At 64.7% G+C, this 113,334-nt stretch carries 99 protein-coding genes and 3 pseudogenes (1 of these 102 cut by a window edge); 30 read left to right on the top strand and 72 right to left on the bottom strand.

Annotated elements, in window-relative coordinates; all coding sequences use genetic code 11:
• The 13 genes from bioF to ACSQ9I_RS31415 form a co-directional block, all read right to left on the bottom strand.
• Positions 1 to 965, bottom strand: partial view of an 8-amino-7-oxononanoate synthase gene (bioF, locus tag ACSQ9I_RS31475; protein ID WP_436315991.1) — the 5' portion only. Its footprint begins 238 nt before the window's first position; 965 of the gene's 1,203 nt are visible here — the first part of the coding sequence; it begins with the start codon at positions 963 to 965; its stop codon lies beyond the left edge, outside the window.
• The gene (bioA, locus tag ACSQ9I_RS31470) at positions 931 to 2,313 is read right to left on the bottom strand and encodes an adenosylmethionine--8-amino-7-oxononanoate transaminase (RefSeq protein WP_436315990.1); all 1,383 of its coding nucleotides are present in this window, start codon (positions 2,311 to 2,313) and stop codon (positions 931 to 933) included. Before bioA ends, bioF begins: the two co-directional genes overlap by 35 nt.
• Positions 2,314 to 2,431: 118 nt before the next feature.
• Positions 2,432 to 2,833, bottom strand: a complete 402-nt coding sequence (panD, locus tag ACSQ9I_RS31465) for an aspartate 1-decarboxylase (protein ID WP_436315989.1) — start codon at positions 2,831 to 2,833, stop codon at positions 2,432 to 2,434.
• 99 nt (positions 2,834 to 2,932) lie between these two features.
• Positions 2,933 to 3,742 carry an SDR family oxidoreductase gene (locus ACSQ9I_RS31460; protein WP_436297023.1) on the bottom strand — a complete coding sequence of 270 codons (810 nt, stop codon included), beginning with the start codon at positions 3,740 to 3,742 and terminating at the stop codon, positions 2,933 to 2,935.
• A gap of 1 nt (position 3,743) precedes the next feature.
• The gene (locus ACSQ9I_RS31455) at positions 3,744 to 4,574 is read right to left on the bottom strand and encodes a helix-turn-helix domain-containing protein (protein WP_436297024.1); all 831 of its coding nucleotides are present in this window, start codon (positions 4,572 to 4,574) and stop codon (positions 3,744 to 3,746) included.
• A 72-nt stretch (positions 4,575 to 4,646) separates the two neighbouring features.
• Positions 4,647 to 5,849 carry an acyl-CoA dehydrogenase family protein gene (locus tag ACSQ9I_RS31450; protein WP_436315988.1) on the bottom strand — a complete coding sequence of 401 codons (1,203 nt, stop codon included), beginning with the start codon at positions 5,847 to 5,849 and terminating at the stop codon, positions 4,647 to 4,649.
• 68 nt (positions 5,850 to 5,917) lie between these two features.
• Positions 5,918 to 6,973, bottom strand: coding sequence for a phosphotransferase (locus ACSQ9I_RS31445; protein ID WP_436315987.1), 1,056 nt, complete (start codon positions 6,971 to 6,973; stop codon positions 5,918 to 5,920).
• Between the two features lie 100 nt (positions 6,974 to 7,073).
• On the bottom strand, positions 7,074 to 7,904 hold the full coding sequence (locus ACSQ9I_RS31440) for a crotonase/enoyl-CoA hydratase family protein (RefSeq protein ID WP_436315986.1): 831 nt from the start codon (positions 7,902 to 7,904) through the stop codon (positions 7,074 to 7,076).
• The gene (locus tag ACSQ9I_RS31435) at positions 7,901 to 9,454 is read right to left on the bottom strand and encodes a class I adenylate-forming enzyme family protein (protein ID WP_436315985.1); all 1,554 of its coding nucleotides are present in this window, start codon (positions 9,452 to 9,454) and stop codon (positions 7,901 to 7,903) included. Before ACSQ9I_RS31435 ends, ACSQ9I_RS31440 begins: the two co-directional genes overlap by 4 nt.
• A gap of 8 nt (positions 9,455 to 9,462) precedes the next feature.
• Positions 9,463 to 10,638 (bottom strand): ABC transporter substrate-binding protein, encoded by a 1,176-nt coding sequence (locus tag ACSQ9I_RS31430; protein WP_436297029.1) that lies wholly within the window; start codon positions 10,636 to 10,638, stop codon positions 9,463 to 9,465.
• Between the two features lie 55 nt (positions 10,639 to 10,693).
• Positions 10,694 to 11,485, bottom strand: coding sequence for an enoyl-CoA hydratase/isomerase family protein (locus ACSQ9I_RS31425; RefSeq protein ID WP_436297030.1), 792 nt, complete (start codon positions 11,483 to 11,485; stop codon positions 10,694 to 10,696).
• A 96-nt stretch (positions 11,486 to 11,581) separates the two neighbouring features.
• Positions 11,582 to 13,192: an acyl-CoA carboxylase subunit beta gene (locus tag ACSQ9I_RS31420; RefSeq protein ID WP_436315984.1), complete on the bottom strand. Its 1,611-nt coding sequence runs from the start codon at positions 13,190 to 13,192 to the stop codon at positions 11,582 to 11,584.
• Complete coding sequence (locus ACSQ9I_RS31415; protein ID WP_436297032.1) at positions 13,189 to 14,805, bottom strand: AMP-binding protein; 1,617 nt, start codon at positions 14,803 to 14,805, stop codon at positions 13,189 to 13,191. The genes ACSQ9I_RS31420 and ACSQ9I_RS31415 overlap by 4 nt, the downstream gene beginning before the upstream one ends.
• A gap of 253 nt (positions 14,806 to 15,058) precedes the next feature.
• Here ACSQ9I_RS31415 and ACSQ9I_RS31410 point away from each other — a divergent pair, with 253 nt between their 5' ends.
• Positions 15,059 to 15,754, top strand: coding sequence for a GntR family transcriptional regulator (locus tag ACSQ9I_RS31410; protein ID WP_436297033.1), 696 nt, complete (start codon positions 15,059 to 15,061; stop codon positions 15,752 to 15,754).
• 223 nt (positions 15,755 to 15,977) lie between these two features.
• Here ACSQ9I_RS31410 and ACSQ9I_RS31405 read toward each other — a convergent pair whose 3' ends face one another.
• The 10 genes from ACSQ9I_RS31405 to ACSQ9I_RS31360 form a co-directional block, all read right to left on the bottom strand.
• A complete protein-coding gene (locus tag ACSQ9I_RS31405; protein WP_436315983.1) occupies positions 15,978 to 16,748 on the bottom strand; it encodes a crotonase/enoyl-CoA hydratase family protein in 771 nt (256 codons plus the stop codon).
• Positions 16,745 to 17,815: a branched-chain amino acid ABC transporter permease gene (locus ACSQ9I_RS31400; RefSeq protein ID WP_436315982.1), complete on the bottom strand. Its 1,071-nt coding sequence runs from the start codon at positions 17,813 to 17,815 to the stop codon at positions 16,745 to 16,747. The genes ACSQ9I_RS31405 and ACSQ9I_RS31400 overlap by 4 nt, the downstream gene beginning before the upstream one ends.
• Positions 17,816 to 17,826: 11 nt before the next feature.
• Complete coding sequence (locus ACSQ9I_RS31395; protein WP_436315981.1) at positions 17,827 to 18,891, bottom strand: branched-chain amino acid ABC transporter permease; 1,065 nt, start codon at positions 18,889 to 18,891, stop codon at positions 17,827 to 17,829.
• A gap of 35 nt (positions 18,892 to 18,926) precedes the next feature.
• Entirely contained in the window at positions 18,927 to 19,673 is a 747-nt protein-coding gene (locus ACSQ9I_RS31390) for an ABC transporter ATP-binding protein (protein ID WP_436297037.1), read from the bottom strand.
• Complete coding sequence (locus ACSQ9I_RS31385; protein ID WP_436315980.1) at positions 19,666 to 20,499, bottom strand: ABC transporter ATP-binding protein; 834 nt, start codon at positions 20,497 to 20,499, stop codon at positions 19,666 to 19,668. Before ACSQ9I_RS31385 ends, ACSQ9I_RS31390 begins: the two co-directional genes overlap by 8 nt.
• Before the next feature lie 5 nt (positions 20,500 to 20,504).
• A complete protein-coding gene (locus ACSQ9I_RS31380) occupies positions 20,505 to 21,701 on the bottom strand; it encodes a substrate-binding domain-containing protein (RefSeq protein WP_436297039.1) in 1,197 nt (398 codons plus the stop codon).
• A 127-nt stretch (positions 21,702 to 21,828) separates the two neighbouring features.
• On the bottom strand, positions 21,829 to 23,394 hold the full coding sequence (locus ACSQ9I_RS31375) for a long-chain-fatty-acid--CoA ligase (protein WP_436315979.1): 1,566 nt from the start codon (positions 23,392 to 23,394) through the stop codon (positions 21,829 to 21,831).
• A gap of 39 nt (positions 23,395 to 23,433) precedes the next feature.
• Positions 23,434 to 24,618, bottom strand: coding sequence for an acetyl-CoA C-acyltransferase (locus ACSQ9I_RS31370; protein WP_436315978.1), 1,185 nt, complete (start codon positions 24,616 to 24,618; stop codon positions 23,434 to 23,436).
• A 55-nt stretch (positions 24,619 to 24,673) separates the two neighbouring features.
• A complete protein-coding gene (locus ACSQ9I_RS31365) occupies positions 24,674 to 26,785 on the bottom strand; it encodes a 3-hydroxyacyl-CoA dehydrogenase NAD-binding domain-containing protein (protein ID WP_436315977.1) in 2,112 nt (703 codons plus the stop codon).
• A gap of 91 nt (positions 26,786 to 26,876) precedes the next feature.
• Complete coding sequence (locus ACSQ9I_RS31360; protein WP_436315975.1) at positions 26,877 to 27,920, bottom strand: zinc-binding dehydrogenase; 1,044 nt, start codon at positions 27,918 to 27,920, stop codon at positions 26,877 to 26,879.
• Between the two features lie 169 nt (positions 27,921 to 28,089).
• Between ACSQ9I_RS31360 and ACSQ9I_RS31355 the strand changes: the two genes are divergently transcribed.
• A complete protein-coding gene (locus tag ACSQ9I_RS31355; RefSeq protein WP_436315974.1) occupies positions 28,090 to 28,854 on the top strand; it encodes an SDR family oxidoreductase in 765 nt (254 codons plus the stop codon).
• Positions 28,855 to 28,867: 13 nt separating this feature from the next.
• Here ACSQ9I_RS31355 and ACSQ9I_RS31350 read toward each other — a convergent pair whose 3' ends face one another.
• The 18 genes from ACSQ9I_RS31350 to ACSQ9I_RS31265 form a co-directional block, all read right to left on the bottom strand.
• Positions 28,868 to 30,712, bottom strand: coding sequence for an AMP-dependent synthetase/ligase (locus ACSQ9I_RS31350; protein ID WP_436315973.1), 1,845 nt, complete (start codon positions 30,710 to 30,712; stop codon positions 28,868 to 28,870).
• Between the two features lie 13 nt (positions 30,713 to 30,725).
• Positions 30,726 to 31,508, bottom strand: coding sequence for an ABC transporter ATP-binding protein (locus ACSQ9I_RS31345; protein WP_436297046.1), 783 nt, complete (start codon positions 31,506 to 31,508; stop codon positions 30,726 to 30,728).
• On the bottom strand, positions 31,505 to 32,302 hold the full coding sequence (locus ACSQ9I_RS31340; protein ID WP_436297047.1) for an ABC transporter ATP-binding protein: 798 nt from the start codon (positions 32,300 to 32,302) through the stop codon (positions 31,505 to 31,507). The genes ACSQ9I_RS31345 and ACSQ9I_RS31340 overlap by 4 nt, the downstream gene beginning before the upstream one ends.
• Positions 32,302 to 33,378 carry a branched-chain amino acid ABC transporter permease gene (locus ACSQ9I_RS31335; RefSeq protein ID WP_436297048.1) on the bottom strand — a complete coding sequence of 359 codons (1,077 nt, stop codon included), beginning with the start codon at positions 33,376 to 33,378 and terminating at the stop codon, positions 32,302 to 32,304. Before ACSQ9I_RS31335 ends, ACSQ9I_RS31340 begins: the two co-directional genes overlap by 1 nt.
• Positions 33,375 to 34,250 carry a branched-chain amino acid ABC transporter permease gene (locus tag ACSQ9I_RS31330; RefSeq protein ID WP_436297049.1) on the bottom strand — a complete coding sequence of 292 codons (876 nt, stop codon included), beginning with the start codon at positions 34,248 to 34,250 and terminating at the stop codon, positions 33,375 to 33,377. The genes ACSQ9I_RS31335 and ACSQ9I_RS31330 overlap by 4 nt, the downstream gene beginning before the upstream one ends.
• 54 nt (positions 34,251 to 34,304) lie before the next feature.
• On the bottom strand, positions 34,305 to 35,483 hold the full coding sequence (locus ACSQ9I_RS31325) for an ABC transporter substrate-binding protein (RefSeq protein ID WP_436297050.1): 1,179 nt from the start codon (positions 35,481 to 35,483) through the stop codon (positions 34,305 to 34,307).
• A gap of 121 nt (positions 35,484 to 35,604) precedes the next feature.
• Positions 35,605 to 36,612 (bottom strand): NADPH:quinone oxidoreductase family protein, encoded by a 1,008-nt coding sequence (locus ACSQ9I_RS31320; protein ID WP_436315972.1) that lies wholly within the window; start codon positions 36,610 to 36,612, stop codon positions 35,605 to 35,607.
• Between the two features lie 8 nt (positions 36,613 to 36,620).
• Positions 36,621 to 37,388 carry a glucose 1-dehydrogenase gene (locus tag ACSQ9I_RS31315; protein WP_436315971.1) on the bottom strand — a complete coding sequence of 256 codons (768 nt, stop codon included), beginning with the start codon at positions 37,386 to 37,388 and terminating at the stop codon, positions 36,621 to 36,623.
• On the bottom strand, positions 37,385 to 38,449 hold the full coding sequence (locus ACSQ9I_RS31310) for a phosphotransferase family protein (protein ID WP_436315970.1): 1,065 nt from the start codon (positions 38,447 to 38,449) through the stop codon (positions 37,385 to 37,387). Before ACSQ9I_RS31310 ends, ACSQ9I_RS31315 begins: the two co-directional genes overlap by 4 nt.
• 12 nt (positions 38,450 to 38,461) lie before the next feature.
• Complete coding sequence (locus ACSQ9I_RS31305) at positions 38,462 to 39,679, bottom strand: acyl-CoA dehydrogenase family protein (protein WP_436315969.1); 1,218 nt, start codon at positions 39,677 to 39,679, stop codon at positions 38,462 to 38,464.
• Between the two features lie 8 nt (positions 39,680 to 39,687).
• The gene (locus tag ACSQ9I_RS31300; protein ID WP_436315968.1) at positions 39,688 to 41,268 is read right to left on the bottom strand and encodes an acyl-CoA synthetase; all 1,581 of its coding nucleotides are present in this window, start codon (positions 41,266 to 41,268) and stop codon (positions 39,688 to 39,690) included.
• Positions 41,253 to 42,044, bottom strand: coding sequence for an enoyl-CoA hydratase/isomerase family protein (locus ACSQ9I_RS31295; protein WP_436315967.1), 792 nt, complete (start codon positions 42,042 to 42,044; stop codon positions 41,253 to 41,255). The genes ACSQ9I_RS31300 and ACSQ9I_RS31295 overlap by 16 nt, the downstream gene beginning before the upstream one ends.
• A gap of 16 nt (positions 42,045 to 42,060) precedes the next feature.
• Positions 42,061 to 44,073, bottom strand: coding sequence for an acetyl/propionyl/methylcrotonyl-CoA carboxylase subunit alpha (locus ACSQ9I_RS31290; protein ID WP_436315966.1), 2,013 nt, complete (start codon positions 44,071 to 44,073; stop codon positions 42,061 to 42,063).
• Between the two features lie 23 nt (positions 44,074 to 44,096).
• Positions 44,097 to 45,251 carry an acyl-CoA dehydrogenase family protein gene (locus ACSQ9I_RS31285; protein ID WP_436315965.1) on the bottom strand — a complete coding sequence of 385 codons (1,155 nt, stop codon included), beginning with the start codon at positions 45,249 to 45,251 and terminating at the stop codon, positions 44,097 to 44,099.
• A gap of 22 nt (positions 45,252 to 45,273) precedes the next feature.
• Positions 45,274 to 46,893 carry an acyl-CoA carboxylase subunit beta gene (locus tag ACSQ9I_RS31280; RefSeq protein ID WP_436315964.1) on the bottom strand — a complete coding sequence of 540 codons (1,620 nt, stop codon included), beginning with the start codon at positions 46,891 to 46,893 and terminating at the stop codon, positions 45,274 to 45,276.
• Positions 46,894 to 46,948: 55 nt separating this feature from the next.
• The gene (locus ACSQ9I_RS31275; protein ID WP_436315963.1) at positions 46,949 to 47,875 is read right to left on the bottom strand and encodes a phosphatidylglycerol lysyltransferase domain-containing protein; all 927 of its coding nucleotides are present in this window, start codon (positions 47,873 to 47,875) and stop codon (positions 46,949 to 46,951) included.
• Positions 47,872 to 48,678 carry a TIGR03084 family metal-binding protein gene (locus tag ACSQ9I_RS31270; RefSeq protein WP_436315962.1) on the bottom strand — a complete coding sequence of 269 codons (807 nt, stop codon included), beginning with the start codon at positions 48,676 to 48,678 and terminating at the stop codon, positions 47,872 to 47,874. The genes ACSQ9I_RS31275 and ACSQ9I_RS31270 overlap by 4 nt, the downstream gene beginning before the upstream one ends.
• 17 nt (positions 48,679 to 48,695) lie before the next feature.
• Complete coding sequence (locus tag ACSQ9I_RS31265; protein WP_436315961.1) at positions 48,696 to 49,871, bottom strand: acyl-CoA dehydrogenase family protein; 1,176 nt, start codon at positions 49,869 to 49,871, stop codon at positions 48,696 to 48,698.
• 184 nt (positions 49,872 to 50,055) lie between these two features.
• Here ACSQ9I_RS31265 and ACSQ9I_RS31260 point away from each other — a divergent pair, with 184 nt between their 5' ends.
• Complete coding sequence (locus ACSQ9I_RS31260) at positions 50,056 to 51,564, top strand: AMP-binding protein (RefSeq protein ID WP_436315960.1); 1,509 nt, start codon at positions 50,056 to 50,058, stop codon at positions 51,562 to 51,564.
• Positions 51,565 to 51,595: 31 nt separating this feature from the next.
• Here the strand turns inward: ACSQ9I_RS31260 and ACSQ9I_RS31255 are convergent, their stop codons facing one another.
• The gene (locus tag ACSQ9I_RS31255; protein ID WP_436297064.1) at positions 51,596 to 52,147 is read right to left on the bottom strand and encodes a DUF2889 domain-containing protein; all 552 of its coding nucleotides are present in this window, start codon (positions 52,145 to 52,147) and stop codon (positions 51,596 to 51,598) included.
• A 197-nt stretch (positions 52,148 to 52,344) separates the two neighbouring features.
• Between ACSQ9I_RS31255 and ACSQ9I_RS31250 the strand changes: the two genes are divergently transcribed.
• Positions 52,345 to 54,147 (top strand): acyclic terpene utilization AtuA family protein, encoded by a 1,803-nt coding sequence (locus ACSQ9I_RS31250; RefSeq protein ID WP_436297065.1) that lies wholly within the window; start codon positions 52,345 to 52,347, stop codon positions 54,145 to 54,147.
• 361 nt (positions 54,148 to 54,508) lie between these two features.
• On the opposite strand, the pseudogene ACSQ9I_RS31245 reads toward ACSQ9I_RS31250, so the two are convergent.
• Positions 54,509 to 54,678: pseudogene (locus tag ACSQ9I_RS31245) on the bottom strand (adenosylmethionine--8-amino-7-oxononanoate transaminase); the annotation flags it as partial.
• Between the two features lie 171 nt (positions 54,679 to 54,849).
• Positions 54,850 to 56,880 carry an FAD-dependent oxidoreductase gene (locus ACSQ9I_RS31240; protein ID WP_436297284.1) on the bottom strand — a complete coding sequence of 677 codons (2,031 nt, stop codon included), beginning with the start codon at positions 56,878 to 56,880 and terminating at the stop codon, positions 54,850 to 54,852.
• A gap of 617 nt (positions 56,881 to 57,497) precedes the next feature.
• Here ACSQ9I_RS31240 and ACSQ9I_RS31235 point away from each other — a divergent pair.
• The 3 genes from ACSQ9I_RS31235 (at position 57,498) to ACSQ9I_RS31225 (ending at position 59,865) form a co-directional block, all read left to right on the top strand.
• On the top strand, positions 57,498 to 57,674 hold the full coding sequence (locus ACSQ9I_RS31235; RefSeq protein ID WP_436297066.1) for a hypothetical protein: 177 nt from the start codon (positions 57,498 to 57,500) through the stop codon (positions 57,672 to 57,674).
• 159 nt (positions 57,675 to 57,833) lie between these two features.
• A complete protein-coding gene (locus ACSQ9I_RS31230; RefSeq protein WP_436297285.1) occupies positions 57,834 to 58,655 on the top strand; it encodes an SDR family oxidoreductase in 822 nt (273 codons plus the stop codon).
• A 229-nt stretch (positions 58,656 to 58,884) separates the two neighbouring features.
• On the top strand, positions 58,885 to 59,865 hold the full coding sequence (locus ACSQ9I_RS31225) for an IS5 family transposase (RefSeq protein ID WP_436313353.1): 981 nt from the start codon (positions 58,885 to 58,887) through the stop codon (positions 59,863 to 59,865).
• 274 nt (positions 59,866 to 60,139) lie between these two features.
• Here ACSQ9I_RS31225 and ACSQ9I_RS31220 read toward each other — a convergent pair whose 3' ends face one another.
• The 3 genes from ACSQ9I_RS31220 to ACSQ9I_RS31210 form a co-directional block, all read right to left on the bottom strand.
• Complete coding sequence (locus tag ACSQ9I_RS31220) at positions 60,140 to 61,789, bottom strand: 3-(methylthio)propionyl-CoA ligase (RefSeq protein WP_436315959.1); 1,650 nt, start codon at positions 61,787 to 61,789, stop codon at positions 60,140 to 60,142.
• A gap of 544 nt (positions 61,790 to 62,333) precedes the next feature.
• Positions 62,334 to 63,176, bottom strand: a complete 843-nt coding sequence (locus ACSQ9I_RS31215; RefSeq protein ID WP_436315958.1) for an HpcH/HpaI aldolase family protein — start codon at positions 63,174 to 63,176, stop codon at positions 62,334 to 62,336.
• A gap of 69 nt (positions 63,177 to 63,245) precedes the next feature.
• A complete protein-coding gene (locus ACSQ9I_RS31210; RefSeq protein ID WP_436315956.1) occupies positions 63,246 to 65,240 on the bottom strand; it encodes an aconitase family protein in 1,995 nt (664 codons plus the stop codon).
• A 698-nt stretch (positions 65,241 to 65,938) separates the two neighbouring features.
• Here ACSQ9I_RS31210 and ACSQ9I_RS31205 point away from each other — a divergent pair.
• The 3 genes from ACSQ9I_RS31205 to tnpB all read left to right on the top strand — a co-directional run bounded on the left by ACSQ9I_RS31205 (position 65,939) and on the right by tnpB (position 68,510).
• On the top strand, positions 65,939 to 67,303 hold the full coding sequence (locus ACSQ9I_RS31205; protein WP_436298218.1) for an IS1380 family transposase: 1,365 nt from the start codon (positions 65,939 to 65,941) through the stop codon (positions 67,301 to 67,303).
• A gap of 479 nt (positions 67,304 to 67,782) precedes the next feature.
• On the top strand, positions 67,783 to 68,172 hold the full coding sequence (gene tnpA / locus ACSQ9I_RS31200; protein ID WP_436315955.1) for an IS66-like element accessory protein TnpA: 390 nt from the start codon (positions 67,783 to 67,785) through the stop codon (positions 68,170 to 68,172).
• Entirely contained in the window at positions 68,121 to 68,510 is a 390-nt protein-coding gene (gene tnpB / locus ACSQ9I_RS31195; RefSeq protein WP_436317079.1) for an IS66 family insertion sequence element accessory protein TnpB, read from the top strand. The genes tnpA and tnpB overlap by 52 nt, the downstream gene beginning before the upstream one ends.
• An 11-nt stretch (positions 68,511 to 68,521) precedes the next feature.
• On the opposite strand, the gene ACSQ9I_RS31190 is transcribed toward tnpB, so the two are convergent.
• Positions 68,522 to 68,809, bottom strand: coding sequence for a helix-turn-helix domain-containing protein (locus ACSQ9I_RS31190; protein ID WP_436315953.1), 288 nt, complete (start codon positions 68,807 to 68,809; stop codon positions 68,522 to 68,524).
• Positions 68,810 to 68,995: 186 nt separating this feature from the next.
• Between ACSQ9I_RS31190 and tnpC the strand changes: the two genes are divergently transcribed.
• The 4 genes from tnpC to ACSQ9I_RS31170 all read left to right on the top strand — a co-directional run bounded on the left by tnpC (position 68,996) and on the right by ACSQ9I_RS31170 (position 75,746).
• Entirely contained in the window at positions 68,996 to 70,627 is a 1,632-nt protein-coding gene (gene tnpC, locus ACSQ9I_RS31185) for an IS66 family transposase (RefSeq protein WP_436315951.1), read from the top strand.
• 257 nt (positions 70,628 to 70,884) lie between these two features.
• Complete coding sequence (locus tag ACSQ9I_RS31180; RefSeq protein WP_436315950.1) at positions 70,885 to 71,880, top strand: tripartite tricarboxylate transporter substrate-binding protein; 996 nt, start codon at positions 70,885 to 70,887, stop codon at positions 71,878 to 71,880.
• 55 nt (positions 71,881 to 71,935) lie between these two features.
• Positions 71,936 to 73,378, top strand: coding sequence for an aldehyde dehydrogenase family protein (locus ACSQ9I_RS31175; RefSeq protein ID WP_436315949.1), 1,443 nt, complete (start codon positions 71,936 to 71,938; stop codon positions 73,376 to 73,378).
• A gap of 412 nt (positions 73,379 to 73,790) precedes the next feature.
• On the top strand, positions 73,791 to 75,746 hold the full coding sequence (locus ACSQ9I_RS31170) for a tannase/feruloyl esterase family alpha/beta hydrolase (RefSeq protein ID WP_436315948.1): 1,956 nt from the start codon (positions 73,791 to 73,793) through the stop codon (positions 75,744 to 75,746).
• A gap of 50 nt (positions 75,747 to 75,796) precedes the next feature.
• Here the strand turns inward: ACSQ9I_RS31170 and ACSQ9I_RS31165 are convergent, their stop codons facing one another.
• Positions 75,797 to 76,810: a Bug family tripartite tricarboxylate transporter substrate binding protein gene (locus ACSQ9I_RS31165; protein ID WP_436315947.1), complete on the bottom strand. Its 1,014-nt coding sequence runs from the start codon at positions 76,808 to 76,810 to the stop codon at positions 75,797 to 75,799.
• Between the two features lie 200 nt (positions 76,811 to 77,010).
• On the opposite strand from ACSQ9I_RS31165, the gene ACSQ9I_RS31160 reads away from it, so the two are divergent.
• On the top strand, positions 77,011 to 77,979 hold the full coding sequence (locus ACSQ9I_RS31160; protein WP_436315946.1) for an SMP-30/gluconolactonase/LRE family protein: 969 nt from the start codon (positions 77,011 to 77,013) through the stop codon (positions 77,977 to 77,979).
• Between the two features lie 19 nt (positions 77,980 to 77,998).
• Here ACSQ9I_RS31160 and ACSQ9I_RS31155 read toward each other — a convergent pair whose 3' ends face one another.
• The 3 genes from ACSQ9I_RS31155 to rraA all read right to left on the bottom strand — a co-directional run bounded on the left by ACSQ9I_RS31155 (position 77,999) and on the right by rraA (position 80,373).
• Complete coding sequence (locus tag ACSQ9I_RS31155) at positions 77,999 to 78,961, bottom strand: LysR family transcriptional regulator (RefSeq protein WP_436315945.1); 963 nt, start codon at positions 78,959 to 78,961, stop codon at positions 77,999 to 78,001.
• Between the two features lie 142 nt (positions 78,962 to 79,103).
• The gene (locus tag ACSQ9I_RS31150; protein ID WP_436315944.1) at positions 79,104 to 79,781 is read right to left on the bottom strand and encodes a glutathione S-transferase family protein; all 678 of its coding nucleotides are present in this window, start codon (positions 79,779 to 79,781) and stop codon (positions 79,104 to 79,106) included.
• A 46-nt stretch (positions 79,782 to 79,827) separates the two neighbouring features.
• The gene (gene rraA / locus ACSQ9I_RS31145) at positions 79,828 to 80,373 is read right to left on the bottom strand and encodes a ribonuclease E activity regulator RraA (RefSeq protein WP_436315943.1); all 546 of its coding nucleotides are present in this window, start codon (positions 80,371 to 80,373) and stop codon (positions 79,828 to 79,830) included.
• Between the two features lie 206 nt (positions 80,374 to 80,579).
• Between rraA and ACSQ9I_RS31140 the strand changes: the two genes are divergently transcribed.
• From ACSQ9I_RS31140 to ACSQ9I_RS31115, 6 genes and pseudogenes are all read left to right on the top strand, one after another.
• Positions 80,580 to 82,547 (top strand): aconitase family protein, encoded by a 1,968-nt coding sequence (locus tag ACSQ9I_RS31140; RefSeq protein ID WP_436315942.1) that lies wholly within the window; start codon positions 80,580 to 80,582, stop codon positions 82,545 to 82,547.
• Positions 82,537 to 83,289, top strand: a complete 753-nt coding sequence (locus ACSQ9I_RS31135; RefSeq protein WP_436315941.1) for a Crp/Fnr family transcriptional regulator — start codon at positions 82,537 to 82,539, stop codon at positions 83,287 to 83,289. Before ACSQ9I_RS31140 ends, ACSQ9I_RS31135 begins: the two co-directional genes overlap by 11 nt.
• Positions 83,290 to 83,336: 47 nt before the next feature.
• Positions 83,337 to 84,224, top strand: a complete 888-nt coding sequence (locus tag ACSQ9I_RS31130; protein ID WP_309972494.1) for a LysR family transcriptional regulator — start codon at positions 83,337 to 83,339, stop codon at positions 84,222 to 84,224.
• Between the two features lie 224 nt (positions 84,225 to 84,448).
• On the top strand, positions 84,449 to 85,438 hold the full coding sequence (locus ACSQ9I_RS31125) for a Bug family tripartite tricarboxylate transporter substrate binding protein (RefSeq protein ID WP_436315940.1): 990 nt from the start codon (positions 84,449 to 84,451) through the stop codon (positions 85,436 to 85,438).
• Between the two features lie 21 nt (positions 85,439 to 85,459).
• A pseudogene (locus ACSQ9I_RS31120) lies at positions 85,460 to 88,985 on the top strand (indolepyruvate ferredoxin oxidoreductase family protein).
• Positions 88,986 to 88,994: 9 nt separating this feature from the next.
• Positions 88,995 to 90,179, top strand: coding sequence for an acetyl-CoA C-acyltransferase family protein (locus ACSQ9I_RS31115; RefSeq protein WP_436315939.1), 1,185 nt, complete (start codon positions 88,995 to 88,997; stop codon positions 90,177 to 90,179).
• A gap of 269 nt (positions 90,180 to 90,448) precedes the next feature.
• Here ACSQ9I_RS31115 and ACSQ9I_RS31110 read toward each other — a convergent pair whose 3' ends face one another.
• The 9 genes from ACSQ9I_RS31110 to ACSQ9I_RS31070 form a co-directional block, all read right to left on the bottom strand.
• A complete protein-coding gene (locus ACSQ9I_RS31110; protein ID WP_436315938.1) occupies positions 90,449 to 90,988 on the bottom strand; it encodes a cupin domain-containing protein in 540 nt (179 codons plus the stop codon).
• Between the two features lie 21 nt (positions 90,989 to 91,009).
• Positions 91,010 to 92,122, bottom strand: a complete 1,113-nt coding sequence (locus tag ACSQ9I_RS31105; RefSeq protein ID WP_436315937.1) for an alcohol dehydrogenase catalytic domain-containing protein — start codon at positions 92,120 to 92,122, stop codon at positions 91,010 to 91,012.
• Between the two features lie 36 nt (positions 92,123 to 92,158).
• On the bottom strand, positions 92,159 to 93,028 hold the full coding sequence (locus tag ACSQ9I_RS31100) for an alpha/beta fold hydrolase (RefSeq protein WP_436315936.1): 870 nt from the start codon (positions 93,026 to 93,028) through the stop codon (positions 92,159 to 92,161).
• 35 nt (positions 93,029 to 93,063) lie between these two features.
• Positions 93,064 to 94,131: a 4-hydroxy-2-oxovalerate aldolase gene (dmpG, locus tag ACSQ9I_RS31095; protein ID WP_436315935.1), complete on the bottom strand. Its 1,068-nt coding sequence runs from the start codon at positions 94,129 to 94,131 to the stop codon at positions 93,064 to 93,066.
• A gap of 11 nt (positions 94,132 to 94,142) precedes the next feature.
• Entirely contained in the window at positions 94,143 to 95,093 is a 951-nt protein-coding gene (locus ACSQ9I_RS31090; RefSeq protein ID WP_436315934.1) for an acetaldehyde dehydrogenase (acetylating), read from the bottom strand.
• Positions 95,094 to 95,160: 67 nt separating this feature from the next.
• Positions 95,161 to 95,949 carry a 2-keto-4-pentenoate hydratase gene (gene mhpD, locus ACSQ9I_RS31085; RefSeq protein ID WP_436315933.1) on the bottom strand — a complete coding sequence of 263 codons (789 nt, stop codon included), beginning with the start codon at positions 95,947 to 95,949 and terminating at the stop codon, positions 95,161 to 95,163.
• 12 nt (positions 95,950 to 95,961) lie between these two features.
• Positions 95,962 to 96,912 carry a 3-carboxyethylcatechol 2,3-dioxygenase gene (locus tag ACSQ9I_RS31080; RefSeq protein WP_436315932.1) on the bottom strand — a complete coding sequence of 317 codons (951 nt, stop codon included), beginning with the start codon at positions 96,910 to 96,912 and terminating at the stop codon, positions 95,962 to 95,964.
• Positions 96,912 to 98,687 carry an FAD-dependent oxidoreductase gene (locus ACSQ9I_RS31075; RefSeq protein WP_436315931.1) on the bottom strand — a complete coding sequence of 592 codons (1,776 nt, stop codon included), beginning with the start codon at positions 98,685 to 98,687 and terminating at the stop codon, positions 96,912 to 96,914. Before ACSQ9I_RS31075 ends, ACSQ9I_RS31080 begins: the two co-directional genes overlap by 1 nt.
• 18 nt (positions 98,688 to 98,705) lie before the next feature.
• On the bottom strand, positions 98,706 to 99,698 hold the full coding sequence (locus ACSQ9I_RS31070; RefSeq protein WP_436315930.1) for a Bug family tripartite tricarboxylate transporter substrate binding protein: 993 nt from the start codon (positions 99,696 to 99,698) through the stop codon (positions 98,706 to 98,708).
• Between the two features lie 122 nt (positions 99,699 to 99,820).
• Between ACSQ9I_RS31070 and ACSQ9I_RS31065 the strand changes: the two genes are divergently transcribed.
• Positions 99,821 to 100,636, top strand: a complete 816-nt coding sequence (locus ACSQ9I_RS31065) for a DNA-binding transcriptional regulator (RefSeq protein WP_436315928.1) — start codon at positions 99,821 to 99,823, stop codon at positions 100,634 to 100,636.
• A gap of 229 nt (positions 100,637 to 100,865) precedes the next feature.
• Here ACSQ9I_RS31065 and ACSQ9I_RS31060 read toward each other — a convergent pair whose 3' ends face one another.
• Together ACSQ9I_RS31060 and ACSQ9I_RS31055 are read right to left on the bottom strand one after the other, a co-directional pair.
• Positions 100,866 to 101,312 (bottom strand): hypothetical protein, encoded by a 447-nt coding sequence (locus tag ACSQ9I_RS31060; RefSeq protein ID WP_436315927.1) that lies wholly within the window; start codon positions 101,310 to 101,312, stop codon positions 100,866 to 100,868.
• 442 nt (positions 101,313 to 101,754) lie between these two features.
• Entirely contained in the window at positions 101,755 to 102,339 is a 585-nt protein-coding gene (locus ACSQ9I_RS31055) for a helix-turn-helix domain-containing protein (RefSeq protein ID WP_436317078.1), read from the bottom strand.
• 285 nt (positions 102,340 to 102,624) lie between these two features.
• Here ACSQ9I_RS31055 and ACSQ9I_RS31050 point away from each other — a divergent pair, with 285 nt between their 5' ends.
• Entirely contained in the window at positions 102,625 to 102,870 is a 246-nt protein-coding gene (locus ACSQ9I_RS31050; RefSeq protein ID WP_214702237.1) for a helix-turn-helix domain-containing protein, read from the top strand.
• A gap of 184 nt (positions 102,871 to 103,054) precedes the next feature.
• Here the strand turns inward: ACSQ9I_RS31050 and ACSQ9I_RS31045 are convergent, their stop codons facing one another.
• From ACSQ9I_RS31045 to ACSQ9I_RS31035, 3 genes are all read right to left on the bottom strand, one after another.
• Complete coding sequence (locus ACSQ9I_RS31045) at positions 103,055 to 103,675, bottom strand: hypothetical protein (RefSeq protein ID WP_436315926.1); 621 nt, start codon at positions 103,673 to 103,675, stop codon at positions 103,055 to 103,057.
• Positions 103,676 to 103,796: 121 nt separating this feature from the next.
• Positions 103,797 to 104,204: a chorismate mutase family protein gene (locus ACSQ9I_RS31040; RefSeq protein WP_436315925.1), complete on the bottom strand. Its 408-nt coding sequence runs from the start codon at positions 104,202 to 104,204 to the stop codon at positions 103,797 to 103,799.
• A 10-nt stretch (positions 104,205 to 104,214) separates the two neighbouring features.
• Positions 104,215 to 105,264 (bottom strand): Bug family tripartite tricarboxylate transporter substrate binding protein, encoded by a 1,050-nt coding sequence (locus ACSQ9I_RS31035; RefSeq protein WP_436315924.1) that lies wholly within the window; start codon positions 105,262 to 105,264, stop codon positions 104,215 to 104,217.
• 290 nt (positions 105,265 to 105,554) lie between these two features.
• Here ACSQ9I_RS31035 and ACSQ9I_RS31030 point away from each other — a divergent pair, with 290 nt between their 5' ends.
• From ACSQ9I_RS31030 to ACSQ9I_RS31010, 5 genes and pseudogenes are all read left to right on the top strand, one after another.
• The gene (locus ACSQ9I_RS31030) at positions 105,555 to 105,764 is read left to right on the top strand and encodes a hypothetical protein (RefSeq protein WP_436315923.1); all 210 of its coding nucleotides are present in this window, start codon (positions 105,555 to 105,557) and stop codon (positions 105,762 to 105,764) included.
• Positions 105,765 to 105,822: 58 nt separating this feature from the next.
• Positions 105,823 to 106,398, top strand: coding sequence for an acyl-homoserine-lactone synthase (locus tag ACSQ9I_RS31025; RefSeq protein ID WP_436315922.1), 576 nt, complete (start codon positions 105,823 to 105,825; stop codon positions 106,396 to 106,398).
• Between the two features lie 500 nt (positions 106,399 to 106,898).
• Positions 106,899 to 107,477 (top strand): hypothetical protein, encoded by a 579-nt coding sequence (locus ACSQ9I_RS31020; protein WP_436315921.1) that lies wholly within the window; start codon positions 106,899 to 106,901, stop codon positions 107,475 to 107,477.
• 46 nt (positions 107,478 to 107,523) lie between these two features.
• Positions 107,524 to 107,997: a hypothetical protein gene (locus ACSQ9I_RS31015; RefSeq protein WP_436315920.1), complete on the top strand. Its 474-nt coding sequence runs from the start codon at positions 107,524 to 107,526 to the stop codon at positions 107,995 to 107,997.
• Positions 107,998 to 108,157: 160 nt separating this feature from the next.
• Positions 108,158 to 108,634 (top strand): annotated as a pseudogene (locus ACSQ9I_RS31010) (RES family NAD+ phosphorylase); the annotation flags it as partial.
• 198 nt (positions 108,635 to 108,832) lie between these two features.
• On the opposite strand, the gene ACSQ9I_RS31005 reads toward ACSQ9I_RS31010, so the two are convergent.
• The 4 genes from ACSQ9I_RS31005 to ACSQ9I_RS30990 form a co-directional block, all read right to left on the bottom strand.
• Complete coding sequence (locus tag ACSQ9I_RS31005) at positions 108,833 to 109,000, bottom strand: LuxR C-terminal-related transcriptional regulator (protein ID WP_436315919.1); 168 nt, start codon at positions 108,998 to 109,000, stop codon at positions 108,833 to 108,835.
• A 228-nt stretch (positions 109,001 to 109,228) separates the two neighbouring features.
• Positions 109,229 to 109,900 (bottom strand): RES family NAD+ phosphorylase, encoded by a 672-nt coding sequence (locus ACSQ9I_RS31000; RefSeq protein WP_436315918.1) that lies wholly within the window; start codon positions 109,898 to 109,900, stop codon positions 109,229 to 109,231.
• On the bottom strand, positions 109,897 to 110,535 hold the full coding sequence (locus ACSQ9I_RS30995) for a hypothetical protein (RefSeq protein WP_436297138.1): 639 nt from the start codon (positions 110,533 to 110,535) through the stop codon (positions 109,897 to 109,899). The genes ACSQ9I_RS31000 and ACSQ9I_RS30995 overlap by 4 nt, the downstream gene beginning before the upstream one ends.
• Before the next feature lie 158 nt (positions 110,536 to 110,693).
• A complete protein-coding gene (locus ACSQ9I_RS30990; RefSeq protein WP_436315917.1) occupies positions 110,694 to 111,350 on the bottom strand; it encodes an autoinducer binding domain-containing protein in 657 nt (218 codons plus the stop codon).
• A 303-nt stretch (positions 111,351 to 111,653) separates the two neighbouring features.
• On the opposite strand from ACSQ9I_RS30990, the gene ACSQ9I_RS30985 reads away from it, so the two are divergent.
• On the top strand, positions 111,654 to 112,316 hold the full coding sequence (locus ACSQ9I_RS30985; RefSeq protein ID WP_436315916.1) for a hypothetical protein: 663 nt from the start codon (positions 111,654 to 111,656) through the stop codon (positions 112,314 to 112,316).
• 1 nt (position 112,317) lies between these two features.
• The gene (locus ACSQ9I_RS30980; RefSeq protein WP_436315915.1) at positions 112,318 to 112,608 is read left to right on the top strand and encodes a helix-turn-helix domain-containing protein; all 291 of its coding nucleotides are present in this window, start codon (positions 112,318 to 112,320) and stop codon (positions 112,606 to 112,608) included.
• A 132-nt stretch (positions 112,609 to 112,740) separates the two neighbouring features.
• Here the strand turns inward: ACSQ9I_RS30980 and ACSQ9I_RS30975 are convergent, their stop codons facing one another.
• Both ACSQ9I_RS30975 and ACSQ9I_RS30970 read right to left on the bottom strand, forming a co-directional pair.
• Positions 112,741 to 113,016, bottom strand: a complete 276-nt coding sequence (locus ACSQ9I_RS30975; RefSeq protein ID WP_436315914.1) for a type II toxin-antitoxin system RelE/ParE family toxin — start codon at positions 113,014 to 113,016, stop codon at positions 112,741 to 112,743.
• Positions 113,016 to 113,303, bottom strand: a complete 288-nt coding sequence (locus ACSQ9I_RS30970; RefSeq protein WP_436307425.1) for a CopG family ribbon-helix-helix protein — start codon at positions 113,301 to 113,303, stop codon at positions 113,016 to 113,018. Before ACSQ9I_RS30970 ends, ACSQ9I_RS30975 begins: the two co-directional genes overlap by 1 nt.
• Between the last annotated feature and the right edge of the window lie 31 nt (positions 113,304 to 113,334).

The raw sequence follows: 113,334 nt of genomic DNA, 5'->3' as shown, positions 1-113,334 counted from the left end.
CCGAGTTGGGGCTTCTGCTGGATCAACGTGGCCAGCCGATCGCGCAGCATGCCGATCAACGCTCCCAGCCGCGCACGCCGCGCATCGCCCTCCCCGCCGGCGATCAGGCGCAGGCTGGCGCACAAGGCATGCGCAATCGCGGGCGGCGCCGCGGTGGTGTAGATGTAGCTGCGCGCCGACTGCACCAGCCACTCGATCACGCTCGGGTGGGCGGCCACGAAGGCGCCGCCCAGGCCCGCGGCCTTGCCGAGCGTGCCCATGTAGATCAGGCGCTCGCTGCGCAGGCTGAAGTGCGACAGGCTGCCGCGGCCGTGTTCGCCGAGCACGCCGAAGCCGTGGGCGTCGTCAACCACCAGCCAGGCGTCGTGCGCCTCGGCCAGCGCCAGCAAGGCCGGCAGGTCGGCCAGGTCGCCGTCCATGCTGAAGACGGCATCGCTCACGATCAGCTTGATCGGTGTGCTGCAGCGCCCGATCTGGCTCGCCAGCACGTCGAGTCGTCCATGCGGGTAGCGCTGCAGCGGCGCCTTGGCCAGCAGCGCGCCGTCGACCAGCGATGCATGGTTGAGCTTGTCGGCGAAGATCGTCGCGCTGGCGTCGCCCAGTGCGGTGAGCAGGGCCAGGTTGGCCATGTAGCCGGTGCAGAAGCTCAGCGCACGTGCCTCGGGAATGCAGGGCGACAGCCAGTGCGCGAGCTCGTCCTCGAGCAGCGCATGGGCGCGCGAATGGCCGCTGATCAGGTGCGAGGCGCCGCTGCCGGCACCGAAGCGGCGCGCACCTTCCGCCAGCGCCTCGACCAGCGCCGGATGGTTGGCGAGCCCCAGGTAGTCGTTGCTGCAGAAGGCCAGCATGTCGCGCCCGGAGACCTGCTGGTGCGGCGCGCAGGGCGTCTCGGCGGTGCGCCGCTGCCGGCGCAGCGCCTGCGCCTCGAGCTCACGCAGTCGGCGGTTCAGGTGTTCGATCAGCATGGGCGTTCTCGGTGGAGACTACGGCATCCAGCGTTTCCATCACGCGCTGCGCGAGCCAGGCCGCCAGCCCGTCGTCCAGCACGTAGGGCGGCATCAGGTAGACGGTGCGGCCGATCGGCCGAATGAGCAATTCGCGCTCGCGGCCCGCGAGATGGAAGCGTTCGGCGAAGCGCTCGCCGACGAAGGCCGCGCGCACGTCGAAGGCCCAGATCATCCCGCACTGGCGGAAGTGCTCGATGCGCGGGTCGGCCTGCAAGGGCGCGAGCGCCGCGCTCAGTGCGGCGGCGCGTTGCCGGTTGCGCTGCAGCACGTCGTCCTCTTCGAAGCGGTCCAGCACCGCCAGCGCGGCGCGGCAGGCCAGGGCGTTGCCGGTGTAGGAGTGCGAATGCAGGAAGCCACGCGCAACGTCGTCGTCGAGAAAGGCTTCATAGACTTCCTCGCGCGTCATCACCAGCGACAGCGGCAGCGTGCCGCCGCTGATGCCCTTGGACAGGCACACGAGGTCCGGCCAGATCCCGGCCTGCTCGCAGGCGAAGAAGCTGCCGGTGCGCCCGCAGCCCACCGCGATCTCGTCGGCGATCAGCGTCACCTCGTAGCGCTCGCACAGCGCCCGCGCTGCGCGCAGGTAGGCCGCGTCGTGCATCGCCATGCCGGCGGCGCCCTGCACCAGCGGTTCGATGATCAGCGCGGCGATGTGTTCATGGCGCGATTCGAACAGCGCCTGCAGCTCGGCCGCGGCCCGCGCAGCGACATCCACCGCGGTCTCGCCGGGCGCGGCTTGGCGCGCGTCGGGCGACATCACCTGGTGCGCACGCATGAGCAGCGGGTCGTAGGCGTCGCGGAACACCGCCACGTCGGTGACCGCCAGCGCGCCCAGGGTCTCGCCGTGGTAGCCCTGGCGCAGGCAGACGAACTCCCGCTTGTTCGGGCGCCCGCGGTTGCGCCAATGATGGAAGCTCATCTTCAGCGCGATCTCGACCGCCGAGGCGCCGTCACTGGCGAAGAAGCAATGGCCGAGCACGCCGCCGGTCAAGGCCGACAGGCGTTCGGCCAGTTCCACCGCCGGTGCGTGCGTGCAGCCGGCGAGCATCACGTGCGGCAGGCGGTCGAGCTGGTCTTTGAGCGCCGCGTTGATGCGCGCATCGGCGTGGCCGAACAGGTTGACCCACCAGGAGCTGGTGGCGTCGAAGTAGCGCTGTCCTTCGTGGTCGAAAAGCCACGGGCCAACGCCCCGCGCGATCGGCAGCGGCGGCACCGCGGCCGCGCGCTGCATCTGCGTGCAGGGGTGCCAGACGCTGCGCAGGCTGCGCTGCTGCCAGGATTGGTTGGCGCCGACGGGTGTATGCATACGATGGATGAGATAAGTGCTGCGCGGCGCCTCGACTCGGGCCTCGAGGCATAAACGCGCGACTGAGATCGATCGATCAGGCCGCAGCCGACCAGAGCGGAACTGGAACTGCCAGCGGTCAGGCTGCAACGGCTTCGCCCGAAGCGGCCTGTACCGGGATGTGGGCGCGTTCTTCCTTGATGCGATTGGCGCCGTCCACGAACACCAGCTTGGGCCGGTAGCCCGCCACCTGGTCTTCCGGCACCAGGCCGAAGGCGGCAATGATGATCAGGTCGCCCACCGACGCCCGGCGTGCGGCCGAACCGTTGACCGAAATGATCCCGGTCCCGCGCTGGCCGCGGATCGCATAGGTCACGAAGCGCTCGCCATTGTTGATGTTCCAGATGTGAACCTGTTCGTTCTCGCCCAGATTGGCGGCATCCAGCAGGTCTTCATCGATGGCACATGAGCCTTCGTAGTGCAATTCGCAATCGGTGACGGTTGCGCGGTGGATCTTGGACTTGAGCAGCGTGCGGAACATGGTGTGAAATCTTTCTGATGCCGGTACCGAACGTCGCCAACTCTGACGGCGCAAGGGTTGCGTGCCGGCCTTGGGCAATGGCAGGGTCACCCCTGCCCTTCAGGAAACCGCGGCCAAGCCTGCCGCTTCGAGCGCGGGTTTGACGCTTTCGAGCGCCCCGCCGCCATCGCAGGGTATCAACGCGCCCGAGATGTAGCTCGCGTAGGGAGAAGCGAGAAACAGTGCCAGGTTCGCAATGTCGTCCAGAGTCCCGAATCGCTTCAGTGGCACGTTGGTCGCCGCCGCCTGCCGCTGCGCGTCACTTTGTGCCACCAAGCGTTGGAAGCCTTCGGTTCCCTCGATGGGCCCGGGCGAGATCGAGTTGACGCGTACGCCTGCGCTCCCCCACTCGAGGGCGAGCACGCGGGTGAGCTGGTCGACCCCCGCCTTTGCCGCGCAGGCATGCGCCTGGAAGCGCATCGGAATGAAGGACTGCGGCGCGGTGATATTGATGACCGAAGCGCCCGGCTTCCTGAGGTGGGAAAAGGCCTGCCGCAGCACATGAAAAGTGCCGACCAGATCGATGTCCACGACCACGCGAAAGCCGTTGGCCGACATGTCCTTGGCCTCACACAAGAAGTTCCCTGCCGCGCCGGAGATCAGCACGTCGATCTCGCCGAACTGCTGCTCGGACTCGGTCAGGGCGCGGCCGACCGCATCGAAATCGCGCACGTCGGCGGTGACTCCATGTACCTTGCCGCCGTACCTGCGCAGCTCAGATGCTGCCGATTCGACGTTCTCTATCTTCCTGCTCACGACGGCCACGTTGGCCCCCTGCCGTGCGAACGCGTGCGCAATGCCGAAATTGATCCCCGTCGTTCCGCCGAAGACGACGACGTGCCGTTGCTTGAAGTCGAAATCTACATGCATGTCACGCAAACCCGTAGCGTGGCGATGCGGCAGCGCCGCTTCCGTACAGCGCCAGCTTTCGGCAGCCGGCGAAGATCGACTTCGGCGTCAATCCGTACACCTGCCTGACCGAGTGGCTGAAGTGGGTCGAATCCGGGTAGCCCACATCCAGCGCGATGTTCGCGAGATTGGAGCTTTGGGTGACGTAGTAGAGAACGCTGCGCGCACGCTGCCAGGTCCTGAAGTTGCGAAACGGCGTGCCGACCTCGGTCTTGAACAGATGCAGGAACCTCGAGACGGACAGGTGCGAGATAAGGGCACAGTCCTCCGCCGACGTATGGCTGTTGGGATCCTGCTTGATCTTGGCGAGCACGCCCCGAATCCTGCGGTCCACCTTTCGTTCGGGGAGCTCGCCGCCGAAGAAGCTGTCGTCGAAATCTTCCGTCTTCGGAAACTGCTTGCTGTCACATCTCTTGAACCGCTCCAGCGCGTCGCGCATGGTTTGACGCGCCTCGGGCGCGCAAACAGCGCCTCGGCCATCCCGGATGAACGGGGGCAGCCCCTTGAGCTCCACCGTCTCCGATTCGATCAACACATTGCAGATCATCCGCTCGCCGGAAACGATCCGGTGCGGGACATAGGGTGGAACGACAGACATTTCAGCCTCCTCCCAGGCGCCGTCATGGACACAAATCTTGTGCGGCTTGTTCAACGACATGTAAATGGAGAAAGCACCAAAGTTCCTGACGGAAGGCTCGCCGAGCAATCCGACGTAGAGCACCCTGTCTGCGTTGAGCCACATCAGTCGCTCAGCCTTGGCTGAGGTTCCGGCACTTTCAAAGTGAATCTGCATGTTTGTCTCCTGCTTGCCTTCTGAAGGGAAAAAATGATCTCCGCCCCATGGGCGGCTGCGCGTCGTTGCACGCTACTGGTACTTCCTGAGCTCCATTTTCCCGATCTGGTTCCTGTGCACTTCATCGGGGCCGTCCGCCAATCGCAGCAAGCGCGCGGTAGCGTAAGCCGAGGCGACCCCGAAATCATTGTTGGTGCCGCCGCCGCCGAACGCCTGGATCGTCCAATCGATCACCTGGCAAGCCATCTTTGGCGCGGCCACCTTGATCATCGCGATCTCGGCCTTGGCCACCTTGTTCCCGACAGTGTCCATCCGATGCGCCGCATTAAGCGTCAGCAAACGCGCCTGCTCGATCAGGATGCGCGATTCGGCGATTCGCTCGACCGTGACGCCCTGCTGGGCGACCGTCTTGCCGAAGGCCACGCGCGAAAGGCTTCTCTTGCACATCAACTCGAGCATCTTCTCGGCCAGCCCGACAAGCCGCATGCAATGATGAATACGGCCGGGGCCGAGGCGACCTTGCGCAATCTCGAAGCCGCGCCCTTCGCCCAGCAGCATGTTGGAGACCGGCACGCGCACGTTCTCGAACGTGACCTCGGAAGCGCGGTCCGGTACGCCGTAGAAGCCGAACACTGCGATCGGCCGCACCACGGTAACGCCCGGCGTGTCCAGCGGAACGAGGATCATCGACTGCTGATTGTGGCGGTCCCGGTTGTCCGGGTCGGACTTGCCCATGAAGATGCAGATCTTGCAACGCGGGTCGGTGGCGTTGGTGGTGTACCACTTGTGGCCGTTGATCACGTACTCGTCGCCATCGCGCACGATGCTCGACTCGATGTTGGTGGCGTCGCTGGAAGCCACGTCGGGCTCGGTCATCGCGAAGCACGAACGGATCTGCCCCGCGAGCAGCGGCTTGAGCCACCGTTCCTGGTGCTCCGGCGTGCCATAGCGTGCCAGCACTTCCATGTTCCCCGTGTCGGGCGCGGAGCAGTTGAAAACCTCCGGCGCCAGGTGGGAGCGGCCCATGATCTCGCACAGCGGCGCGTACTCGAAATTGCTGAGGCCGGCACCGTGCTCCGATTCGGGCAGGAACAGGTTCCAGAGGCCCGCGTCCCGCGCCTTCGGCTTCAGCTCTTCAAGGACAGGCGCTACTTTCCATGGGCCCAATTCTTCAGCTTCGCGGTAGTACCGCTTCTCGTTGGGATAGATGTGCTCCTCCATGAAGGCGTTGAGACGCCGCTGGAGAGCCTGGACCTTGGGGGAAAATTCGAACACTGGGGCCTTTCTGCTCGACGTCGTGAAATTCGGCACGCGAAGCGTTGGATGAAATGAAGGGATGCCCGCTATCGCGCACTCTTTGGAAAGTGCGCCACCACCTGTTGCCAGGCGGCTTCTGCGATCGGTCGAGCGCGCGCGCCGGTCTCCCGCGCCTGGGCACTCGATGCCGTGCCGTCCAGCGAACGCTTCAGGATGCCCTGCAGGATCGCCCCCAGCCGGAACATGCTGTAGGCCAGATAGAACTCCCAGTGCGACGGGTCGATCGGCTCGCGTCCCGTGCGCCGGCAGTAGCGGTGCATGTACTCCGTTTCGCTGGGAATTCCCAGCGCGGCGTAGTCGGCGCCCGCCATGCCGCGAAACTGCTCGGCGGTCAGGCGCCATGGCAGCGCGTGGTAGGCGAAGTCGGCCAGCGGATGACCCAGGGTGGAGAGCTCCCAGTCGAGCACGGCCAATACGCGCGGCTGCGTCGGATGGAAGATCAGGTTGTCCAGCCGGAGGTCGCCGTGGAAGATGCATGTCTCGTCCAGCGCTGGGACGTTGGCAGGCAGCCACTCGATAAGTCGGTCCATGGCCTCGATCGGATCCGTCACCGAAGCCTGGTATTGACGGGTCCAGCGGCCGATCTGGCGGTCGAAGAAATTGCCGCGACGGCCGTAGCTCTCGAGTCCGACCGCACGGTAGTCGACGCGATGCAGCGCCGCGACGACGCGGTTCATGTCGTCGTAGATGGCCCCTCGCTCCGCCCTGTCCATGCCCGGAAGCGACGGATCCCACAGCACACGCCCGTCGACGTACTCCATGACGTAGAAGGGCGTACCGATGATCTCGACGTCGTCGCAATAGCAATGGGTGCGCGCGACCGGCACGCCGGTGTCGCACAACGCCTCGATGACGCGGTATTCGCGGTCCACCGCGTGGGCGGACGGCAGCAGTTCACCGCCCGGCTTCTTACGAAGCACGTACCGCATGCCGTCGGCGGCGCTCACAAGAAAGGTCGGATTGGACTGGCCGCCCTTGAATTGCTCGACCCGCAAAGGAGCGCGGAGCCCTTCGATGCGCGTTCTCAGGTAGCCCTCGAGGCGGGCGACGTCGAAGGGGTCGTTTACGCTTGCCGTCGTCATTACGCATGTCCTTGCATGCACAAATTCTAGCCAAGATTGTCGGACAATGCATAGGTATTTGTCCGACATCTTTTTAGGGCAGATGCGCTTCTGGATCGGTTCAATCCTTGAACACCGGCGGGCGCCGCTCGCGGGACGCGCGCGTGGCTTCCTCGAGGTCGTCCGAATACAGCATGGCCGCGTTCCACGTGGCGATGTAGTTCAGGCCATCGGCCACCGGCCTGTCGCGTACGTGGCTGATCATCTCCTTGGTGCCGCGCAGGCACAGCGGCGACTTGGCAGCCAGCGTTGCTGCGAGCTCGTCGACGCCGGCAGCAAGGGCGGCCCGCGACTCGTAGCAGCGGTTGACCAACCGCATTTGTGCGGCTTCGCTGCCGGAAAACCGCCGTGCCGTGTAGGCCAGCTCGCGCGCCATGCCCTCCCCGATCAAGCGCGGAAGACGCTGCAGCGTTCCCACGTCGGCGACGAGGCCGACATCGATCTCCTTGACCGAGAACCACGCCTCTTCGCTGCAATAGCGAAGGTCGCACGCGGTGATGATGTCGATCCCGCCTCCCACGCAAGCGGCATGCACCGCCGCGATCACCGGCTTGCGGCAGCGCTCGATCGAGGTCACCGTGTCCTGCAGATCGAGGATGCTCTGGCGCGTTTTCTCGCGCGCACGCCCATCGCAGGCATCGGCCGTCTGCGACCGAAGCTCATCCAGCATTTCGAGGTCGAGCCCTGCCGAAAAGTGCGCCCCGATGGCGGACAGAATGCCGACCCGCGCCTGCGGCGTGCGGTCCAGCCATTGCATCGCTTCGCGTAGTTCCTGCCACATCGCCGCGTTGATCGCGTTGGCCTTGTGCGGCCGGTTGAACTCGATGCGTGCCACGCCGGCAGCGAGAGAAACCTTCAGCGTTTCGAAGTCAGGAACCGGCGCGGCACTCATGCCTGCTCCTCGTAGTGGTGCAGATGGCTTCGCCGCAACTCGAACTTCTGTACTTTTCCGGTCGAGGTGACCGGGAGCGCGGGCAACTGCACGAATCCCTTGGGCACTTCGAATCTGCCGAGATGCTGGCGGCAATGCGCGTGCAGCTCCGCGCTCGTGACCTGCTGGCCGGCGTCCACCAGGAGAAAGGCCGTGATCGCCTCGCCCCAGCGCTCATGCGGCAGGCCGATCACCGCGGCGTTGCGCACCGCCGGATGGCGCAGCAGCACATCCTCGACCTTGATCGACGGCACGTTCTCGCCGCCGGTCTTGATCATGTCCTTGATGCGGTCGAGAAACAGCAGCTCACCGTCTTCGTCCCACTGACCGAGATCGCCGGAGTGATGCCAGCCGAAGCGCCATGCATGCGCGGTGGCCTCGGGGTCCTTGTAGTAGCCCAGCATCAGGTTGGGACCGCGGTAGACGATCTCGCCCACCTCGCCCGGGCCGAGCAGGCGGCCGTCCTCGGCCATCACGCCGAGTTCGTTGACCAGCGTTGCCACGCCCCAGTAGGCGCCGAAGCGCTTGAGCTGCTGCTCAGGACGGAAGATGGTGGCGGCCGTGTACATCTCGGTCTGACCCGAGCACAGCGCGAAACGCGGGCAGATCGAATCGAGCAGGCGCATCAGCAACGGCTTCGACATCGGCGCCATCGCATAGATGCAGAGCCTGAGGCTGGACAGGTCGGTCGAGGCGCGCCGGGGGTGGTCGAGCAGTGCGCGGTACATCATCGGCAAGCCGACCACCAGGTTGATGCGATGCCGCGCGATCGCCTTCAGGAGCTCCCCGGCATCGAAACCGCGCATCAGCACTGAGGCCGCGCCGCCAAGCAGCGCCGACAAGAGCACCACGTGCTGGCCGACGTGGAACAGCGGCAGATGGCAGCTGTAGACGTCGCCGTCGGGCCCGGTGCCGAACTCGACCAGGTTGGACATCAGCACCGAATGGATGGAGGCGTGCGAATGCATGACCCCCTTCTGGGGTCCGGTGGTGCCGCTGGTGTACATGATCTGCACCAGGTCGCGCCCGTCGATCGGCACCTCGGGCGGCGTGTCCGGCTGCCCTGCCCCGAGCTCGGCTTCGCCACCGCAGAACGTCAATGGCACACCCAGCGATCGCACCAGCTCGCGCGCCAGCAACTGTGCATCGATGATCAGGTGGCGCGCTTCGGCGTGGTCCAGGATGAAGCGAATCGCGTCGACGGCGAGAGCCGTGTTGATCGGCACCCACACCAGCCCCGCCTTGTAGACGCCGAACATCGCGATCACCATCTGCGCCGAGTTCTCGCACAACATTGCAACGCGGTCGCCGGCAGACATGCCCTGCGCGAGCAAGGCATGGGCGAAGCGGTTCGACGCCGAATCGAGTGCCTTGAAAGTGAGCCTCAGGTCGCCTTCGATCACCGCGGCGCGATCGCCGAAGCGCCGCGCCGCACGGTGCAGCACGTCGCCGAGCGCGATCCGGCTGATGCGCTGGTAGCCGGGACTCTCCGGGACCGAACCGTTGCCCATCGCGAATCTCACTTTGCCACGGCCACCGGCTCGAGGTACTCGCTGATCAGCGTCCACTTGCCATTGACGATCTGCGTCATGCGCACCTTCTGGTTGCTGAGCCGGTTGTCCCTGGACACGTTGAACCCTGGATTGCCCAGCGCATCGGGGCCGAGCTTGGTAACTTCCATCGCTGTATTGAAGGTCTCGGCGCTCAGCTTCTTTCCAGCCTTGTCGGCCACCTTGGCAAAGGTCGTCATCGCGTAGTAGGCGTACATCGAATAGAGACCCGGGTCGTCGCCGAAGCGCTTCTTGTAGGAAGCGACCCAGTCGCGCACCGCCGGGTTGGCATCGTCCGCATACGGCAGCGGAATAAAGGTCGCGCCGTAGACGCCTTCCATGGCCGCACCGCCCAGCGTCGGCACCTGCTGCGAATAGTTGGCAGCGGTGCCAAGGAAGTCGGGGTTGAAGCCGATCTTGCGTGCCTCGGCGACCGAGCCGATGTACTCGCGCAAGGTGGAGGCATTGAAGACCAGGTCGCAGTTGGCGGACTTGAGCTTCGCGATCTGCGACGAGAAGTCCGTGGCGCCACGCTTGTAGCTGGTTTTCTCGACCACAGGCACGCCCTTGGCCTTGAGGTAGGCCTCGACGCCCTCGAATGCCTCCCGGCCGTAGTCGTCGTCCTGGTACAGCACGCCGACGCGCTTGTAGGCTTTCTTCTTCAGCATGAAGTCCATGGTCGACGCCGACATCGAGACATAGGACGGTGCCAGCGCGACCTTGTACGGACTCGGCGGGTCGTAGAGCTCCTTCGACGCGCCTTGCGGCATGAAGTTGAACACCTTGTTTTCGATCAGGAACGGAAGCGCCGCCATGTTGGTGGCCGTGCCCAGGTGACCGAGGATTGCGAACACCCCATCCTGCGTGATCAGTTTCTGCGCAGCCAGCACGGCCCGCTTGGGTTCGTAGCCGTGATCTTCGACCTGCAGGCGGATCTTGCGCCCCTGGATGCCGCCCTTCGCGTTGATCTCCTCCACTGCCATGTTCATGCCGTTGCGGGATTCCTTGCCGTAGTTGGCGATCGGCCCCGACAGGTCGGTGATCGTTCCCAACACGATCTCCGTGTCGGTCACGCCCTTGCCCTGCGCCATGGCGAGCGTGGCGGCTGCCAGCAACAACGCCGTCATTGAAATCTTCAGCACCATCGATGTCTCCTTGGTTGAAATGGATGAGGAACCGCTTTCGCGGCCCCGGCTGCAGTCAGCCCGCATTGCGGACGAATTCCGGCGATCGCTTCTGCGCAAAGGCGGTGACGCCTTCGATTGCATCCGCGCTGTTGCCCGACTCGACCATGAAGCGATGTTCGAGCGCGAGGTGGGCCTCCAGCGAGCGTTCGGCGGCGCCGTCGACCAGCACCTTGATGCGCGCCAGCGAAGCCGTCGCCGAGCGCGCCAGCGACGCAACGAGGTCCAGCGCACGCGCCTCGAGCTGGTCGTCCGAATGGACCTGCGAGACCACGCCGAGCGCCAGGCACTGCTGCGCCGACAAGAGTTCGTTGCCGAAGAAGATTTCCTTGGCGCGCGCCGCGCCCACACGGCGCGCGAGCAGCCACGACGAGCCGGCATCGGGCGTCAAGCCGATGGCCGAATAGCCGCCGCGCAGTTTCATCGACTCCGCCGCCAGCACGATGTCCGCGCTGAGCGCCAGGCCGATGCCACCACCGCCGATCGGGCCGTTCAGCGCGCTGACGACGGGAATGGGCAGCGTCGCCAGCCGATGGATGGCACGGTGGATCGGCGGGATGTGACGGTCCAGCAGCGCGCCGAGGTCGGGCAGCGACGCCACGAAGTCCCCGATGTCCCCGCCGGCGCAGAAATGCCTGCCCCGCGCCCGTATCAGCAGCGCCCGGACCGACGGGTCATCCGCGACGGCGTCGATCGCGGCGATCAACGCCGCCGCCGTCTCGAGATCGAGCACGTTCGCCCGCTCGGGACGGTTCAGCGTCATCAGCGCAATGCCGTCGCGGCGGTCCAGAAGCACGGGGGAAGACATCGGCAGGCCCTTCGAATGACGCAGCAACTCGGTAGGCCGCAGCGTAGGCGCGCCCCGAGCGCGCGTCTTGTGTCGACTCGCTGTTCCGCCGCGGCTTCAGATCGGCGAGATCCCGTGGGGCTTGTCGGGCCAGGTGCGCTGCTTCTTGCGTGGCGCGCAGTGCTCCAGCGCCGCCAGGACGACCGACCGCGTATCGCGCGGATCGATCACATCGTCGATGCCGAAGTGCTCCGCCGCATGCAGGGCGCCAAGCTGCTGCCGGAACCTGTCGATCAGCTCGGCACGTTTCGCAGCAGGGTCGGCCGCGGCCCTTACCTGCTTCTGGTAGGCCACGTCGACCGCGCCCTCGACCGACATGGCGCAGATCTCGGCCGTCGGCCACGCCACGCAGAGATCGGCATCGAAACTGCGCCCCCCGCACATCGCGATGTAGCCGAGTCCGTAGCCCTTGCGCAGCACCACCGATACCCGGGGCACCGTGGCCTGTCCCAGTTCGAACAGCAGCCGGGCACTGCGCCGAGCCAGCGCGGTGTCCTCAGCCTGGCTGCCGAGCAGAAAGCCCGGCAGATCGATCAGGTAGAGCAGCGGCAGGCCGAAGCTGTCGCAGACCGAAACGAAATGCGCGCCCTTCTCGCAGGCCTTGGCGTCCAGCGCGCCGGCCAGGTGCAGCGGCTGGTTCGCCACGATGCCGACCGGACGCCCGTTCAGGCGCGCGAAGCCGGTCACCAGGTTGGGTGCAAAGCCCGGCTTGATCTGGAACAGCGAGTCCTCGTCCACGACACCGCGCACCACGTCGCAGACGTCGTAGGTCTTGCGCGGGCTGTCGGGCATCACGGTGAGCAGCCCAGCCTCGAATTCGGCGTCGGGCTCGCGCGCCGGTGCCGTCGGCAGAGGAACGCGTGCATTCGACGGCATGTAGCCCAGGTAGGTCCGCACCAGCCCGATGGCCTCGGCATCGTCGTTGGCTGCGATGTCGGCCAGTCCGTTGAGATCCGCCTGCACGGCGGCGCCGCCCAGCGCTTCCTTCTCCGTCGCTTCACCCGTCGCCGCCGCGACCAGCGCGGGCCCGGCGATGCCCATGGTCGAGGTGCCGCGAACCATCACCACGAAATCGCACAGGGCGGCAAAGTTGGACGGCCCGGCAAAACCCGGGCCCATGACGACAGCGATGGTCGGCACCCAGCCCGACAGCGCGACGGCAGTCTGGAAATAGTGCGACCCTCGCGCGAAGTGGCGACTGTCCAGGCCCTCCTGGATGCGGTGGCCGCCGCCATCGAGCAGCAGGAGCAACGGACAGCCGTGATCGAGGGCATGCGCAGCCATGCGCTCGACCTTGTATTCGCCGATGCGGCCGTTGGAGCCGCCGAGCACCGTGAAATCGAAGGCGCACAGGCACACCGGCCGGCCATCGACCCTGGCGAAGCCGACCAGCACGCCATCCGACGGCGCCTGCAGCGTCTCGGTGTCGAAGGTGTCGCGCTTCGGCTCGACGAGCGCGCCGATCTCGTGGAAAGTGCCATGATCGACCAGCAGTGCGATCCGCTCCCTGGCGGACAGCTTGCCCAACGCGTGTTGCCGCGCGATCGCCGAGGACCGTGCCGCATCGCTCAGCCTGCTGCGCTTGTCGACGAACTGTTCGAACGCCAGCCGGGTTGCGCCCGCCGCGGTGGGGGCCATCAGGGGCCCCGTGGAATCTGCGATGCTCATTTTTTCCTTTTCGGTGCGGCCGGATCGCTCGTCCGGTCATAGGTCTGCGCATTGACGCCAAGATCGCGAAGCGCCTGCTTGCGGATCTTTGCGGTCGGTGTCTTGGGAAGCTCGACCATGAACTCGACATAGCGCGGCACCATGAAGTACGGCAAACGCTCATCGAGAAAGGCGAGCAGCGCTGCAGCTCCGAGCCTCGAAGCTTCGCGCAGCACCACACAGGCCTTGATCTCGTCCTCGCTCGCGTCGCTGGCCACCGCGATGACGGCGCACTCCAGCACCGCGGGATGCTCGTTGATTTCCTTTTCGACCTCGAAGCTCGACACGTTCTCGCCGCGGCGCCGCATCGAATCCTTGATGCGGTCCAGGAACACGAACTGCCCGTCGGGCTCGCGCCGGAACGCGTCGCCGGTGTGCAGCCACTGGTTGCGCCAGACCTTCACGGTGGCCTCGGGCATCTCGTGATAGCCGTCCATCACGGTCCAGGGGTCGCGCGTGCGAATCACGAGTTCACCCATCTGCCCGTCCGGCACGGGCATGTCGTGCTCGTCCACCAGGCGGACGTCGAAGTCCGGCCGGGGCCAGCCGACCTTGCCCGCCTGCGCCTGGCCCACCGGCGCGCGCAGCACGGTCGAGCCTTCGGTCAGGCCATAGGCCGTGCACACGGCCTCGATCCCGAAACGCTGCTTGAACTCGTCGAGCTGCGCCATCACAGGCACCATCATCACGCGGCGCAAAGGGTGGCTGGCATCGTCGGCCCCCGCGGGCTGGCGAAACAGGAAGTTGGCCATGGCGCCCAGCAGCATCGTGTAGGTGCATCCGTATCGGCGGACGTCGTCCCAGAACGTGGTGGCCGAGAAGCGCGGCAGCAACACGCTGCTGCCACCCGCGATCAGGTTGTTGTAGATCGCCGCCCACTGCCCGCCGATGTGGAACAGCGGCAGCGTGCAAAGCGACACGTCGCTCGCATCGGCGAGGCCCAGCACCGCTGGCGCGGCGTAGCCATACGCATGCGCATGCGTCACCCGCACGCCCTTGGACGGACCGGTGGTGCCCGAGGTGTACATGATGCCGATGAGGTCCCAGGGGTTCAGTCGGGCGGGCGCTGCCCGTGGTCCGCGAAGCGCCTCCCACGGCGTCGGCTTGAATCGCGCCAGAAGACGCGCGCCGCTTTCCGCGCCGCGCACCACCACGTGCACAAGCCGCTCGAGGCGGTCCGCCACCTCGATCAGCAAAGGCAGGTAGTGCGACTCGATGACGATGAGCGTGGCGCCGGAATTGTTGATGACGTGCGCGAGGATCGAGCCCTTGTAGGCGGTGTTCACCGGCACCTCGACCCTCGCCGTCAAGGACAGCGCCCACCACGCAACGACATAGTCGAGATGGTTGTCGAGCATCAGGAGCGCAGCGTCCTGCGTGCTGACGCCGAGCGCGGCGAAACCGGCGGCGACGGCGAGCGACTCCTCGTAAAGCGCCGCGTAGCTCAGCGCGCGCTCCGGATCGCGCACGGCCAGCTTGTCGGGTGCCACGCGCAAGTGAGCTTCGAGCACTGCGCCAAGGGTGCGTGCTTCGAGTGGCGGCAGGGCGAGGTTCGTATCAACGGTTGGGTGCACAGGTAGGCTCATCAGAGAAAAGGCGGTCTCGCAAGGCCACGCCTGGCAGGGTCAACCCCGTGGCGCTTCGCGGCAGTGTCTGCCAATATTGCCGGACAATCACAACTTTGCATACCATGGTTCTTCGCATGCGACCCCCCTTCCGGAAAACGATGGCGATGCGGCGGCCCCTAGAATCCGCGGCGGCACCCTGCCAGACTCTTTTCTGTTCAATGCGCGAGTTCAAATGAACGACACAAAGAAAGCACCCGCGTTGAAAACTGCCTCCCGGGCAGCAGCGCAAACCGCGTCGGCTCATCCGCGAAGCACGCCCGACCGCGTGGCCGATGCGATCGGCAAGGGCATCCTGATGCGGCGATTCACCGTCGGCCAGCGCCTGATCGAAGCGGACCTGACACGCGACCTCGGGGTCAGCCGCAGCACCGTGCGCGAGGCGCTGCGCATCCTGGCCTCCAGCGGCGTGGTCGACCTCACGCCCCATCGCGGCGCCGTCATTCGCTCGCTGACCCGCGCGGATGCGGCCAGCCTGCTCGAAGTGCTGGAGGTGCTTACAGGTCTGGCTGCACGCCTGGCTGCCGCCAACATCCACGTGGGCGATAACGCCAAGCGCTTCAAGGCAGCGGCCCAGAAATTGATCGAGGCGAAGACGCCCGAAGCCCTGGACCGCGTGCTCGACGAACGCGCCAACTATTACAGGGTGATGTTCGAGATCGCCGACAGCGCGGAACTCAATCGCGTGCTGCCGCAGACGCGCGCCCACCTGTTCCGCGCGCAGTTCTACCAATACCTCACGACCGCGGACTTGCGTGCGATGGTGGCGGAATACCGCGCCATCACCGAGGCGATCCTCGAAGGCGATCAGGCCAAGGCGGAAAGTCGCACGCGCCGCCACTTGCAGAAATCCGGAGAGCGCTCGCTGCCGCGGATGGCGGCGTTTTCGTTGAGCTGATGGCGCTGCGAGACGGCTGACCGGCTCGGCGCGTGGGACGCACGCCGGGGGTCTGCGAAGCGCGTGGGCTTCTTGGAGGCCCGGTGCCCTCACCCCCGCCCTCTCCCAGGGGGAGTGGGAGCAAGACAACAGTGTGTCTACGGCGCCCACCGCCGCACCACAGACACGATGCACCTCGCACTCCGCACCCGTCCTTCGCACTTTCGTTCGTGAATACACAGGCCTAGCGACCTTGCCAGACGGCCTTGCGCTTCTCCGAAAAAGCCGTCGCCCCTTCGATCGCATCGGCCGATGCGTTGACGGCCCGCGCGATCGGGCGTTGCAGCTCGAACATCTCCGCGTCGCTCCATGTGCGCGAACTGGCCAGGATGCGCTTGCTCGCCGCCACGGCCAGCGGCGCGTTCGCGTCGATCTGTTCGGCCAGCCGCAGCGCGGCGTCGAGAGCCTCGCCTGCTTCGACCAGCCGGTTCACCAGCCCGTAGGCATGGGCCTGCGCAGCCGATATCGGTTCACCGGTGATCGCCATTTCCATGGCCACTGCGTAAGGCACTCGATGCGGCAGGCGCATCAGCCCGCCGGACGAAGCCACCAGGCCGCGCTTCACTTCAGGCAGGCCGAAGCTGGCACTGCGGCCGGCCACGATCAGGTCGCAGGCCATCGCGATCTCGCAGCCGCCGGCCACGGCATGGCCCTCGACTGCGGCGATCAGCGGCTTCTTCGGCGGCGCCTCGCACAGGCCCGCGAAGCCGAAGCCTTCGACCACGGGTTCGCTGCCGCCCTGGGCGAATGCCTTGAGATCCATGCCGGCGCAGAAATTGCCCCCGGCGCCGGTGATGATGCCGACGTGCAGGTCCGCCTGCGCATCGAGCTGCGCCAGCGCGTTCGCCAACCCGACCGCGACCGCCTTGTTGACCGCATTGCGCACCGCGGGCCGGTTGATCGTGACGATCTGGATGCTGCCCTCGATGCGAACCAGTACGGCGTCTTCGCTCACAAGACTTCCTTGGTGGATGAGCGCAGCTTGCCGACGATGCCGCTCGGGAAGAAATAAACCGACAGCACGAAGACGGCGCCGAACCAGAGCAGCCAGCGGTCGGGGTGAAAGAGCTTGGCGAGCAGCGGCACGGACACGAGCGAAGTGCTCATGCTTCCCATCCAGCTTTGCAGGTAGTTCTCGGCCACCACGAACAGCGCCACGCCGACGATCGCCCCATAGACCGTCCCGAGCCCGCCGATCACGGCCATCAGCAGGATGTTGAGCATCACGTTGAAGCCGACCGTCGTCTGCGGCCCGACGTAGCGCAGCCAGAGGGCCATCAGGATCCCGGCGCAGGTGGCCAGCGCGGCGGCCAGGCAGTTCACCGCGACGCGATAGAACAGCGTGCGGTATCCGATGGCTTCGGCGCGAAACTCGTTCTCGCGGATCGCTTCGAGCACGCGGCCGAAGCGCGAGTTGACCACGCGCAGCATCAACAGGAACAGCAGTGCCGCGGTGAAGAAGATCAGGTAGTAGGTCAGAACCTTGCCATTGATGGTGGTGCCGAAGACCTGGGACTCGAAGACGCGGAAGCCGGGCGTCAGCGCCTCCGGCAAGCGGAAGGTGCGGCCATCGTCTCCTCCGGTCAGACCGCTCATGCGCGTGACCAGCGCGCCGAAGGCCGCGGCGACGGCCAGCGTCATCATCGTGTAGAAGATCGCCTTCACGCGCAGGGAGACCAGGGCAATGACGAGCGACAGGACCAGCGAGACTGCCAGCCCCGCCACGGCGCCGACCAGCATCGCGCCCCAGGTCGGCCCCAGCTTGTGCATGGCGATCGCGACGCCGTACGCGCCGATGCCGTAGAACATCGCATGCGCGAAGGACACGACGCCGCAATACCCCAGCAGCAGATCGAAGGAAGCGACCAGCACCAGGAACACGCAGATCGTCGCAGCCACGTTGAGCGAGCGCGCCCCCGAAAAGAGGAAGGGCGCGGTCGCAAGGTAAGCCACGACGAGCACCAGCAGCGCGCTCAGCAGCCGGCTGCGCGGCAGGTCGCCCGAAAGGAGTTGATTGAGCATGGCGTCCTCGGCTAGTGCTTGTTCACGGGATAGAGGCCCTGTGGCCGCCACAGCAGCACCGCCACCATCACGAGGATGTTGGAGACAAGCGCCAGGTCCGGCAGCAGGAAGCTCACGTAGTTGGTGGTCAGCGCGATGAGCATGGCGCCGGCGAAGCAGCCGGCCACCGACCCGAGGCCGCCGATGATTACGATGATCAGCATCTGCACCAGCACCTCGGCGCCGATGGCGACCGTGAACTGTTCGCGATAGAAGCCCCACATCACGCCGCCCAGGCCTGCAAGCGCCGAGCCGCCGACGAACACGGCAACGAAGATGCCCCGGATGCGATAGCCCAGCGCCTCCACCATCGACCGGTTCTCGACACCCGCGCGGATCAGGAGGCCGACCCGGGTGCGGTTGAGCAGCAGCGTGAGGCCGACGAAGACGACCAGGCCGACGCCCACGGCGACCAGCCGATAGCGCTCGATCGCGACGTCGCCCATGAAGATGGAGCCGCGCACGGCCTCGGGCAGCGGCAGCAGCATCTGGTTGGCGCCGAACAGCACCAGCACGATCTGCTCGATGATGATCATCGCCCCGATGGTGATCAGGATCTGCTTAAGATGGTCGCCGTAGACGGGCTTCACGAACAGCCGCTCGTACACCCAGCCGAGCGCAGCCGTCACGACCATCGACAGCAGCATCACCGCGGAGATCGCGACCAGGCTGGCCCAGACCGACTCCGACTCGATCAGACCCTTCAAGGGGCCGACCAGCAGCGTCGCCGTGTAGGCACCGACCGCGACGAAGGCCGCGTGCCCGAGGTTCATCACGTCCATCAGGCCGAAGACCAGCGTCAGGCCGCTGGCCATGATGAACAGCATCATGCCCATCGCGAGCGCCGCCACGGTCAAGGTGATCCATGTCGGCACGCTGCCGACAATCGGCAGCGCGAGCGCCATGAAGACGAGGATCAGAAAGCCGGGCACCAGGTCGCGCGAACGGCCGGGCAGCGCCTGCAGCGCATCGCCAGCCGCATCGGGGCCTGGTATCTCGACGGAGGTGGCGGCGAGTTTGGATTCGAGGACAGCCATGGGCGCTCCGGAAGAGGAAGTCGTGGCGACGGTGCTCAGTGCACGGCGCCCGCGCGCAGACTGAGCAGGCGCGCCTGCAGGTCTTCATCGGCCGACAGGGCGTCCATGCTGCCGGTGTGCACGATGCGGCCGTCGTCCATCACCGCCACCGAGTCGCCGAGCGAGCGCACGAAGTTGAAGTTCTGCTCGACCAGCAGGATCGTCGTGTCGCGCGCCTTCAGTTCAACGAAGGCCTGCGCGAGGTTGTCGACGATGGAAGGCGCAAGGCCCTTGGTCGGCTCGTCGATCAGCAGCAGCTTGCGCGGCTCGATGATCGCCCGTGCGATGGCGACCATCTGCTTCTGCCCGCCCGACAGCGTACCGCCAGGACGCAGCCAGAAGCGCTTGAGTGCCGGGAACAGCCCGAAGATCCATTCGAGCCGTTCTTCGTCGAAGCGGCCGCTGATCGCCGCGAGCCGCAGGTTTTCCTGCACCGTCAGGCCCGAGAAGATGCCCATGTCCTCGGGGACGAAGGCGATGCCGCGCCGCGAGATGTCGGGTGTGGCCTCCGCCGTGATGTCCTCGCCGTCGAAGACGAGCTTGCCGGCGCTCGCCTGCCACAAGCCCATGATCGTGCGCAGCGTCGTGCTCTTGCCCGCGCCGTTGCGCCCGAGCAGCACGGTCAGGCCTGAACGCGGAACGCTCAGCTCGACGCCCTGGAGGATGTGGTACTCGCCGATGTGCGTGTGCACCCCGCTGAGGCTCAGCAGGGGCAACGCCTGGTTGTTCGCCGGTTCAGACATGGGCCGCTGCTCCCGCCGTTTGCGCCCGCGCCGCGGGACGCTTGATGCCCAGATAGGCTTCCTGGACGATCCGCGACGCCATCACCTCGGTGGGCAGGCCGTCGGCGACCATCTGGCCGTTGTGAAGCACCACGATGCGGTCGGCCAGCGAATGGATGACGTCCATCTTGTGCTCGACCAGCAGGATGGTTTTGTCTCCCCGCTCCTTCAGCCGCCGGATCAGTTCCAGGATCACAGGGACCTCGGCGACGCTCATGCCCGCGGTCGGCTCATCGAACATCAGGATCTCGGGCTCGAGCGCCATCAGAATGGCCACCTCCAGCTTTCGCTTGTCTCCGTGCGGCAGCTTGGCGGCCTGGTCGGCACGGCGCGCGGCGAGGCCCACCTGCGCCAGGTAGTGCTCGGCCTGCTCGATCAGGTCGGTTCGGCTGCGCCATACCGACAACATGTTGAAGCCCGCGTGGTGGCGGCTCTGCACCGCGAGGCGCACGTTCTCCAGCACCGACAGCTTGGGAAACAGGTTGGTCAGCTGGAATGCGCGGCCGATGCCCTTCTGCGTGCGTTGCGGCGCGTTGAGCCGCGTGATGTCCTCGCCCTTGAAGTGCACCTGGCCGAACGTGGACCGCAGCTGGCCCGACAGCAGATTGAAGAAGGTGGTCTTACCCGCACCATTGGGTCCGACGATGGCGGTGAGTGTCCCGGCCTCGAACTGCGTCGTGACCGCGTTGACGGCAACATGGCCACCGAAATGAATGCTCAGTGCGGTGCTCGACAACACGGGGGCAGCCCCGTCCCCGCCCTGGCCTCCGCGTTGCATGCCGGACATGGCACTCAGCGCTTGGCCGTGACGGGCACCGGCATCTCGGACGCCGGAATCTCGCGCACCAGCTCCAGCAGGTCCCACTCGCCGGCGGGCGCCTTCTTCATCTTGAACTGGTACTGCGCCTGCATCGCCTGATGGTCCTCCTTGCGGAAAGTCATCTTGCCCTTGGGCGTGTCGAATTCCATGCCCTCCATCGCTGCGATCAGTTTCTCGGAGTCGGCCGAGTTGGCCTTCTTGAGGCCCGCGATGATCGCGCTGGCGGTGACGAACCCGCCCGCGGTAAAGAGGTCCGGCGGCATCTTGAAGCGCTTCTGGTGCTCGGCGACCAGCCAGTCGTTCATCGCGTTCTTGGGGAAGCCGTAGTAGTAGTAGGTGCCGCCGGACACGTCCAGCCCTTTCCAGGGCTTGGTGTTCTCGAGATTGGCGCCGCCGATGGACAGGAACTCGATGCCGTAGCGGCCGGGGTTCAGCTCGGAGATCTTCCGGATCGGATTCGGGGCACCCCAGATCACGACCAGGTACTTGCGTCCGTTCACGTTCTTCATGCCATCGAAGATGCGCTGCATCGGCGCGGTGAAGTCCGTGGTCGCCAGCGGGATGAACTCCTCGTGCACGATCTTGGCCTTGCTCTTCGTCGATGCCATGGCATCCTTGAAGGCCTTCACGCCGTCTTTTCCATAAACGTAGTCAGGCGCAAGAAACGCGATGTTGTCGCCCTCTTTCAACCCCGCAGCGCTGGCCAGCGCGTCCTGGAAGGAATTGCGACTGGCGCGGAACAGGTACCGGTTCCAGCTGGCGCCCGTCAGCGAGTCGGCGATCGCGGGCTCGACCATAAGCACCTTCTTGTATTCCTCGGCCACCGGTGCCATCGACAGTGCACCGCCCGACCACGAGGTGCCGACCGCGATGTCGGCGTTGTCGTCTGCGAAGGCTTCGGTGAGCATGGCCTTCGACAACTCGGGCTTCATCTGGTCGTCCTTGACGATGACTTCGATCTTGCGCCCCAGCACGGTCATCGTGCCCTGCGTCAGGTATTCCAGGCCCAGGCGCAATCCGCGTTCGGTGTCGCGCGCATAAGCCTCCGAGGGCCCCGTCTTGCTCGCGATCAACGCCACCTTGATGGGCTTGTCCCGCGCCATCGCCGGCGCTGTCGCCCCCATGAGGACGAGGGCGGCGGAGGCCGCGACGATCAGGTTTCTCAACATTCTTGTCTCCTTGGCATTCACGGTTACGAGCTCATTGCGGTAGCTCTTGGGCATTATTGTCTTCCAATATTGTCAGACAATCATTAGGTGATAACCCGCTCGGAAAGACCGGGTTGCGGGGCTCGCGCTATCCGACCGCCCTGCTCTGGCCGCGCCAGTAAGGCTCGCGAAGGACGCGCTTGAGAATTTTTCCGCTCGGGTTGCGCGGCAACGCGTCGACGATGTCCACGCTCTTCGGGCACTTGAAGTGCGCCAGATTGGCGCGCATGAAATCGATGACGTCGCGCTCGGTCGCTTGCGCGCCGGGTCGCAGCACCACGCACGCCTTGACGGCCTCGCCCCAGGTCGGGTCGGGCACGCCGATGATCGCGCCGTCGGCCACGGCGGGATGCCGCATCAGCACGTTCTCGACTTCGGCCGGATAGATGTTCTCGCCGCCCGACACGATCATGTCCTTGATGCGGTCGTTGATGTAGAGATAGCCGTTCTTGAGGTAGCCGCCATCGCCCGAGCGAAACCAGCCGCCGTTCGCATTGCGTCCCTCGGGGTAAGCGGCCGCAGTGGCCTCCGGGTTGCGCCAGTACTCCTTGAGGTTCCGGTCGGACTCGATCCAGATTTCGCCGACCTGGCCGTCAGGCAGGTCTTCCAGCGTCACGGGGTCCACGATGCGCAGGCGCGCGCCGCCGATGGGCCGCCCCGCCGATCGCAGAAGCTCCGGATCGCCGGAGGCGTGGTCGGACGGAAACAGGAAGGTCGCCGGGCCGGACACCTCGGTGAGGCCGTAGACCTGAAGGAACTTGCAATGGAAGATCTCGAAGGCCTGCTTGATGACCGTTTCGCTGACCGGCGAGCCGCCGTAAGCCATCAGCTGCAGGCTGTTGTAGTCGCCCGATCGTGCCTCGGGCACCTGGAGCATGAACAGGATCATTGCCGGCACCACGAAGGTGTGCGTGATGCGGTGCAGTGCAATGCTGCGCAGGTAGGCGGCCGGATCGAACTCCGAATAGGCGGAGGTCTGCCCTCCCGTGTACAGCGTGAGCAGCAGCATGGTCATGCCGGCGACATGGAACACCGGCAGCGGATTGCCCAACACGTGGCGATGGTCGAACTCCCATTCCTTCGCAACCACCCTCGAAGTCGAGAGCAGGCCGGCGTGGGTCAGCACGATACCTTTCGGCAGCCCCGTGGTGCCTGACGAATACAGCTGCAGCGCGGCGTCATGCGCCCCCATGGCGACGGAGGTGAACTCGGTGGCCTGGCCGCTGTACCACTGTGCCAGCGAGGGCGCGCCCTCGTGCGCCTGCTCAGTGCAAACCAGCCTCTTCACGCCAGGCAGCCGGGCGCTTTGCACCGTCGGCATGAAGGCCGCATCGGCCATCAGGAACGGCGCTTCCCCGTTGTTCACGATGTACTCGATCTCCGAGGCCGAGAGGCGCCAATTGACGGGCATGCACACCGCGCCGAGCTTGCATGCCGCGAGCGTCGTCAGGATGCATTCCGTGTGGTGCTTCGTCAGCACCGCGACGCGGCCGTCCCGTCCGACGCCCATGGCGGCCAGCGCGTTTGCGATCTGGTTGGTGGCGCGGTCGACCTCGCGAAACGTCAAGGTCCGGTCGCCGGTGCGGTACGCAACGTCATCGGGCCTGCTCGCGACTTGTCGCAACAGGCTGTCCACCAGGGTTTGGTCTTCCACCGTATCGTCTCCTCTTGTGCCTGAGGTGCTCGCTTTGCTTCAGGCGACCTCGAACAGCGCCGCCGCGCCCATGCCGCCGCCGACGCACATGGTGGCGACGACGTACGTCACCCCGCGTCGCTTGCCCTCGATCAATGCGTGGCCCACGACCCGCGAGCCCGTCATGCCGTAGGGGTGACCGATCGAGATGCCGCCGCCGTCGACGTTGTACTTTTCAGGATCGATGCCGAGGTGGTCACGGCAATAGATGGCCTGGCAGGCGAAGGCTTCATTGAGTTCCCACAGGCCGATGTCGGCGACCTTCAGGCCGTGCTGCTTCAGCAGCTTGGGAATGGCGTAGATCGGACCGATGCCCATCTCTTCGGGTGCGCATCCGGCCACGGCCATGCCGCGGTAGATGCCCAGCGGCGCCAGGCCGCGGCGCTCCGCGAGGCCGCGCTCCATCAGCACGCAGGCGGACGCGCCGTCCGACAACTGGCTCGCGTTGCCGGGCGTCACCACGCCGCCTTCGATCACGGGCTTCAGCGAGGCAAGCCCTTCGAGCGTGGTCTCGGGCCGATTGCCCTCGTCGGCGTGGAGCGTCACTTCGCTGTAAGAGACCTCCTTGGTGTTCTTGTCGACGACCGCCATCGTGGTCGTGAAGCGAACGATCTCCGCATCGAAGCGACCCGCGGCCTGCGCGGCGGCGGTGCGTTGCTGAGAAGCGAGCGAGTAGCGATCCTGCGCCTCGCGCGAAATGCCGTACTTCTTCGCCACGAACTCGGCCGTCTGCAGCATCGGCATGTAGGCATGCGGCGCGTGTTCGATCACCCTCGGATCCTTCTCCTTCGCAACCCATCCCATATAGGCGTCCTGCACGGCAGTGATGTTCTCGTGGCCACCGGCAATCACGATGTCCATGCCGTCGACCATCACCTGCTTGGCCGCGGTCGCGATCGCCATCAGGCCCGATGCGCACTGGCGGTCCATGGTCTGCCCCGACACCGTTGCAGGCAGGCCGGCGGCCAGCACTGCGTTGCGTGCGAGGTTCATGCCGGCGGTGCCGGAGGACAACACGCAGCCGATCACCGCGTCCTCGATCTCGCCACCCTCGACGCCGGCACGCTGCACGGCGTGTGCGATCGCATGGGCCAGCATCGTTGGCGACTTCGTGTTGTTGAGCGAGCCCTTGTATGCGCGCCCGATGCCGGTGCGCGCGGTCGAGACGATGACGGCTTCTTTCATGATGTCTTCCTGTGAATGCGGAGCAAGAGGTGGGATGGCGAGGTGTCCGAAGCGCCTACGCCGCTGTCCAGTCGGAAAGCTTCCGGCCCTGGCTGGCCAGGTCGGTCAGCAAGGAGGACGCGGTCCAGTAGCCGTAGGGGTTGCCCCGGACGCTGGCGTAGTGCGCGATTCGTTCGGCGACCACCGGCAGCCCGATCTGATCGGCCATGAAGATCGGCCCGCCGCGGTGATCGGGAAAGCCGTAGCCGGAGGTCCACACCATGTCGATGTCGCCCGGGCGGTAGGCAATCCCCTCCTCCAGGATCTTCGCGCCTTCGTTGATCATGGGAACCAGCAGGCGCTCGACGATCTCCTGCGCGCCGATGTCACTGCGCCGGGCGATGCCATGGGCCTTCGCGAGTTCTTCGGCCACGCGGGCCGTCTCGGGATCGGTCACGGGCTTGCGGCCGTCGTAGCGGTAATAGCCCACCCCGGTCTTCTGGCCGAAGCGACCCAGCTCGAACATCCTGCGCACCACGGCGCGGTAGCTGTCGTCGGGCGGCAGCCCGCCGGCCTTGCCGTACTCGATGACGGTCTTCGCGCCCACGTCGATGCCCGCCATGTCCAGCATGCGGCAGGGCCCCATGGCCATGCCGAGTGCCTCCACAGCGCCGTCGATCTCGGCGGGGCTCGCGCCCTCCATCATCAGGAACTCCGCTTCGCGCATGTAGACCTCGGCCACGCGGTTGCCGATGAAGCCATAGCAGACGCCGGAGACGACCGCGATCTTCTTGATCGTGCGCGCCAGCTGCATCACCGTCGCCAGCACGTCGGGCGCGGTCGTCGCACCGCGCACCACTTCCAGCAGCCGCATCACGTTGGCCGGACTGAAGAAGTGCGTGCCGACCACGTCCGCCGGCCGTCCGGTCGCCTCGGCCAGAACATCGACGTCCAGGGTCGAGGTGTTGGTCGCGATGATGGCGCCCGGCTTGCACACCTGGCCGAGCCGCGCGCAGACCTGCTTCTTCAGGTCCATGTTCTCGAACACGGCCTCGATCACGAGATCGCAGCCCGCGAGCGAGGCATCGTCGAGGGTTCCGCTGAGCAAGCCCAGGCGCTCGGCGACCTGCGCGGTGGTGAGCCTGCCCTTGGCAGCGCTCGCTTCGTAGTTGCCGCGAATAGCCTTCAGGCCGCGGTCGAGCGCCTCCTGCGAGGTCTCGACCAGCACGGTCGGGATGCCGGCGTTGGCGAAGTTCATCGCAATGCCGCCGCCCATGGTGCCGGCGCCGACGATGCCGACCGAGCGCACGGGGCGCAGGCTCAGGTCCTTGGGGAGGCCCGGGATCTTCGACGCCTGCCGCTCCGCAAAGAAGAGGTGGCGCAGGGCCTGGGACTGGGGCGAGGTGCGCAGTTCCTCGAACAGGCGCGCCTCGACGGCTTCGCCCTCGGCGAAAGGCAGGGTCGACGCCTGCACCGCCAGCACGATGTTGCGGGCGGCCGGGTAGAAGGCCTTGCGGCGCGATGCTTCGTCGAGCGCCTTGTCGAAGAAGTCCGCGGGCAGGCCCTCGAGCGACACCGAGCGTTCGCTGAGCCGTCGCGGCGGCGCGCTGCGGGCGATCAATGCTTCCACGAACGCGAGCCCGACCTGAAGCGGCTCGCCCTCGCGGACTTCGTCGACGATGCCGGCCTTCAGCGCCGCGGCGGCATCGATGCTTCGGCCGGTCCCGATCAAGTCCAGCGTCAGCTCCGCGCCGGCCACCCGCGGCAGGCGCTGGGTTCCGAGCGAACCGGGCAGGATGCCGAGCTTGACTTCCGGGAAGCCGAACACGGCGGTGGGCACGCTCACGCGGTAATGACAGGCCAGCGCCAGTTCCAGTCCGCCGCCGAGCACGGTCCCATGCAGCGCGGCGGCGACCGGCCGGTCCAACGCTTCGATGCGGGCCAGGGTGCCGTTGTAGAGCTTCGCGGAGAAATGCGGGTCGTCGAAGGAGTTGATGTCGCCGCCGGCCACGAAGGTCCGCCCCTCTCCATGGACCAGCAAGGCCTTGAAGGAGCGGTCGGCCTCGAAGGCATCGACCGCCGACGCGAGGCCGGCGACCACGCCCGGCGACAAGGCGTTGACCGGCGGATTGTCGATGCGCAGCAGCGCGATGTCGCCGTGGCGTGTCAGGGTGACGGGTGCGGTCATGGTCAGGGTCCAAACAGGGAGCGATGGGCAGTTGTGCCGAGGCTAACGAAGGCCGGCCAAAGTCTCTTGCGTCAAGTCGCTGACCGTCGGGTCAACTCGCGCCTCCCGGCCGGACCAGCAGCTTGATCTGCGTAGTGGGACGCCGCAGCGCCTCGAAGGCCTCCGGCAGCGCCTCCAGCCTCACCGTGTCCGTGACCATGGCCCCGGGTTCGACGCGGCCGGCATCGAGCAGGTCGAGCACGCGCCGCCAATCGGTCTTGCCATAGCCCATCACGAACCGGAGATTGATCTCCTTCGCCATCGCCCGTTGCGGCATCACGCGGTCCTCGGTCGGACACACGCCGACCACGACGATCCGCCCGCGCGGCTTCGACATCTCGATGCACTGCTGGATCAGTCCGGCGATGCCGACGCATTCGAAGATGACGTCGGGCGGCGCGCCCGCAGCCTTGGCGAATGCAGCGCCGACGTCGTCGACCGAAGGGTCGATCAATGCCGTGGCGCCGAAACGCCCGGCGATGGCGCGGCGGCCGCTCGCGAACTCGCTCACCACCACATGCGCAGCCCCCGCCTGCCGCGCGAAGGCGGTGACCGCCAGGCCGATCGGTCCGGCGCCGATCACGAGCACGCGCGCACCGAGCCCGATCTGGCCGGCTTCCACCGCATGCAGGCCCACCGCCAGCGGCTCGATCATCGCGCCCTCGCGCTCGCCGACCGCCGTGGGCAGGCGGATGGCCTGGCCGGCGGGCACCTTCACGTATTCCGCCAGGCCTCCGGGCCGGTTTGGACTGAAGCCGGTCAGGCGGTTGTGTGGGCAGATCATGCCGAGCCCTTCGCGGCATTCCTGAAAACCCTGTGCCACGCAACCGCTGCAGGCGTTGTTCGGCAAGGCCGTCACGCGCTCGCCGACCTTCCAGTCGCTGGCGCCGCTCTCGACGATCTCGCCGGAGAACTCGTGGCCCAGCACAGTTCCGTCCTTCACGACGAACAGGCCCGGGTGCGTGGAGTGCAGGTCCGATCCGCACACCCCGCAGTAATGGACCCGCAGCACCAGTTCGCCCGGCCCGGCCTGCGGCAAGGGCACATCCTCGATCGACAGCAGTCGGTCGACTCCGCGAAAAACAGCAGCCTTCATCGTCGGTCCCAGGGGTCGTGGCAGTCCCTCGGAGGCTATTCCAGCGGCCCGCAACTTTCTTGCGCGCAGTCGCTGTCATACGCCGCGGCGGCCGCTCGGGCAGCGACTCGGCGCAAGACACGGGCCCCGGGCCTGCCTACGCTCGGGCGAGAGACATCGGGGAGCCTGCATGCAACTCAAGGACAAGGTCATCGTCGTCACCGGCGCTGCGAGCGGCATCGGCGCCGCCATGGCGCGGCGGTTTGCGGAGGAAGGCGCGCGCGCCGTCGTGGTCGCCGACCGCGATGCCGCGCGGGCGCACGCAGTCGCGCGGGACATCGGCGGCCATGCGGCGCTCGTCGACGTGGCCGTCGAGGCCGAACTCCAGCGGCTCATCGAAGAGACCGAGTCGCGCCACGGCCCGATCGATCTGTTCTGCTCCAACGCAGGCACCACGGCTGCCGGTGGCCCCGAACTGCCGGATGCCGATTGGCGCCGCGTGATGGACGTCAATCTGATGGCGCATGTCCACGCCGCCCGGGCCCTGCTGCCGCGGATGCTGTCGCGCGGCCAGGGCTACCTGCTGCAGACGGCTTCCGCGGCCGGCCTGCTCTCGCAATTCGATGCGCCTTATGCCGTGAGCAAGCACGCGGCCGTGGCCTTCGCCGAATGGCTGTCCATCACCTACGGGGGGCAAGGCATCCGGGTGAGCTGCCTCTGCCCGGCCGGCGTCGACACGCCGCTGCTCGGCGCCGAGCCGAAGGCGCGCCGCGACCTCCTCTCGCACGGTCTCATGAGCACCGCCGAGGTGGCGCAAGTGGTCGTCCAGGCGCTGGCCGAGGAGCGCTTCCTGATTCTGCCGCAGCCCTTCATCCACACGCAGATGCGCCACAAGGCGGACGACACCGACCGCTGGATCCGCGGCATGCGCCGCCTGCACGCTTCGGTCGCCTGAGCGCGGCCGCGCTTCAAGCCGCTTTGTCGGCGTACATCGAGTCGATCAGGGCGGCGTACTTGCGGTTCACCAGCGAGCGCTTGAGCTTCATCGTCGGTGTCAGTTCCTCGTCCTCCGCGCTGAGGCGGGTTTCGATCAGGCGGAACTCCTTGATCTGCTCGACCCGCGCGAAATGCCGGTTGACCTTCTCGATCTCCTCGGCGATCAGCTCGATCACCTCGCGGCTGCGTGCAAGCGACTTGTAGTCCGAGAAGGCGACGGAGCGCTCCTGTGCCCACTGCTCGACGTTGTCCTGGTCGATCATCACCAGGCAGCTCAGGTAGGCCCGCCTGTCACCGATGACCACCGCGTCGGTCACGTAGGGGCTGAACTTGATCTGGTTCTCCCATTCCGAAGGCGTGATGTTCTTGCCGCCTGCCGTGATGATGATGTCCTTCATGCGGTCCGTGATGAAGAAGTACCCCTCCTCGTCCACGCGCCCCACGTCGCCGGTCTTCAGCCAGCCGTCCTCGAAGGCCTCGGCGGTCTTTTCGGGCATGTTCAGGTAGCCCATGAAGACCTGGGCACCGCGCACCATCAGCTCGCCCTGCTGCGACACCCTCACCTCCGAACCCGGCAGTGCGACGCCGATGCTTCCGGGCTTGCTGCGCCCACGCGGGTTGCAGGTGGCGGCGCCGGTGAGTTCGGTCATCCCCCAGAGTTCGTTCAGGGAAATGCCCAGCGCCATGAACCAGCGGATCAGTTCGGCAGAGATCGGCGCGGCGCCGGTGATCGCGACCTCCACGCGCCCCATGCCCATCATGCGGCGCAGGTTGTCGAGCACCAGTTTGCGGGCCACCCAGAAGCGCAGGCGCAACCCGCGAGGCACGGGCATCCCCTGTTCCTGGCAGCGCGCCATCTGCTCGCCGACCGCCAGTGCCTTGCGGTACGCCCACTGCTCGAGCCGGGTGGCTTCGCGCATCGCGGTGGTCACGCTCGAGTAGAGCTTCTCCCAGACCCGCGGCACCGCCATGAAGACGTCCGGCTGGATCTCACGGATGTTGTCGAAGATCGTGTCCGGGTCCTCGACGAAGTTCAGGGTCTGGCCGACGAGCAGCGCGTAGTACTCGCCGAAGATGCGCTCCGACACGTGACACAGGGGCAGGAACGCGGCGCGCTCGCGCAGCCTGGTGGGCGGCAAAAAGGCTTCGAGCGTGCGGCACGCCGCCATCACATTGGCGTGCGAGATCATCGCGCCCTTGGGCCTGCCGGTCGTGCCCGATGTGTAGACCAGCACGGCCAGGTCACCCGGTCGCCGACTCGCGATGCGTTCTTCGACCAGCGAAGGCTGCGCCTTGCGCCGCTCGCGGCCCAGTTCGGCCAGGCGGTCGAGCGAGATCACTCGCGGATCGTCGAGATTCGCAAGCCCCTCCATGTCGAACACGATCACCTGGCGGACCTGCGTGAGGCGCTCGCCCACCTCGAGGAACTTGTCGAGCTGCTCCTCGTTCTCGACGAACAGCAAAGTGGTTCCTGAATCCGTGCACAGGTACTCCAGCTGGGAGGCCGAATCGGTGGGGTAGATACCGTTCACCACGCCACCGGCCGTGAGGCCGGCCAGATCGACCCACAGCCATTCCCGGCAAGTGTTGGACAGCACCGAGACGACGTCGCCGGGCGCCAGGCCCAGCGACACCAGGCCGCAGGCCAGATCGGCCACGATCTCGCCGACCTCGGCATACGTGTAGGACCGCCAGACGCCCAGCTCCTTCTGGCGCAGCATCACGGCATCGGCGCACGTCTGCACGGCATGGCGGAACAGCGCAGGCACCGTCCGGATGTCGGCCGGGACGGCCGGCGGTCGAGTGGGATTTCGCATAGGTAGCACGCGTTCAGCGCCAGGTTTTCTTCTTCTTCCAGCGGCGCTCGCTGCGCGCGCCGGCGCCTTTCGCACCGAGGTAGAACTCCTTGATGTCGTCCTTCTCGCGCAGCGCGCTGCAGCGGTCTTCCATCACGATGCGACCGTTCTCCAGCACATAGCCGAAGTCGGCGGCATTGAGCGCCATGTTGGCGTTCTGCTCGACCAGCAGGATGGTGGTGCCGCGCTCGCGGTTGATGCGCACGATGATCTCGAAAATTTCCTTGGTCAGCCGCGGGCTGAGCCCCAGGCTCGGCTCGTCGAGCAGGATCAGTTCCGGCTGCGCCATCAGCGCGCGTGAGATCGACAGCATCTGCTGCTGCCCGCCCGACAGGAGCCCGGCATCCTGCGCGGCTTTTTCCCTGAGGATCGGAAAGTAGCCGAACACCGTCTCGAGGTCGCGCGCCACGCCGTCGCGGTCCTTCCGGGTGTAGGCGCCCATCATGAGGTTGTCGCGCACCGACAGCAGCGGAAACACCTCGCGACCCTCAGGCACATGGCTGAGGCCGGCGCGCACCACCTCCGCCGGGTCGTGCGCCGTGATGTCCCGGCCCTTGAACTCGATGCTGCCCTTGGCCGGATCGAGCACGCCCGAGATGGTCTTCAGGATCGTGCTCTTGCCGGCGCCGTTGGAACCCAGCACGGTCGCGATCTCGCCCTTGCGCACCTTCAGGCTCACGCCGCGGATCGCCTTCACGGGGCCGTAGGAACTCTCGACGTTCGAGAGCTTCAGCATGCTCGACTGTTCAACGTTCATGCTTCCGGCCTCCGCAGGCTGGACACGTCGTCGATGCTGCCGAGGTAGGCCTCGATGACGCCTTCGTGCGCCTGGACTTCGGCGGGCGACCCCAGCGCCAGCACCTCGCCCTGGTTCATCGCAAGCACGCGGTCGGAGACGCGCGACACCAGGCTCATGTCGTGCTCGACCATCAGCACGGTGATGCCGAGCTCGCGCTGGATGTCCTGGATCCACCAGGCCATGTCCTCGGTCTCCTCGGCATTGAGTCCGGAGGACGGCTCGTCCAGCAGCAGGAGCTTCGGGTCGCTGCACAATGCGCGCGCCAGTTCGACCACCTTGCGCACGCCGTAGGCCAGGCCCGCGACCTTGTGATCGCGGTAGCGCATCAGCCGCAGCAGCTCGATCACCTGCTCCGCCTTGCGCCGCGCCGCGAGTTCGTTGCGCCTGGCCGAAGGCGCAAAGAAAAGATCGCTCCAGAAGCCGGCCGCGCGATGAGTGTGGAATCCGATCAGCAGGTTCTGCAGCACCGTCGCCTGCTCGAACAGCTCGATGTTCTGGAAGGTGCGCGCAATGCCGAGGGCGGCGATGCCATGGGGCGGCGTCTGGTCGAGCGCCACGCCGTTGAAAGTGATGCTGCCCTCGGTCGGCATGTAGATGCGGCTGATGAGATTGAAGACGGTCGTCTTGCCGGCGCCGTTCGGCCCGATCAACGTGAACACCTCGCCGCGATGCACGTCGAAGCTGACCTTGTTGACGGCCAGCACGCCGCCGAAGCGAACCGACAGGTCGCGCGCCGAAAGAAGGCTGTCCATCAGCGCACCCTCTCCGATTTCTGGAACGACTTCTGGCGCCTGAACATGCCGCGTCGGTAGGTCGGGAACAGTTCGAGGTAGGTACGCAGCTTGACCCACCGGCCGTGCAGCCCCGTCGGTTCGAACAGCACAAAGACCATCAGCACCGCGCCGAAGACGACGGCCTGGAGCCCCGCCGCCTGGCCAATGGCCGGCGGAAGCCAATCCTTGGCGATGGCGATCGCCTGCGGCATGGTGATCAGGAAGATCGCGCCGAAGAACGCGCCATGAACGGAACCCAGCCCGCCCACGACCACCAGCAGCAACAGATCGATCGACTGCGCGATCCCGAACTGCTCGGGCGAGATGAAGCGCAGCTTGTGGGCGTAGAGCGCACCTGCGATGCCGACGATCGCGGCCGACAAGGCGAACGAAACAGTCTTGTAGCGTGCCAGGTGGATGCCCATGCTTTGCGCCGAGATCTCCGAGTCGCGGATGGCGATGAAAGCGCGCCCGGTCGAAGTGCGCAGGAGATTGAGCACGCCCACCGTCACGAGCACGCAGGTCAGCAGCACCACGAGGTAGAAGGATTCGGCGCCGCTGGCCGTCCAGCCGAACAGCGCGGGCGGTTTCACCGCCAGGCCGGCGTTGCCGCCGGTGATGCTCTCCCAGCGCGCCATCACCTCCTCGACGATGAAGCCGAAGGCCAGCGTGGCGACCGCGAGGTAGATGCCCTTGACCCGCAACGCCGGCAGTCCCACCACCACGCCGACCGAGGCCGACAGGCCGGCGGAGGCGGCCAGCGCCAGCGGAAAGGGCCACCCATGCCCGGTGAGCACGGCCTGCGTATAGGCCCCGACGCCCAGAAAGGCAGCATGCCCGATGGACAACAACCCGGTGAAGCCGGCCAGCACCATCAATCCCAGGCCTGCGATGGAATAGATGAGGACGAAGGTGAGTTGCGAAGTCCAGTACGGCCCCACCACCCAGGGCGCGAGCACAAGCGCGATCAGCAACAGGCCGTACCAGAACGCCTCGCCCGCATGCTTGGCGAGCCGATGGTCCTGCTCGTAGGAAGTCTTGAAGAGGAATCTCATACCTTCTTGCGCAGCTTTTCTCCGAACAGTCCGTTCGGCTTGACCATCAGCATCAGCAGGACCACCACGTACGCGGCGACGTCCTTGAAGCCCTCCGGCAGATAGAAGCCCGCGAAGGACTCGACGATGCCGATCACCAGCCCGCCGACCACCGCGCCCGGCAGGCTGCCGAAGCCGCCCACCACCGCCGCGGGAAAGGCCTTGAGACCGATGAAACCCATGTTGACGTGGACGAAGGTGATCGGCGCGAGCAGCAAACCGGCGATGGTCGCCACGCCCGCCGACAGGCCCCACACCAGGCCGTTGAGGCGCTTGACCGGGATGCCCATGTAGTACGCCGCCAGCTGGTTCTGCGAAGACGCCTGCATCGCGACACCGAGCTTGCTGTACTTGAACATCAGGAACAGCAGCGCACACAGCAGCAGCGTGGTTCCGATCACCACGCCCTGCTCGGCGCTGAGGATCAGGCCGCCGAGGTTCCACACCGCGCCCTTGTAGGGAATGTCCATGACGTGGGTGTCGGTGCCGATGCCCGGCAGCATGGTCACCAGGCCGCGCGTGATGTAGCCGAGCCCGATGGTGAGCATGACCACGGTGAATTGCGGCTGGCCCAGAATCGGCCGGATGACCGAACGTTCGAGCAGGATCCCGAAGCCCCCCATCCCGGCGACACTGACCAGCGCGGCCCAGAAGAACGGCAGCTTGAACCACGCCATCAGCAGGTAGCCGGTGCAGGCACCGAGCATCATCAGCTCGCCCTGCGCGAAGTTGACGGTCTCGGTGGCCTTGTAGATAAGCACGAAGCCCAGCGCGATCAGCGCGTAGATGCAACCCAGCGCCGAGCCGGAGATCAGCAGTTGAACGAATTCCAAGAACGCTCCTTCGCGCTGTGGCTTGCGGGGGCGGTCGGCGCGGGCCGCGCCGCGTCAGGGCTGCAGGTAGTCCGTGATCGGCACCCAGCGGCCGTTCACGATGTGCGAGATCCGCACGGCCTCGGAACCGAGGCGCTTGGTCTTGGTGAAGCTCATGGTGTCGAAGCCCAGTTTGTCGCGCGGGAAGGTCGAGATCTCCATCGTCTCCACGAAGCGCTGGGCGGTGAGATTCGGACCGACCTTCTCGAGCGTCTTGATGGTCCAGTCCATCGTGGCGTAGCCGAAGACGGCGTACTGGCCCGGGTCTTCGTTGTACTTGGCCTTGTAGGCGGCATACCAGTCGCGCAGCGCTTTCGACGGATCGTCCGGATAGGGCTGCGAACTCGCGTGCGAGGACAGGAAGCCCTCGGTCACCGCGCCGCCGAGCTTGGGCACGAGGTGCGAGTAGGAGGCCGAGGTGCCGATGAACTGCGGCGCGAAGCCGACTTTCTTCGCCTCGTTCAGCGTACCGATCGTCTCGCGCAAGGTCGTCCCCATCACGACCGTGTCGCAGCCGACGCTCTTTAGCTTGGCGACCTGCGACGAGAAGTCGGTCGCGCCGCGCTTGTAGGTGGTCTTCTCGACCACCGACTTGTTGAGTTCCTTCATCTGCGACTCGACGCCCTTCATGAGCTCCGAGCCGAGTTCGTCGTCCTGGATCAGCGAGCACCATTTGCGCTCCGGCTTGGTCTGGTTCAATGCCTTGACGATCACGCGGCCCTGCTGGTAGTAGGGCACGGCGAAAGCGAAGGCGAGCGGGGTCGGCGGGTCGTAGAGACCGCGCGCGGACGCCAGCGGAAAGGCGTGGATGACCCCGGCCTCGGTGAAGATCGGCATCGTGGTGAGCGCAAGGGCGGTGCCGATGTTGGCCACCGTGATGAAGATCTTGTCGTTCTGCACCAGCTTCTGCGCCGCCAGCACGGCCTTCTTGGTGTCGTAGCCGGAGTCTTCGACGATCAACCGGATCTTGCGGCCGGCCGGGCCGCCTGCGGCATTGGCCTCCTCGATCCGCATGTTCATGCCGTTGACCGTCTCCTTGCCGAAGGCGGCGATCGGGCCGGACAGGTCCTGGATGGTGCCGACCAGCACTTCGTTCTTGGTGACCCCTTGCGTCGCCTGCGCCTGGGCCAGCAAGGGGGCGGCGATGGCGGCAGCGACAAACCATGGGGCTGTGCGGCCAGCAGATCTCGTCATCTCGTCGACTCCTTCGAACTGTCGGAGCACCGGGAATCGGGTCTCCGCTGATGCAGTTTCGCTAGAGCACGGACACGCGTCTTGCGCCGAGACGCTGCACTGCGCGACACGAGGGATATCCCTATCCGGGCTGCCGCGGGGACGCGCGGCCGAGCTCGGTCGTCAGCATGATCTTTCCCGTTGCGCGCCGATCAGCGACGACGCGCAACGCTTCGGCCGCCCGCTCCAGCGGATAGCGCGCGGTGATGGCGGGCCGGATGCGTCCTTGCTGGAGCCATCCCAGCAGTTCCTGCATGAGGCTGTCGTAGCGCCGCGGCTCGGCCTGGGAGAAGCCGCCGTAGAACACCCCGACGATCGCACAGCCCTTGAGCAATACGAGGTTGAGCGCGGGCCGAGGGATCTCGCCGGCGGTGAAGCCGATCACCAGGTAGCGGCCCTTCCAGGCCATGCTGCGCAGCGCCGGCTCGGTGTAGCTTCCGCCGACCGGGTCGTAGACCACGTCGACGCCGCGCCCTCCGGAGAGGGCCTTGACGCGTTCACGCAGATCTTCCGTGGCGTAGTTGATGGTCTCGTCGGCCCCCAGGGCCTTGCACAAGGCGAGCTTCTCGTCGGTCGATGCGGCGGCGATGACCTTCGCGCCCATGAGCTTGCCGAGTTCGATGGCCGACAGGCCCGTGCCGCCGGCCGCGCCCAGCACCAGCAGGGTTTCGCCGGGCTGGATGGCGGCGCGGTCCTTCAGCGCGTAATGCGAGGTGCCATAGGTGATGACCAGGGCCGCGGCGGCCTCCATGTCCACACCGCCAGGCAAGCGCACGAGCTTGCTCGCGTCGGTCAGCACTTCCTCGGCAAAGCCGCCCCAGCCGCAGACGGCAATGACGCGATCGCCGGGTGCATGGCCCTTGACGCCCTCGCCCACCTGCTTGACGGTACCCGCCACTTCGCCGCCGGGCGAGAACGGCAGTTCGGGCTTGAACTGGTACTTGTTCTCGATGATCAGCGTGTCGGGAAAGTTGACGGCACTCGCGTGGACCGACACGAGCACCTGCCCCGGACCCGGCACGGGGGAAGCGACCTCTTCGAGCACGAGCGATTCGGGAGGGCCGTGGCGTTTGGCAAGGACTGCTTTCATGGGGGACCTCAGATCATGGAAATCGACATGCCACCGTCCACCGACAGGCTCGCGCCGGAGACGAAGGCGCCGGCCGGCGAACTCAGGTAGAGCACCGCATAGCCGATCTCTTCGGGTTGCCCGAGACGATGCACGGGCGTCTTCTTCAGGATGCGCTCGCGTGCCTCTCCGTCGAAGGCCTTTGCCAGGCGTGTCTCGATCACGCCGGGCAATACCGTGTTCGCCCGGATGCCGAACTCCCCGTACTCCAGCGCGAACACGCGGCTCATGCCGATCAGCGCCGTTTTCAGGGTGCCGTACAGGCTCAGCATTTTTTCCGGGTGCCAGGCCGACAGGGACGAGATGTTGACGATGCTGCCCCCGCCGCGCGGCTTCATGAGCTTCGCGGCTTCGACCGAGAGGAACCAGTAGCCGCGCAGGTTGACGTCGATTGCCTTGGTGAAGAGGCCGACGTCGATGTCCTCGATGGTGCGCCACGGACTCATCACGGCGTTGTTGACCAGGATGTCCAGTCCGCCGTGCGTCGCCTGGAGATGCGCGGCCATCTCGGCGATGTCTTCCATGCGTCCGATGTGACAGGCGCGGGCTTCGGCGCGAAGGCCTTCGTCGCGCAAGGTCTGCGCCACGTGCTCGCAGTCGTCCGCCTTGCGGCTGCTGATGACCACGTGCGCGCCAGCCTGCGCCAGCACGCGGGCAGTCGCCGCGCCGATGCCCTGCGTAGAGCCCGTGATCAAGGCTACCTTGCCGCTGAGGTCGAAAGGATTGTGGGGTGTCATGGGATTGATTCCAAAGTGTTCAGGCCCGTACGCGCGAACACGTCCATCGTGTTGCCGAACAGGAGCGCGCTTTCGGCGACCGCCGTGCCCAGCGCGGCACGGCGGCGCAGTCCCGCCGACATGGCGGCCTGGCGAAACATCGCGAAGGCCTTGTAGAAGCGCATGTCGGTGCGCGGGTCCATTTGCATGGCGCGCAGGTAGCGGTCGGCCATCCAGGCCGAGTCCGGCAAGCCCGCGGCCGCACGATCGATGCCGGCCAGGCCCGGCAGCAGATAGTCGGCCGGCAGCTCCTGAACACCCAGGAATTGCCCGAGATCGGCCAGCGGATGACCCAGGGTCGACAGCTCCCAGTCGAGCACGGCCACCACGCGGTCGCCGTCGCGCTCGAACATCAGGTTGTCCAGCCGCGAGTCGCCGTGCAGAAGGACGGTCGGGTGCTCGGCCCGCGGCAGCGCGGTTTGCAGGCGGCCAATGAGCTCATCCATTTCTGCCACGCCCTCGGGCATGGCGGTGCGGTACTGCTGCGTCCAGCGGTGCAGCTGGCGCTCGAAATAGTTGCCCGCGCGGCCGAAGTCGCGCAGGCCGAGCGCATCGATGTCGGTGCGGTGGATCGCAACCAGGTTGTCGATGGCCGCGACATAGATGTCTGCGCGGCGCTCGCGCGGCAGCTCCGGCAGCCCGACGTGACGATGCACCACGCCATCGACGAAATCCATCAGGTAGAACTGCACGCCGACCACGTCGAGCTCGTTGCAGAGGACGTGCAGCTTCGGGACCGGCACTGCGCTGCCGTACAGCGCCGAGAGGATGCGGAACTCGCGGTCGAGCGCATGCGCCGATTTCAGCAGCTGCCCGGCCGGCTGCGTGCGCAGGATGTATTGGCCGCTGTCGGCGGTGAGCCGCCAGATCGGATTGGAGTTGCCGCCCACCAGGCGCTCGGCCTGCCGCAGGCCGCGGAAGCCCGCCGCGTGCACCTGCAGGTAGGTGCCGAGCCGACCCAGGTCCAGGGGCGGCGTGCTGACCACGCGGTCCGGCGCGATCGAAGACACCGATGCGTTCATCGTCGCTGGCCCTCAGGCCACCGACGCCGCATGGCGCTTGAGCAACTGCTGGCCGACGGCCGACAGATGGACCTGGTCCGGCCCATCGCCGATGCGGATGAAGCGCGCGTAGACATAGGCGCGCGGCAGGAAGGTGTCCTGCGACACGCCGGCGCCGCCGTGGACCTGGATGCTCCGGTCGATCACGCGCGCGGCCATGCTGGGCACCACGATCTTGGCCGCGGCGATCAGGTCCCTGGCGGCCTTGTTGCCTTCGCGGTCCATCTTGTCCGCGGCGCGCAGCGTGAGCAGGCGCGCCTGCTCGATTTCGCAGAACGAATGCGCGATATCTTCCCGCACCGAGCCCTGTTCGCCCAGGGCCTTGCCGAAGGCCACGCGCGTGTTGGCGCGCCGGCACATCAGCTCGAGCGCGCGCTGCGCACAGCCGATCAGGCGCATGCAATGGTGGATGCGCCCCGGACCGAGGCGCCCCTGGGCGATCTCGAAGCCGCGGCCCTCGCCCAGCAGGATGTTGCCGGCGGGGACCCGCACGTTGTCATAGACGATCTCGGGATGTCCCACCGGCGCATCGTCATAGCCGAAGGCTGTGATGTCGCGCACGATGCGCACGCCGGGCGTGTTCTTCGGCACCAGGATCATCGACTGCTGCCTGTGGCGTTCAGGATGGTCGGGGTCGGTCTTGCCCATCACGATCAGCAGCGTGCAGTCTTCGTTCAGCGCGCCGGAGGTGAACCACTTGCGTCCGTTGATGACGTAGTGGTCGCCGTCGCGACGGATCTCGCACTGGATGTTGGTGGCGTCGCTGGACGCCACGGCCGGCTCGGTCATCGAAAAGGCCGATCGGATGGTGCCCGCCAGCAGGGGCTCGAGCCATTCGGACTGCTGCGCCGGGGTGCCGTAGTTCGCCAGCACTTCCATGTTGCCGGTGTCGGGCGCCGAGCAGTTGAAGATCTCCGGCGCCCACAGGACCCTTCCCATGGACTCCTTGACCGGCGCGTACTCGAGGTTGCTCAGGCCGCTGCCGTGAGCGCCCGAGAGGAACAGGTTCCACAAGCCCTCGGCACGTGCGCGCGCCTTCAGCGCCTGCAGCACCGGCGGAGTTCGGTAGGGATGAGGGCTTTGGCGAACCTGCTCGTAGTACAGATGCTCGACCGGATAGACGTGTTCGTCCATGAACTCGCCGACACGCTTCTGCAGTGCCAGCGATCGCTCGGAGTGGTTGAAGTCCATGCTGTTCCTCAGGAGCTGGCGCCCGGATCGCGCAGGCGTGCCTTCTGCACCTTGCCGGTCGGATTGCGCGGCAGCGCATCGACCAGCCGCAGCTCCCTCGGCAGCTTGTAGCGCGCCAGGCGGGATTCGGCGAAGGCTTGCAGCGCCTCCAGCGTGATCGACTTGCCGGGCTTGGGTGCCACGACCGCCACGACGCGTTCACCCCAGCGCTCGTCGGGCGCGCCGATCACAGCCACCTCGGCGATGTCCGGGTGGTCGTACAGCACGCTCTCCACCTCGGCCGGGTAGATGTTCTCGCCGCCGCTGATCACCATGTCCTTGAGCCTGTCGCAGATGTAGAGGAAGCCCTCGGCATCCCGGTAGCCCACGTCGCCGCTTCGAAACCAGCCGTCGCGCGTGAAGCAGGCCTCGGTGGCCTCGGGCCGGTTCCAGTAGCCCTTCATCACGTTGGCGCCGCGAACGCAGATCTCGCCCGGCTTGCCGGCCTCGGTGATGGGGACGCCGACGTCGTCGACGAGGCGGATCTCCGTCAGCAGCGGCGGCGTGCCGCTGGACCCCAGCTTGTCCACCGCGCGGTCCGGGTTCAGGAAGGTGATCATCGACGCCGTCTCCGTCATGCCGTAGCCCTGATGGACCGGGATGCCGCGCGCGTTGTAGAGCCGAAGCAGCGGCTCGGGCATCGGAGCGCCGCCGACCGATACCAGCCGGAGCGAGCCCAGGTCGGCCTGCTTGAAGTCGGGATGCTGGCTGATGAAGAGCAACATGGCGGGTACGGCGAAGGTCACCGTCACGCGGTACTGCTCGATCGCTTGCATCACCGCCGCGGCATCGAAGCCGCGCTGCAGCACCAGGTGGCCGCCGACGAGCAGCGTGGTCAGGGTGCCGCACAGCAGGCCGCCCACATGGAACATCGGCGCGAAGTTCAACGTGACGTCGGTCGAGACCATGTCCCACAGCAACAGCTCGTTGAGGTCGTTGGCCCAGAAGTTCCCATGGGTCAGCATCGCGCCCTTGGGATGGCCGGTGGTGCCGGAGGTGTACATGATCACGGCCACGTCGTCGGCCGCGACCGGGACGGCGTCGGGCACGGCGAGGGGTCCGGCCATCAGCGCGTCGGCCGACTCCCAGCCGGGTGCACCGCCTGTGCGGTGGATGAAGCGCAGGCTGCCCAGCGTGTCGCGCACGGCATCGATGACCGCGATGTGTTCCTCGCCGACGACGACGGTGTGCAGGCCGGCGTCGCCGATGATGAAGGCGAGCTCCGGCCCGCTCAGGCGGAAGTTCAGCGGCACGCAGATGGCGCCGAGGCGTGCCGTGGCGAACAGCACGACCACGAACATCGGGTCGTTGAAGCCGAGGTAGCCGACGCGCACGCCCGCCTTTGCGCCGCGTGCCGCCAGCACCGCCGACATGCGCTCGATGCGCTCGGCGAGCTCGCCGTAGGTCCAGGTGATTCCGTCGCAGGTCAGCGCGGGCCGGCGCGGCACGCGCGCGGCGCGGCGGGAGAGCCACTCGGCCAGGCCGACCGCATGGGCGCCGCCGGCCATGGCCGAAGCGGCCGTGAGGCCGGCGCTCAGCGTCCGGTCCATACGGGCTTCCTCTTTTCGTTGAAGGAGGCGAGGCCTTCTTTTGCGTCCTCGGTCATCGCCAGCAGCGCGATCTGGCTCTCGGTGTAGGCGATGCCTTCGTCGAAGGACATCGATGCCAGAGCACGCATCGCATACTTGCCGCGGCGCAGCGCCGTGGGCGACTTGGTGGCGAGCCGATCGACCAGCCACTGCGTCTTCGCGTCCAGCTCGGCGGCCGGCACCACGTAGTTGAGCAGGCCGCCCTCCTTCGCCTCCGCGGCGCTGAAAGGCTCGCCCGTCAGGCACCACTCGCGCACCAGGCGGCGCGGTGCCATCGCCTGCAACAGGCTCAGCACCTGCATCGGGAACAGGCCGATCTTGACTTCGGGCAGTCCGAACAAGGCGTTGTCGGCCGCGATCGCCATGTCGGTCATGCACAGCAGGCCGAGGCCGCCGGCCATGCAGACGCCGTTGATGCGCGCGATGCTCGGCAAGGTGGCGTTCTGCGCCTCGCGCAGCATGTCGGCGTAGTCGATGTTGGGCTGCGACAGGTCGAACGCGAAGCCCGCGCCCGGCTGCATGTCGCCGCCGGCGCAGAAGGCCTTCTCGCCCGCCGCGGTGAGCACGATCACGCGCACGTCGGCGTCGGCATGGGCCTGGCGGTAGCCCTCCCGGATGCCGGCCACGACGTCCTTGTTGATTGCGTTGCGCTTGTCCGGTCGGTTGATGGTGATCCACATCGCGCGGTCACGCTTTTCCAGAACAACGGCGGGGGGTGTGGTGCTTGCGTCGGTCATCTCTTTGCTCGCTTTCCTATGCAGCGGTCGCCGCCGCCGGCGGGGCCTCCACCGCCGCTTCGATTTCCGCCACCACGCGGCTCGCGCCCACCTGGTCCCCGGTCTTGACGTGCAGCGCCGTGACCTTGCCCGCCAAGGGCGCCGCATGGATGTGCTCCATCTTCATCGCCTCCAGCGTGACGATCGGCTGCCCGGCCTCGACCGCATCGCCGACGGCGACCATGACTGCGACCACCCGCCCGTTCATCGACGCGCGCAGCTTGCCGTCGCCGGCGGCATCGCCTTGCCGTGCCGATGCCGCGCGCGTCTTGTCTTCCACGCGCACGGGCACGCCGCGGTAGTGCAACAGCAGCATCGCCCCATCGCGATGGAACACCGCACTTTCCAGCACCTCGTCGCAGACGAAACGCACCGAGGCCTCGGCCAGGTCGACCAGGTCGACCTCGAAGTCGTGCTCGACGATGGTCACGTGGAAGCGGCGTTCGCGCGTGACGACGATGCTGGCATTCACCAGGCGTCCGCCGATGTCGAAGCGCAATGAGATCGGCAGGCTGTGCGTGAAGCGCCGGCCCTTCGGCCTTTGCCGGCGATCGCCGGTGGTCTCGTACAGGAGCACCGCGGCGAGGGCCGCGGCGCGGCCCTGCAGATCGGTGTCAGGCGCCAGCAGCTCGTCCTGATGCCGGGCGATGAAGGCCGTGGTCGCGCCCCCTTCGGCAAACACCGGATGCGCGAGACAGCGCTCGAGAAAAGACTGGTTGGTCGTCACGCCCAGCGCCACCGCGTCTTCGAGGCCCGCAACAAGCTTCCGGCGCGCCTCGTCGCGCGTCCGGCCATGGCTGATGATCTTCGCGATCATCGAGTCGTAGAACGGCGGGATCTCGCCGCCCGACCACAAGGCATCTTCCACCCGCAAGTGAGCAGGCATCTTCCACAGGGCCATCGTGCCGCTCTGCGGCATGAAGCCCCTGTCGGCATCCTCGGCGCAGAGCCGCACCTCGATCGCATGGCCGCTGAACTGGACTTGCTCCTGGGTCAGCGGCAGCGGCTCGCCCGCGGCGACCCGCAGCTGCAGCTCCACGAGGTCCAGCCCGGTGATCGCCTCGGTCACCGGATGCTCGACCTGCAGCCGCGTGTTCATCTCCATGAAATAGAAGTTGCCGTCCTTGTCGAGCAGGAACTCGAGCGTGCCCGCGCCTTCGTACCGGATGGCCTTGACCGCGGCGACCGCGGTCGCACCCATGCGTGCGCGCAGCTCCGCGCTCACGGCCGGCGACGGCGCCTCCTCGATCAGCTTCTGGTGGCGGCGCTGCACCGAGCAGTCACGTTCGCCCAGATGGATGGCATTGCCGTGGCGATCGGCGAACACCTGGATCTCGATGTGGCGAGGCTCGACGATCGCGCGTTCGAGGATGACCTCGGGATTGCCGAACGCACTTTGCGCTTCGGAGCGTGCGCTTCGCAGCAGTTCGGGAAATTCGCTGGCCGAGCGCACCAGCCGCATGCCGCGCCCTCCGCCGCCGGCGGTCGCCTTGATCATCACCGGGAAGCCGGTTCGCTCGGCTTCGGCGGCAAGGCGCGCTTCGCTCTGGTCGTCGCCCTGGTAGCCGGGGATGCAGGGAACGCCCGCCGCCTGCATCAAGGTCTTGGCACCGGCCTTGTTGCCCATCGCAACGATGGCCTCGGGCGATGGGCCGATGAAGACCAGCCCCGCATCCTTGCAAGCCTGGGCGAAGTCCTCGTTCTCGGCCAGGAAGCCGTAGCCCGGATGTACGGCGTCCGCGCCGCTCAGTTGGGCCGCCTCGATGATGCCCGGGATGCGCAGGTACGACTGTGCGGGCAATGGCTCCCCGATGCAGACGGCCTGGTCGGCCTCCTGGACATGGCGCGCATTCGCGTCGGCCGTGGAGTACACCCCCACCGTGCGGTAGCCAAGGGCGCGCGCGCTGCGGATGACCCGCAGGGCAATCTCGCCGCGATTGGCGATCAGGATCTTGCGGAAGGGCGTTGGAGTGGGGGTCGAGACGGTCATGAAATGGGGTCCAAGAGTTGAGTTCAGGAGGCCTTCGGAAAGGTGCCCATGAACTTGCTGAGAATCTGAAGCATTACTTCGTCGGCGCCGCCGCCAATGGACGTCAGGCGGCCGTCTCGGAAGATGCGCGAGATGTGGCTTTCATCCATGAAGCCCATGCCGCCCCAGAACTGCAGGCACCCGTCGGCCACTTCCCTGATCACCCTGCCCGCCTTGAGCTTCGCCATGGTGGCCGTGCGGGTCGCATCATGGCCGGCCACGACCTCTTCCACGCCTTGCCAGCAGAGCGCGCGCAGGCTGGCGACCTCGGTCTGCAGTTCGGCCAGCTTGTAGTGGACCCATTGGTTGTCGAGGATGGAGCGGCCGAAGGCCTTGCGCTCGCGCGTGTAGTCGATCGTGATGTCGATCGCCCTTTGCGCCATGCCGGCGTTGTTGAGCGCGCCCCACAGACGCTCGATCTGGAACTGCTCCATCTGGTAGATGAAGCCCATCCCCTCCTCGCCGATTCGGTAGCGCTGCGGCACCCGGACGCCGTCGAAATACAGTTGAGCGGTGTCTGAGGCATGCATGCCCATCTTCTTGAGCTTGCGGGCGACCGACACCCCCTTCGTCTTCATCGGAACGATGATCAGCGACTTGTTGCGGTGAGGCGCGCCCTCGGAGGTGTTGGCCAGCACGCAGCAGAAATCGGCCTGCGTGCCGTTGGTCGTCCACATCTTGCCGCCGTCGATCAGATAGTCGTCGCCGTCCTTGCGCGCCGTGGTCTTGACCGACGCGACGTCGGAGCCGCTGCCGACCTCGGAAACCCCCAGGCAAGCCACGTACTCGCCGGAGATCGCCGGTGCGAGGAACTCGTCGCGAAGCTCCCTGCTGCCGCGGTGCGCGAGCGCCGGCGTCGCCATGTCGGTCTGCACGCCGATGGCCATCGGCACGCCGCCGCAGTTCATCAGCGCCAGGCTTTCGGCCATCACGGCGCCATAGGAATAGTCGAGGCCGGATCCGCCGTTCTCGACCGGCTTGGTGAGGCCGAGCAGGCCCAGCTGGCCCATGCGCTTGAAGATCTCGTGGGCCGGAAACACCTCGGCTTCCTCCCAGGCGTCGACATGGGGGTTGACCTCGTTGTCGATGAAGCGCTTGAGCGTGTCGCGCAAGGCCTCGTGTTCGGGTGTCAGTTGCATTGACAATCCTTTGTGCGTCGGATCAGGGCCGGGCGACCGAGAACTGCATGGCCTGCGGTTGGCGCAGTTCGGCATCGCGGCAGATCGCCAGCACCTTGGCGAGCACGGCACGCGTGTCGCGCGGATCGATGACGCCATCGTCGAGCACATGCGCGCTGGTCGTGAACACGCTCATCTGGCTGTCGAAGCGATCGATGATGCGGCGCTCCAGGTCGTCGAGCTTGGCCTGGTCGACTTCGCCCTTTCGCTTCATCGCGGCCTCGGTCACGATGACCATGGTCTTCGCGGCCTGCTCGCCGCCCATCACCGCGGTCTTGGCGTTGGGCCATGAAAAGCAGAAGCGCGGATGGAAGCCGCGCCCGCACATGCCGTAGTTGCCGGCGCCGAAAGAGGCACCGCAGTAGATCGTGATCTGGGGCACCGTCGCGTTGGTCACGGCCTGGATCATCTTGGAGCCGTGCTTAATGATGCCGGCCTCCTCGTAGTCCTTGCCCACCATGAAGCCGGTGGTGTTGTTGAGATAGAGGATCGGCGTCTTCGACTGGCAGCAGGCTTGGATGAAATGGGTGGCCTTGGTGGCGCCGGCCGGGTCGATCGGGCCGTTGTTGGTGACGATGCCCACCGGCAGGCCCTCGATCTTGATGTGGCCGACCACGGTGGCGCCGCCGTAGTTTTCTCCGAACTCGAGGAACTCGGAGTCATCGGCGATGCGCGCGATCACCTGCTTCATGTCGACCGGGCGCTTGTGGTCCATGGGCATGATGCCCAGCAATTCCTCGGCGTCATGGCGCGGCGGCTTGAACTCGTGCGGCCGCCCGGGCGGGATGTCGCGGTTCCAGTTGATGTTGGCGAGAATCTCGCGCGCGATGCGGATGGCGTCGCGGTCGTCCTCGGCCAGGTAGTCGCCGAGGCCCGAGATCGAGGTGTGCATGAGGGCGCCGCCCAGCTCTTCCTCGGTCGCGATCTCGCCGGTCGCGGCCTGCAGCAGCGGTGGTCCCGCCAGGAAGGCCCGCGAGCGGCCCCGCACCATCACGATGTAGTCCGAGAGACCCGTCTGGTACGCGCCGCCCGCGGTGGACGAACCGTGCGTGACGGTGATCACGGGCAGCCCCGCCGCCGAGAGGCGGGCGATATTGCGGAACAGGTTGCCGCCGGTGACGAACTCCTCGACCTTGTAGGTCATCAGGTTGGCGCCCGCGCTTTCGACCAGCTGGATGTAGGGAAGCTTGTTCTCCAGCGCCAGCTCCTGCATGCGCAGCTGCTTGGGAATGCCCATGGGCTGCAGGGCGCCGGCGTCGATGCCGGAGTCGGATGCGTTGATCATGACTCGCACCCCCGACACCCAGCCGATGCCGCCGATGACGCCGCCGCCCGGAACGCTTTTTTCAAGGTCGGGGTTGTCCAGGCCCAGTCCCGCCAGCGAACAGATCGGAAGAAAGGGCGTGCCGGGGTCGAGCAACAGCGACAGGCGCTCGCGCGGCAGCAATTGCCCCCGCTTCTCGAAGCGCTCGCGCGACTTGGCCGAGGTCGCGACGCTGCGCTGTTCGTAGCCTCGTACGCGCTCGATCAGGGCCAGCATGCCGTCCCTGTTCGCCTGGAAGGCCTCGCCGCTGGTGGAGATGTTCGACTCGATGATTGCCATGTGCTGCCTGCCTTGCCTGCGTCCGCGTTGTGGATTGCTTGATGGGTGAGCCAGATTAGGTAGAAATCCGCGCGCCGTCTTGCGCGTACTCGCTGTCGATGGGCAACGGGCCTTCGGGATTCAGCCGCACGCGCAGCTTCGGCAGCATGGCGCTCGGCTGGAAGGACATCTTGCTGCGCCTGAAACCGGGCAGCCCCATGTCCTGCTCGAAGTTGAGCCATGCGACCCGGCGCGGAAACTGGGTGCAGAAGTGATGGAACATGTAGGGGTAGATGCCGTTGTGGCTGTCGAGCCCCTTGGCAAAGCGCATCACGAAGACCCCCGGCTGCAGCTCCTGCGCCAAGACAAATCCGACCGGCTGCCCCTCGGCAAAGTACAGGTAGCCCTCCAGGCCGAAGGCCGCGGCGCGGTCGATGGCTTCCAGGCAGGCGGCGTCGTCGGCTTCGCCTTCGCCCTTCCCTTTTTGCGCCATCCAGCCCTGGAGCACCTGCCGGGCGGCAGCGGCGAGGCTCTGGTCGAAGGGCCGGCTCGAGGGAACGTGGGCGGCGAGGAACTGGCGCATCAGGTTGCGCTTCTTGGCCAATGCGCGCCCGGGGTATACAGCAAAGGTGCTCGCCGCATACAGATAGTCGGCATCGTCGCGCGACGCTGAGATGCTGAAGCAGTCCGGCGCCAGCCGCGCCGCATGGCGGCTCGCCACAGGGTAGAAACAATCGTGGCCTTCGAGGAGCACGCGCAACGCGCCGATCGGTGCCGCGCCCGGGTCGAACAAAGGCATCAGATGTCGCGTGCCATCGTAGGCGCGGCCCGAAATGCACGGCCATTCGCCGGCCAGGAAGCGGTAGTCGTGCGCAGCGCGAAAGAGGTAGAGGTTCGAAAACGCGTGGTCCGACAGGCAGTGTTCCGCGCTGCCCTGGCTCAGGCTGGCGAGGGCCGCGTCGATGGGCCGCCGCATCCGGAGATCGAGCGGCAGGCCGGTCAAGGGGCGTACACCACCTTGCGCACGCCCGGCGCCGGCGCATCGGCGGGCGGCCCGGCAAAGCACTGCGCCACCGACAGCCATTGCCGGGCAGACCCACTGCTGTACTCCAGGTCGGTATCGGCCAGGTTGCGCCGCTGCGTGACCAGCAGGCAGAAGTCCTCCGCGGTGCCACGCACGAACTCGGGCGAGGCCGGGTCGCCCCAGGCCCAGACGCCGCCCTCCGGGGCATCGAGCTCGACATGCGGAACGACGGCCGGCACCGGCAGCTTTCGATTGACGAAAGTCCAGCCGAAGGTGGTCACGCCGATGTGGGCAATGTGCTTGAGTCGGGAGGTCGCCGGGCGCCGGCGGGCCACCACGTCCCAGACGTCCTGGCCATGGGCCCAGGTCTCCATCAGGCGGGCAGTGGCAAAGGAGCGCGCACTCATGCTCGGTCCGTACCAGGGCAGTCGCGCCTTGGGGTCGAGGGCGGCCAGCGCGTCGACCAGCTGCCCGGAGAGGGGCTCCCAGTGCGCGAGCAGCGAAGGCCCGTCGAGGTGACCATACTCGTCCCGCGCGATCGCGCTGATTTCCTTGCCGGTGGCGAGAAGCGCATTGAGCGCAGCCGTGTCGCGCGCGAAGACATCGGGATCGGTGGCCGACTGCAAGCCGGTTTCGTCGAAGAAGCAAAGATGCGCGATCTCGTCCCACGGCGTCCAGCCGTAGAACTCGCTCTTCAAGCGCCATTGCGCCGGCGTCAACATGCGCGCCAGCGCCGCCAGTTCCGAATACTCGGCGCGAAGATCGCTGATGGTGTCGTTCATCGTGGTCCTGCTCTTGTCTATACACCCAGCTGCCGCGCAGCCAGGTCCTTCATCACCTCTTCCGATCCGCCGCCGATCATCATGACCTTGACCTCGCGGTAGATGCGTTCGCTCTGCGTGCCCCGCATGTAGCCCATGCCGCCCAGCAGCTGCACGGCCTGGTCGGCGCAAAACTGCATCGCCTGCGTCGCCTGGACCTTCGCCAGGCAGATGCGCGCCACCAGGCGCGCCGGATCGGAGAGTTGGTGCTCGATGCGGTAGGCCAGGTCATAGACGAGCGTGCGCGCGGCGTCGATGCGCAAGGTCATGTCCATCAGCTTGTGGCGCACCACTTGCCGCTCGGATAGCGGGATGCCGGACAAGGTCCGCTGGCGCGTCCAGTCCACCGCCTCCTTCAGGCACACCTCGGCATAGCCGCAGGCCAAGGCGGACATGAACAGCCGTTCGCTGTTGAAGTTCTTCATGAAGATCTTGAAGCCGCGGTTCTCGACGCCCACGAGGTTGGTTGCCGGAACCCTGCAGTTGTCGAAATGCAGATGCGCGGTGTCGGAGCTCCACCAGCCCATCTTCTTGAGCGGCGTGCGCGTGAGGCCCAGCGTGTCGCCGTCGATCACCAGCACCGAGATGCCGCCCGAGCCCTTGACCGCCGGGTCCGTGCGCACGGCGGTGGTGATGAAGTCGGCGCGGATGCCGGAGGTGATGAAGGTCTTCTCGCCATTCACGACGTAGTGGTCGCCGTCGCGGACCGCGGTGGTCCGGAGGTTGGCCACGTCGGAGCCGCCCGACGGCTCCGTGATGGCCAGCGCGGCGATCTTCTTGCCCGCCAGCACCGGCGGGATGACCCGGCGCTTGAGCTCGTCGCTGCCAGCAGCAAGAATGGGAGGCAACGCGATGCTGTGCGAATTCATCGAGGCCTGCACGCCCCCGCCGCCGCAGCGAGCGAACTCTTCGGCCACCACAAGCTGGTAGAACACATCGGCCGGCGTGCCGCCGTATTCCTCCGGATAGCCCAGTCCCTGTATGCCCATCTCGGCGGCACGTTCGTAGAGGGAGCGCGGGAAGGTCTCGGCCTCGTCCCACTCGTGCACGTTGGGGGTGATCTCGCGCGCGACGAAGTCGCGCAGGCTGGCTCGAAACTGTTCGTGGTCGGGGCTGAAATAGAAGGGCAGCGGTGGCGCGTCCAGAAACTCCATGGGTGTCTCCTGTGACTTCGAAGGCTAGCCCCTGCCTTGCGCCAGGTCTTGCGCCAACTCGCTAGGGTCAGCGACTTGGCGCAAGCCAATCGGTGACGCAGGCCTTAACCTGAGGACATCATTCTCCCGTCCTGGACCGCCCATGAATCCAACGCCAGAAGCCGGCCTGACCCTGTCCCAAGCCTTGGCGAGCGCCGCCCGCTCTCACCCGGCAGTCGTCGCCTACATCGATCGTGGCCGCAACTTCTCGTTCAGTGACGTCGAGGCGGCGAGCGACAGACTGGCGTGCGCCCTGCTGGCGCTCGGTTTGTCACGCGGCGACCGGCTGGCCTTGCTGGCCGACAACCGGATCGAGTGGCTGCAAATGTTCTTCGCAGCCGCCAGGATCGGCGTGGCGGTGGTTGCGCTCAGCCCCCGCTACCGGGACGCGGAGATCGAGTACATGCTCGGCGACAGCCAGACCCGGGCCGTCTTCACCCTGGGCCGGGTGGAGGACTTCGACTGCCTCGCCATGTTCGAACGGCTCGCGCCGCGCTTGCCCGACCTACGGCAGGTTGTCGCCATGGACGGCGATGACTTTGCCACCATGGCAGCCACCGTCGTGGATCCGGGCATGCTCGCCGCAGCTTCATCCGCGGTGCGCGCGGACGACCTTGTCATGGTGATCTATACCTCAGGGACGACCGGGCGCCCCAAGGGCTGCGCGCTGACCCACGCCAGCCTGCTGGCATCGGCGCGCGGCCAGGCGGACCATACGCGCGTGCGGGCCGGCGATCTCATGCAGCTGAGCAATCCGTTCAACCACGTCGGCGGGATCACCTGCGGCATCCTGTCGCAGATGCTCGCCGGCGGCAGTTGCGAGCTGGTGCCGGCGTTCAAGGCGAAGACGGTGCTCGACATGATCCGAAGGCACCCGCCGGCGATCCTGGTCGGCGTGCCGACGATGATGGCGCTGCTGCTGATGCATCCCGAATCGGAATCCGCGGACCTGAGCACGGTCCGCCTCATCATCACCGGCGGCTCCAACGTCGACGCCACGCTGCTTGCACAACTGCAGCAGCGCATGCCCCAGGCCACGGTGATGAACCTGTACGGCCTCTCGGAAGCCTCCGGAGCGCTGGTGATGACGCCCTGGGACTGCGCCGACGAGGACTTGATGCAGTCCATCGGCCAACCCCTGGCGGGCGCCGAAGTGCAAGTCATCGGGCCGGACGGCCGCGAACTGCCGCCCGGCGAAGTCGGCGAACTCCGCTTCCGCGGCCTCGGTGTGGTGCGCGGCTATATCGGCGCTGCCGCCGACTCCGGCGCATTCGCCGACGGCTGGCTGCACACCGGCGACCTGGGGCTGATCGACGAACGCGGCTTCATCACGCTCAAGGGCCGAATGAAGGACATGTACATCCAGGGCGGTTTCAACGTCTATCCGGCCGAGGTCGAGGCGCTGATCGCCACGCATCCCCAGGTGCTGATGGTCGCCGGCATCGGCGTGCCCGACCCTGTGCTCGGCGAAGTGGGCCGCTATTTCGTCGTCGCCAAGGAGGGCAGCGAGCTCACGTCCGCCGACGTTCTGGCCCATTGCGCCGGCAGGATCGCAGACTACAAGATGCCGCGGCAGATCGTGCTGCGCACCGAACTGCCGTTCACCCCGGCAGGCAAGATCCACAAGGCCCGGTTGCGATCAGAGCCTGTGTGACGCCGGGCGTGCGGCAAGGACGGTGCGCCCTTCAAGGGGCGAGCTTGTCCGCGCTGCGAAACCAGCGCGGATAGAAGGTCGCCACCATGGGCCCATCGGTCGCGAGGGCGTGGCAGCCGTCGAGATTGAAAGGCCGTTCCGTTTCTGGCTGGTGGATGTCACCGGCCAGCGTCTGGATCACGCCGGTGGCCATCGTCGAGAGCAATTCCGTCAGGTGCGTGCAGCCGCGCACGCCGGCGAAAAGGCGCCGTATGCTCCCGCGGAAACCGGGCCCCACGCGCAGGCCGACCAGCCCATCGTAAGTCGGGGTGATGCTGCCGCAGACGCCGGCGAACGGAGAAGCATCGGTGACAGCCACCGCCGCACGAATCAGCGCCGCGTCGTCGACCGTCAATCGCAACCACATCGAGTGGATGAACTGGCCGGCCGGGCGCCCGCCGCCGGGATAGCTCACGTCCTGTGCGCGCATGTCTGTCAGATGGCCTTCGACGTCCCACAGCCCGTCGCCTCGCCGATACCCGCGAATGCTGATGGTGCGGGTGTGCGTGGCCTCGCGCTCGACGGCGGATGGGGGCAAAGGCATTGAAGAGATCGCGATTCGGATGCTGGAGCGTCCATGGTGCCGGCGCCGTGAATGCATGTCTTGCGCCCAGTGGCTGCATGCCAGCATGTTGGCGCAAGCCTTTTGGGAAGCATCCCGGTAAGCTGACCGCCGTCGGAATTGCGCCGCCGCCCACGCGACGGCGCCTCACATTGCTCCACTCAAGCCAGGAATAGTTCATGACAAGCAGCAAGGAACCCACACAGAAAATCGTCCGCATCGGCGGCGCCTCGGGCTTCTGGGGCGACAGCATGGTGGCCGCGCCGCAGCTGGTGAAGCTGGGCAAGCTCGACTATCTGGTGTTCGACTTCCTGGCCGAGACGACGATGTCGATCCTGGCTTCGGCGCGCGCCAGGAAGCCCGAGATGGGCTATGCGACGGACTTCGTCGACATCGCGATGAAGTCCGTGCTCGGCGAAGTGAAGCGCCAGGGCATCAAGGTGATCAGCAATGCGGGCGGCATCAACCCGCAGGGATGCGCCGACGCGCTGCAGGCGCTGGCCGCCGCCGAAGGCATCTCGCTTCGCATCGCGGTCGTCGAGGGCGACGACGTCAGCGCGCAGATGCCGGCACTGCGCGAGCGCGGCGCCAAGGACATGTTCACCGGCGAGGCACTGCCCGAGAAGGTGCTGAGCGCCAACGCCTACCTCGGCGCGCTGCCGATCGCCGCCGCGCTCGCGGCGGGTGCCGAGGTGGTGATCACCGGGCGCTGTGTGGACAGCGCCGTCACGCTGGGACCGCTGATGCACGAGTTCGGATGGACCGGCCAGGACTTCGACCTGCTGGCCTCCGGCAGCCTCGCCGGGCACATCATCGAATGCGGATGCCAGGCCACCGGCGGCCTGCACACCGACTGGGAAGACATTCCCGACTGGGCGAACATGGGCTACCCGATCGTCGAGTGCCATGCCGATGGCAGCTTCGTCGTCACCAAGCCCGAGGGCACCGGCGGCAAGGTGATCCGCGCCAATGTCGCCGAGCAGATGCTGTACGAGATCGGCGACCCTGCCGCCTACATGCTGCCCGACGTCGACTGCGATTTTCGCGAGGTCGTGATCGAGCAGCAGGCGGACAACCGTGTGCGCGTCGGCCCTGCCAAGGGGCGAGCGCCCTCTGCGAGCTACAAGGTCTCCGCGACCCAGCTCGACGGCTTTCGCTGCGCGGGCAGCATGGTCATCATCGGCATCGATGCCGAGAAAAAGGCGCGACGCACGGCCGAAGCGATCATCGAACGCACCAGCAACATCCTGCGCGAGAGCGGCCAGCCGCCCTTCACTTCCACCTACATCGAGGTGATCGGCTCGGAGTCGCTCTACGGTCCGCACGCACGCACGCGGGACGTGCGCGAGGTCATGATGCGCGTTGTCGCCAATCATCCGCAGAAGGCCGCGCTCGCCATTTTCGCGCGCGAGATCGCACCGTCGGGCACGTCCTGGGCGCCTGGCACGACAAGCCCGGGCGGGGGGCGACCCTCGGTGTCGCCCTTGATCAAGCCCTTTTCATTCACGCTGGACAAGCAGGCCGTCGGCGTCGCATTCGTCCTCAATGGCGAACGCCACGCCGTCTCCGTTCCCCCCAGCGCGGGCGACACCCGTCCGCCGGCCACCGAGCCTCCTGCTCGCTTGGCGGATACCGGAGAGCTGCTGGAGGATGTGCGACTGATCCAACTCGCCTATGCACGCAGCGGCGACAAAGGCAACATCTCCAATATCGGCCTGATCGCGCGGCGCCCGGAGTGGTTGCCACTGCTGTGGGACCGGGTGACTTCGGAGGCCGTTCAGGGCTACTTTTCGCATATGGTTCACGGCAAGGTCGAGCGCTTCTATCTGCCGGGCACTGCCTCGATGAACCTGCTACTGCACGACGCCCTGGACGGCGGCGGCCCCTCGTCGATGCGCATGGACCCGCTCGGCAAGGGCATGGCGCAGATGCTGCTCGACATGACTATTTCGGTACCGAGATCTATCGCAGCGATTGTCTGAGAGCCCCCGATCGCTGTTCCGATCGAGCTACAGGTTCTGGGCCACATGCTGACGGATGCTCATGGCGGCCGCTCAAGGGCCTCGACGAGCACTTTGTTATGGAGGTGCCTAGAGGCTGAGGGCATTGAAGTCGCGAAGGCATGACCCACTTCATCTTCTAGGCTGGCGCCCAGCACATGGACCAGCGCCGGCGGCGCTGGCCGTCAGATATAGGTCCGCGCCGACCGCAGCAAGGCGTCAGTGATGACCGGGTGTGCGGCAATGAACGCACCGCCGATGCCGGCCGCCTTGCCCAGCGTGTCCATGCAGAGATCAGTCGCTCGCTGCACAGGCCGAAATGCGCCAGCGAGCCGCGGCCCTGCGCCAACATGACGTGGAGCAGCGTGTCGAGCTGACCCTTGACCGCCGCGTTCGAACAGGTTGACCCACCACGAACTGGTGGCGTCGAAGTAGCGGCCGCCGTCGTAGTCGAACACCCAAAGTCTCTCGCCGCAGGCGATCGGCAGGGGTGGCACAGCGGCGGCGCTTCATCAGCGTGCACGGGTGCCACACGTGCCGCAGGCTGCGCTGCTGCTAAGACGCGCCCACGAAGTTCATGACCGCGCGATGGATGGCGCAGCGTCGCTCGGGCCGGTGAGCTTCCGCCGGGCCTGCAATGGAGTTTGCATATCGTGTCTCCCCTTGAAGACGCCACGTCGCCCATCAGAGGGCCATGGCCGAACGTACGCCTTGTTCGATGGCGCGCATCGCGTCAAGCTCCAGCGCGAGCAGCGCGCCGCCGATCACCGTCGTGGGCAGCCCGAACCGCTGCAGCGGGCCCAACAGATCGGCCCGCGATTGCTGTCCGGCGCACACAACGATGGTGTCGGCCACGATGAGTCGTGGCTCATCATTCACCCGCACATGCAAGCCGTGGTCATCAATGCGTTCGTATTGCACCCCACCGAGCATGTGCACCCCCTTGCGCTCCAGAATCGCGCGGCGGATCCATCCGGTCGTCTTGGCCAGCCCTTGACCCAAGCGTGCCTCCTTGCGCTGCAGCAGCCAAACCTCACGAGGAGAGGCGGCATCGCGCGAAGGAACCAAGCCGCCCCGGGCTTGCACGGAAAGGTCGATGCCCCACGCCGCAGCAAAGCGATTCAGGGGCGAGTCGCCAGGAGGTTCGGCGTGGGTGAGCAGCTCGGCCACATCGAATCCGATCCCGCCGGCGCCGATGATCGCCACGCGCGCGCCGGCCTGGCGCCGCCCGGTGATCAGGTCGACGTAGCTCACCACTGAGGCATGTTCGATACCGACGATCTCGGGCACGCGGGCTGTCACGCCGGTGGCGAGTACCACGTGTTCGAATCCGTCGGCGGCCAGCTCATTGGCTGTCGCCTGGTGTTCCAGTCGCAGCTGCACGCCTGTCACCTCGATGCGCCGCGCGAAATATCGCAGCGTCTCGTTGAACTCCTCCTTGCCGGGAATTCGGCGAGCCAGGTTGAACTGTCCACCGATGACAGGTGCTGCGTCGAACAACACGACGTGGTGCCCTCGTTCAGCCGCGGTGACCGCGCAGGCCAGGCCGGCCGGGCCCGAACCTACCACCGCTACCCGCCGCGGTCGCGTGGCAGGGACGATATGCATCTCGGTCTCGCGGCAGGCCCGAGGGTTGACCAGGCAGCTGGTTTGGCCGCCGCTGAAGGCCTGATCCAGACAAGCTTGATTGCATGCGATGCAGGTGTTGATCTCATCCGCGCGGCCGGAGGCAGCCTTCTTGACGAATTCGGGGTCGGCCAACAGGGGGCGTGCCATCGAAATCATGTCCGCCTCACCCCGGGCCAAGATGCCTTCGGCGACTGCGGGGTCGTTGATACGGTTGCTGGCCACCACCGGAATGCGAAGTTCCCGCTTCAACCTGGCGGTGAGCGGTACGAAGGCCGCGCGCGGCACCATCGTCGCGATGGTGGGAATGCGGGCCTCGTGCCAGCCCACATAAGGGTTGATCATCGTGGCGCCCGCGTTCTGAATCTCGTGTGCGAGCGACACTACTTCATCCCAGGTGCAGCCGCCATCGACGAGGTCCAGCATCGAAAGCCGGTAGATGAGAATGAAATCTGCACGCGTGGCGGCGCGTGTGCGGCGAATCACCTCCAGTGCAAAGCGCATGCGGTTGGTCGCGCTACCGCCCCAGATGTCGGTGCGTTGGTTGGCGCGCGGCGCGAGGAATTGGTTGATGAGGTAGCCCTCGGCACCCATCACCTCCACGCCGTCGTACCCGACGTCCTGTGCCAGACGCGCGGCGAGTGCATAGTCGCCGATGCTGCGCTCGATGTCATCCTCCCTCATCTCGCGCGGCGTGACGCTCGAGATCGGCGAACGAATCGCCGAAGGCGCCACGCCTTGGGAGTGCCGGGCATAGCGGCCGGCATGCAGCAGTTGCATCGAGATGAGGCCGCCTTCAGCGTGCACGGCCGCGGTGATGCGCCGATGAGGTGCTGCATCGGCCGGGCTGGCGAGCGTGGTCATGTCCTTGAACATGTTGCCCTCAACGTTCGGCGACAGCCCGCCCGCGACGATCAGGCCGACGCCGCCGCGGGCGCGTTCTGCGTAGTACGCCGCCATTCGTTCGAAGCCGTTCGGCGCCTCTTCGAGCCCCGTGTGCATGGAGCCCATCAGCACGCGGTTGGGAAGAATGACGCCGCCCGGCAGTTCGATCGGGCTCAGCAACGTGGGGTAGGGTGAAAGATTCATGATGAGGAGTGGAAGTGCGCAGGACGTTCCCGGTGATCGCAAGCCTAGTGGGTTGGCTGCAAGCGCGTCTTGTGCCGAATGGCTGATCTGCGTGGCACGGTCAAGCCGACAGCTGACGCAGGCGGGCACTGAACGGTTCAGGGACTTTCGTGACGCGCCGGGTCTTCGGGGCAATGAACACGAAGCCGATCTCGCCGCGGCCACTTCCCGCCGGGTCGTCTCCCCGCCATCCGGAAGACGAGGTCGAAGCCATACCTGTTGAAGCCCAGCGGCTTCATTCGCAGCAAGGGATCCGGCTTTCGGCGGCAAGCCCAGCGGGCTCAATGTGCCCCGGAGCCCGTTGCGAGGCGACCCACCTTGGCGCCCGTGCCCCGGGCGCTAGCACTGGCCGCGGGACCGTCTTCCGCGCGTTTGGCATACCTTGCAGACTCACCACCAAGCGAAACAGGTTGTGAATCAGTGGCAGCCTGAACGGGAGCGCTGACCGATCAGACGCAGCGTAGGCATCGCGGATCTGCGGGTCGTCCTGCGCGCAGTAGCCGTTCGTCTGATCGCCCAGTCGGTGGCAAGTGCGGATTTCCCCACCGCCCGCAGGGCAGACCGTAGCCAGAAACGTGATGCCGAACATCCTGCTGATGGCGGTGATCGGAGGTCTCAGCACGGTGTATGGCGCGGCTCTCGGCGTGGTGCTGTTCACCGTGGCCAAGAACTACCTGCAGTTGCTCCTGAAGACTATCAGCGGCGGCCTTTCGGGCCTGCCGGTGGTCGCGCATCTGTTCGCCCCCGAACCCTAAATGCTGTGGTTCGGCTTTGTCTCCCGTGCTGACGGTCTGCTTTTTCCCCAGCGGCATCATCGGCAAGCTTCGCCAGCACGCGGCGCGGCGTTAGCCAATCGGCACAAGACCCCGGCCGGCGTTCCCTGGAAGATGGCGCTCGATTTACCGAGAGGCAACATGAACACGCTCAAGGACAAGACGCTCTTCATCACCGGCGCCAGCCGCGGAATCGGCAAGGCCATCGCGTTGCGCGCCGCCCGCGACGGCGCCCGTATCGTGATCGCCGCCAAGACGGCCGAGCCGGATCCGCGTCTGCCGGGCACGATCTTCAGCGCCGCAGAAGAGATCGAGTCCGCCGGCGGCCAGGCGCTGCCCGTGATTGTCGACGTGCGCGACGAGGCGCAAGTGCAGGCCGCCGTCGATCAGGCGGTGGCGCGCTTCGGCGGCCTCGACGTGCTGGTCAACAACGCCAGCGCGATCCACCCGCATGGCGTGCTGCAAACGCCGGTGAAGAGATATGACCTGATGATGGACATCAACGTGCGCGGCAGCTTCGTGTGCGCCCAAGCCTGCCTGCCGCACCTGCTGAAGTCAACGAACGCCCATGTGCTGAGCCTGTCGCCGCCGATCAACCTGAACCCGCGCTGGCTGGGCGTCCACGCTGCCTACACGATGTCCAAGTACGGCATGAGCCTGCTAGCACTCGGGGTGGCCGAAGAATTCCGCGACCGCGGCGTCGCGGCCAACACACTGTGGCCACGCACGTTGATCGCGACGTCGGCATTGAACCTCGCCGCGCCTGGCCCGGCGGCGCGAGCGCGCACGCCCGAGATCATGGCCGAAGCCGCGTACTGGATCCTCACCCGGGACAGCCGACAGCTCAGCGGGCAGAGCTTCATCGACGAGGAAGTGCTGCGTGGCACCGGCGTCACGGACTTCGAACGCTACGCGGCGCAACCCGGCGGCACCCTCGAACTGGACTACTTCGTCGAGACCTGAAGCAGCGCCGGTCGGGCCGACGTTCAGCCCTGCTTCGACAAGGTGCCCATGAACTTGCAGAGGACCTGCAGCATCACTTCGTCAGCACCGCACCTCCGTGTCGCAGAAGATGCGCGGATCCATCAGGCCGCCTTGCGCCGGCGCCATCACGACCTAGGGCAAGTCTGATCAAGTCCCCTGGCCCGTGGCTTGCTGTGTTGAAGGCATAGTCATAGCGAGAGTGCCGAACATGAAGCAGCAGACATTGGCGATGGCGGCGGACCAGGGTGCGGGATTCGAACGATTTCGTCGTCGCACCAAGCGCGAGGACTTTCTGAAGGCCATGGACGCGATCGTTCCGTGGGCCGCGTTGTGCGCAGTGATCGAGCCGCACTATCCCAAGGCTGGCAATGGGCGCCCTCCAATCGGACTGGAGCGCATGCTGCGCATCCACCTGCTGCAGCACTGGTTCAACCTGGCTGACAACGCGGTTGAGGAGGCGTTGTATGACATCGCCAGCCTGCGCAGCTTTGTGGGCATCGACCTGGGTGTCGAGCGGGTGCCTGACGAGACCACGGTGCTGAAGTTCCGCCATCTGCTGGACAAACACGACCTGGGCAAGAAGCTGTTTGACGAAGTGGGCAAGGTGCTGCAGTCCAGCGGCTTCCAGATCAAGACCGGCACCATCGTGGATGCAACACTCATTGGCGCACCGAGTTCGACCAAGAACGCAGACAAGGCGCGAGACCCCGAGATGCACCAGACGCGCAAGGGGATGCAATGGCACTTCGGCATGAAATTGCACATTGGCGTGGACAGCCAGAGCGGGCTGGTACACAGCGCCGTGGTGACGGCTGCCAACGTGCATGACAAGCATCCACTGCCCGACTTGCTGCACGGCAACGAGCGCCGCGTCTACGGCGACAGCGCCTACGCGAGCCAGAAGGACCTGATTCGGGGCAAGGCGCCGAACGCGCTGGACTTCACCAACCAGCGCACGCGCAAGGCGGGGTGCGAGGTCGACGAGGTGAAGAAGGCGAAGAACCGCAACAAGTCGAAGATTCGCTCGCGGGTCGAACATGTCTTCGCGGTGGTCAAGCGCTTGTGGGGTTTCAACAAGGTGCGATATCGAGGCCTCGCGAAGAACGCGACCCGGGCGTTCGTGGCGCTGGCGATGGCCAACATCTATCTGGCGAGGCAACCACTGTTGGCACAAATGCGTGCAAAGTGAACCAGGAGTGGGCCAATGGCCCCCAGCCAGAGTCCGAACGGGCCAATTCGCCTTTGAATGCGCCCCACAATCGATCAGACAGCAGTGAAATCGCCGGATTTCACGTCGCCCGCAAGCCATCACCACTGTTCAACGAAAACAGTGGCTTGATCAGCGTTGCCTTAGATTCATCTGGGAGCGCCTCGCCCGGAGTAGCTAGCGCCTCTTGAGAAAGGTCAGAATCCGGCCATGAGCGGACGTAGCGCACGCCTGTCCTTGATGATGGCGGAGTAGCTCATGCCTGATCCTCAGGCAGCTTGTAGTCCTTCAGCATTTCGCGCAGCCGGGTCTTGAGGATCTTGCCGGTCGCGCCAATTGGAATTGCATCAACAAACACCACGTCGTCGGGGATCTGCCACTTGGCCGTCTTGCCCTCGTAGAACTTCAGCAGCTCCTCTCGCGCGACTTCGGCGTTGGGCTTCTTTACCACCGCGATGATCGGCCGCTCGTCCCACTTGGGGTGCGCCACGCCGATGCACGCGGCCATGGCGACAGCCGGGTGCGCGACGGCGATGTTCTCGATCTCGATGGAACTGATCCACTCGCCGCCGGACTTGATCACGTCCTTGCTGCGGTCGGTGATCTGAAGGTAGCCGTCCGGATCGATGGTGGCGACGTCGCCGGTGGGGAACCAGCCGCGACCCTGCTCGTCGGGAACCAGCGGATCGCCGCCCTCGCCCTTGAAGTATTCCTTCACGATCCACGGGCCCTTGACCAACAGGTCGCCATAGGCCTTGCTGTCCCAAGGCAGCTCCTTGCCGTTGCCGTCGACGATCTTCATGTCGACGCCGAAGATGGCGCGGCCCTGCTTCATGCGGATCTGCAGCTGCGCGTCGGCGGGCAGCGACAGGTGTTTGTTCTTGAGCGTGCACAGCGTGCCGAGCGGGCTCATCTCGGTCATGCCCCAGGCATGCAGCACCTCGACGTTGTAGTTCTCCTGGAACGCCGTGATCATGGCCGGCGGGCAAGCCGAGCCGCCGATGACGGTGCGGTTGAGCTTGCTGAACTTCAGGCCGTTGGCCTGCATGTGGCCCAGCATCATCTGCCACACCGTGGGCACACCGGCCGCGAAGGTCACGCCTTCGGCCTCGATGAGTTCGTACACCGACTTGCCGTCCAGCGAAGGGCCCGGGAACACGAGCTTGCAGCCCACCAGCGCGGCCGAGTACGGAATGCCCCAGGCGTTGACGTGGAACATCGGCACCACAGGCAGCACCGAGTCTTGCGCCGAGATCCGCATCACGTCGGGCAGCGCGGCGGCGTAGGCGTGCAGCATGGTCGAGCGGTGGCTGTACAGCGCGGCCTTCGGGTTGCCCGTGGTGCCGCTCGTGTAGCACATGCTCGAGGCCGAGTTCTCGTCGAAGGTGGGCCAGTCGTAGCTGGTGGATTGCGCGCCCATCCAGGCTTCGTAGCTCACCAGGTTGGGCACGCCGCTGTCGGCCGGCAGCTTGTCGGCATCGCAAAGTGCAACCCATTTCCGGATCGTGGGACAACGCGCATGCACCGCCTGCACGAGTGGCAGGAAGCTCAGGTCGAAGCACAGGATCTGGTCGTCGGCGTGGTTGGCGATCCAGGCGATCTGGTCAGGGTGCAGGCGCGGATTGATGGTGTGCAGCACGCGGCCTGTGCCGCTCACGCCGTAGTACAGCTCCAGATGGCGGTAGCCGTTCCAGGCCAGGGTGGCGATGCGGTCGCTGAACAGCAGTTGCTCGCTGTCCAGCGCATTGGCTACCTGCCTGGCGCGCGATGCGATGTCGCTCCAAGTGCAGCGGTGGATATCACCCTCGACACGACGCGAGACGATCTCGCCGTCGCCGTTGTGGCGCTCGACGAACTCGATCAGCGACGAGATCAAAAGCGGTTGGTCTTGCATCAAACCCAGCATGAATATGTCCTCAATTGGAAGAAATTGGCGCAGCGCCGTGGACCACCGTCTGACCATCTCGTCCAGGCAGCGCCACGGCAAGCGATTTCGGAAATCACCGCTTGTTCGCGTTGTGAGGGACTGAGCGCAGAAACAAGTTCAGCGCACCCGCCCGCATGTCGCCAGTCCTGCAGTGCCGGGTCCTCTGGTCTGCTCGCTCGCGGGGATCAGCAAGAGCCGGCTATTTGCAAGCTGGGTGATTCCACGCTCAGCGATGCCGGTCTCGGATGGATTTCGTTCGTCGTCGGCCGAGTTGATAGCAAGTACATGTGCTCGGATTCGGTCGAGCCCGGCCGACGGGTCGTAGTCGCGCGAAGCCTCCCATTGGTAGAGCAAATCGTTGGCATCGCTGCTGAACGGTAATGCCCCGTCGGGCCTCCAGCCAGTCGTCTAGCACACCAAAGAAGGCCATCTCCCCCGGCGCAGTTTCTCGAGTGATCATCGGCAGAGAAAGCGCGCTCAAGCGACGAAATCTTCAATATAAGCATGCGTTGATACCAAATTTTCAAGTCTCATTCCGCTCAAATTCCGCGTTCGAGTGAATGGGGAGTTCGAGGGCCTTCTTATAGTCCTTGACTGCTCGCTCCGCGTCCGACCTCATGGCGCCAATATCGGTCGCAGCGGTAATGAAGTTGAATCCGAAATCAATGCTCTTCCGAATGCCGCCGGTGCCTGAAACAAGCAAGCCAACGATCAATCCTCGGCGTTTTGCGTGACTCACGATGGAGGACACCGCGGCATCTAAAACTTCATCTTCGAATAGCTTCGCCCTTGGTCGCCCGAGAGACATCGCTAAGTCCATGGTTCCCAGGTAAATCCCCGTCAGCCCCTCAACTTCGGTGATCGCTTCGATGTTCTCAACTCCTCGGGCGGTTTCGATCATCGCGAATGTAGCGATGCTGGAGTTTGCCTGCTCCAAGTACTCACTTCCATACTGACTTAGCGGCAGTATGGGCCCAAAGCTTCTGCAGCCAACGGGGGGGTAGTAGGCGTATTCGACCAAGCGTTCGGCTTGCTCCCTCGTCTCTATCATTGGACAGGTCACGCCCATTGCTCCGGCATCTAGCATTTGCATGATGACTCCCTCGTCCAGTGCTGGCACCCTAACCAGGGGAGTCACATCTAAGCGGCTAAGCAATTGAAGCATGGGAATTGCTTCGGAGTACCCAATCAATCCATGTTGTAGGTCGACCGTGACACAGTCAAAACCCTGAGATGCAAATATCTCGGCACCAAAGGTGCCTGGCATCATGCAATAGCCATTGCTCACTGCAGCGCCGGCTGCGGCGGCACGTTGCTTGAGGGAGATGAGGGGGAGGCGCATAGTTTTGTCGTCAGTTCTCGTCATTCAAATCCACGCGCGAAAGGTCAAGCACGTTGAGGCCGGCTAGCGAACCGGCTGAAGCGTAGTCCTTCGTCATTTCTCCAGCGGAAGGCTTGCCTTGTCGGCGCCGATGGCTTGCTCATCGAAACGTGACTTGAGTTCGGCAAACGACAACAACTCGCCGCCGATCGCACTTGCCGCAACGGTAGGCGGACTGGCGAGCCAGATCTGACCCGGACCAGAGCGACCGGGAAAATTGCGGTTCTGCGCGCTCACCGTGACCTGGTCGGACCTCAGCGACGCTCCCGGGCCGGAGTTGGCACAGGCGCCGCAGTCGGGCAGAAGGACGGTTGCGCCGACCCGCTGAAACGTCTCCGAATAGCCCTTGGCCTCGCAGTAGTCGCGGACCGCCATCGTGCCGAACTGAAGGTAGAACTCAACGCCCTCTGCCACCCTCATGCCTCGGTCGGCCGCCCAAGATAAGACGGCATGATAGGCATCGAAGTCTTCTCGCTTCCCGCCAGTACATGACCCCGCAAAGGCGATGTCAATCTTCGGCCGTTCGGTCAGGCTGGAAAGTGGGATGCCGTTTCCGGGATCGCCCGGCGCAGCGACCATCGGGGACAGAAGCGCCGTCTCGACAACGATGGTGTCCGAATAGCTCGCGCCCGGGTCACTCTTCATCCAGGGCTCGAGCGTAAAGTCAATGCCGCGCCTTTCACGCAGGAACTCGCACGTCTTCTCATCGGGCTCGACAATCCCAGCAAACCCGCCGAGTTCTGCCACCATGTTTGTCAACGTCGTTCGCTCGTCGATCGACAAATAGCGCATGCTCGTGCCGGAAAACTCGAATACCTTTCCGAGCCCGAGTCCTCCTCGAATCTTGGGATGCGCGAGCAGGTTCAGGGCGAGGTCCTTGCCGGTGATGCCTGCCGGCACCTCGCCATTGAACTCAATGCGCAGCGTTTCGGGCACCGTGATACGCACTGCGCCTGTCAGCATGGCGCTGGCCATGTCAGTTGTGCCCACTCCGAAGGCCAAACAGCCAAGCGCTCCCGAATGAGGAGTGTGGGAATCAGTTCCTACCAATACTTGGCCAGGTAGCGCATATCGCTCTGCCATGAGGGGATGGCAGATGCCCTCGGACCCGCCGGGCCCCGGCAGGTAACCGTGTGAACGAATGCCATACTCCTTCAGGAACTCTTCATGGGTTTCGTGCATGACTCTCATGCGCACCGGCGGTTTACCTGGATGAACGTATTTGGGATGCCGATCGATATACGAAGCGTGCTCGGCGAATCCCAAGATAGAGGGGACGTCAACGAGCTTCAACGGCCGACCAAAGGTGGCATGCATCATGTGAGCTGCCATTCCGGTATAGACCTCAATGATGTAACGCCAGTCCGCGCGGACGAACGCACCTTGTCCTGGAATCAGCTCGCCACTGGTGTGATTAGTTTCAACAACGTTCCGCGCCAATATCTTTTGCGTGAGTGTCAAGGGTCGGTGATCGACCTCCGACACGTGACTGCGTCGCACCGATTTCAAGTGCTCGCGCCCATAAAGGAGCAGCCCGCCCATGCGCAAGATGGAGGCCGCCAACTTGTCCCGCGGCGCAAGCAGTTCTTCGATATCGATTGGCTCGCCGCGCTGAATGCGCTCAATCAGACCAAAATCCGTTGAGGTGTAGAGGCCGACGTTGTCAGCGTTCTGGCGATAGATTCGCTCGAAGCTTTCGGCAATAACCAAGCGTATCCCTGCATATCGCTCGGCCACCGGACTATGCTCACGTGAGGAGCCTTTGCCATACCGTCGACCACCAACGGTGACTGAAAATTTCCCCGCGAGCGCGGCATCCTTGTTGATGGGTTGGGTGTCTCCGGCGCTAAAACCTGTGTAGACGTGTCGGCCCAACTGTTCATCGACATAGACCAAGGATGGGCCCGGGGTAATCTCGTCAGTCGAGATGTCATTGCGCAGTTGCCCCGCATCGCCGAGGCTCAAGTTCGTGCCGGACAACTGGGCTCGCACCTTCTCCCCGTCATTACAAAGAAAAAGAATACGGCCAGGAAGTTCGAGGTGGGTCATTGCTGTCTCTCCATCTCTACGAGTCTAAGTTTCGTCGGAGCTTGAAGAACTTCCCGTTGCGCAGCCTCCCATTCTCCAAATGCGAAGTGACCCTGCCAGCACTCGGCAGGAACAAGGAACCTACTCTCGCGCACAGGGATACGCAGTCACCGCTTGCTGGTCCCACGCTGCCTTGCGCGGGGCCTTGTTGCGTCCGGGTATCGATGGTCAGCGCTTCAGCCTCCGCGCCGAGGAGAGGACGCAGCGCCTCGAGCACGCCAAATAGCGAGACGAGAGAGCTTCGGCCTCTCAGCCGCCACTACGATGACGGCACCGTGGTCGCTGAAGTCAACGGGGGCTGAAGGCGCTCTCAATACAGGGTGCCGGGACGCTTGCGTTGCAGCTTACGTCTGCGCGCTTCTCACGCTCAGACAACAGCCGTTCAAGACGTGTGGTGCTCTGGCGTTCTTGATCGATGCCGCTATCCTCGTGAACGACGAACGGGCGGCTGCGAAATGGGAAGTTCTTAACCCAGGCAAAGGACCCTACATTCCCTACGCGCCCTTGAGGTCGATATCTATCAAAGACCTGGATCCGTGAGCTCACGAGCGAAAGTGGTTCACCCTGCGGGTGCGGGTGATTCGAGGTAGTTTGGTAAACGCGAGACAGGTGCGGCGCGTTCATGCTGCTGTTGCAAACGCAGTCCCTGAATCTTTCGAATGCGCCCCTTCATCGTCAAGCAACTCGACTACGACCTTACGCCGGTGGCCGGCCTGGCGCTGGTGGGTCATTATCTGAATCGACTCGCACCGGTGTTCAAGCAACTCGATGCCGCATTGCCCGTGAGAAGTGGCGTTGCCAACAGCGACATCCTGCGCAGCTACCTGGGCCTGCTGGTGCAAGGCAAGTCGGACTTCGATGCGATCGAGAACTTCCGCGGCGATGCCTTCTTCAAGCAGGCGCTGGGCATCAAGCTGCTGCCCTCCAGCCCGACGCTGCGCCAGCGCATGGACGCCCGCGCTGTCGAGCTGTTTGACTTCCTGCCAGTGCTGATCGAGACGCTGCTGTCCGACGTGCGGCTCGACTATGGCGTCTTGCCTTGCGGCTGGCTGGCGCTGGACGTGGACACCTTCGCGATGGACAACGGCGGCACTGTCAAGGACGGCGTGGGCCGTACCTATGCAGGCGTCGATGGCTACTGTCCGCTGGCGGCGTACCTCGGCTCGCACGGGTTCTGCCTGGAGCTGGCGCTGCGCCCGGGCGTGCAGCACTCGGCGTCGGAGACGCAATTCAACTTCGAGCGTGTGATCCCGATGGCGCAGCGCCTGAGTGCGGCCGGTCCGAAGGCGCCGATCCTGGCGCGGCTGGACGCGGGCTTCGACTCCACAGCGCTGATGCGCGAGATCGAGTCGTACAACCGCGCAGGCGTGCCGCAGCTGAACTGGCTGATCAAGTGGAACCCGCGCACGAGCGACGTGGCGGCGCTGGCCGAGCGGCTTGAGGCCGACGCCACCACGCTCTGGGAGCATCCCCGCGCGGGCAAACGCGTGACGCTGTGGGAACAGGCGCTGGAGATCGAAGGCATCGAGCGGCCCCTGCGCCGCGTGCTGCGCCTGACCGAGCGCACCATCGATGCGCAGGGCCAGTTGTTGATCGAGCCCAAGCTCACGCTGGAGGGCTGGAGCACGAGCCTGAGCGCCAAACAGTTCGATGCGAAAGCCGTCATCGCGCTGTACGCCGACCACGGCACGCATGAGCAGTTCCACTCCGAATTCAAGACCGACCTCGATCTGGAGCGGCTGCCCTCGGGCAAGTTCGACACCAATTACGTCGTGTGCGAGCTGGCTGCGTTGGCGATGAACATCCTGCGCTTGATGGGCCAGGCCGGCCTGCATGGGCCGGATGCGCCGGTGCGCCATGCGGCCAAGCGCCGGCGCATCAAGACCGTGATGCAGGAACTCGTTTACCGCGCCGGGCGACTCATCGAACATGGTCGGCAATTGATCCTCGGGCTGGGGGCCAATGACCGTGCAGCAAGGGCCTTCGCGCGCGTACACGGCGAGTTGTTTGCCGCGTGCGGATAGCGCGACGCAAAGACGCCTGTTACTCCCCACGGATTCCAAAATCGTGCGTCCAACGCACGTTGCGGCGTCGGTGATGTGCCGCCAACCAAGTTCGAAGGCACAAACCACTTGCCCCGTGGAGCCAACTTGCCGGCGTCGTCCGTGTGCGCGGGCATCATCGGTCGCGATCTCGTGGCAGTGGGCATCACAGTCGAGCAGACTCGCTCAGCTCGTCACTGAGCTCACGGATTCAGGAAAGACATTGGTACCGGATCGTAGCGCGACTGGTTAGAAGATGTGATGGGGATTGCCATTGCACTACACGCTTGCGCCAAGAGGCACAGAAACTTGAAGGTTGAGCCCGCGGCGAGCGATGCGTGGAGGAGCGTTGCCCACGAATGGCGTACCGGTGTCCGAGGTATGTAAGCGTCCAGCCGCGGCACCTTGATTGCGACGGATCGTTTTAGGATGCTCGTGTCCACTAAGTTTTTGGCGGACACGTGCACACTATTTCCAACGAGGCCAGCGCTGGCCGTCGACGCCGACGCACACATAGCGCCGAGTTCAAGGCGCAAGTCGTCGCGGCATGCAGCTCGCCTGGCGTATCGATCGCTGCGGTGTCGATGGCCCATGGCGTCAACGCGAACCTGGCCCGCCGCTGGGTTCTTCAGGCCGAGCGGCGTGGGGGCGCCGCGTTGGCGAGGGCTGCAAACAGCGCTGTGCTCGCCGCCTTCGTGCCAGTGCAGTTGCCAGTGCAGTTGCCGCCCGCCGAGGCTGAGCCCGCAGCGATCCGCATCGAACTACGTCAAGGCACGACCGCCATCACCGTGAGTTGGCCGTGCGCCGCCGCGTCGCAGTGTGCGGCCTGGATGCGGGAGCTGCTGCGGTGATTCGGATCGACGCCGTCTGGCTGGCGGTCGAGCCCATCGACATGCGCGCCGGCACGGAGCGACTGCTGGCGAGCGTGGTACAGGTCTTCGGCGCCGCGCAGGCTCATCACGGGTACCTGTTCGCCAACGCCCGTTCATCGCGCATCAGGCTCTTGGTGCACGATGGCTTCGGGGTGTGGTGCGCCGCCCGACGACTGAACAAAGGCAGCTTCGAGTGGCCGCGCAACGTCGCAGCCGACGCCGCACCGCTGGCGCTGACCAAGGATCAATTCGACGCTCTGGTGCTCGGACTGCCCTGGCAGCGCCTGGAGCAAATGAGAGTGATCACGCGGATGTGATCGAGTGCAGATCAACGCTGAGCTGGCTCGGGATGCACCCGGGGGCGTCCCGGGCGGACCCGCTCGTCCAGGCCTGCCAATCGATCCTTGAAGAAGCGCTTGCGCCATTGGCTGACCACTTCACGGCGCGTATCCAGGCGAGCGGCGATCTCGTCGTTGTCGATGCCCTGGGCGGCCATCAAGATCATCTTGGCGCGAATCACCTCAAAATAGGGCAACGTATATCGAACCGCCCGCCGGTTCAACTCGGCAGCCTCTGCGGTCGACAACTCAATGTGGAATGGGCTTCTTCTCGGCATCTCAATACCTTAAACGATCTTCGACGACCTTCAACGCAGAGGCTTCCAGTGCTCTGTTGAACTGGACCTTGCACGGCCAATTTAATACGTTATTATATTTATGCAAAAGCCTAGCGCAAAGACGGCCCCGCGGCAATCCAAACATGCACCGATAACCGCGTCGATGTGGGCCCGCACAATACGCACATGCTCGATACGCAGCAGCTCAAAGCCGAAGACCTGAAGGGTCTGAGCCCGGGCGAATTGACAGCTCTGGCCGTGCAAATGCTGGCCCACATCGGGGAGCAGACCAAGCACATCGACGCGCTGGACAAGCGGGTCAACTCGCAGGCCCAAGGCATCAAGTGGCGTGACGCCAAGATCGAGAGCATCACGTTCCAGCTCGCCAAGCTCAAGGCCTGGCGGTTCGGTGCCAAGACCGAGCGCATGAACGCCGAGCAGCGCGAGATCTTCGAGGAGACCTTCGCCGCCGACCAGGCGAGCCTGGAAGCTCAGCTCGCTGCCCTGCAGAGCAGCACCCCCGACGGCTCCCCAGGCGACAGAGCACCCGAGGACCAGAAGCGCCGCCAGCCCAAGCGCGAAGCACTGCCGGCGCACCTGCCGCGCGTGGACCAGCGCATCGAACCGGAGGACACCCGCTGCCCGACGCCCGAATGCCGCCAACCGATGGTGCGCGTGGGCGAGGACATCAGCGAACGGCTGGACATTGTGCCGGCGCAATTCTTCGTGCAGCGGCAAATCCGCGGCAAGTGGGCGTGCAAGTGCTGCCAGCTGCTGGTGCAGGAGCCGGCCGCCCCGCAGGTCTTCGACAACGCGCTGCCAACGCCGGGCCTGCAGGCCCATACGGCGATCAGCCGCTTCGTCGACCACATTCCGTACTATCGGCTGGAGCAGATCAATGCCCGCTCGGGTGTGCACACCCCGCGCTCGACGCTGGCGGCCTGGGGCGGACAGACCGGTGCGCAATTGATGCCGCTGTACGACGCGCACCGGGTGTTCGTGCTCAGTTCGCGCATCGTTCAAGCCGACGAGACGCCCATCTCCATGCTGGACCCCGGTGCGGGCAAGACCAAGAAGGCCTACATGTGGGCCTACGCACGCGGCGCCTTCGACCCCGAGCCCGGGGTGGTGTTCGACTTCTGTCTTGGGCGAGGCGGCAAGTACCCGAGCGAGTTCCTCAAGGGCTGGTCCGGCACGCTCGTCGTCGATGCCTACGCGGCCTATGACGGTGTCCTGTCGCTCGAAGGGCGCAGCACAGCTTTTTGTTATGCGCATGCGAGACGGAAATTCGACGAACTCATCAAGACCGCACCCAAAGCGAGCCCGGTGGCCGCCGAGGCGATACAGCGCATCGCATGGCTGTACAGAATCGAGGCCGACGCCAGGGAATTGACCTGCGAGGAGCGGCTGCAGATGCGGCGGGAGCGGTCCAAGCCATTGTGGGATCAGTTGCATCTGTGGCTCAAACTCGAGCGCACGCGCGTGCCCGACGGTGGCGCGATCGCCAAGGCGATTGACTACAGCTTGAACCGCTGGGAAGGGTTCGGTCGCTTCCTGCTCGATGGCGACGTGCCGCTGGACAACAATCACTGTGAGAATCGGATGCGGCCTTGGGCCCTTGGTCGCCGCAATTGGCTCTTCATTGGAAGTCAACTGGCCGGCGAGCGCGCTGCTGTCGTGATGAGCTTGCTTCAGTCGGCCAAGCTCAACGGGCACGAGCCTTGGGCCTACCTGAAGGACGTCCTCACCCGCATGCCGACGCAGTTGAACAGCCGGATCGAGGAGTTGCTGCCCCACCGGTGGCAGCCTGCCGGCTGAGCTCGACCAGGTCGACCACAGGCGCCGCGCCGAGACGGCCGCGGCTCGACCGACAACGAACACGGTCCGCACGACGACGCCGAGCCAGCGCGAGGCAAACACCATTGCCTTCGCCCAAGCCGCATCCACCATGTTCGTCATGGACGCGATGCTCAGCCACCAGCCACGTCACCTCAAGATGCCACGGCCAGCCGCTTACCGAGGTATCGCGAAGCGAGCTGTTCACCTGAGCACGAGAACATAAAGAAGGAGACAAGATGCCTCGAAAGTTGATTCACTCCGGCCGTCACTACGCAACTGTGATCGTGCTGGCCTGCTTGTCCATTGCGACAACAGCAACGGCGTTCGCCCAGAATTCAAGGAGCGGGCAACTTCGCCTTATCGTTCCGAACCAAGCGGGGTCAGGCAACGATGCCTTTGCAAGGGCGATTACGGGGGCATTGGCTTCGTCATTCGAGCGCGCGGTCGTGATCGAGAATCTTCCGGGCTCAGGCGGAATGATCGGCACGCAGCAGGTTGCGCGCGCGCCAAAGGACGGCTCTGTGCTTGGTCTGGTTTCATCAAATCTGGTGATCAATCCGTTCATCTACAAGTCTGTCCCCTTTGATGTGTCGCGAGACATCACGATCATCTCGGTCGTTGCGTCGGGTCCACTTGCTTTGGTTACGAACCCGAAGAAGGTCAATGCCCGGTCTACCAGAGAGCTGATCGCCGAGCTGAAGGCCGATCCGAAGCGGTTCTCTTATGGCTCAGCCGGCAATGGAACAGCGTTGCACCTGGCTGCTGAATACTTCCTCAGTGAGGCAGGAGTGCAGATCCAGCACATCCCTTACAAGGGGGCTGCTGCGCAGATGACAGACATCATGAGCGGGGAAGTGGACTTCGGAATGCTGCCGCTGGTCATGATCGAGCAGCAGGTGAAGGCTGGAAGACTGCGCCCCATCGCGGTTACTACAGCGCAGCGCAGTTCATTCATGCCCGAGATACCGACGTTCGCAGAGAGCGGGTTACCTGGCATCAATCTCGACGCCTGGATAGCGGTGATTGGGCCGGCTGGAATGCCGGCACCTGTCGTCGCAGACGCATATCGGCGGGTTCAAAAGACTCTGTCCACGCCGGAGGTGCGCGCGTATCAGCTAGCGCAAGGGGGCCTGCCCCCATCTCTAACGCTGGAACAGTCGCGTGACTTCCTTGCCAGCGAACTGGAGAAGCACGGCAAGCTCGTTAAGCGCACCGGCGCAACGGTGGACTAGCGGTAGACAGCGCAAGGTGCCTGTCGAGGTCTTATTGTCAACTTGGAAAATCAAAATGCTTCAATTGAATGGCTCATACATTTCAGGTGCCTGGTGCAAGAGCCTCCCGGACGCGCCCACCATTCCTATTGTCAATCCCGCCAGCGGCGAGATCATTGGGACGGTTAGCCAAGCCTCCACCTCCGACGTAAATCGAGCTGTCGAGGCCGCCGCAGCAGCATTCAACGAATACTCGCATGCTCCGCTGCAGGAGCGACTCGGCTATCTACAGGCCATCGCGGCGGCATATGAAAGGCGAATGGAGGACATGGCCCGCGCAATCACGCAGGATATGGGCGCTCCGTATGCAACCCTGTCCGTCAAGGTCCAAGCGGCGATCGGGCTCGGACATTTCATGACGGCTCTTCAGGTCGCTCAGACATACCCCTGGCAGGAGCATCACGGATCCACGCTCTTGGTGAGAGAGCCTGTCGGTGTCTGCGCCATGATCACGCCGTGGAACTGGCCGATGAACCAGATAGCCTGCAAGGTTGCGCCCGCGCTTGCCAGCGGATGCACGATCGTTCTGAAGCCCAGCGAACTGGCGCCAGCCTGTGCAAACGTCTTTGCAGAGATATTGCATGAAGCGAAGCTGCCGTCTGGTGTCTTCAACATGGTTCATGGCAGGGGAGAAGATATTGGACCCATCCTCTCCGCCCACCCATTGGTCGACATGGTGTCCCTCACGGGATCGCAGCGTGCCGGGAGCTCTGTGTCTTCCTTTGCCGCAGCTTCGATAAAGAAGGTCTCTCTCGAATTGGGCGGCAAGTCAGCCAACATCATCCTTGGCGACGCCGACCTAGAAAAAGCTGTGACGCACGGCGTACTGGCGATGATGCAGAACAGCGGCCAGAGCTGCAACGCACCGTCCCGAATGCTTGTGCCGGCGAACCGAATCCAAGACGCTGAGCGCATCGCAGCGGCGGCCCTCACAAAGCTGGTTGTAGGAGATCCGATGAGCAGCGATACCAACATCGGTCCGATCTCCAATGAGCGTCAATACCAACGCGTACAAGCGTTGATTCAGACCGGCATCGACGAGGGCGCGCATCTGGTCTCCGGTGGGCTCGGACGACCTGAGGGCTTGAACCAAGGGTTCTATGCGCGGCCAACTGTGTTCAGCCGGGCAAACAACCGCATGACGATTGCACGCGAGGAGATCTTCGGACCGGTGTTGACCATCATTCCATACGAAGATGAAGAGAGCGCGATTTCGATCGCCAACGACAGTCCATTCGGCCTCTCTGGATATGTCTACGGCGGCACGGTGGAGCGGGCGCGGGAGGTCGCCTTGCGCCTACGCACTGGCATGGTCCATTTGAACGGAGCCCCGCCAGATCTCGCCGCTCCTTTCGGCGGATACAAACAGTCCGGCATCGGCCGGGAATGGGGCCGCGCCGGATTTGACGAGTTCGTCGAGACTAAAGCGGTGATGGGCGCGCAGTCGAATCACAATTGAAACGCTGGTAGCCGAGAAGCAGTTGTGGCGGCACATCGAGCACTACATGCAGCGGGCCCATGCGCGTCGACACATGAGCGAAGTCGAAGGCCTTGATCCAGCGCTTGGCCAGGTCACCTCGTCGCTGGTTAGATCGCTTTTTTCGCCGACTCGTTCGCGTTCTGGAACGCGCGCAGCGCCGGCAACACCTCACTACCCAATTGCTGGTCGAGCTCGCGTCGGAAGCGCTGCTCCGCTATCTTGACTGAATCGACGCTACCGGTTTCTACCTACAGCGTGTGAGCATCGCGAATGCCGAAGGCGAACCTCGCCCAGTTGCTGCGTTCATCGAGACCCTCTGGGGTTAATGCCGATCACGCGCTCGACGAGACCCCTTATGCCATATGAGCGCTTTATGCCCATGCCATGGGCCATGAAGATTCGCGGCGTGCTCGCCTACGTCAGCGCCAGAACCCTTCCGGTTGTGGTCTGCACCATCAACGAAGACCCACGGAGACAAAACATGATGTGCTATCAATTCCAATCTTCGCCGACAAGAACTGGCTCGGCGGTCATTCGAGCAACCATCCTCGCGTCGCTCCCTGCGCTTGCCGCTTGTGCCGGCGGTGGTGGTGGCGGTGCCTTCAACAACGTCATCGCCGGCGCAACTCCGCCGCCGCCAACTGCACCTGCCGCGCCAGCGAATCTTTCATGCGACGACAATCTGAAGACGGCCTTCAGGCCTGACTCCGCGACGAGCGTCTTGCTCGTGAAGCAGTTCAAGGCTGGTGAGCCTCTCCTCCTGTCCGGTACTGCCACCGCGTCCACGCCAAGGGCCGGCGCGGACACTTGCGTGGTGAAGCTGTTGGTTGGTCCTGGCAATCCGGGACCAGCCGGAGCGCCCTCGACGACAGCTGGCATCGGCATCGAAGTGTGGCTGCCGAACGCCTCGGCTTGGAACGAGCGCATCCGGGTCTACGGCAATGGTGGGTTCGCTGGCAGCGACGAGACGAACCTGGCCAAGTTGGGCAATGGTGGCAGTGGCAGCCCGATCCCCGTCAAGGTGGCAGCCGTTGCGAAAGGCTTCGTTATCTCGACATCCGACGACGGCCATTTCGGCAGCGGAGGTGCGTTCCTGATGAATCCGGATGCGAGCATTAACACGGTCGTGTGGAAAGACTTCTCGGAGCGCGCGACCCACGAGCTCGCGGCCAAGACGAAGCTGCTGGCCAAGGCCTTCTACGGCAAGCCGTACAAGTACGCCTACTGGGATGGGTTTTCTCAAGGTGGCCGACAGGCTCTGAAGATGGCGCAGGTGTTCCCGGACGAATTCGACGGCATTCTCGCCGGCGCGCCAGCGGTCAACTGGGTCCGGCTTTTTTCCGGACTTGTGTACCCGCAGGTGGTCATGCAGCGGGACCTGGGCGCACCCATTGCGACTTCCAAGCTGAATGCTGTCACCAAAAGTGCCATCAATGCTTGTGGCGGCGCGTCCCTCGGTTTTCTGATCGATCCACTCTCATGCCGCTATGACCCTACGAAGGACGCCGCCGCACTTTGCACTAGCGTCACTGGCAACGCGGGAGTCGTCGGCTCCAACTCGGACGCGAGCTGCGTCAGCCTCGCCGAGGCAACCGCAATCAACAAGATGTGGTACGGCCAAACGAAGGATGGCAGCGCGCCTGATTCGGCGATCGAGATCGACAGCACGCCCGTCTTGAACAACAGCAATCGCGTGTGGTTCGGACAAACCCGTGGGTCAAGCCTCGCCGCGCTTGCCGGGCCGACACCCGTGAGTCTCGGCACCGACCAATTGGCCCTTACATTGCAGGACCCCACATACGCTACGCCAGACTTTGTCAACGCTGTCAGCAATGGCCAGGACAAGTGGAAGACGGTGAGTTATGACCAGTTGGCGGACGCGACAGCAAAGGGACTTCTGCTGCAGCCGCAATTCAGCAATATCAACACCGACAACCCGGACCTCAGCGCTTTCAGGGCACGCAAGGGAAAGTTGATCATGTACCACGGGTTGGCCGATAACCTCATCATGCCGAACGGATCGGTCAACTACTACTCACGCGTCTTGGATGCCATGGGCGGGTTGGCGGAAGTCCAGACCTTCTATCGCTTCTATCTCGTTCCGGCGTTGTCGCACACCGGTGCTTTCGTCGGCGCTCCTACCGAGCCGCTTCCGCAACCGGCATCGGGTCGGGATGAAATGTTCACTAACCTGCAAAACTGGGTGGAGAAAGGCGTCGCGCCAGACCGGATCGACGTCTCGTCGCCCAACGCAGCTGTCTCTCTGCCCCTTTGCATGTATCCGAAAAAGATCACTTACAGCGGCTCAGGCGCAGCGACGAGTGCCGGGAGCTATAGGTGTAGTTAGGTTGCTCGTGATGGATTGCTGTTCGCGCGACGGGCCCTTTCGCGAAGCGCTTAGTCCAGCTTGATCGCCATGGGCTTGACAATGCTCTCCCAGAACGCCACTTGCTCGCGGCCGAACGCAGTCACCTCGGAACCAGTCTTGAGGAAAACCTGAGCGCCGATGGTTTCGAACTTTGACTTAGCGTCCGGCGACTCAAGGGCTGACTGCGCGGCATGCGCCAAGCGCGTCACCGCGGCCTCGGGTGTGCCTGCGGGGACGGCAAGAGCAAACCAGAGGGAGATGGGGACATTCTTGACCTCCAGTTCATCGAGGGTGGGTACGTCAGGAAGTTGGGCCAACCGCTTCTCGGTGGCGACAGCGAGGATCTTGATCCGTCCGGACGCGGCGAAGGATCTTGCGGAGCCGAAGTCGACCAACGCGGCCCCGATTGTTCCAGTCGACAGGTCCGTCAGAATGTTACCCATTCCGCGATAAGGCACGTGCTGCATCTTTGTGCCGGTTCGCGTCTGCAGCAGTTCCATCCCCACGTGCAGCGGCGATCCGACGCCAGGGGAACCGTAGCTGATCTTTCCTGGGTCGGCCTTCGCGGACTGGATGAAATCCTGAAAGCTCTTGCTTGGGCTGTCGCCAGGCACCGCCAGTACGAGCGGAAGGCGCACCAGCGTGGCGACGAGTTTCAGGTCTTTGGGAGCGGCATATGCCAGCTTGCTGAAAACCAGATGCGCGGTCGTGAAGTTCGAATTATCAATCGTCAAGACGGTGTAACCGTCCGGGGCGGACTGGGCGACGTAACCGGTCCCGATGGTACCTGCGGCGCCCGTTCGGTTGTCCACAACGATCGGCTGTTTCAGGGCGGTCGCCATTCCCGCGGACACGATCCGCGTCACGGCATCCATGCCGCCGCCTGCGGAGACGGGAACCACCCACTTTATCGGCTTGTCGGGGTATGTCGTGGTCTGCGCCCATGTTTCCGCTGCAGCCATCGCGAGAATGGGGGAGCACAGAGTGCTCAATATGGTCTTGGTCACGGCACGGCGACCGGGCTGGGTATTAGGATGGTTCAAGGTTGTCTCCTGGAGTATTTATGGATCGAACGGCACTCGCCGTTCATCCTAATTTCGCCGGCTGCTGCCACGGTGGTCATTCATCAGCAGGCCATTCGCGAATGAAGAAGCGACATGAGGCTGATTCGCGGAATGCCACGGGCATCCTGGCGAAGAAGAACGCTGAAGCGCCAGAGCGACGCTAGACTTTGCGCGGTTATATGGAAGACCCTTGCACCCACCCCATCAAGCTGGATTTCCACGGCGAGCACCTTTCACGACCGGAAAGTGTCCTGGTGACGGGCAATGGCCGCGTGTTCGTGTCGGATCATGAGGTCGGTGTGCTCGAGTTGGGTTGCCCGCGTCGACCTTTGGTGGGCCCGCCGAAAGACTTCGTGCCGAACGGCTTTGCGCTCCTGGAAAGTGGCGAGTTTCTGATCGCCAACTTGGGTGGAGAAGGAGGCGTCTGGAAGTTGGACGCATCACGCAGTCCCTCGCCATTCCTGATGGAAGTGGAGCGACAAAGCATGAGGAACACCAACTTCGTCATGCTGGATCACAAGGGCCGGCTCTGGATCACCGTATGCACCCGTCAAACGCCCAGGGAGCTGGCGTTCGACCGACGAATTGCCGACGGCTACATTGCTGTCGTTGACGCGCAGGGGGCACGTGTTGTCGCCGACGGGTTGGCGTTCGCGAACGAGTGCCGCATGCACCCTGGCGGCGAGTGGCTCTACGTGAACGAGTCGGTCGGGCGCCGACTCGTGCGTTTCAGGATCCACGAGGAATCGGGGCGGGTGGCCCTGGGTGCCAAGGAATGCGTCCACGAATTTGGTGACGGAGACTTCCCGGACGGGCTTGCGTTCGACTGCCTTGGCGGCGCCTGGGTCGCATGTGTCATCTCGAACCGCGTGATCCGCATTTCGCCTAGCGGGGAGAAGCAGGTCGTGCTGGACGACTCGGACTATGAACTCAATGCACTTGCCGAAGCCAGCTTCGCAAAGTTAGGTATCGAAAAATCCGTATTCGAGATGGGGATGCGCCGCGGCCTTGGAAATGTTTCCAGCGTCGCCTTCGGAGGAGCCGACCTGCGCACCGTCTACCTGGGCTCTCTCGGTGGTGACCGCTTGGCAAGCTTCCGCTCCGAAGTTGCAGGCCACCAGCTCGCACATTGGCAGTTCGGGAGTTGAAGGTGCGCGCGGGAGCGCTCTACCTTGAATTTCTGGCGTCGGTGAGAAACGTAGTCAGCGCCGTCAGCGCGACGGAGTGGGGGCGCGCCGCCAGTGTGAGGATGCACAGATCTCGTTCCGCCCACTTGTCCACGATCGGGACTGAGCGGACCCGTTCCGCATCCTCATAGGGCCAGACCATTCCCGAGGGTTGTATCGCCACGCCGAGGCCGGCGCGGACGAGACTGCGTGCGGCCTCGCCAGAAGCAACTCGATACTTGGGCTGGTATTTCATCTTCAGCTGTGCCGCCGCCTGTTCCAGCAGCCGGGTCATTCCGCTCTTTGTGCCGCTGCCAATGAGATCGGTCCCGAGCAGGTCCAGAAACGTCAACTTTTCCGCATTGGCGAGAGGATGCAGCACACTGACCACCGCCACCAGGCGGTCTGTGCGATAGGGCTGGATCGATAGCTTGGGCGAGGGATCGAGTGGCGGCGCACAGATTCCGACGTCGGCTATACCGGACGCCACAGCGTGTTCGACCTCAACTGAATTGCCCTCGTCAATGTCCAGCGTCACTGATGGAAAGTTGCGGCTGAACGTGCCCAGGTCCTCGGCCAGGTATTCCGCGAGCGCGGACGCGTTGGCCCAGAGCCGCACGTGCCCCTGAACACCCACGACGAAGTCACCGAGTTCATGGTGGAGGTCATCGATGGCGGCCAGGATGCGCTTCACGTGAGAATCCACTATCTCGCCTGCCGCTGTCAGGCGGGTCCCCTTCGGGTCGCGGTACATCAGCCTGAAGCCGAGCGTGTCCTCCAACTGCTGGATTCGCTTCGTGACGGCCGAAGGAGCGATCGATTCGCGGACCGCAGCCCGTCCGATATTTCGCTCCTCGGTAATAGAAGCAAACAAGCGCAGCGTCATGAGATCCAACTTGCGGATCCACGTCCGCACGTTCATGGGGACCATTCGCGTTCGATCAACCTTGGCTTCATTCGACATCTCTGCTCCCGTTATAGCGCAGTGAGAAATTGCGGAGCCTTGGACCACTTCCCCGCGCCCAAGCGGCGGGGGAGACGGTAGGCACGGACCGCTTGGAGGATCCAGCATCTTCCTTCCAGGCGCGTAAGACCGGTATTGGCAGTCAACGACGATCGGGCCTGATGTCGGGTGCGGGGGTCAAGGAGACACCTTGCGCCTCGGCGGCCCTTGATTGCGCACCCATTGCGGCCTTGAAACCCGGCCGCGCCTCCAGGCGCTTCCAGTAGGCAGCCACCGAGGGCGTAAAGCGCTCCGCCATGCCCAGGTGCTCGGCCAGCAGCAACGCATAGCCGACCGACACGTCCGCTGCGGTGAAGCGGCCCGCACACAGGTACTCGCGCTCGGCGAGCAGCGGCTCCAGCGTTCGCAAGCGCGCCAGGAACCACTTGGCATAGTCGTCAGCCACCTGTGGCTGCTTGCGCTCTCCCGACTCGAAGTGCGCGTAACGCAACACGAGCGTTTGCGGAAAGGTCAAGGTCGCCTCGCCGAAGTGAAGGTAGTTGAGGTACGGCCCGAAGTCCGGCTCGTCGCGGGTTACATCCAGCTGGCCCGCCGAGAATCGCGCGGCCAGGTACTGGCAGATCGCGGCCGATTCGGTCATCCGCATCGTGCCCTCGGACAGCATCGGCACCGTCCCGAGGGGGTTGACCTCGAGGAACTGCCGCGACAGCACGCGCGGCGGAAAGGGCAGCATCTTGAGTTCGTAGGAAAGCCCGATCTCTTCGAGCATCCAGAGAGGCCTGAACGAGCGTGCGCTGACGCAATGGTGAAGGGTGATCATGTGAGGGACGTCTGGTATATCGAGTGCTCAGACCGCTTTTCCAGTTTCACTTTGGGGCTGATCCAGTGACGTACCCAGCTGTCGCAGCAATTGCATCAGCAACGTTGATGTTCGATTCCGTCAGGCCCTGCGGAAGCACGATCACCCCGTCTTCATCCGCAATCAACCGTGCACCAGGGGAGAATGTGATCCCGCCGAAGTGAACCGGGAGGTCTATTTCGCCCCTTCCACCCATGTCGGCCCGGCGAGGGATCGTTCCGAGCGCTTTTACCCCGATGTCCATCTCGTCGATCTCCGCTCGATCGCGAATCAAGCCATTGACGACGACACCGGCCCACCCGTTGCGAGTCGCGAGGCCGGCCATGACGTCTCCAAACAATGCACGCCATTCCAAGCCACCTGCGTCGATGACGAGCACTTGTCCGTTCCCGGCTTGGTTGACCAGGACGCGAAGTGCGCTGATCCCATCCGTGTATCGCGCCGTACGGATGTCGCCCGCAAACGCGCGTCTTCGGCCGAATCCCACAAACGGAAGCGCGCAGGCCTGCGCCTGATCGCAGGCGTCGCAAAGGTCGATTGTTTTGATGCTCACGCGGACATGGTAGGTCCGCAAAGTCGCTGACGGATACCGCATTCGGCGATAGCCCCGATGCCGTTCGAGCACTCACGTCTGCAGCGCGGGCGCCGAGGCTGCCCTCCGTCCTCCGGGCGCTATGCCAAGCCGCGATAGCCCCCGTGACGCATCAGCACTACATACGCGGGAGCTGTGCCGCCTAGAGTTCCCACGAGGTTCAATCCATGACGACCATCCAACTCAATTCGCGCATCCTTTTCCTGAGCGACGATCCCAATGCGGTCGAGCGGCAACTCCAAGGTGAAAACTTGGCCTTGGTTGAGGCCGGCGCGCTCCGCGACAACATTTCAACGGACGAGATCACCCCGGCAACGGTAGGCACAGTCTGGGACGAACGACTCGGCCGTTATCCCTACACGGGCTTCGTGTCGGGGGGGCTCTATCCCATCGGAACCGATGCGGTAAAGAACGGCGGATTCGCTGTCACTGTCGCCGGCAAGCGCTACGGCAAGGGTTCCTCGCGCGAGCACAGTCCCAGGGCGGAACACACAGCAGGCATTCGTCTGATCATTGCGGAGAGCTTCGAACGCATCTATCGCCAGAATGCGGACAATCTCGGCCTGTTCACGTCCACCGACTTCAGTCTCGTCGAACGAATACAGCAGGGCGAACCGATCGACATCGAAGAGCTGGTGGCCTCGCGCGACGCTCAGGCGGCGGCGATCCTGCGCCATGGTGGTTTGCTGCGTTATGGGCGCGCGCGGATGAAGATGATCAGCCTGCCGCCAGCGGATACCGCAACCGCTGGCCCCCGAACGCTTGTCGAGAAGATCATCGCGAAGCACCTCGCCGTGACCGGGGACAGCCGCGCAAGTCTGAAGGCGGGCAGCGGCGCCTTCGTTCGGCCGGACTGGCGCTTTCTCATCGAGTACTACACGCCGATGTGCGCGCACATGCTGCACGCGGAGTTCGGCCGGCCACTGCAGTTGCACGATGCGCCGAGCGTAAGGCTGTTCGAGGACCACACCTCCTATGTTCACCGCAGCATCGCCCACGCCCGCGCTGGACTGGTGCCCGCAATTCAAAACGTCGCTCGTGAACATCGCAAGTTCGGCGAGGAGTACGGCTTGATTTCCCACGGCCTGTTGGCAGATGGCGTTGGCAGCGAAGGCATTTCGCACCCGATGATGTCCGAGCGCTATGCGCTACCCGGCCAGATCGTTGTCGGCACCGATTCGCACACCACTCACAGCGGTGCGCTCGGCTGCATTGCCTTCGGTGTCGGCAGCACCGAGATGGCCAACGCGCTTGTCACCGGATTGGTTCGGATCACCGTCCCTGCGTCCCTGCGAATCGAACTTGCGGGCCGACTGGCCGCAGGGGTGAGCGCCAAGGACGTCGTCCTGCACTTGCTGGCCGACCCTCGCATCCAGGCCGGTTCCGGGGTCGGCAAGGTGTTTGAATTCACCGGTCCGGTGATCGCTCAGCTTTCCACCGACGAGCGGGCCACCTTGACGAACATGACCGCGGAGCTCGGCGGCTTCACCGGCATCGTTGCTCCCGACCAGGAAACCGTGCGATTCTTGCGCGAACGCCGGGGTATCGATTTCCAGTTGGAGGACTGGATGCACAGCGACCCCGGAGCGTCCTACGCGGAAATCATCCAGATCGACTGTTCCACGCTCGCGCCCATGGTGGCGCGTCCCGGCGATCCAGGTAACGGCGTCCCTGTCAGTGAGTTGGGGGACCGCCCCAAGGTCGACATCGCCTACGGCGGTTCATGCACGGGCGGCAAGCGCGAAGACTTCGATGCGTATCACCAGGTACTTTCGTGGGCCGTAGAACGCGGTCTGCGCGTGCACGCGGACGTGAAGCTCTATCTCCAGTTCGGCACGATCGATGTTCGCGATTACTGCGTGAAGAAGGGCTATCTCCATGTCTTCGAACGCGCGGGCGCCGAGATGCTGCAGCCGTCCTGCGGCGCCTGCGTCAACGGGGGGCCCGGAACGTCGGGGCGAGCGGACGAGATCACGATCAGCGCCATCAATCGCAACTTTCCTGGGCGATGCGGTCCGGGAAAAGTCTGGCTCGCGAGTCCCGCCACAGTAGCGGCGAGCGCGATTGCGGGCGAGATCGCGGCTTTTTCGGAGGTGCAGGCCCGTGCTGACGAAGGATCCTTGCATGCCGGCTGAGCAGGCATGCCCTCGGCGCCCGGGGGCCAAGCTGAGCCTCCGCAATCAAGAGCGCGAAGCGATCACCACCGATCCTTGGTTCTCTGCGCTCTCGGCCAGCCTTCGTCACGACATCCTGCGACGTGCAGAGGTGCGCCACTATCCTGACGCGAGTGTGATCTGCCGGCGTGGTGATCCTGCCGATGCGTGGCTTGCGGTGCTGGCCGGTTCGGTACGCATCGGATCGCACTCACCCAATGACAGGCAGATCACTCTGCGCTATGTTGAGCCGGGCGTGTGGTTCGGTGAAGTCGAGATGTTCGATATGAAGGGCCGCCCCTACGACTTTCTGGCCCATGGAGACACTACTTTGCTGTGTGTGGGACGTGAGGACGTGCAGCAGATCCTGGTCGATCATCCTGAATTCTGTATCGCGCTGCTGCGTCTTCAATCGCAACGCGCACGGCAGCTTTATCGCCTCGTCGAGGATCTGAATACCAAGTCCTTGCGGGCCCGGATTGCAAAGCATCTTTCGCAACTTGCGCGCACGTACGGGGAGCCAGCGAACACAGACGGCCCGGAGGTCCGGATCGGCTTGCGTCTGCGGCAGGCCGAGCTTGCCGATTTGATAGGTTGCTCGCGGCAGAGGCTCAATCAGGAGCTGAAGCTGATGGAGAGGGACCAGACAATCAGCGTTGAAGCGGGGGGCGTGGTCGTGCGTAACGACCACGCGCTGCGGCGGATCTACGAGCACGCGTCGTGATCGTCGTCTCTGGGCGACAATGCAGTAACCCAGCCCAGCATCGGAACATGCGCCGCGTCGATCCCCTCAGCCTTCAATTGTTCCTTGCCGCCGCACGTGAGGGCTCGATCAAGCGTGCCGCGGATGCCGAGCACATCGCGCAATCTGCGCTGAGCCGGCGCATCGCCGACCTTGAGCACGCGCTGGGAGTACAGCTCCTGAGTCGCTCCCCTCTCGGCGTCACCCTCACGGAAGCCGGCCAACGAGCGTACGCCCTCGGTGAAAAACTCGATGCCGACTTCCAATCGTTTGCGCGAGAGGTGCAGGCGTTGAGCGGAGAAGTCGCCGGTACGGTGCGTCTCTTTGCCAACCTCTCCTCGATAGTTGGATTTCTTCCCGAGCGACTCCATGCCTTCAAGGTCGAGCATCCGAACGTGGAAATCGTGCTGCAGGAGCGTTCGTCAAGCGAGTGCATCCGAGCCTGCCTGGACGACCGTGCGGATGTGGCGATTTGCCTCTCAGGCGCAGCCACGCCGCCTGCACTTGAGTCCTGGCATTTTGCTGACGATCCGCTGATTGTGATCCTGCCGCCGAATCATCCGTTGACCAAGCAACGCGCGATTCGTTTCGCGGAGCTGCTGCGTCACCCGATCGTGCGCATCCAGTCCGGTGGAGCGGGCGACAGCTTTGTTCAAGAGCAGGCTGAAAAGCTCCGGATGCCCTATATGCCGGTTGTTGCGGTCAGCAGCTACGAAGCCGCCTGCCGTATGGTGGAGGTCGGCATGGGGGTCGCAATCATGACCGGCAGCGCGTTGCGAGCGCTCGCGGGCACAAAACGCTTCGTGCGACGCCCGCTCGACGAGCCGTGGAAGGACCGGGAACTACGCGTGTTCGCGCTGAAGAAATCAAGCCGGCTCCGGGCGGTGGACGCCATGATCGCTGCGCTGCGCGGCTGACCTTCGCACGCGATTTCTGCTCGGCCCGAACCATCTGCGTCCGGGCTGCTGAGCGGCTTGGTGCAAGGGTATCGCGTACCGACATATCCCTTCTGACGCAAGAGCACTTCGCCCATCGGCGGCATCGCACCTAAAGTGCCTCGAGCGAGCATCGCTCCACAAGAACTGCCAGGCGGCGCCACCGCTGAGGCAGTCGCACTTCCGCCAATCCCACGGAGACACCCATGCGCCTTTCATTGCTTCTCGGCCGCAGCGCCGCAATCGCCCTTTCACTGCTGAGCATCAACGCCGCGTTCTCGCCGGCGCAGGCTCAATCAAGCGAGAACAGGCCACTGCGCCTGATCGTTCCCAACCAGGCAGGATCCGGCGTGGACGCCGTGGCTCGTTCCATGAGCAGCGCCCTGACTGCTGCGTTCGGGCGACCAATCGTCATCGAGAACGTGCCCGGAAGTGGCGGCCTGATAGGGACGCAGCAGATCGTGCGTGCCCCAAAGGACGGTTCGGTACTGGGCATGGTGTCCTCCAATCACGTCATCAATCCCTTCATCTACAAGCACGTACCGTTCGACGCCATCAAGGACATCACGCCGATCTCCGTGATCGCATCTTCCCCTCTCGTGCTCGTGGTGAACACTGAGACGGTCAGGGCAAAGACCACGCGCGAGTTCATTGCCGAACTGAAGGCCAGTCCCAAGAAGTTCTCCTACGGTTCTGCCGGCAATGGGACCGTCCTGCACTTGGCTGCGGAGTATTTCCTCAGCGAGGCAGGCGTCCAGGCCCTGCACATCCCATACAAGGGCACGGGCAACATGATCACCGACATCATCGGCGGGCAGGTCCATCTCGGCATGTTGCCGCTGGCGGTCGCGGCCCCTCAGATCAAGGCCGGGAAGCTGCGCGCTCTTGCGGTGAGTACTTCATCGCGCAGCCCGGCACTGCCCGACGTCCCAACAGTGGCTGAAAGCGGCATTCCGAACTTCGAGTTCGACAGCTGGGTCGCGATCATCGGCCCTGCAGGTTTGCCACCCGCCGTGATCGCGAGCACGTACCAGAAGCTCAAGGATGCACTGGCAACGAAGGAGATTCACGACAGCTTTGCAGCGCAAGGCTTCACGTCAATGACGACCACACCCGAGCAGACGCAGCCTTTCTTGATCTCCGAACTTGAGAAGCACGGAAAGCTCGTGAAGCGCTCCGGTGCCACGGCCGACTGATCTCGAACAATCCCTACCCCTATGCAAGGTATTGATGGCATGAGCACCACCGTTTCCCTCAATGACAAGTACGAGCTGCCGAAGGGCCGAGTGTTCATGACTGGCACGCAAGCACTGGTGCGTCTGCTGATGGTGCAAAAGGCGCGCGACGAAGCGGAGGGCCTGAAGACCGGCGGCTTCGTCTCTGGCTACCGCGGATCGCCGCTCGGCTCCGTCGACCAAGAGCTCTGGAAGGCGAAGAAACTTCTCGAGAAGAACAACGTCACGTTCAACCCCGGGCTCAACGAAGAGCTTGCCGCGACATCGGTGTGGGGTTCGCAGATGGTCGCCATGGATCCGAAGGCCACGGTGGAGGGCGTCTTCGCCATGTGGTACGGGAAGGGTCCGGGTGTGGATCGCAGCGGCGACGTTTTCAAGCACGCGAACATCGCCGGCACATCGAGATTCGGTGGTGTGTTGGCGATCGCGGGCGACGACCATACCTGCAAGTCATCCACCCTGCCGCATCAGAGTGAGCAAGCCTTTATCGCCGCGGCGATGCCCGTGCTCAATCCTTCGGGCGTGCGTGAGTTCCTGGAATTCGGTTTGCACGGCTGGGCGATGTCACGGTACTCGGGCTGCTGGATCGGCTTCAAGGCCGTCAGCGAAACGATCGAGACCACCTCATCCTTCGAGATCGACCCGATGGCGATCGAGACAAAGGTGCCGAACAATCAGCAGATCCAGCCGGGTTCGCTCTCGATCCGGTGGCCGGACCCTCCCATGGAGCAGGAAGCGCGGCTGTTGCGCGACAAGCTTCAGGCCGTGCTCGAGTACGTTCGGCTGAACGGATTGAACCGGCAGGAGTGGAAAGTTCCGAACGCCAAACTGGGCATCGTGACTACGGGCAAAAAGCTACCTGGACACGCGTGAAGCGCTGTCGTTACTCGGCATCGACGAGGCCGGCGCCAAATCCCTTGGGCTGCGCCTGTTGAAGATCGGCATGAGCTGGCCGCTCGAACCTGTCTGCGTGACCGAATTTGCCGAAGGCTTGGTCGAGATCTTCGTCGTGGAGGAGAAGCGAGGCGTGATCGAGTCGCAAATCAAAGAACAGCTCTACAACGCACCGGCCGATAGCCGCCCGCGCGTTGTCGGCAAAGCTGACGGTGAAGGGGAGTGGGTCCGCTCCCCAAACGGATTTTTGCTGCCCCCGAATGGCGAACTCACCCCGGCCCTGATCGCCAAAGTCATTGCGCAGCGTCTGCTACAAGTGCTCGGCGCAGGTGCACTGCCGCAGTCGGCAACAGCGGTCTTGGCCAATGCTGGATGCGCGGCAGCCCTCGACCCGACGCTTCCGCAGCGGCTGCCGTTCTTCTGCTCGGGTTGCCCGCACAACACCTCGACCAAGCTCCCCGAGGGGTCGCGCGCCGGTGCCGGGATCGGCTGTCACGCGATGGCGATGATGATGGACCGCAACACCGGCAACATCACGCAGATGGGCGGTGAAGGGGCCGCCTGGATCGGCCATGCACCGTTCACTACCGAGGGGCATATCTTTCAGAACCTTGGCGATGGCACCTACAGCCACTCTGGTTCGCTGGCGCTGCGCGCCGCGATTGCCGCGGGCGTCAACATCACCTACAAGATTCTCGCGAATGACGCGGTGGCGATGACGGGCGGGCAACCTGTCGAAGGGAGCCTGAGCGCCATCCAGATCCTGCAGCAGGTTGCAGCCGAGGGTGTCAAGAACTTGCACTTGGTGTCCGATGATCCTGCGTCCTGGCAGGCCTTGGGAGGCTTGCCAGCGGGCATCGTCGTCAGCCATCGGGACCGGCTTGACGAGGTGCAGCGTCAGTTGCGGGACACGTCGGGCGTTTCGGTCATCGTCTACGCGCAAACCTGCGCCGCCGAAAAGCGGCGCCGGCGCAAGAAGAAGGAGATGGTCGATCCGCCGAGGCGCATGGTGATCAACGAGGAAGTGTGCGAAGGCTGCGGCGACTGCGGTGTGCAGTCGAACTGCGTCTCCATCGTGCCGCTCGAAACGCCGCTCGGCCGCAAGCGAACCATCGACCAGAGCTCGTGCAACAAGGACTATTCCTGCGTCAAAGGCTTCTGTCCCAGCTTCGTGACCGTCGAGGGCGGTGCTGTTCGCAAGGCTTCCAAGTCCAAGAATGCATTGCCTGCAGACTTGCCCCAACCTGTCGTTCCGCCGCTCGACCAGCCGTACAACGTATTGATCACCGGCGTGGGTGGAACCGGAGTCGTCACCATCGGTGCACTCATGGGGATGGCAGCTCACATCGAAGGCAAGGGCGTCATCATCCTTGACATGGCGGGCCTGGCGCAGAAAGGCGGTGCGGTGATGTCGCATGTGCGTTTGGCCGCGAAGCCCGACGCACTGCATGGTGCGCGAATCGGCCAGAAGCAGGTGGATCTGCTGCTGGCCTGTGATCTCATGGTCGCTGCAAGCAAGGAAGCGCTGTTCGCATCCGGCACCGAGCGAACTCACGCCGTGGTGAACACCCATGTCGCGCCTACCGGCGGCTTCACGAAGAACCTGGATTGGCAGGCTCGTCCCGAAGAGTTGCTGCAGCAGTTGAAAGCTGGGGTGAAGCAGATTACGACGATCGACGCGTCTCGCCTTGCGACCAAGCTGTTGGGCGACGCAGTGGCGACGAATGTCTTCATGCTGGGGTTCGCGTGGCAGTCGGGCCGAATCCCCCTTTCCGAGGCATCGCTGCTCCGTGCGATTGAACTCAACGGCGCCGCCGTGGCAATGAATACCGCGGCGTTTGCTTGGGGGCGGCAAGCTGCCCTGGAGTTGGACAAGGTGCGTGCGGCTGCGGGCATGGACACTGCGCAAGTGATGCTGCTGCCGCAGCGCACCCTGTCATTGGAAACTGTAGTTGCCGATCGCAAAGCGCGGCTTTCCGGCTACCAAAACGATAGGTACGCACAACATTTCGAGGCTCGCGTTCGAGAACTTGCGGCACTGGAGAAAGCCACATTGGGCGGTGACCGCGTGGCTCGCGAGGTCGCCGCAAGCCTCTACAAGTTGATGGCGTACAAGGACGAGTACGAGGTGGCCCGCCTCTACACGGACAGCGGGTTCTTTGAGCGCATCGACCGCGAGTTCGAGGGGGACTACAAGCTGCACTTTCACTTGGCACCGCCGCTCTTGGCCAAGAGTGACGGCAATGGACGTTTGCTGAAGAAGGCATACGGACCATGGGTGGCAGCCGCTTTCCGGTGGCTCGCCAAGGGCAAGGTCCTGCGGGGCACCGTTTTCGACGTATTCGGCTACACGGCGGAGCGCCGCAGCGAGCGTGCCGAGATTGCGCGTTACCTCGGGCAGATGCGGCAGGTGCTCGCCGAGGCGCGGCCCGAACAGACTGCAACTCTTCTGGAACTCGCGAGGCTGCCGCAGACCATGCGCGGCTATGGGCATGTGAAAGAGGCGAACGTGAACGCTGCGCGCAGGCGCGAGGCTTACCTTCTTGAACAGCTGCATCAGCCGGTCGCAGCGAAGGATGCACAAGTCCAGGACCGTGAAGTCCAGGTTGTTTGAGGGAACGACATGAAGAACCAAGATGTATTCGTCGTCGGTGCCGTCCGCACTGCCATCGGCAGCTTCGGCGGATCGCTGAAGGAAATTCCGCTTTCGCACTTGGCGACCACGGCGGTCAAGGCCGCACTGGAGCGTAGCGGGGTCGATCCTGAAAGCGTCGGCCATGTCGTGATGGGCAACGTCATACCCACTGAACCGCGCGACGCTTATCTTTCGCGCGTTGCCGCGGTCGAAGCCGGCATCCCGCATCAGACCCCGGCGTTCAATGTCAATCGTCTCTGCGGATCCGGCTTGCAGGCCATCATCTCGGCCGCGCAGACGCTTCTGCTTGGAGAAGCGTCGATTGCCGTGGCCGGAGGCGCCGAATCCATGAGTCGAGGGCCCTACCTGCTGGCTGCTGCCCGCTGGGGCGGCCGGATGGGAGACATCCAGGCGACGGACTACATGATGGGCGTTCTGCACGACCCGTTCCATCGGATCCACATGGGGATCACGGCGGAGAACGTTGCTGACCGAGCTGCGATCACACGCGAGATGCAGGACGAACTGGCGCTGGAAAGCCAAGTGCGGGCTGCCCGCGCCGTTGCCGAAGGCTGGTTCAGGTCACAGATCGTTGCCATCGACGTCCCGAGCAGGAAAGGAACGGTGATCTTCGATACTGACGAACACGTGCGCGGCGGCACCACCCTCGAGCAACTTGCAAAGATGAAACCCGCGTTCAAGGAGAACGGGACTGTCACGGCCGGCAACGCGTCCGGTATCAATGACGGTGCTTCCGCCGTGGTGCTGGCTACTGAGAATGCCCTCCGGCAGGGAGGGTTGAAGCCTTTGGCACGACTCGTGAGCTATGCGCATGCGGGCGTGGATCCCAGATATATGGGGCTCGGCCCTGTCCCTGCGACTCACTTGGCACTGCAGCGGGCGGGATTGACCGTAGACGACCTTGACGTCATCGAATCGAATGAGGCGTTTGCGGCGCAGGCTTGTGCGGTGAGTCGGGCCCTTCATTTCGACCTGGCGAAGGTCAACCCCAACGGATCGGGCATTTCGCTCGGACATCCCGTGGGAGCGACCGGCTCCATCATTGCCACCAAAGCCGTCCATGAGCTGCGGCGCATTGGCGGAAGGTACGCGCTGGCTACGATGTGTATCGGTGGCGGACAGGGCATTGCGGCAATCTTCGAGCGAGTGTGAGCATTGCAGGCTGGAACGCTCGTAGACGGAGGCCGGTAGCCAACAGCCCGCCCCTCAACGAGTTTCCCAACCTCCAATGGATTCTTCGGCTCGTACCCCCGACTTGACAGAGTCGCGCGGTGGGTTTCATTTGGGTGAACGGCGGCTTTGGAATTGTGGCTATGTCGGCTTGGGGCCCACTCCTGCCATCCACACTCGATCGACGAGGGGCAGCTATGCGAGCGAAAGCGGTCGAAGAGGTCAGCGCTACGATTCGGATTGAACGGCTATCAGGGGCGCTTTGCCCCCACGAGGACAAACAGCATGGTCGCCGGCTTGTCGCTCTTATTGCGCCAGGCGTGGCGTGTGCCGTTTTGGATGACCACATCGCGCGGCGCCAGCTTCTTCGTGGCGCCATCATCGAGCTCAAGGTGTAGTTCACCCTCGATCAGTACGCCGTAGTCGACGGAATCGGTGGTATGCATGCCGGGGTGGTCCATCTCGAACCTCTCTGCAAGGCCGGGTAGTACCTGCATGTACTCGGCACCCGCGGCTGCTGGATCGAATCCAGGACTCTGCATCACAGCGTCGGGAGGGAAGGTGATAAACATCAGGTTCGTGCCGCCTGGTGGGGGAGCCCAGGAACGGGCAGAGACCGTCGGGTCGCCTTCCGTCGCGGGCACTGAAGCGTCGGGCGAGGTCTCCCACAACAGCGACGTGGCGAAACCCGGAACATTCTTGAACTCGGTCGTCCGAGACGCGGCGGAATCCTTCAGGAAGATGGACTTGCCGGTCTGATCGTGGCCGGTGACGATGCGTCGGATGTGCATGTTGTTCTCCTCGTTGGCCGATCAATACATGATCACGACGTTGGTGAACCCACCGCCGCGCTGGTCAATTGCGTCCAGGGCCTCATTGACTTTTTCAAGCGGGAAGCGCTCGTGCTCGAACACGCCGAGGTTCAACGTGCCCGCGTGTGCCATCGCAGCCATGTCCTGCCCCTCCGCGGTCGTGAACCAAAGTGAGCCGATGTAGGACTTCTGCAGGCACATCAGCGGGAACGGCTCGAGCGGTATTGGGTCCGCAACGCCGCCGATATTGATCGCCTTGCCGCCACGGCGCAGCGCGTTGAACGAGTCAAGAACAGTAGAAACCGCCGCGTTCGGACCCAGCGCCTCGATGAGTACATCGACGCCGTAGCCACCGGTGGCTTCCATCACGATCTCTGCAGTTGGCCGTGCCCCAAGGGCAATGGGAACGATTCGCGTCGGGTCAAGGTTGTGCAACTTGTCCAGCAGCGCCTTGTTGCGACCCGTCGCGAAGATCTTGGCCGCGCCCATGGCCAAGGCAAGGATCACCGCGCCAAGGCCCAGCGTACCGGTCCCGCCGTCTATCAGGACCGTCTGGCCGGGCGCGAACTGCGCCTTGCGCAGCGCCGAGTAGGAAGTGCCGAGATAGCCGAAGCGAGCGCCTTGCTCGAAGCTGATGCTGTCCGGCAGCTTCACCAGGTTGGAAGCCGGGGCCGTCAGGTATTGGCCGAAACCGCCATACGGATAGTCCTCGAAGATCTGCTGGGAACCGGGGCCGAAGCCGAAGTAGCCCTGGAACGTGTAGGCCGTGCAGTTGATGTGATCGCCGCGCCGACATGCAAGGCAACTTCCGCACGACAGGCCCGGGTTCACGTACACGCGGTCGCCGGGCTTGATGTCCGCGCGGACCTGGCTGCCCACCTGGGTTACCACCCCGGCCGAGTCGAGGCCATAGATTGCAGGTAACGCGGGCAACGGCAGGAAGGGGAACCACTTCGGGTAGTTGGTCACTACGTTGCGCAGGTTCGGCACGACGCCCGCAGCCTTCACTTCGACGAGGACGTCGGTGGGACGGACCTCGGGTACGGGGATGGTGTCGACCTGGAACGGTTCGCCGATCTTGTGCAGGCGCGCAGCGCGCATCATCTTGGTCATGTTGTCTCCTTGGAAGTAGCGGGGTCCGTATCGGGTTCAGTGCGCCAGGAAGTCCAGCACCATGCGGTTGAACTTGTCGGCGTGCTCCCACTGCGCCCAGTGGCCGCAGCGGCTGAAGACGTGCAGGTCGGCCTTCTGAAGTCCTGTCACCAGGCGCAGGCCGATGTCCAGCGGAACGAAGCGGTCATCACGGCCCCAGACCACCAGCGTCGGAGACGCGATCTCGCCGAGCCGGTGACCCACATCCGGGAACTGCTTCGGGTTCGCCTCGGCACTTTTGACGAAGTTCTCGAGGTGATCGCGACGGCTGAGCATGTTGTCCAGGCGTGCCTGGAAGAGCTCTTCGGTGAGGTTGCTCGTGTCGTACACGAACACGTTCATCATGCGCTTGAGGTTCTCAATCGTCGGATCGCGGTAGAGGGCACCGATCAGCTTGATGCCCTCGGTGGGCATCGGCACGAACGGGCTGAGGCCCCCGGTCCCACCGCCCATCAGCACCAGCTTGCCCACGCGCTCCGGGTTGGCCACCGCGAAGGCCACGGCGCTGTGGCCGCCCATGGAGTTGCCGATCAGGTGCGCTTTGTCGAGGCCGATGGCGTCCATCAGGCCCTTGAGGGCGCGTGCGTTGAGGTCGGAACGGGAGCCGGTGCTGACCACGGGATCGCTCTTGCTCCAGCCCGGGCAGTCCATCAGGACGACGCGGTAGCCGGCGGCAACCAGCGGCTCGACATTGCGGTTGAAGTTGGCCCAGCCGCTGGCGCCCGGGCCCGAGCCGTGGAGCATCACGACCGTCTCGTCGCCGCTGCCGGCGTCGTTGTAGTGCAGTTGCATATCGAGCTCGCCTTCCTTGATGCGGACGAAGCGGCTCGTGTTGGATTCAGTGATGGCGGTGTTTTCGGTGGACATGTTGGGTCTCGGATGTGCGGATTGAAGAAGAGGACTCAAGCGGCCTCACTCATGGTGGGCGGCTGGTGAATGCGCTCGTGCTCGATGCCCTTGAGCAGGTCGAGGGCTACGTCGACGATCATGTCTTCCTGACCACCGACCATGCGTCGCTTGCCCAGTTCGACCAGGATGTCGACCGTCTTCAGCCCATACTTGCCGGCGGCCACTTCCGAATGGCGCAGGAAACTCGAATACACGCCGGCATAGCCGAGCGCCAGGGTCTCGCGATCCACGCGCACCGGGCGGTCCTGCAAGGGACGGACGATGTCGTCGGCGGCGTCCATCAGCTTGTAGAGGTCGGTGCCGTGGTTCCATCCCATGCGCGCGGCCGCTGCGATGAACACCTCCAGCGGCGCGTTGCCCGCACCGGCGCCCATTCCCGCCAGGCTCGCGTCCACCCGGTCGCAGCCTTCTTCCACCGCGACGATGCTGTTGGCCACGCCCAGGCTCAGGTTGTGGTGGGCATGCATACCGGTCAGCGTCTCGGGCTTGAGTACGTCCTTGAATGCGCGGAAACGATCGCGCACTTCATTCATGCTCAGCGCACCGCCTGAGTCCACCACGTAGCAGCAGGTCGCACCATAGCTCTCCATCAGCTTGGCCTGCTCCGCCAGGGCCTGCGGCGTGGTCATGTGACTCATCATCAGGAAGCCCACGGCTTCCATGCCGAGATGGCGCGCGTACTCGATGTGCTGCCTGGATACGTCGCCCTCGGTGCAATGGGTGGCCACGCGCACGATGCGCGCGCCTGCTTCGTAGGCGGCCTTGAGGTCGTGGACGGTTCCGATGCCGGGCAAAAGCAGCGTTGCGATCTTCGCGTGCTTGACCACGCTGGCGGCCGCCTCGATCCACTCCACATCGGTGTGCGCGCCAAAGCCGTAGTTGAAACTGCCGCCTTGCAGGCCGTCGCCATGGGCGACTTCGATGGAATCGACCTTGGCCTCGTCGAGTGCCTTCGCAATCTGCTTGGCCTGCGCGACGCTGTATTGGTGGCGGATGGCGTGGCTGCCGTCACGCAGGGTGACGTCGGAGATGTAGATCTTCTTTTCGGGTTGGTGTCTCATGGGTGTCTCCTTCAGGCGGGCACGGCGGCGAGCATCCGCTCGGCCATGGATTCGGCAGTGCGCAAAGCGGCGCTGGTCATGATGTCGAGGTTGCCCGCGTAGGCCGGCAAGTAGTGCGCAGCGCCTTCGACCTCCAGGAAGATCGAGGTCTTCAGGCCGTGCATGCGTGCACCCACGCCCGGGATGCGGATCGGGCGATCGGCCTCGATGCGGTCGAACTGCACCTTCTGTTTGACGCGGTACCCCTGCACATAGGCCTGCACGTCGGCGGCCATGCGCTCGACGGACGCGGCGATCTCGTCTTCGTCGGCGAACTCGCTCAGCGTGTAGACGGTGTCGCGCATCATCAGCGGCGGCTCGGCCGGATTCAGCACGATGATGGCCTTGCCCTTGGCAGCGCCGCCCACTACTTCGATCGCCTTCGACGTGGTCTCGGTGAACTCGTCGATGTTGGCTCGTGTGCCGGGGCCGGCGCTCTTGCTGGAAATGCTGGCGACGATCTCGCCGTAGTGAACCTTGGCCACGCGCGAGACGGCCGCCACCATCGGAATGGTGGCCTGGCCGCCGCAGGTGACCATGTTGACGTTTGGCGCATCCAGGTGCGCCTGACCATTGACCACGGGAATGCAATAGGGCCCGATCGCCGCCGGTGTCAGGTCCACCAGGCGGATCTCCGGCTTGAGGCCGCGCAGGAATGCGTCGTTCTTGATGTGCGCGCCGGCCGAGGTCGCATCGAAGACGACGTCGATGTCGGCGAACACCGGCATGCGTGAGAGGCCCTCCACGCCTTCGTGGGTCGTTGCGACGCCCATGCACGCGGCGCGGGCCAGTCCATCGGAGGCGGCGTCGATGCCGACCATCGCTCCCATCTCGATGTGCCTGCCATGGCGCAGGATCTTGATCATCAAGTCCGTGCCGATATTGCCGCTACCGATGATGGCGGCCTTGAGCTTGCGGGTCATGCTTGTTCCTTGAGTGGTGTGGCGACTGCTGCAGTTGATGCAATCGCACTGGAGGTGGTGGGGAAGTTCATGCTGCGGAGAAGCGCGCACGCACGCTGCCGACACCTTCGATGCGTGCCTCGAAGCGGTCGCCGGCGGACACTGGCGCCATCGGCCCCAACGCTCCCGTGAGGACAAGATCCCCTGCGCGCAGCGGTTGCCCAAGGGCGGCCAGCTTCCGTGCCAGCCAGACGGCGGCGTTGAGGGGATGGCCCAGGCACGCCGCACCGCTGCCGGTGGACACGGTGTCGTCGCCGCGCTGCATCGTCATGCCGCACAACTTGAGGTCCAGGCCGTTGAGTTTTGTGGGCACGCCGCCTAGCGCGACCAAGCCGCTGGAGGCGTTGTCGGCGACCGTATCGGCGAATCGGATGTTCCAGTTGGCGATACGGCTGCCGACGATCTCGATGGCCGGCAGGACGTAGGCCGTGGCCCCGATCAATTCCACCAAGGTGGTATCGGCGGCTGGGAGTTCACGCTCAAGGACCAACGCGACTTCAGCCTCGACCTTGGGCTGCAGCGTGCGCGAGATCGGTATTTCTTCGTCATCGCCGTAGAGCATGTCGGCGAACAGGGTGCCGAAGTCGGGCTGGTCGACGCCAAGCTGGCGCTGCACGGCGGGGGATGTCAGGCCGATCTTGCGGCCGACCACGCGTCGGCCTTGGGCCACGGCATGGGCGACGTTCGCCTGCTGGATGGCGTATGCGAGACTGCCGTCCGGGTCGGCGCCGAGCTCGTCGCGCAGTGGGGAAATCGGCTCTCGTTGAGCCTCGGCCTGGCGCAAGCGCTCGGCCCATTGTTCGATGCGGGGGTCCATGGGGTCTCCTGTTCAGTGGGTCTGCTTCAGCAACATGAGGCCGAAGCCGGCGATGTATTCGGGGATGGCCTGGTAGTGGCGCACCGTGCAGGACAGCGGCCGGTCGACGGTGAGCGCGCTGCGCGCCACGAGCCAGCTCTTGGACTCGTGCGCCGAAAGGCCGGCTTCCTTTTCGATGCTGTCCTCGCCCAGCGCGCACAGCGCATCGAGTCCGGCGGCGCCGCCGACAAGACCATCCATCCATCGACAGTCCCAATCCGGGTTGATGGGCTTCATGGCGCTGTCGCCCGCCGCAAGGGCGCGGCCCGCCGCCATCACGCGCTGCGTCTTGGCCTCGCGCTCAGCCGGTGTCGGCTCGCTGCGGCGGGTGATGCGTTCGCGAACCGCCGCGTCGGGATGCGAGAGCGTGGGAACCGGTGGCTCGTGCGAGAGCCCGCCGGAGCCGATGAGCAGGGTGCGCCGCGGCTCGTTGTCGAGAAAGCGGCCGATCGCTTGCCCGAGCGCGCGGCAGCGGCGCAAGCGCGGGATTCCTGGCTGAGCCACCGCATTGAGAAAGATCGGCAACACCGGAGGCGTATCCAGGCCGCCCCACATGAGCTGCAGCGACTGCGCAAAGCCATGGTCGACCTGCATGCGGCGGGAGACGGCGAGGTCGAAGTCCTCATCCATCAAGCGTGAGGCCAGGGCCACCGCCGCGTCGGCATCCACGTTGAGGTCACCAGCCGGTGTCAGATAGTCTCCCACCGAGCGCGCCTGCGTGCCAATGCAGAACGGCGGCATCAGCTCGTTGAAGAACCCGTTGTAATGGTCCGGCGCCACCAGCACGACGAGCTCCGGCGCGAAGGCCAACACCTGCTCGCGCGCGCTGGCAATGGCGGCCTTCAGTTCTTGCTCCACCGCCGGTGCGACGGGGTTGAGTCCCATCAGCGGCGAATGCGAGATGCCGAGGAAAGCGCGTTCCATCACGCCGCCTCCAACACCCGCGACTTCTGGTTCAGCAGGGAAGCCAGGGCCTGTTCAAGCTCCTCCCTGGCTTGCGCGGTGTCAGCGACGGCGGCACGGTGGCGCCAGGCGACGACACCATCGGGTCGCACCAGCAGCGCACCTGCTTCCTCGATCTCACGCACCGCATGCCAACTGCAGTAAACGTCTTGCGCAGCCGGGCTGCCGATCACGACCGTCCTGAGGAAGGGCAGATCCATCGCCTTCGCAGCATCCGCCCAGGCTTGGCCCGCGATGCCCGTCACCAGAGAGACCTTCCCCTTGCCCACCAGATCCAGCGTGGACACGCGACGGCCGTCCTGTCCCACCAGCCAGGCATGAGGCAGCTTGGCGCCGGGACGGGTCGTGGGTTGGACGTGAAGCTGCGGGTCACGCTTCCACACTTCCTCGGTTGCGTCGGGCTCCGGAATGACAGCCTCGGACACGCAACGTTGGTTGAGCTCGACGCCCTGCGCATTGAACTCGTAGTTCTTCAGCTTCAGGGCCTCGGCCAACGCGGAGCGTCGAGCGACGCCCGCCGGTCCTGGATCGGCCAGTTCGTCGATTCCAGCCGCGAGGGGATCCGGCGCGTCCGTGTTGCGGAAGGCCTGGTTGAGTGGGGCATAGTCCAGCCGCGACTGGTTGGCACGCTTGACGATCTGCGCGCCGACCGGTGCGCGCTCCAGGGTGTACGAGTCCAGCAGATGCTCGCCGGCGTGCCCCTTCACCACGAAAGCCAGCTTCCAGGCCAGGTTGAAGGCGTCCTGCATGCACGTGTTCGAGCCCAGGCCGCTCGATGGCGGATGGCGGTGCACCGCGTCGCCGCCGCAGAAGACGCGGCCGGAAGAGTAGACGGGCGCATGGGCCTGGTTGACGTACCAGACGGAGGTGCTGTCGACCTTGAACTCCAGCTCCGGATCGCCCACCAGCGCGCGCACCTTGCGCTTGATTTCTTCGGGCGAGAAGTCGGGCTCGCCCTTCGACATGTCGAACCCCCAGCCCGCGATCCATTGGTTCCATGGCTCGATGGCACGCAAGAGGCCCATGCCGATCTCGCCGAACGAGGCGTCGGAGGTCACCATCCAGTACAGGATGCTGGGCCGGTGGGCCACGTAGCGCGTGAGGTCGGCAGTGAACAGCACGTAGGCCGTGGCGGCGCGCGCGAGTTGCCCCTCCACCTTCAGGCCCGCATCGTCCATCACTTTCGACTTGGCACCGTCCGCGCCCACCAGATAGCGCGCTCTCAACTGGTACTCGCGACCCGTGAGCACGTCGCGCAGCATCACGGTCACGCCGGTGTCGTCCTGCTCGTGGCTCAGGTACTCGGTGTTGAAGGAGAAGACAGCGCCGCGCTCGACGGCGTTCTTCACCAACAGCGGCTCCATCTTGTTCTGGGGCAGGTCCATCATCGGGCACGGGCTGCCTTGCAGGTAGTCGCCGATGCGCTCGTCGCCGGTGCCCCAGGTGCGCAGCCGGGCGATCTCCGGTCCGGCAAGACTGGTGGTGAAGAGCGTGTCGCCCATCCACTCCCAAGGCGTCGCATCGCGCCGCGCTTCCTGCTCGACGCCAAGGTCGCGCAGGACTTCCATGGCGCGCTGGTTGGTGATGTGCGCACGCGGCGTGTTCGCGGTCCAGTTGTAGCGGTTGACGACGTGCACGCGCGCGTCATAGGTCGCCAGTGCAAGGGCAGTCGTCGCCCCCATCGGGCCGGTGCCCACCACCAGCACGTCGGTTTGAAACTCTTCCGGTCGGGTCATGATGTGCTTCCTGATGGGTTACTTGATGGTTGTCTGGATGACCGCGCCATAGGTCTCGATGTCGCGGCGCACGCGCGCTGCCAGTTCGGCGGACTCGGCCGGATACGGGTCGCCCGAGATCCCGAGCTTGTCTTTCATCGCCGGCTGCTTGAGTGCCGCGTTGAACTCGCGGCCCAATTTCTCCACGATGGAGGGCGGCGTCCCGGCCGGTGCGACGAAGAAGAGGTAGTTGGAGATCGCCAGTCCCGGGTATCCGCTTTCGGCCACGGTGGGGACGTCGGGCAACAGCGGATGGCGCTGGGCGCCCAGCGTGGCGATCGGCACCAGCTTGCCTGCCTTGATGTATTGCTGCGCGTAGTGCACCGGCATGACCATCGTGTCGATCTGTCCTGCCAGCAAGTCGGTGGCCGCCGGAGCCAGGCCCTTGTAGGGAACATCGACGAACTCACCCTTGGTCAGGCCACGCAGCTGGTGCATGTGGATGAACCACGGGCTTCCTGTTCCCATCGTGCCGAAGTTCAGGCCGGAGCTCTTGCTGTCCTTGGACAGTTGCACCAGCTCCTTCATAGTGCGTGCCGGTACTTTGGGATTCACCACGAGCACCAAGGGCACGATGATCATTCCGGAGACAGGAACGAAGTCCTTGAGCGCGTCGTACGGCACCTTGGCGCCGAGGACGTCGGCTGCCTTGGGCAGCTTCGCCATCGCATGGTTGATGGCATGGGAGTCCGACACCACACCGATCGTGTAGCCGTCTGCCGGCGCCCGCGCGACGGCTTCGGTGCCGATGATCGAGGACGCGCCCGGGCGGTTGTCGATGATGATCGTTTGCTTGAGATTGGCAGACGCCGCCTCCGCGACGGCGCGCGCCGCAGAATCGGCGTTGCCGCCGGCCGGGTACGGCACGATGATGCGGATGGGCTGCTTGGCGGGCCACTCTTGCGCCCAGGTCGGGCTGGCGGCAAGGCCAAGGGCGGCGAGGGTGCACAGGGCACGGCGAGTGATGGTCATCTGGTCTCCTAATAGGTGTTGAGGCTCTGGTCGTCGCAGGTTCTGCGTACGCTTTGCAGTGTCCGAGCGGGGCCTCTCGTCGTATAGTCCGTGCACAGAGTGCACCTAGAAGAGCTCGCCGCATGCCCCATTCCGAAAGCTTCGGGGACGCTTCCCTCTACCGTGAGGTCCGTGGGTTGAGCCGCGGACTGGCGGTCCTGCGGGCCTTGAACGCGATGCCGGGCGGGATCGGTGGGGTGGTCGAACTGGCTCGCATCACAGGGCTGCACCGCACGACGGTCAAGCGCTTGCTCGAGACGTTGAAGACCGAAGGTCTCGTACACCACAAGGATGAAGGCGCGTCCTATGCCTTGGGTTTCGAGGTCAGGCGGTTGTCGGAGGGCTACGTGGGCGCCGACTGGATCGACCGCGTAGCGGCACCTGCGATGCGTGCCCATCTGCGTGCCCTGTCCTGGCCGAGCGACCTGGCCACGCCCGACGGTGGTTTCATGATCGTGCGGGAATCCACCCACCGCGTCAGCATGCTTTCGCAGCACCGAGCGACGATAGGCATCCGTATCCCGATGCTGGTGTCTTCGCTCGGGAGAGCCTGGTTGAGCTGGTGCGCAGACGAGGAGCGCGAGGCCACGCTGTCGTTGCTGCAAGAGCGCACTGACGCTATCGGTGAAATGGCACGAGACAGCGCCTATGTGAAACGAGTTCTGCGGGAGACGCGAAGGCGCGGATATGCGGTGAACAAGGGCGAATGGCTAAGCGAGGCCAGTGTGACCGCCGTAGGCTTCCCGATTCGGATCGGTGAGCACGCAATCGGCGCAATCAACCTTGTCCTGCAGAACAACGTTGTGTCCGATCGCGAGATCGCCACGCGCTACGTGCCCCTGCTGCGAACGCTGGCAGATGAGATCTCCAATGGGGCAGCAAGCTCGCCGCGTGGTTGACCACAACGAAGCCAGGGATTACGGGTAAACCCTTGATTCTGACGTAGGCCACTGACAGTGCCCGATCCGGACCGGCACCTCGACGCGCTGTGGACACTGCCGTCGGGCATCAACTGGCGCCAACGGCAGGTTTCCGCAAGACCGGTCGTAGCCGGCGGGTGAGCGACTGTCCGGTGATGGCCGCCAGCGGCGATAGCTTGGAAGGCCGCGGCGGCCTCTTCTGTGGCGCCTATTTGCTCACGAGTTTGTTCAGGTTGACGGCCTTGCTATTCGAGAGAAGCTTCTTGGCCTCTGATTCATCGGCGGCCCTGACCGCAGCACAACTCATGCTCGGACTCACGACGAAGTAGCTCGACGATGAATGCTTCGCAGCAAACCTGAGCGAATCTTCTTTCCACGTCGGAGTGAATCCGCCGAAGCATTTCACGCCGAGATAGTGCTCCCCCGGAGTGACGGAAAACTCGGCGTGCTCACCGGAGCCAATGCCGAGGATGTCTTTGCCATCCAATGCGACGATGTACCCGTTGGCTGCACCGACCATGCTGCTTACTCTGACGACCGTCACCTTTGCAGCGGTTGAGCTATCGGAGACCTCAGGAAGTGGGCCAAGCCGCCCAGAGGTGGTACCGCATCCCGCGAGTAGTGCGGCGGTTGTGAGCAGCAAAAACGCTTTCATTTTGTCCTTGTGGTTGTTGACGCGCCGGCAGAAAGTGCCGAACGCATGCAGGATACAAAATGATACGGACCAGTGCAAGGGCACTACCCCCGCAGGACCCGGCGAGGACGCTCGGTTGTGGCCGAGTGCTGCCGAATGCACCAACCGACTAGCTCAAGTCCCAACCGAAGAGGACTTTGCGACAGTGGCGGCACACAAACTTGTAGAGCGCCCGCCCTGGCAGGTGTTCCGTACTGTTGTCAATCGGTGACGGGCTCGTCGAAGTCCGAAGTTGCCGGCCAGAGGTGGGCCTCTCCGACGATCTTTATTGTTATCGACGAACTTTATTCTTTCCGTACAACCAACAGTATGCCGCTTGCCCCGCGACCTACTCCACTGTCACGCTCTTCGCCAGATTTCGCGAATTGTCCACGTTCAGGCCCGTGGGGTCTTTTCAGGGTGACTATCCGCGCAGGGTGAAAACGACGGATAGGTATGACACAGGCTGCACCTCTACGGCCTCGATCCCATGCAATGCCGTAGCGTCGAAGAGAAGTGAATCTCCCACCTTGAGTTGGACCACTTTTGTTCCATACCGATAGCTCACTCCGCCCGACAGCAGGTACAGAAACTTAAGACCCGGGTGCTGGAACGTGACATAGGGCTCGGCGCTTGGCAGAAGCGTCACAAGGTAGGGTTCGACGAAGAGATTTCCTGAAAGGATGTGGCCGATCAGTTCATAGCGGTAGTCCGCAACGGCTCCGACGCGGTCCACCTGCACTCCCCTGCCGGCGGGCACATGGGAAAAGTCGGTTCGGCCTGGCTGATCGCCAAAGAACCGCGAGATCGGAACGTTCAGCCCACGCGCTATGCGGTAAAGGGTATCAACCGAGGGAGATACCAAGCCCCGCTCGATGCGAGACAGCATGGATGCAGAAATGCCGGAGGCGGCTGCAACCTTGCCACCCGAGACCCCCGCCGCGAGTCGCAGGGCCCGCACCTGAGCGCCGACCTCGCATGTAGCAGCGCTGCGCGTTGAGGAGCTCAAAGAAGGGCTTCGGACGTACGAGAGTGCGGCGGGCAGCTTCACTTGCCGCGCTGTTGGGAACGGCGACGCCCGTTGTCGTGCACTCATGCGAACCGTTCCAATGATTGAGGGAGATCCAATATCTCGATCGCGCGGACAGCGTGGCAGCACCTGCAGCGTGGAGAAGGCGCATGCAAATCTGGCGATGTCCTTGTGAGCATACGGAGCGGCAAGGCGGTCTGGTCTTAAAAGACGTGGTCTTATTGGACGTGGTTCGATCGTACTCCACAAGAGACGATTTCGTCCATGCCCACCCCTTCACCCAAGTACGCGCTCGATCCTGCGCTCGTGTCTTTGGGCAGGGCCATTCGCGCAGCGCGTCTCGCGCGGGGAATCTCGCAAGAAGAGTTGGCCCACCGAAGCCAGATCGAACGCTCGTACATGAGCAGCATAGAGCGAGGGATGCAGAACGTCGGGGTCATGTCTCTGGTCCGGATTGCGTCGGTGGTCGGAACCTCAGTCGCACGCCTGGCCGCGGACGCCGGCCTCTGACACATCACTGCACTGCCATCACCGTTGTGTCTGCTTGATGAAACCGAGGTAGACGCGATCGGCGAAAGGAAGAGCCCGTCCAAGTTCTCGCGTTAGGCGCGACAAGGCCGCGCGACAGCGCACCCGCAGATGATTCTGGTACAGGCGCCGAGCGTGCTTTCCGGCGAGTTCGTCCGGTAGGGCTTCAGCTGCCGCCGAGTTTCGACGATCGTCCTGTTCGTTCCCGGAACTGCCGTGCGACTGGGCTGTCCTTCCAGACCACGGCCCTGCCTTCGTCGACGGCTTCGCGCCCGTAGACGATCCATGCGTCGCAGATGGTGCCGATGGGCTCCATCACCTCAAAGCGCTCAGCATGTGCCTCGGCGAAGGACGCGAAAACGATGCCCGTTTCGTAGCGTCCTTCAGCTAGGCTTGCCTGGACCGCGATCACCGTGGGTTCGTGGACGACGGTCGGCCAGGCGGAAAGGTCGGCATAGCTCTGCGTGGCGGGCTGCACGCCCACCTTGCCGGTGCCCTCCCCGCTTCCGATGGCGCGTACCAGTGCCATGGGACGGCTGGGGGAAATGAAGGCGTCGACCACGACCATGGCCGTGCGATAGGTGCCCGTGATCTCGGCGGCCGTGGGATGAACGGCGCATTGCAGCAGATAGTCCGACTCGCCGGCGATCAGCGCGCGAGCGCCGGCGTGGAAGTCGTCGAACAGCACGATGCGAGTGGCTTCCGCCATTCGATGCGCGGCAAGGTACTGCTGGAGAACGAAGTGGTGGTTGCTGCCCTCGCGGCCCAGCGTCGAAAAAATGAGCATGTGCTTTAGCGGTAGAGCATGACTGGTCGACCTCGACGGGTTGCCATTGCGGGGTTCGCAGTCTTCGCGAGCTGCCGGCGAAGTCTCGACCGGTTCTCGTCTGAATGGAAGATGAGTGGCTTCATGCAGGCGTTGCGGGCACGCCGATGATCTCATCCTCCAGGCGGCAGGTCTCAGTGATGATCAGCTCGTAGAGCGCACGCAGAAAAGTCGGGCTCATGCCGTGCTCGGCGGCAAAGGCAGCCGCTCGTTCCTGCACCACCCCGATGCGGCGGGGCTGCATCATCGGGATCGCATGGTCGCGCTTGTGCATGCCGATCCGGCAGCAGCATTCAAGCCGCTGCCGCAGGGTCTCGAGCAGCGTCCTGTCCAGAGCGTCGAGTTCGTCGCGCAGCGCCTGCAGGATCTGTTGGGCTTCCTCGTAGCTGCTGGCAGGGGCTGCGCCTCCGCTCTGCGGGGCCGAGGTTGCGTCATTGGCCGCGGCCGTGGTTTGCTGGCGCCCGCTCGGGCGCGGTTGTTCAGGGTTCATGGGGGTCTCCCTACTCGAGCTTGATGCCCTGGCTCGCGATGATCTGGGTGAGCGCTGCCGTGTCCGCCCTCACCCGGCGGACCAGCGCCTCGCCCGATATGCCGGCCGCTTCGTAGCCATGCTGGAAGAGCTTCTGCCGCACCTCGGGGGAGCGGATGACTTCCGAGAGGACCTGGGTCAGGCGCTGGACGATCGGGGTGGGCAGGCTGGCGGGGGCTGCCGCAGCAGTCCAGATCTCGAGCTCGAAATCCTTGAGTCCTGCTTCCTGCAAGCTCGGATAGTCGGGCACGAGTGCGGAGCGGCGCGCCGAGGTCACGCCGATCGCGCGGAGCTTTCCGGCCTTGACCTGCACTTCGGCGAGGCCCGGCGGAAGGAGCGCCAGTTGCAACTGGGCGCTGGCCAGGCCGGTGATGACCTGCGGATTGCCCTGATAGGGCACGTGCACGGCGCCGATCCCGGTGCGGGCCTTGAGGAGCTCCATGCCGAGGTGGCCGATCGTGCCGATGCCGGGCGTCCCATAGCTCCAGGTGCTGCCGGCAGCGCGCGCGGCGTCGAGGAAGCCGCGGGCGTCGGCCTTCGAGACCTCCGGCGTGGTGGCGAGCACCAGGGGTGCCGTGCAGATGATGCTGAGCGGCACCAGGTCCTTTTGCGGATCGTATGGGGTCGCCGGATTGAGGACCTTGGCGATCGTCATGTTGCCGTTGATGAGGATGCCCACTGTGTGTTTGTCGGTGGACTTCGCGACGATGTCCGCCGCGATGTTGCCGCTGGCGCCCGGATGGTTCTCGACGACCACCGGCTGGCCCAGCGCCCTCGCCATGGGGATGGCCAGGGCGCGTGCAACGAAGTCCGGCGACGAACCGCCGCCAAAGCCGACGATGAGGCGCAGCGGTCGCGTCGGCCAGTTCAGATCCGCCGGCTGGGTGCTCGAGGTGCCCGGTGGGCTGGGATCGGTGCGACTCGCACCGGACGATTGCGCGGAGGCGACGCCGGCGCAGGCGAGCGCGCCGAAAACGCACAACAGGCGCGCCGCAAATGATCGAAAAAGGAGGAAGGACATGGCAAGAGAAGTTGGAAATCGGAAGCCAAGTCTTTCTTCGACAACGCGCCGAATCAACTCCTGCTTGGTGCGCAAAAAGCCTCCACACTGGCTCAGCGCCGCACAGGCCCGACTTGCCCACGAGCGGGTGAAGCCATGGCTCGTCGCAATTGCTTGGTGTGCAAGATCGTTGTCGAGCGTCGGCGGCGCGCTGCTGCGCTGCAGGCGTGTCGCGGCACGCGCGCGACGATTCTTGCTGCGTCTTCGCGTCAGCTGCGGTCATCGCGGCAGTCCCTCAAGGCGCTTTCAGGGTGCGCATGCTGATCGGCTTTTCGAGTGACTTGGGCCTGGTCATGCGTGAAGCGATGCACGTGCGAAGGGCGCAGCTTGCGTTCCCCGCCCTCGACCATTCCGGGGTGCATCCAGGAGCGCTCGCGATCCTGTCAGCCTGTGGTGAGCGGCAGCGCATTCGTGGTGTCAGGCAGGACGATCATGTGATCAGCCCCTGCCAAATCTGGTAGTGCCGCCCTGCCCGCTGCCTCGCTGTAATGCGATCACTTCGGACAAGAAGGGTCGCACATGGAATTCATCACAGGCACCGCCGATGTTCTCCCGCCAGGCATGCTGTTCGACCTAGCGCTGTACCGCCACCGCGTCTTCGTGCAAGGTCTGGGCTGGAAGCTTCCTGCCGGACAGCGTATCGAGCTCGACGAGTTCGACCGGCGCGACACGCAGTACGTGGTCGCGCTGGACAACCAGCGCAAGATCGTCGGCACTGCCCGGCTGCTTTCGACAGAGCGGCCCTACCTGCTCAAGGAAGTGTTCCCCGATCTGCTCGGCGGCGCGAGGTTTCCGCATTCACCGCAGACGTGGGAGCTCTCGCGCTTCGCGGCATTGGATCTCGAGTCGGCGACGCCGGACTTCCACCGCTCGCTCGCCTCCCCGCTCGCGCTGCAGGTCCTGGAGGCGGCCATGGGCCTGGCGGCCAAATGCGGTGCGACCCAACTGATCAGCGTTTCGCCCCCGGCGGTCGAACGCATCCTGCGCGCCGGCATCCGCATCCGTCACCCCAGCCGAGCACATCGCCGCTTGATCACGGCGAAGCGCGTTAACGCACAGGCATGGTCACCTTTTCGCGCGAGGGCGTCGGAATGACAATGCAACAGGGCCATGCGCGCCCAGAGGGATTGGGCCTCAAAGTGCGGCTGGCCTTCCCGGACTTCGAAGTCTTCGGTCGGGCAGGTCGCAGGCCGCGCCGGCGGACCGCCGCTCATGCGAGGTAGCTGGTGCGCCGCCGCTGCGCCGCATGGTGCACGGCGTCATGGCGTGGGGGTCGCCCGCCCACCGGCGCAGAGCATTGGACTTGCCTTCTTGGTCGATCGTCCCTGCTGGCTGTCGACCACACCTTCAAATTCTTGCAGCTTAGTTTGAACTCCTCCTCGCTCGCGCTCGGCTGCGGAACGCCACCTGACTTGCTGCGGAGGACGACACTGGATCTTCGTGACTGAGCGCGCCAGTGGACATTGGAGGGACTGAAGGGCTGATACCGAGGTTCCAGCCGCGGCTGGGGAGCAACCCGATCTTTAGCGCCGCCCACCCATCTTCACAGCCTGTCGAATTTTCCGGTATAATCGAACTTAACGAGATTGACCAACATGACCAACGTTGCCTTCACTGAGTACCTGGACGACATAGCCGTCCTCGGATTCAACTCAGCCGAACGGACTTGGGAGCTGGTGAGTTCGATCGTCCTTGAGAACAAACGCCGGGCACGGCGAAAGGCTTTGCGCGACTTGAGGCGCAAGCTGGATGACATCAACACCCGCTTGTATGGTCCCCAAGATTGCCTTCGGAGCTACGGTGACGACCGCACCGATCTGATGCCCCTCTGTGATGGATGGAGGGCGCCCAATACGTTGCAGACATGGATCCCCGCAGAGGACGCAGTTTCGCAACACGCCCTGTTCGGCATCTCGTGCTGGGCGCCAGGTTCTCCGCCCAGCATGCGGGCGAGTCGGCTCAGCGTGGCGGTCTCCACTGCTCTGTACGACGGTCGGGACTTCCTCGGTGTCTTGATCTCCCTTGCGCGTGCGGTTGTCGAGAAGCCGGCAAAGCCCGGAAAGCCAAGAAAGCTCCTTCTGGCCAATTGCATCGGCCGAGTACGCATCGCGCTCCTTCAGTTTGTCGCAGGATTCTTCGGCAGCCACAAGGTTGACGCTCGGAACAATCCCTAAGGCCTCTTTCTCTCTACGTGCGCCTGCGCTGGCCCGCGTATCTCTTATGAAGACCGCTACTCAAAACTCATCCTCCAAACCCCGCATTGTTCGACCGCCTAAAGGAAAGCAGCATCTTGATGCCGACTTCGAAAGCATTGCCGAGACTAGAGCCTTGCTCAACAGCAGCCTGGCCTCACGCAGCGCTCGCTTGGCGGCCAACGACATGCTGTCGACCGACGAAGCTGCAGAGCTTGCCGGCACGACTCGGGTCACCGTTAACTCGTGGATTGCAAAGGGTCGTTGCATTGGCCTCACGCAAACCATTCGTGGTTTCCGGGTCCCGAAATGGCAGTTCGAACCTGACTTCTGGCCGTTGGTGCCGAAGCTCTCCGAGGCACTTGGCACGACCGAAGGGTGGGCATTGCTTGCCTTTCTGGAAACGCCTCACGGTGCTCTGGATGGAGCGACGCCCCGTGCTGCCATCGAACGAGGTCAATCCAAGCGCGTGCTCGAACTTGCGGGGGCAGAGGGCTATTGATCCTCGCCTATGACGCTACAAGAACTCGAAGACGCACCAGAGCACTTTCTTCCGTATCCGAACATCGTCCACCGCGTACAGCGCATCAGTGTGCGCGCCAACACGGTTGTCATCGGGGACTTGAAACTGCCGCCGCGTGGCCTGAACGCCCCATCGTTTCGACGTGCCAAACTCAGATGTCGGCTACTTTGCCGAGGCTGCTGTCACGGCGGTCTACGAGACACTTGCGCGCCGCGAGGCCACCACATTGTCGATAGCGGGCGAAATCGCCATTCGTGAGTTGCTAACCCTGATGACAACCCGCCGGCTGAGGTTACTGGATGTGCGTCCCAAGGCCCACGACTGGCCGGTTCTCCAGTCAACGCGATTCAGCCCAACCCAACGGCTGGCTGCGGCAGCCCTCGGCGCTGGTTTTGAGGGAATTGTGTACAAGTCCGCCCAGCAGTATGACGCCGACTGCTATGCGATTTTCGGAGCTGGGCCGCTAGGTTCGCTGGTGCGAATCGCGACAACGCGGCTGGCGCTAACAACGCCAAGCAAGGTCTTTCGGCTGGATCGTGTGGTGGTTGACGCGGTGCGCGGATCGCAGATCGCAGATCACTCTGACGCCTTGATGGCGGTCGTTTGGAAGAACTAGATTCCTTTCGCATCCCGGCATTCCGCACCAGCCGGAGCGGCGAGAACCGGACCATCGACAAGAATCGCTGCGACAAGGACACCTGAACCGAAGGCTACGCGTTGTACGACAAGGGCAGCCTCCGCGATCGTTGACAGCTACCGCCAGCGTCGACACCAAGGAGCGCGCACTCGGCGACCTGTTGCGCAACTTCGACCCTCAATCGAGCAGGCCGAGCTTTGCGGCGCGCGCGACCGCGGCGCTCTTGGTGGCCACCCGCAGCCTCGCAATGGCGTTCTTGATGTGGAAGTTCACGGTGTTCGCCGAGATCGAGAGGATCGAAGCGATCTCCTCGCTGGTCTTGCCGTCATGGGTCCACAGTGCCATCGAAGAGCCTCTCTCGAATTACGGGACGCGAGGCACTCACGTCCCGGTCGGGGGCAAGGCACCCCCGCTGCCTGAAGGCTCGAGCACTTCCTCCAGCAGCCACAAGAGAAGTCTAGAAGTGACCCCAGCAGCCGACCGGCCCGCGCACAGCTGATGCCGCTCGCCGCGCCGGACAAGGTGCCGCGCGGTGCCCGGTGGCCGGCGCGAGTGCGCCGCCCGATCTCCGGCTCACACTTCGTGCAGCTTCAGGGACCGCACCAGCGCCAGCAACTCCGCGCGCCGCGCCCCGACGGCCAAGGGTTCTTCATTCAGCACCTCGAACGGCGGCTCGGGAAGGCGTTGCTCGAACAGCATCAGACAGCGGGCCGCATCGTGGCGCTTCGAGCCGTAGCCGATCGCCTGGGCCGCCGGTCGCTGCAGGTAAGCCGCCTGGGACCAGCGCCTGGTCTGCGGATAGCACCCCGGCAGGCTGTCGATCAACTGCGCCCGCGAGATCTTCTGCAGCCTCGGCAGATACGGCGTATGGAAGCTGACATACCGCAGCACCGGCGGCAGCTTCAGCTTGACCAAGTGGAAATGCGCCAGCGAGGCCACCTCGAACAAGCCGGGCGGCGAGAGTGAGACGTCGTGCAGCACGGACTCCATGTAAGCGGCTTCCGGGCTGCTCGCAACGTAGTAGGTGTGCACCGGCGTGTCATCCGCCTGGTCAATGGGCGCAAAGCGGGTGTCGCCCCAGCCTTCGGCGAATGTCTGTGCCGTGGTGCTGGGATGGCTGCGCGTGCAGTACACGTGGTACCAAACGGGCACCTCCTCGTGCGTTACTTCCCGGACCTCGAAGTCCTCGGCCGCGCCGGGGTCAGGAAGGTCGCCGGCCGCGCCGTGCGGCGGACCGCCGCTCATGCGACGTAGCTAGTGCGCCGCCGCTGCGCCGCATGGAGCACGGCGTCATGCCGGTCCAGCGCCTCCTTTGGCGCGACCGGCGTGCCGTCGGCTCCGACGATCCAGGCATTCGGGTAGTGGAACCACGCCGCCAACACCCACGGGTCGGCGACTTCTCCGAAGGCTTTCAAGATCTCGCGGATGACAGGCAGGGGCTCGTACATCGCATCGAACTGGTAGCGGGCGAAGTACTCCCTCCCGCCGTGGCTCACGCCGTAGATACGCCCACGCCGCTTCCAGTCGCTCGCCGGCTGCGACTTGCTCTTGGGCGCCGCTGCCTGCAGCACGTTCAACTGCTCGGCGGTCAACCAGTCGCCCTCGGCGAACACCTGCCGCAGCGTCCGCATCCGATGCACGCGGTCCTCGAGCAGTTCGGTGCTCGGCTCCAGCAGGCCTGTGGCGATCTCCGCCAAATGGTCGGCACGCACGATCACCTGACCCTGGCCGGCGTGCATCAACACCACCAGCGCCTTCTCGATAGCTTCGACCACCGACGACACCGCTGCCGGATCGGTATCGTCCGGCATGTTGACCGGCACACGCAGCCCGCCGGCCGGCCCGGCAGGCATTTGAAAGTGCATCGCTTCGTTGGGCATGGCGGGCTCCTTTGGCTTCCGATCTTGCCGACATACTATCATCAATCGTCAATCTCGGCAAACGAACGCGTTCGTGACGGCGTGGGTCAAAGGGCGCCCGCCCCCGGGCGGAGATCATTGGACCTGCCTTGTGGTTGGTCCCCGCTGGCCCTTTGCTGCTACGTGACGGCCAGCGGCTGCGCCGTCGAGTCGGTGCTAGCGCTCGCTTCGCCGCGCCGGTGGACGGCAACGCCGCTTCGTGTTCCAGCAATTGGTGCCGCGGCGCATGCAGACCGGCGAGATTGCCGTGACCGACGCGGCCGGCGAGACGCGCGTGTTCCGGCGCGATTCCGACTGCCGGCCAACGACTGGTTCCTGGTCGGCCAGGCCGACCTCACGGTCGGACGGGACCGCACCAGTCGCCCAGCCGCATTGCTGATCAATGGCAAGAACCGCTCGTTCGAACGCGCAAGCGTGAGCATGCCGATGCGGCCATCGGCATCGAAACAGGATTGGGCCCAGCCCACACGCAGGCCGAAGGGGCGCGCCTCCTCCCACATCTGCGGTGCACGCTCGAAAAGCTTGTTGCTCCACACCACCGGCTGCGCACTGCGCGTACCGTGCGCGACGGTCGGATCCGTGCGCAGGCAGCCGGCCTTAAGGTGGCGCTCACTCCAGCCGCGGTCGTAGCTCGAGAGGATCAGCGTTTTCGGATTGGTGAACGACAGCGGAAGGCGCAGGCCATAGGCACAGTACTCGAAGCCGAGCTCGCGTGCGCCGAGCGCGATCTGCGCGAACGCGTCCTCCGGGCTGCGTGCGCCCGTGAGCCGCCGCAATACATCATGGGTCCCACAGTGCCATCGAAGATGGCCTCTCTCGAAGTACGGGACGCGAGGCACTCACATCCTGGTCGGGGGCAAGGCACCCCCCGCTGCCTGAAGGCTCGAGCACTTCCTCCCGCAGCCAGAAGGCAAGTCTAGAAGTGCTGCCCCTCGCGGGGAGACAAACTGCCCCCAAATCCCGCCAACGCCCCCCTCCGTTGGTCGAAGTCATGCGCGTGTCACAAGTCGCTAAAGTGCGCGCGCGTGCCGCGCGCGCTCATGGCGCGGGTTCGCACATCGGAACAAGCGCTCTCGAGCATGCAACGTGTCTGGTTTCTGCTGCTGCCCGGCTTTCCCGTGGTCGACGTGACGGGTGCGATCTCGGTTCTGGAGATCGCCAATGCCGTGCTCGGCGAGCTCAGGAAGAAGCCGTTCTACCGCGTGCTCGTGATCGACGCCGAGGCAGGTGCCGTGCGGGCCTCCAGCGGCGTCGCGCTCGCCGCGGAGCCGCTGCCGGCGCGCATCCAGGGCAGCATCGCCATGCTCATCGTGGCGGCGGGCCCGTGGCTGCGCACGACCGGACACTCCGATGCGGGCCGGGCGGTGGTCGAATCCTGGCTCGCCCGCATGGCCCCGCATATCGGCAGCGGCGCGACGATCGGGCAGGACGCCCGCACGCTCGTCCAGGAGGCATCCCGCGCTGCCCGCGCCATGGCATCGGCACGCACCGCAACTGCTCCCGTGCACTGGAGCGCGGTGAGCGTGACACGTGGCGTCGACCTCGCGATGAGCCTCGTGGCCGCCGACCTCGGAGGCGTGATCGCGACGGCGATCTCGAGCCGCATGGCCGCTCCCTTCCAACGCTCCTACGGCGTTGGCCTTTGGCAGCCGCAGGGGCGAGAGCGCCACCGAGGTGCAGCGCGATCCACGCATTGGCGAGCCGCATCTGTGGATCTCGATGAACCTGCGCAGGTCCTATAGCGTGACGCAGCTCGCCGAGCACCTCGCGATGTCCGAGCGCACCTTCGCGCGGTTCTACCGCGGCGCGACCGGCTCGACGCCTGCGGCAGTCGTGCAGCAAATCCGCGTGGACGCCGCGTGTCGGCTGCTTGGGGGCAGCCATCTCTCGGTCAAGGCGATCGCCTCCCGATGCGGCTTCGCCTCCTCGGAGGCCATGCGCCGCGCGTTCATACGCAGCCTGCAGCTCTCGCCACAGCAGTACCGACAGATCCAGACCCACACCCGCAGGCACGTTGAAACGGCGCATGGGTAGCCGCATCAGGTCGATGGCGGATCGGCGAGGAGGTCCGGTAGGCCGCGGCGTCCTGGACCGACAAGACGGCAGCGCCCCTTGCGTTCAACCGGAGCAGGAGCCAGCCGCGCGTTGTGCTTATACGCCCCATGATCAGCGATCCTCGCGAGTGTGAAACATGCGCACGATGAAGATCGTGCTGCCGTCGATCTCGCAGCGCAGTTCGTAGGCACCCACGAGAAGTCGCCGAACCTCATGAGGCTCGGGGGCCTCCACTCGGCGTCCAATGCGGGGGTTGGCCTGCAGGGTCACCGGGGCGGCAGTCAACATCTGTACCGTCCGAGCTGCAGCTGTCGTATCGACTGGCTCGAGGAATTCGTAGAGGCGCGCGAGGTCAGACAGAGTCTTGGAGGTCCAACGGATCTCCATCAGCGCGGCACCGGCACCGGCAGCGGCTTGTCAGTACCGAGGCTCTGGGCCCATGCGTGGACGGAGGCATGGTCGACGGTGCGGCCGGCCTTCACATCTTCGAGCCCTTCCAGCGTGAGCCGCATTCGCTCGGCTTCCTGCTCAACCCATGCGGTGAGGGCCTGCTTGATGACCCACGCGCGCGAGCGATCGAGCTTCGCAGCGAAGTGGTCGACCTGGTCGGCGAGCTCGGTAGGTACATGAGCCGTCATCACCTTGGTAGACGGGGGAGTAGCGGTTTGAGTCATTAATGAATCATAGCGATTCAATTTGATTTAT

This window comes from Variovorax sp. LjRoot84, from assembly GCF_964254305.1.
Taxonomy (GTDB): Bacteria; Pseudomonadota; Gammaproteobacteria; order Burkholderiales; family Burkholderiaceae_C; genus Variovorax.
The sequence above is the reverse complement of the archived record's forward strand: the minus strand, read 5'-3'. Positions and strand labels throughout refer to the sequence as shown.

Bases quoted from the DNA above. Each gene is read 5' to 3' on its own strand.
- ACSQ9I_RS31440 (WP_436315986.1), bottom strand. From the start codon at position 7,904: ATGAGTGCCGCGCCGGTTCCTGACTTCGAAACGCTGAAGGTTTCTCTC.
- ACSQ9I_RS31300 (WP_436315968.1), bottom strand. From the start codon at position 41,268: ATGGACCGGACGCTGAGCGCCGGCCTCACGGCCGCTTCGGCCATGGCC.
- ACSQ9I_RS31280 (WP_436315964.1), bottom strand. From the start codon at position 46,893: ATGGCAATCATCGAGTCGAACATCTCCACCAGCGGCGAGGCCTTCCAG.
- ACSQ9I_RS30970 (WP_436307425.1), bottom strand. From the start codon at position 113,303: ATGACTCAAACCGCTACTCCCCCGTCTACCAAGGTGATGACGGCTCAT.
- dmpG (WP_436315935.1), bottom strand. From the start codon at position 94,131: ATGAGACACCAACCCGAAAAGAAGATCTACATCTCCGACGTCACCCTG.
- ACSQ9I_RS31015 (WP_436315920.1), top strand. From the start codon at position 107,524: ATGAAGACCGCTACTCAAAACTCATCCTCCAAACCCCGCATTGTTCGA.
- ACSQ9I_RS31075 (WP_436315931.1), bottom strand. From the start codon at position 98,687: ATGACCCGACCGGAAGAGTTTCAAACCGACGTGCTGGTGGTGGGCACC.
- ACSQ9I_RS30995 (WP_436297138.1), bottom strand. From the start codon at position 110,535: ATGCCCAACGAAGCGATGCACTTTCAAATGCCTGCCGGGCCGGCCGGC.
- ACSQ9I_RS31265 (WP_436315961.1), bottom strand. From the start codon at position 49,871: ATGGAGTTTCTGGACGCGCCACCGCTGCCCTTCTATTTCAGCCCCGAC.
- ACSQ9I_RS31235 (WP_436297066.1), top strand. From the start codon at position 57,498: ATGCCGAACATCCTGCTGATGGCGGTGATCGGAGGTCTCAGCACGGTG.
- ACSQ9I_RS31420 (WP_436315984.1), bottom strand. From the start codon at position 13,192: ATGAGCATCGCAGATTCCACGGGGCCCCTGATGGCCCCCACCGCGGCG.
- ACSQ9I_RS31425 (WP_436297030.1), bottom strand. From the start codon at position 11,485: ATGTCTTCCCCCGTGCTTCTGGACCGCCGCGACGGCATTGCGCTGATG.
- panD (WP_436315989.1), bottom strand. From the start codon at position 2,833: ATGTTCCGCACGCTGCTCAAGTCCAAGATCCACCGCGCAACCGTCACC.
- ACSQ9I_RS31025 (WP_436315922.1), top strand. From the start codon at position 105,823: ATGGAATTCATCACAGGCACCGCCGATGTTCTCCCGCCAGGCATGCTG.
- ACSQ9I_RS31065 (WP_436315928.1), top strand. From the start codon at position 99,821: ATGCCCCATTCCGAAAGCTTCGGGGACGCTTCCCTCTACCGTGAGGTC.
- ACSQ9I_RS31160 (WP_436315946.1), top strand. From the start codon at position 77,011: ATGGAAGACCCTTGCACCCACCCCATCAAGCTGGATTTCCACGGCGAG.
- ACSQ9I_RS31445 (WP_436315987.1), bottom strand. From the start codon at position 6,973: ATGACGACGGCAAGCGTAAACGACCCCTTCGACGTCGCCCGCCTCGAG.
- ACSQ9I_RS31150 (WP_436315944.1), bottom strand. From the start codon at position 79,781: ATGATCACCCTTCACCATTGCGTCAGCGCACGCTCGTTCAGGCCTCTC.
- ACSQ9I_RS31190 (WP_436315953.1), bottom strand. From the start codon at position 68,809: ATGCCGAGAAGAAGCCCATTCCACATTGAGTTGTCGACCGCAGAGGCT.
- ACSQ9I_RS31045 (WP_436315926.1), bottom strand. From the start codon at position 103,675: ATGCTCATTTTTTCGACGCTGGGCCGCGAGGGCAGCAACCACCACTTC.
- mhpD (WP_436315933.1), bottom strand. From the start codon at position 95,949: ATGGACCCCCGCATCGAACAATGGGCCGAGCGCTTGCGCCAGGCCGAG.
- ACSQ9I_RS31050 (WP_214702237.1), top strand. From the start codon at position 102,625: ATGCCCACCCCTTCACCCAAGTACGCGCTCGATCCTGCGCTCGTGTCT.
- ACSQ9I_RS31230 (WP_436297285.1), top strand. From the start codon at position 57,834: ATGAACACGCTCAAGGACAAGACGCTCTTCATCACCGGCGCCAGCCGC.
- ACSQ9I_RS31115 (WP_436315939.1), top strand. From the start codon at position 88,995: ATGAAGAACCAAGATGTATTCGTCGTCGGTGCCGTCCGCACTGCCATC.
- ACSQ9I_RS31060 (WP_436315927.1), bottom strand. From the start codon at position 101,312: ATGAAAGCGTTTTTGCTGCTCACAACCGCCGCACTACTCGCGGGATGC.
- ACSQ9I_RS31270 (WP_436315962.1), bottom strand. From the start codon at position 48,678: ATGAACGACACCATCAGCGATCTTCGCGCCGAGTATTCGGAACTGGCG.
- ACSQ9I_RS31155 (WP_436315945.1), bottom strand. From the start codon at position 78,961: ATGTCGAATGAAGCCAAGGTTGATCGAACGCGAATGGTCCCCATGAAC.
- ACSQ9I_RS31170 (WP_436315948.1), top strand. From the start codon at position 73,791: ATGAAGATTCGCGGCGTGCTCGCCTACGTCAGCGCCAGAACCCTTCCG.
- ACSQ9I_RS31100 (WP_436315936.1), bottom strand. From the start codon at position 93,028: ATGTCCACCGAAAACACCGCCATCACTGAATCCAACACGAGCCGCTTC.
- ACSQ9I_RS30975 (WP_436315914.1), bottom strand. From the start codon at position 113,016: ATGGAGATCCGTTGGACCTCCAAGACTCTGTCTGACCTCGCGCGCCTC.
- ACSQ9I_RS31080 (WP_436315932.1), bottom strand. From the start codon at position 96,912: ATGGAACGCGCTTTCCTCGGCATCTCGCATTCGCCGCTGATGGGACTC.
- ACSQ9I_RS31225 (WP_436313353.1), top strand. From the start codon at position 58,885: ATGAAGCAGCAGACATTGGCGATGGCGGCGGACCAGGGTGCGGGATTC.
- ACSQ9I_RS31370 (WP_436315978.1), bottom strand. From the start codon at position 24,618: ATGAAAGAAGCCGTCATCGTCTCGACCGCGCGCACCGGCATCGGGCGC.
- ACSQ9I_RS31325 (WP_436297050.1), bottom strand. From the start codon at position 35,483: ATGACGAGATCTGCTGGCCGCACAGCCCCATGGTTTGTCGCTGCCGCC.
- ACSQ9I_RS31220 (WP_436315959.1), bottom strand. From the start codon at position 61,789: ATGCTGGGTTTGATGCAAGACCAACCGCTTTTGATCTCGTCGCTGATC.
- ACSQ9I_RS31390 (WP_436297037.1), bottom strand. From the start codon at position 19,673: ATGTCTGAACCGGCGAACAACCAGGCGTTGCCCCTGCTGAGCCTCAGC.
- tnpC (WP_436315951.1), top strand. From the start codon at position 68,996: ATGCTCGATACGCAGCAGCTCAAAGCCGAAGACCTGAAGGGTCTGAGC.
- ACSQ9I_RS31365 (WP_436315977.1), bottom strand. From the start codon at position 26,785: ATGACCGCACCCGTCACCCTGACACGCCACGGCGACATCGCGCTGCTG.
- ACSQ9I_RS31090 (WP_436315934.1), bottom strand. From the start codon at position 95,093: ATGACCCGCAAGCTCAAGGCCGCCATCATCGGTAGCGGCAATATCGGC.
- ACSQ9I_RS31335 (WP_436297048.1), bottom strand. From the start codon at position 33,378: ATGAGATTCCTCTTCAAGACTTCCTACGAGCAGGACCATCGGCTCGCC.
- ACSQ9I_RS31400 (WP_436315982.1), bottom strand. From the start codon at position 17,815: ATGCTCAATCAACTCCTTTCGGGCGACCTGCCGCGCAGCCGGCTGCTG.
- ACSQ9I_RS31125 (WP_436315940.1), top strand. From the start codon at position 84,449: ATGCGCCTTTCATTGCTTCTCGGCCGCAGCGCCGCAATCGCCCTTTCA.
- ACSQ9I_RS31380 (WP_436297039.1), bottom strand. From the start codon at position 21,701: ATGTTGAGAAACCTGATCGTCGCGGCCTCCGCCGCCCTCGTCCTCATG.
- ACSQ9I_RS31340 (WP_436297047.1), bottom strand. From the start codon at position 32,302: ATGGACAGCCTTCTTTCGGCGCGCGACCTGTCGGTTCGCTTCGGCGGC.
- ACSQ9I_RS30985 (WP_436315916.1), top strand. From the start codon at position 111,654: ATGCAACGTGTCTGGTTTCTGCTGCTGCCCGGCTTTCCCGTGGTCGAC.
- ACSQ9I_RS31250 (WP_436297065.1), top strand. From the start codon at position 52,345: ATGACAAGCAGCAAGGAACCCACACAGAAAATCGTCCGCATCGGCGGC.
- ACSQ9I_RS31350 (WP_436315973.1), bottom strand. From the start codon at position 30,712: ATGCGAAATCCCACTCGACCGCCGGCCGTCCCGGCCGACATCCGGACG.
- ACSQ9I_RS31460 (WP_436297023.1), bottom strand. From the start codon at position 3,742: ATGCATGTAGATTTCGACTTCAAGCAACGGCACGTCGTCGTCTTCGGC.
- ACSQ9I_RS31000 (WP_436315918.1), bottom strand. From the start codon at position 109,900: ATGAGCGGCGGTCCGCCGCACGGCGCGGCCGGCGACCTTCCTGACCCC.
- ACSQ9I_RS31315 (WP_436315971.1), bottom strand. From the start codon at position 37,388: ATGACACCCCACAATCCTTTCGACCTCAGCGGCAAGGTAGCCTTGATC.
- ACSQ9I_RS31430 (WP_436297029.1), bottom strand. From the start codon at position 10,638: ATGGTGCTGAAGATTTCAATGACGGCGTTGTTGCTGGCAGCCGCCACG.
- ACSQ9I_RS31040 (WP_436315925.1), bottom strand. From the start codon at position 104,204: ATGAACCCTGAACAACCGCGCCCGAGCGGGCGCCAGCAAACCACGGCC.
- ACSQ9I_RS31355 (WP_436315974.1), top strand. From the start codon at position 28,090: ATGCAACTCAAGGACAAGGTCATCGTCGTCACCGGCGCTGCGAGCGGC.
- ACSQ9I_RS31240 (WP_436297284.1), bottom strand. From the start codon at position 56,880: ATGAATCTTTCACCCTACCCCACGTTGCTGAGCCCGATCGAACTGCCG.
- ACSQ9I_RS31110 (WP_436315938.1), bottom strand. From the start codon at position 90,988: ATGCACATCCGACGCATCGTCACCGGCCACGATCAGACCGGCAAGTCC.
- ACSQ9I_RS31020 (WP_436315921.1), top strand. From the start codon at position 106,899: ATGACCAACGTTGCCTTCACTGAGTACCTGGACGACATAGCCGTCCTC.
- ACSQ9I_RS31210 (WP_436315956.1), bottom strand. From the start codon at position 65,240: ATGACCCACCTCGAACTTCCTGGCCGTATTCTTTTTCTTTGTAATGAC.
- ACSQ9I_RS31290 (WP_436315966.1), bottom strand. From the start codon at position 44,073: ATGACCGTCTCGACCCCCACTCCAACGCCCTTCCGCAAGATCCTGATC.
- ACSQ9I_RS31215 (WP_436315958.1), bottom strand. From the start codon at position 63,176: ATGACGAGAACTGACGACAAAACTATGCGCCTCCCCCTCATCTCCCTC.
- ACSQ9I_RS31175 (WP_436315949.1), top strand. From the start codon at position 71,936: ATGCTTCAATTGAATGGCTCATACATTTCAGGTGCCTGGTGCAAGAGC.
- ACSQ9I_RS31130 (WP_309972494.1), top strand. From the start codon at position 83,337: ATGCGCCGCGTCGATCCCCTCAGCCTTCAATTGTTCCTTGCCGCCGCA.
- bioA (WP_436315990.1), bottom strand. From the start codon at position 2,313: ATGCATACACCCGTCGGCGCCAACCAATCCTGGCAGCAGCGCAGCCTG.
- ACSQ9I_RS31435 (WP_436315985.1), bottom strand. From the start codon at position 9,454: ATGGGCAACGGTTCGGTCCCGGAGAGTCCCGGCTACCAGCGCATCAGC.
- ACSQ9I_RS31035 (WP_436315924.1), bottom strand. From the start codon at position 105,264: ATGTCCTTCCTCCTTTTTCGATCATTTGCGGCGCGCCTGTTGTGCGTT.
- ACSQ9I_RS31360 (WP_436315975.1), bottom strand. From the start codon at position 27,920: ATGAAGGCTGCTGTTTTTCGCGGAGTCGACCGACTGCTGTCGATCGAG.
- ACSQ9I_RS31455 (WP_436297024.1), bottom strand. From the start codon at position 4,574: ATGCAGATTCACTTTGAAAGTGCCGGAACCTCAGCCAAGGCTGAGCGA.
- ACSQ9I_RS31180 (WP_436315950.1), top strand. From the start codon at position 70,885: ATGCCTCGAAAGTTGATTCACTCCGGCCGTCACTACGCAACTGTGATC.
- ACSQ9I_RS31310 (WP_436315970.1), bottom strand. From the start codon at position 38,449: ATGAACGCATCGGTGTCTTCGATCGCGCCGGACCGCGTGGTCAGCACG.
- ACSQ9I_RS31140 (WP_436315942.1), top strand. From the start codon at position 80,580: ATGACGACCATCCAACTCAATTCGCGCATCCTTTTCCTGAGCGACGAT.
- ACSQ9I_RS31345 (WP_436297046.1), bottom strand. From the start codon at position 31,508: ATGAACGTTGAACAGTCGAGCATGCTGAAGCTCTCGAACGTCGAGAGT.
- ACSQ9I_RS31105 (WP_436315937.1), bottom strand. From the start codon at position 92,122: ATGACCAAGATGATGCGCGCTGCGCGCCTGCACAAGATCGGCGAACCG.
- ACSQ9I_RS31320 (WP_436315972.1), bottom strand. From the start codon at position 36,612: ATGAAAGCAGTCCTTGCCAAACGCCACGGCCCTCCCGAATCGCTCGTG.
- ACSQ9I_RS31285 (WP_436315965.1), bottom strand. From the start codon at position 45,251: ATGCAACTGACACCCGAACACGAGGCCTTGCGCGACACGCTCAAGCGC.
- ACSQ9I_RS31295 (WP_436315967.1), bottom strand. From the start codon at position 42,044: ATGACCGACGCAAGCACCACACCCCCCGCCGTTGTTCTGGAAAAGCGT.
- ACSQ9I_RS31135 (WP_436315941.1), top strand. From the start codon at position 82,537: ATGCCGGCTGAGCAGGCATGCCCTCGGCGCCCGGGGGCCAAGCTGAGC.
- ACSQ9I_RS31255 (WP_436297064.1), bottom strand. From the start codon at position 52,147: ATGCCTTTGCCCCCATCCGCCGTCGAGCGCGAGGCCACGCACACCCGC.
- ACSQ9I_RS31205 (WP_436298218.1), top strand. From the start codon at position 65,939: ATGCGCCCCTTCATCGTCAAGCAACTCGACTACGACCTTACGCCGGTG.
- ACSQ9I_RS31395 (WP_436315981.1), bottom strand. From the start codon at position 18,891: ATGGCTGTCCTCGAATCCAAACTCGCCGCCACCTCCGTCGAGATACCA.
- ACSQ9I_RS31070 (WP_436315930.1), bottom strand. From the start codon at position 99,698: ATGACCATCACTCGCCGTGCCCTGTGCACCCTCGCCGCCCTTGGCCTT.
- ACSQ9I_RS31005 (WP_436315919.1), bottom strand. From the start codon at position 109,000: ATGGCACTGTGGACCCATGACGGCAAGACCAGCGAGGAGATCGCTTCG.
- ACSQ9I_RS31305 (WP_436315969.1), bottom strand. From the start codon at position 39,679: ATGGACTTCAACCACTCCGAGCGATCGCTGGCACTGCAGAAGCGTGTC.
- ACSQ9I_RS31385 (WP_436315980.1), bottom strand. From the start codon at position 20,499: ATGTCCGGCATGCAACGCGGAGGCCAGGGCGGGGACGGGGCTGCCCCC.